Source organism: Roseivivax marinus, assembly GCF_900109705.1.
Lineage (GTDB): Bacteria > Pseudomonadota > Alphaproteobacteria > Rhodobacterales > Rhodobacteraceae > Roseivivax > Roseivivax marinus.
On the sequence record NZ_FOAI01000007.1, the window covers coordinates 54,770 to 165,644 of the forward strand.

Here is a 110,875-nt window from a genome sequence, read left to right on the forward strand (position 1 = left end):
GTGAAGGCCACCTCAACCGGCAGGTTCGCCCAGGGGTGCTGTGAGAAGTTGTCGACCATCGCCTCCTCGAACTCCGAGCGGTCCCCGGCGATGGGCATGGGCAGCGCGACCTCGATCGCGGGGCGCTCCTCGGGGGCGGTGGCCAGGCCGTAGCGGCGGTCCACCTCGTCGAGCGCGAGCGTCATCGTCGCGGTGCCCGAGGCCACGCCGTAATCGTCCTGCGCGGTGAAGGGCAGCGACGCCTCGCCGTCCCAGGTCGTGTCGAAGGCCCCGGCGCGCGCCACGTCCGGCGCGCTGTCCGCGGTCATCATCACGTCCCAGGCGCGGCCGTTCGGCCCGTCGATGGCCAGACGACCCGAGCGCGCGACGGAAAAGGTCTGCGCGGTTTCCTGCGCCTCGGCCTCGGATTGCTCGAACGGGCGGCCCGAGATCGTCTCCTCGACGGACAGCGCGCCGGCCTCGCCGTACATCCGCACCGTCACGCGCGAGCCCTCGGGCGCCTGCACCACGTCGCCGTTGATGTCGTTGAGATAGAGCGCCGGCAGCCGCGTGTAGGCGGGCGGCTCGATCCAGCCCTCCCACGTCGGTCCGGTGGCGAGGTCCGAGCCGCCGCCCGGCCCCATGCCGGTGACGGAGCCCACGCGCATGACCGATCCGAACAGCAGCGCCGTGACCAGCGCCAGCACCGCGACGTAGCGCAGCGCGTAGGGATCGGCCGCGGCGACCCGCAGGTCGGGGCGCACGCCGCGCGCCTCGCGCAGCCTTTCGCGCATCCGTGCCTGGTGCGCCGCCCAGAGCGCCGCCGACGCCCCGTCGCGGTCCCCGAAGGCCTGCCGGTCGAGCGTGGCGCGAATCGGGTGGCCGGGCATCGTCGCGTCGAGCCGGGCCAGCGCGCCTTCCCGCGACGGCCACGAGAATCGCCGAACCCCGTGCCAGACGGCCCAGCCCGCCGCGATCAGCGCCACGATGCCCGCAGCCCACACGATCTCGATGGCAACACTGTCCTGAAGCCCCAGCATCAGCGCCGCGAGCACCACGAACAGGACCGACCACAGGGGCCAGAACGCACGCGTGACGCGCTCGGCCACCATGCCGGCGCGGGTCAGCCCCAGCGGGCGTGCCACGGATGTCAGGATATCGGCGGCGGAGCGGCGGTCATCGGCCATGCGGTCTCCCGTCGGTTGCGGCGCGCGGCCCGTCCGGACGGGGCCCGCGCCTCAGAGCCATGCGGGAATGGTATCTCGCGCGATCATCTCTTCAAAGCTCGGGCGTGCGCGAATGACGGCATGGTGATCGTTTTTCACCAGAACTTCCGGTACGAGCGGTCGCGTATTGTACTCGCTCGACATCACCGCGCCGTAGGCGCCCGCGGACCGGAAGGCCACGAGGTCGCCTGCCGCCAGCTCGGGCAGGTCGCGCGCCCTGGCGAAGGTGTCGCCGCTCTCGCAGACCGGTCCGACCACGTCGTAGGTCACCCGCTCGGCGCCCGCCGCCGGCTCCTTCACCGGCACGATGTCGTGCCAGGCGTCGTACATCGCTGGCCGGATCAGGTCGTTCATCGCCGCGTCGAGGATCAGGAACCGGCGTCCCTCGCCCTCCTTCACGTAGATCACGCGCGCCAGCAGGATGCCGGCATTCCCGGCGATCAGGCGCCCCGGCTCGATCTCGATCTCGCATCCCAGGTGGCCCACGGTGCGCCGGATCAGCGCGCCGTAGTCGAAGGGCAGGGGCGGCGCCTCGTTGGTGTTCTGGTAGGGGATGCCCAGCCCGCCGCCGAGATCCAGCCGCCGGATGTCGTGCCCGTCCGCGCGCAAAGCCTCGGTCAGTTCGGCCACCCGGCTGAACGCGGCCTCGAACGGCTCCAGCTCGGTCAGCTGCGAGCCGATGTGCACGTCGACGCCCACCACCTCGATGCCGGGAAGCGCGGCGGCCTCGGCATAGACCGCGCGGGCCTTCGAGATCGGGATGCCGAACTTGTTCTCCGACTTGCCGGTCGAGATCTTGGCGTGGGTCCGGGCATCCACGTCGGGGTTCACCCTGAGCGCGATGGGGGCGGTGACGCCCAGCTCCGCCGCGACCCGGCTCAGAACAGCCAGCTCCGGCTCGCTCTCCACATTGAACTGCTTCACGCCGCCGGTCAGCGCCGCGCGGATCTCCTCCTCGGTCTTGCCGACGCCAGAGAACACGATCCGCTCGCCCGGAACGCCGGCGGCCTTCGCTCGGGCGTATTCCCCGCCCGAGACCACGTCCATGCCCGCGCCGAGCCGCGCCAGGGTGGTCAGGATCGCCTGGTTCGACGCCGCCTTCATGGCGTAGCAGATCGCGTGCGGCAGGTCGCCGAGCGCTTCGTCGAACAGCTTGTAATGCCGCTCGAGCGTCGCGGTCGAGTAGACGTAGGCGGGCGTCCCCACCGTCGCCGCGATGTCCGAAAGGGCCACGTCCTCGGCGCAGAGCACGCCGTCGCGATACCGAAAATGATCCATGCCGCGCTTCCCGTGCTGCGTATCGCGCGACTCCCTAACGGAAGCCTCGCCGCCGCTCCACCCTTCTTCTCGTCGCAAATACTCCGGGGGTCCGGGGGCAGCGCCCCCGGTCCGGCGCACGAACCCGCGATGCGGCCGCGCTTGTGCCGCGACGGGGCGTTTTGTATGCGATGGACAAGACCCTGCCCGGAGGAAGAGGCCCCATGCTCAAGCGCCCGTTCGACAAGACGAAGCTGCCCAGCCGCCACGTGACCGAGGGCCCGGCCCGCGCGCCGCACCGCTCCTACTACTACGCGATGGGAATGACCGAGGAGGAGATCCACCAGCCCCTCGTCGGCGTCGCCACCTGCTGGAACGAGGCCGCGCCGTGCAACATCGCGCTGAACCGCCAGGCGCAGTCGGTGAAGATGGGCGTGAAGCAGGGCTTCGGCACCCCGCGCGAATTCACCACGATCACCGTGACCGACGGCATCGCCATGGGCCACGAGGGGATGCGCTCCTCGCTCGCCAGCCGCGAGGCGATTGCCGACACGGTCGAGCTGACCATGCGCGGCCATTGCTATGACGCGATCGTCGGGCTCGCGGGCTGCGACAAGTCGCTGCCGGGGATGATGATGGCGATGGTCCGCCTCAACGTACCGTCGGTGTTCATTTACGGCGGCTCGATCCTGCCGGGCAAGGCGCCCCAGGTCGACGAGATCCCCGAGGATTTCCGCACCCGCGACCTGACCGTGCAGGACATGTTCGAGGCCGTGGGCCGGCACCAGAACGAACAGCTCTCGGACGCCGCGCTCGACATGCTCGAGCGGGTGGCCTGCCCCTCGGCAGGCGCCTGCGGCGGCCAGTTCACCGCCAACACCATGGCCTGCGTCTCCGAGGCGATCGGCCTCGCGCTGATGAATTCCTCGGGCATGCCCGCCCCCTACGAGAGCCGCGACTCCTTCGCCGAGGCATCGGGCCGCGCGGTCATGGACCTGATCGAGAAGAACATCCGCGCCCGTGACGTGGTCACCCGCAAGAGCCTCGAGAATGCCGCGCGGGTCGTCGCCTGCACCGGCGGCTCGACCAACGCGGGCCTGCACCTGCCGGCCATCGCCCACGAGGCGGGGATCGAGTTCTACCTCGACGACGTGTGCGAGATCTTCCGCGACACGCCCTATTTCGTCGATCTGAAGCCCGGCGGCACGCACGTCGCCAAGGACCTCTACGATGCCGGCGGCATCCCGGTGGTGATGAAGGAACTGCGCAAGGCCGGCCTGATCCACGAGGACTGCGTGACGGCCACCGGCAATTCCATCGGCGAGGAGCTCGACAAGATCGCGCGCAACGCCGACGGCAAGGTGATCTACCCGATCGAGACGCCGATCACCAAGACCGGCGGCGTTGTCGGCCTCAAGGGCAACCTCGCCCCCGAGGGCGCCATCGTGAAGGTCGCGGGCATCGCACCCGAGCACCAGGTGTTCACCGGCCCGGCGCGCGTCTTCGAGTGCGAGGAAGAGGCGTTCGAGGCGGTCAAGGCGCGGTCTTACGAGGAAGGCGAGGTCATCGTCATCCGCAACGAGGGACCCGCGGGCGGCCCCGGGATGCGCGAGATGCTGGCTACAACCGCGGCCCTGTCCGGTCAGGGCATGGGCAAGAAGGTCGCGCTGATCACGGACGGGCGCTTCTCGGGTGCCACGCGCGGCTTCTGTGTGGGTCACGTGGGTCCCGAGGCGGCTCAGGGCGGCCCCATCGCGCTGCTCAAGACCGGCGACATGATCACCATCGACGCCGTGAAGGGTGAGATCAGCGTCGATATCTCGGACGAGGAGATGGACGCCCGCCGCCAGGCATGGTCCGGCCCGCGTGAGACGAACTACGCCGCGGGCGCGCTCTGGAAATATGCCCAGCTCGTCGGTGCGACCTACAAGGGCGCGGTCACGCATCCGGGTGCCACGGCCGAAACCCACGTCTACATGGACCTCTGATGGGGATCGCGCGCGCTCTTCTCGGGCTGGGTCTGATCGCCGCTCTCGCGGGCTGCGAGATGGACGCGAACGGGCAGGCGCGCGGCTTCCTGTCGGGGTTCGAGAGCCCCGGCACTTCGGGCGGGCGCGATGCACTGTCCAAGCCCGGCGACGGCCCGCCGCCGGTGCCGCGGGCCGCGGTCGCGGGCGGCGCCGTCGTGGTGGCGGGACCTCGCGGCTACTGCGTCGATCCGGTCACCGTCGAAAGCGATGACGACACCGGCTTTGCCGTTCTCGCGAGTTGCCGGATCCTCGGTGGGCCGGGGGCCGGACCGAATGTCGCGCCGGCCCTGGTCACCGTGACCGTGGGTGCGCCCGAGCCCGCCCCCGTTCTGCCCACCGCCGAGACGTTCGCGCGGCTGTCGGGTGGTGCGGCGCGGCCGGGCCGTTCGGGGGGCGACCTCGTGGTGGCGCAGATGCAAACGGGCGGCGAGAGGGTGCTTCCGAACGGCGATCCGCGCTACTGGCGCGGGGCGTTCCTCGTGGCGAACCGTCTGGTGTCGCTGGCGCTTTACGCGCCCGAGGGCAGTTCGCTTGCGGGGGACGACGGCGGGCAGTTCCTCGGGTCGGTGCGCCGCGCCATCCGGGCCGGCAGTCCCGCCGGTGGCGCGCTGACCGGGCGACCGGCCAGAGGCCCGTCGGGCGGCTGATCCGCGCGACGCTACAGGGGCAAGGGCAGGGGGCACCGACATGGCAGGGCGCAAGGCGGGACCGATCGACCGCATGGTGCAGCGCGGGGCGCTGCGTTCCTGGACCCGCCGGGCCGAGGCCGCCTCGGACGCGCCCCTCGACGAGCTCAAGCGCCAGCGCAGCGATGCGCGGCGGCTGAAATGGCAGCTCGAGACCCTGCTGCACACCGCCGAGAACCGCCTCGCGCTGCCCGCCATCGGCAACCAGTCCTTTCCCCGCCCCCACGATGCCGACTGGGCCTGGCGTCCCGAGGCATGGACCGGCCCTCTGCCGGTGCGCGGCATCGCCTCGGTGCAATCGGCCTCTGGTCTCGGCCGCGAGGCGACGCTGTTCCACGACTGTCCGGCTTCCGAGCTGACCCTGCGCCAGATCCGCAACACGCGCGAGGCCGACCTTGCGCCGTTCGGCCTGCGTTTGGACGTGTTCCGCTTCCAGGGTTCCTACCTGTCGCTGGCGGTCGAACTGCCCGAGGCCGCCGCCCGCGGTCTGACCCGGCGCCACCTGCTTCGGCTCGACACCATCGTCGAGATGGAGAAGCCGCTCGAGATCTTCGTGCGGCTGAACGTCAAGCACGGCCCCAACGTGGAGCAGATCGTCCGGGAATTGCCTCTGGGCGACGAGGACGTGCGGGTGGAGTTCGACCTCGCCTACACCAAGCTGAACGAAAAGCGGGTCGAGAAGCTGTGGCTCGACATCATTTTCGAGGGCCCGCAGATGAACCAGGTGGTGCTGCGCGACCTGACCTTCAGCCGTCGCCCCCGCGCAGAACTCTGATCGCCTGCCGCGCCGAGGATTCCCGCCCATGACCGATTACACGCTGACCAAGACCCGCTTCGTCGAAGGCGTCTGGGAGGGCGTCGTGACCACCGAGTCCGCCGATGCGCCACCGCCGCAGGTCGCCGTTTCGCATCTCGACCGGCCGTTGCGCGGCGTGGTGGTGGCCGAGGGCGGTGGCACGAACGGCTGGGTTCTGCGCGTGCCGGTGCCGCCCGAGACGATCGGCGACGGCACCCATACGTTCCTGATCCACGACGAGCGCAACGGCGCCGCGCTCGGCAGCTTCACCATCGTGGCGGGTGAAGCGGTCGGCGACGACATCCGCGCCGAGATGGAGCTTCTGCGGGCCGAGCTCGACCTGCTCAAGCGGGCGTTCCGGCGGCACTGCCTCGAGACGAGCTGACGACGGTTCACGGCCACGGGCGGCGAGAGCTGCCCGATTCTTGCAACCCGGCCCGCACCTTGACCTCGGGTGGCGGGCGACGCAGACCGGGAGCGACCTGAACGGACCGCTTCCATGAACGCCCTGCGCGGCATCTCCCTCAAGCTCGGCTCGGTCGTCCTGTTCGTCGTGATGTCCGCGATGATCAAGGCGACGGCGCCCGACGTCCCCGCCGGCGAGGCGGTGTTCTTCCGGTCGTTCTTTGCCATGCCGGTGATCCTGCTGTGGCTGGCGCAGCGCCACGAATTGTCCACCGGCCTGCGGACGAACGACCCGGTGGGGCATCTCTGGCGCGGGCTGATCGGCGTCTCGGCAATGGGCTGCACCTTTGCCGGTCTGGGTCTCCTGCCGCTGCCCGAGGTGACGGCGATCGGCTTTGCCGCGCCGATCCTCACGGTGTTGTTCGGCGCGCTGCTCCTGGGCGAGAAGGTGCGCGCTTTCCGGATGAGCGCGGTCGCCGCGGGCCTCATCGGGGTCAGCATCATCGTCTGGCCGCGCCTGACCCTCGACGACGCCACGCGCGGGGCCGCGATGGGGGTCGGGCTCGTTCTGCTCGCCAGCGTTTTCCGCGCGCTTGTGCAGATCCAGCTGCGCCGCCTCGTGGCCAAGGAAGAGACCTCGGCCATCGTGTTCTACTTCTCGCTGACCTCGACGCTTCTGGCGCTGTGCACCCTGCCGTTCGGCTGGGTGATCCCCGACGCGCAGGACGCGGCCCTGCTGGTCGCCGCGGGCGTGATCGGGGGCATCGCGCAGATCCTCATCACCTCGGCCTACCGCTTCGGAGAGGCCGGATTGCTGGCGCCGTTCGACTACGCCTCGATGATCTTCGCGCTGATCCTCGGCTACGTGGTCTTCGGCGACGTGCCGACGGTCTGGATGCTGTGCGGCGCGGCCATCGTCATCGCGTCCGGCGTGGCGATCATCCTGCGCGAGCGTCACCTTGGCCTGAAGCGTGGACGCACCCGCGCCGGTATGACGCCGCAGGGCTGAGCCCCCTACAGGTCGAAGAGTTCCGCCGCCGTGTAGGCCGGTCGCAGCAGCAGGCGGCGCCAGCGGCCCAGCGGAAAGCGGGGTGGCTCGTCGCGCATCGCCGCGGGGTAGACCGTATCGGGCGTCTCGTCCCGCGCCAGCGCCGCGAGGATGCGGCCCGCGTGGCTGCCCATCGCGACGCCGTTGCCGTGGTAGCCGAACCCCGCGAACACGCCCGCCATGTCGGGTACCGGTCCGACGAAGGGCGTCAGCTTGGCGCTCAGGCAGACGAGCCCGGTCCAGTCGTGCTCGATCCCCACGTCCTTCCAATGCGGAAACATCGCCGCGAAGTGTGCGCGGATGCGCTTGCGGTTGGTCGCGGCCTCGCCCGGGCGCGCCGACAGCCCGCCGCGCATCCCGAAAAGGAAGCGGTCGTCGGGCAGGAGCCGGAAGTAATGCAGCAGCTTGCGCGTGTCATAGGCCATCTGGCGCGATGTCCAGCCCTGCGCCGCGCGCTCGTCTTCGGTGAGCGGGCGGGTGACGATCACGTTCGAGAAGGCGGGCAGCGTCCGGCCCCGGATCCACGGCGGGATGTCCTCGGCTCCGTAGCCGTTGGTGGCCACGATCACGCGGTCGGCGGTGACGGTGCCGCGCGGCGTCGCCAGCCTCCAGCGCGGGCCGTCGGGCGTGATCGCGGTTACCGGGCTTTCCGCGTGGCAGCGCGCGCCTGCGGCGGTGGCGGCCGCGGCCAGCCCGCAATGATAGCGCACCGGGTCCAGTGCGAAGCCGATGGGGATCGTGACCGCGCCGTGGAACGGTCCGCCCAGCCCCGCCTGCCGTAGCGCGTCGCGTTCGATCACCCGCGCTGTGACGCCATAGGTCTCGGGCGCGGCGGCAGCCTCGGCGCGGAGGCGCTGCATCGCGCGGGCGGTGTGGGCGACCTGCGTTTCACCCTCGCTGTGGGTATCCGCGTCGATGCCGTGCCGGGCGATGAGGCCGGTGGCGGTCTGCACGGCGGCGACCTCGGCGCGGTGCCATTCGGCCAGCCCATCCGCGCCATAGCGCCGCCGCATCAGCGCCGCGCCGGCCTTGGCGCCGCCGAGACAGCAGAACCCGCCGTTGCGACCGGACGCGCCGAACGCCGGGTCGGCGGCTTCGAGCAGGACCGTGTCTACACCCGCCTCGGCGAGGTGCAGCGCGGCGGAGGTGCCGGTGAAGCCGCCACCGATCACGGCGACCTCGGCCCGGGTATCGCCGTCCAGCGCGGGCCACACGGGCGGTGCCGTGCGCGCCCAGAAGCGCCCCGGCTCGTCGACGAAGGCGGCGGGTTCGTGCAGGCGGGGACCGGTGAGGCGCGGCGAAAGGCGTGTCATGGGCGGACGTTAGGCCGCGCCGGCGGGAAGGGCCAGAGCCCTCGGTCGCGGTTGTGCCGCCGCGCAGCATCGGCATACTCGGCACATGGCAGATCACGGTGCAGCCCGCTCGGTCCACGCGGACCTCGTTTCCTCCGACACCGGCGCGTTCACGCGCCTGCCGGTGCACGAACAGGTCTATCGCCGCCTGCGCGAGATGGTGCTGTTCGGAGAACTGGAGCCCGGCCAGCCGGTCACGATCCAGGGCCTGACCGACACGCTCGGCACCGGCATGACGCCCGTTCGCGAGGGACTGCGGCGCCTGACCGCCGAGGGCGCGCTCGAGTTTCGCGGCAACCGCCGGATCACCGTGCCGGTGCTCGACGCAGGTGCGGTGGACGAGTTGAACGTCGCCCGCCTTGCGATCGAGCCCGAGCTTGCGCGGCGGGCGGTGGGGCGCCTCGACGCCGAGGCGCAACGCGCGCTGCGCGACACAGATGCCCGCCTCGACGCCGCGATGGAGAGGCGAGACGTGCCGGCCTACCTGCGCGAAAACCACCGCTTTCACGCGATGCTCTACGCCGGGGCGAAGGCCCCGATCCTGTCGGCGCTGGCGGACGGTCTGTGGCTGCGCTTCGGGCCGTCGCTGCGGGTGGTCTGCGAGGGCGCCGAGGCGCTGGGCCTGCCCGACCGCCACAAGGAGATGCTGGAGGCCATCGCGGAGCAGGACGCCGACGCGGCGGCGCGGGCGATGGCCGAGGACGTGTCGCAGGGCATGGCCCGCATCGCGGCCCATCTGCGGGGCCCGCGCGAGATTGACATCGGCTAATTTGATCATATTTTGGCGCGCAACCGGGCGGCGGTCGTGCCGCCCCTTTCCCATGCCAGTCCGAAAGAGGTGCTCATGACCGCTCTGACCAACCTGCCGCCCACCGCCGAGCTTCAGCGCCTCGACGCCGCGCACCACCTGCATCCGTTCACCCACGGCGCGGGCCTGCGGGACAAGGGCGTCCGGGTCATCACATCGGCCGACGGCGTGTGGCTGACCGACAGCGAGGGCAACCGCATCCTCGACGCGATGGCGGGCCTGTGGTGCGTGAACATCGGCTACGGCCGGCAGGAACTGGTCGAGGCCGCCGCGGCGCAGATGGCGGAGCTGCCGTTCTACAACACCTTCTTCCAGACCAGCCACGTGCCGGCGATCAAGCTGGCCGAGCGGCTCGCGCAACTGGCGCCCGACCACCTGAACCACGTGTTCTTCGCATCCTCGGGGTCCGAAGCGAACGACACCAACATCCGTCTCGTGCGCACCTACTGGGAGATGAAGGGCCAGCCGCAGAAGAAGGCGATCATCTCGCGCTGGAACGCCTATCACGGCTCGTCCGTGGGGTCGGGTTCGCTCGGCGGCATGAAGGGGATGCACGCGCAGGGCGGCATGCCGATCCCCGACATCCACCACATCGACCAGCCCGACTGGTGGTCCGAGGGCGGCGACATGACCCCCGAGGACTTCGGCCGCGCCCGCGCGAAGCTGCTCGAGGACAAGATCCTCGAGATCGGCGCCGACAACGTGGCGGCCTTCATCGCGGAGCCGGTGCAGGGTGCCGGTGGCGTGATCGTCCCGCCCGAGACCTACTGGCCCGAGGTGCAGAAGATCGTCGACAAGTACGGCATCCTGCTGATCGCCGACGAGGTCATTTGCGGCTTCGGGCGCACCGGCAACTGGTTCGGCTCCGAGACCGTGGGCATCCGCCCGGACATCATGACGGTCGCCAAGGGCATGTCCTCGGGCTACCAGCCGATCGGTGGCTCGATCGTGTCCGACGAGATCGCTGACGTGATCGGCGGCGGCGAATTCAACCACGGCTACACCTATTCGGGCCACCCGGTGGCCTGCGCCGTGGCGCTCGAGAACCTGCGCCTGCTCGACGAGGAGGGGATCGTGGACCGCGTGCGCGACCACACCGCGCCCTACCTGAAGCAGAAGTTCGAGAGCCTGACGGATCACCCGATGGTGGGCGAGGCCAAGATCGTCGGCATGATGGGATCGATCGCGCTGACACCGCACAAGGAAAGCCGTGCGGCGTTCAAGGCGGATGCCGGGACCGTCGGCCTGATCTGTCGCGAGCGGTGCTTCGCCAACAACCTTGTGATGCGGCACGTGGGTGACCGCATGATCGTGTCGCCCTCGCTGACGATTTCCGATGACGAGATCGACACGTTGATCGAGCGTGCGCGCACCTCGCTCGACGAGGCGATGGCGGAGGTCGAGAAGCAGGGCCTCATGGAGCTGGCAGAGGCCTGATCCGGCGGAGCGGCGCTGATGCGCCGCGCCGGTCATCTCGCCCCGGCAGGCCGGGGCTCGGGCGGGCGCCTTCCGGGTACGGAGGCGCTCGCACTGCGTTCGGGGTGCGTCTTCGAGCGAAGCACAGCGCCGTGTGGTGGCGCTGGACCTGTCGATGCGACAGCTGAACACGCGGTTAAGGCGAGCAGAAGCCGTTGCCGTTGCGCCTCGGCTTGACCGGTGAGCAAAGGCGTTGCCCGGGGCCGGATGCTTTCAGCGAATCCCGCGTCGCGCTCTTGAGTTGCGTGTACCGGGGAAGGCGTCGGCTAGAGGTGGCGTTTCGCCTCTTCGCAGGCTATCTTCGTCGGGCTCGAAACAGGTGGCGGGCAATGGGCCCGTCTTCCATTCCGATCACCTTCGCGCCTCACCAGCGCGACAGCGCGTCCTCGTCGGTCGCCTTCGCCTCGACCCACGACTCACCCTGCGGCCCGTGCTCCTTTTTCCAGAACGGGGCGCGGGACTTGAGGTAGTCCATCAGGTATTCCGCCGCCTCGAACGCGTCGCGCCGGTGCGGGGCGGCGGTGGCGATCATCATGATGCGCTCACCCGGCCGCATCGGGCCGACGCGGTGAATCACCAGAACGTCCTGCAGGGACCAGCGCCGCGCGGCCTCCTCGGCGATGGCGGTGAGCGCGCTCTCGGTCATGCCGGGGTAGTGCTCGATCTCCATCCGGTCGAGGTCGGCATCCGTGCGCACGAGGCCAGCGAAGGTCACCACGGCCCCGACGTCGGTCCGGCCCGTCGCGAAGCCGTCGCACTCCGCGCCGTAGTCGAAGGGCGCCTCCTGCACGACAATCCGCATCTCAGCCCCCGGTCATCGGCGGGAAGAAGGCGACCTCGCGCGCGCCGGCGAGCGGCGCGTCGAAGTCGGTCAGTTCCTGGTCCACGGCCACGCGCAGCGCCGAAAGGTCGGCGAAGGCGGCATCATAGCGGTCCTCGCGCGCGCGCAGTTCCGACACGAGGTCGGCCACGGTGGCGGCATCGGTCTCGACCCGTTCCTTCGGCAGGCCGATGCGCTCGCGGACCCAAGCGAAATAGAGAACGTCCATCACGCGGTCTCCTTGAGGTGGGGCGTCGCCTTGCGGAAGTAGTCCCAGCCGGTGATCAGCGTCAGCGCCGCGGCGATCCACAGAAGAGCGATGCCGATATTGCCGGTCCAGACCATGCCGCGCAGCTTCCAGTGCAGACCCTGCACGTCCTCTTCGCGGCCCTCGAGAATGTCGGCGATCATGCTCGAATCCATGCCCCAGCTGGCGACGCCGAGGTAGTGCTCCCAGACGCCCTGGGCGAAGAGCACGGCGATGGCGATCATCTGCAGGGTCGTCTTCCACTTGGCCAGCGATGTGACCTTGAGCGTGCCTGCGGTGTCGCCGAGATATTCGCGCAGGCCTGACACGAACACCTCGCGGAAGAGGATGAAGGTCGCGGGCAGCACCAGCCACGGCGACATCGACGAATAGCCGACGATGACCATCAGCGCTATCACCACCATCGCCTTGTCGGCGATCGGGTCGAGCATGGCGCCGAGCTTGGTCTCCTGCTTCCAGCTCCGGGCGATGTGCCCGTCGAACCAGTCGGTCACAGCGGCGCCGACAAATAGGATCAGCGCGAGCCAGTCCGCGAACGGCCGCGTGAAATACAGGAACATGATCGCGACGCCCGGCGCGGCGAGCAGGCGCAGGACCGTCAGGAGGGTCGGCAGGTTCAGCGTCATGTCAGCGTCCTAGCGGGATTCCGGGGGTTGCGGAAGGTCTCATCCGCCCAACGCGGGGCCAGCGCCCGCGGGTCCGTCGCCTGCCGCACGGCGCAATCGGTCGAGCAGGAGCGCGCGGGCGGTGGGCAGGGGTTTCTCGCCGAGCGACGGGGCCAGGTGATGGGTGAGGAAGTGACCGGTGGTCTCGAGCGCGGTGACGATGTCCGAAGGAGCGGCGTTGCCCGACCCTGCCAGAACCGGGGGCAGCGGCAGAAGCCGGTCGGCCCAGGCGCCGGCGCCCTCGGCTGTCACGGCGCGGCCGGTGCGGGGCGAGACGTAGGCCAGCCCCTCGGTCCGACCGGTGACAGCGCATTCGCCGAGGTCGAGGGCGAAGCCGGTCTGTTCGAGCAGCAGCACCTCCCACCGCAGATACGCCAGCGGCCAGAGGTCGCGGTTCCCGAGGGTATCGAGCACGATCCCGGTGCCGCGGTAGAGGTCCGCGTGGGCCTGTCGTTCGGGCAGGGCGAAGGACAGTAGCGAGGTGACTGCGTTCAGCCCGGCCAGCGCCACCGGGTCCGCCATCGCCTGCGCGGCACGCGAGCGACGCGGTTCGGCATGGTAGGTGCCGATGTGGTCCTCGAGCCGCGCCCGCCAGTGGAGGTCCAGCTCGGAGCCGGGCTGAAGCGTGGGCGCGATCTTGCGTGACGTGGCGCCGCGCAGCACGCCGGCATGGCGCCCGCGCGTCTCGGTGAAGACGTCGAGTATCGCCGAGCTTTCGCCGTGACGCCGCACGGAGAGCAGGATGCCGGTGTCACGCCAGTCCATGAGATGAAGCTTCGTCGGAGAACGGCGGGAGGCAAGACCGCCGGGCGGAAATTCTTTATATAAAGAATTTCGGCTGCCGCGCGGGCCCGCGCAATCTTTTTAGATAAAAAGATCGCGCGCGGGGATCAGGCGAGGCCCGGCTCGTCCAGCAGGTGGCGGCCGTGGCGGTCCTCGATCTCGACCACCCAGAGGTCGGGATCGGTGCTGCGGTCTCGGGCGATGCGGGTGTCGATCTCGGCCTCGGGGCCTTGGGCGATGCTTTCCCACTTGCGGGTGTCTGTCATCAGGTCGAAGCGGCGGCTGAACAACTCCGCCGTGCCGTCCATGCGCGCCACCTTCACGAGAACCGCGCCCGCGGTCGTGTCACCCTTGGCCGTGACGAAGGCGGGAATGCCCGCGAGGTCGAGTCGCTTGCGGTAGGCCGCGACCCAGACCTCGGTGGCAAGGCGGGGCTCAGCCATCGCCGTCGCGGAATTCGAGGCCCATCTCGGAATAGCGTTCGGCCTCTTCCAGCCACCCCTCGCGGACCTTCACCTGCAGGAACAGGTGCACGCGACGGCCGAGGAACTCCTCGATCTCGGTGCGGGCGGCCTGTCCGATTGCCTTGACGGTCTCGCCCTTGTGGCCGAGCACGATGCCCTTGTGACCGTCGCGCGCCACGTAGATCACCTGGTCGATCCGCGCGGAGCCGTCCTTGCGCTCTTCCCAGGCCTCGGTCTCCACGGTCAGCTGGTAGGGCAACTCCTGGTGGAGGCGCAGGGTGAGCTTCTCGCGCGTCATCTCGGCGGCAATCATCCGCATGGGCAGATCGGCGATCTGGTCCTCGGGGTAGAGCCACGGGCTTTCGGGCAGGCTCTCGGCCAGCCAGCGGCGCAGATCGTCGCAGCCATATCCCTTCTCGGCGGAGATCATGAAGGTCTCGGCAAAGCCGTAAGCCTCGTTCAGCTTCGCGCTGAGGGCCAGCAGTGTCTCGGCCTTCACGCGGTCGATCTTGTTGATGGCGAGCGCCACGCGGCGGCCTTCGCCGATTTCGGGCAGGCGTTCGAGGATCGCTTCGACGCCTTCGGTCAGGCCGCGATGGGCCTCGATCAGCAGGACCACCACATCGGCATCCGCGGCCCCGCCCCAGGCGGCCGCGACCATGGCGCGGTCGAGCCGGCGGCGTGGCTTGAACAGGCCCGGCGTGTCCACGAAGACGATCTGGCTGTCGCCCTCCAACGCGACGCCGCGCACGCGGGCGCGTGTGGTCTGGACCTTGTGGGTGACGATCGACACCTTCGCTCCGACCATCCGGTTGAGGAGCGTGGACTTGCCCGCGTTGGGCTCTCCGATCAGGGCGACGAATCCGGCGCGGGTGGTCATGGTGTGCTGTCCTTCCTGGCGACCGCGGCATCTACCGCGCCCGGGGCCATTTGGCCAGAGGTCCGGCGCGCGCGCCAGAGGGTGTAGAGGCCCGAGCCCACGATCAGCGCCGCGCCGGCGAGCGTGGGCCAGTCGGGGCGCTCTCCGAACACGACGAAGGCGAGGATCAGCGCGGCCAGAAGCCGGGCGTAGCGGAAGGGCGCGACCACGGAGACCTCGCCCGTCCGCATGGCAAGCGTCAGGGCGAAGTAGGCCGACACCCCGCAGAGCGCGGTGGCGCACAACAGCCCCGCCGCGCGCGCGTCCGGCGGACCGGGCCAGCCGCCTTCGGCGATCAGAATCACCGCACCCGCCAGCGTGACGGTGGCGAAACCGGGAATGCCGAGCTGCGTGGCCGAGATCTCGGGCGGGCTGGCGCGCGTGGCGAGGTCTCGGGCCGCGAAGCCGATCATGCCGAGAAGCGCGAAGAGCGCGCTTGGCGCCACGCCGTCGAGGCCGGGTCGCAGGATCATGAGCACGCCGCCGAATCCCACGCCCATCGCGATCCAGCGGCGCGGTCCGACGGGTTCGGCGAGAAACAGCGCCGCGCCGAGCGTGACCACCAGGGGCGCCGCCTGAAGGATCGCCGAGGTCACGGACAGGGGCGCGTAGGCCAGCGCGAGCGCGAAGAACAGCCGCCCCATGACCTCGAAGCCCGAGCGCACCAGCATCGTCTTCCCGAGATAGCCGCGCGTCCACACCGGCAGGCCCGCCCGCCGCACCAGCGCCGCGTAGATCGTGAGGCCAAGCAGCCCGAAGATCAGCGTGCCGAGGCCGGGAGAGACCCCTGTCGTCGCCGCCTTGAACAGCGCATCCTCCACTGCGAACCCCATCATCGCCGCGACCATAAGGGCGCTGCCGCGAAGGTTGGGGGTCACTGCCGCCCCTCGAGCCGGTCCAGCAGCTCGGCGGCGGCGGCCTGTTCGGCCTGGCGCTTGGACGAGGCTACGGCCGAGGCGCTTTCGCCCGTGGTCAGGCGGGCCTCGATGGTGAAGACGGGCTGGTGATCGGGGCCCTCGCGGCCGGTCTCGACATAGGCCGGCGGCGAGAGGCCGCGGCCCTGCGCCCATTCCTGCAGCGCGGTCTTGGGGTCGCGGGCATCGCGCTCGACCCGGTCGATGCGGTCGCCCCAGAGCCGCAGGATCAGCGCTTTCGCGGCGTCGAAGCCGCCGTCGGCGTAGACCGCGGCGATCACCGCCTCCATCGCGTCGCCCAGAAGCGCCATCTTGCGCCGGCCCCCGGACATCCGCTCGGACCGGCCGAGGCGCAGCGCCTCCCCGATGCCGCAGGCGGCGGCCACCTCGGCGCAGGTCTCCTTGCGGACGAGGGCGTTGTAGCGCGGCGCCAGCGCGCCTTCGGCGGCAGAGGGGTCGCGGTCCAGCAGCGCCTCGGCCATGACAAGGCCCAGCACGCGATCGCCTAGGAACTCCAGCCGCTGGTTGTCCTCGCGGCCGGGGCCGGACATGGAGGAATGCGTCAGCGCGCGCGCCAGAAGCTCCGGTCGGTCGAAGCGGTGGCCCAGCCGGGCCTCGAGGTCATTGAGCGCCGCCGAGCGCTTCACTCGATCTTCTCGAAGAAGCGGTCGCCGCGCCAGGTCCAGAAGAACAGCATCGAGCTGCCTGCCGACGAGAACACCACCCGCGAGGCGCGGCCCACGAGGTTCTCGAACGGCACGAAGCCGACGCCGCCCGCGACGGCCGGCACGCGGCTGTCCGACGAGTTGTCCCGGTTGTCGCCCATCATGAAGTAATGCCCCTCGGGCACCTCGTAGACCGGTGTGTTGTCCGAGCCCTGGTTCGAGATGTTGAGGATCGAATGGGCGACGCCGTTCGGCAGGGTCTCGACCAGCTTTTCCTTCTCGCAGGCGCCACCGTCGCCGACGGGCCCGTTGGCGCAGCGCGGCCGCAGACGCTGTGGCCCTTGCGGCTCGGCGATTTCGGTGAAGGTGCCGTCGTCCTGGATCTCGACCGGCTCGTCGTTGATATAAAGCAGGCCCTCGCGGACCTGGATGCGCTCGCCCGGCAGGCCGATCACGCGCTTGATGAAGTCGCGGCCGGTGACCGGGTGGCGGAACACGACGACGTCGCCGCGTTCGGGCGCCGTGCCGAAGAGACGCGTGTTGTCGCCGTCGAGGAAGCCGCAGAGGTCCGAGGCGTCGATGTCGATGCCGATCCCGGGCAGGTAGAGCGACGGGCACGAGGCGTAGGAATAGCCGTAGGCCATCTTGTTCACGAAGAGGAAGTCGCCGATCAGCAGCGTGTCCTTCATCGAGCCGGACGGAATCCAGAACGGCTGGAAGAACAGGGTGCGGAAGATGCCGGCGATCAGAAGCGCGTAGACGACGGTCTTGATCGTCTCGAGAATGCCGCCGCCGGACGACGTCTTCTTGTCCTTCGCCATGGGGCTGCCTTCCTGCCTGCGCCTGCCGGGGCTTCATGGGCGCGGGGGGGCGACAAGTCAAGCAAGCGGGGGTGCGGCGGGGTGGCGCCTCAGGGGCGCGGGCGGGCCTCGATGACCACGAACGCCTGCGCCCACGGATGGTCGTCGGTGAGCGTGACATGGATGATCGCCTCGTGCCCCTCCGGAGTCATCTCGGCCAGCCGGTCGCGCGCCCAGCCGGTCACCTCCATCACCGGCTGGCCGGTGTGCAGATTGGCGACGGCCATGTCCTTCCACGCGATGCCCATACGGAGGCCCGTGCCGAGGGCCTTGGAACAGGCCTCCTTGGCGGCCCACCGCTTGGCGTAGGTGCCCGGCGTGTCGGCGCGGCGTTCGGCCTTGCGCTGCTCGACCTCGGTGAACACGCGGTTGCGGAAGCGGTCGCCGAAGCGCTCGAGCGTCCTGGCGATACGCTCGATGTTGCACAGGTCGGTGCCGACGCCGAGGATCATGCGCCGTCCTCGTAGATATGCGCCACCCGGTCGGCGCCGTGCCCGCCCGACCAGTCGAACCCGTCATCGGCCGCGCGGGCGAAATCGTCGATCGAGAGCTGCGGGAACTGGAAGAAGGCCGGGGCGCGCTCCTGCGTCATGGCGAACACCAGACGGTCGATCCCAGCCCACCGCATCGCCGACAGGCACATCTCGCAAGGCTGCATCGACGCGATGAGCGTGGCGCCTGACAGGTCAGTGCGCCCCAGCGCCTGCTGCGCGCGAGCCATGGCCACGATCTCGGCATGGCGCGAGGCGTCGCAGTCCTGCGCGCTTTCGTTGTCGCAAAGCGCGAGCGTCTCGCCGTCCATCACCACGGCGGCGGTGAACAGGATGCCGCCGCCCTCGTCGGCATGGCGCTGCACGGCACGGTCGATCACCGCGTCGAGGGCGCGAAGTTCGGCGTCGGTCGGGGTCATGGCATGTCCTCCTGCGTGGCGTCGACCACCCCGGTCTGCTGGTTGATCCGGAGGCGCAGGCGCCGCGGCGTGCTGGCCGTGCCGTCGTGAAGCGCCACCGGCACCTCGAGCGATAGCCCCGTGGCCGGGTCGTAGGCCGCCTTCGTGCCGGGGAGGTCGATGGCGTAGAAGCCGCTGCGGTCGTCGGCCGAGATCAGCACGCAGACCTGTCCCGGAAGCTCCGGGTCCGGCAAAAGCACCATGAGGTGCGCCGAGCAGCAGGCAGGTTCGCCGCCGGTGTCGAGGTGCAGCAGCCGCACGTTGCCGTTGGCGAAGGTGCGCACACCCTCCTCGACCGGGAGGACGAGGTTGCGGGCATTGGCCTCGAACGTGTCGCAGTCCCGGACCGCCGCTGCCTGCGCCCCGGTCGCGGTGGTCAGGGCCGCCGTCAGGAGCGCCGCCCGGATCATCCGCGCGCGCTGTCCATCAGGCGCCGCATCTCGGCGATGGCGGGTTTGAGGCCCACGAAGACGGCCTCGCCGATCAGGAAGTGGCCGATGTTCAGCTCGACGATCTGCGGCAGGCCGGCGATGGGACCGACGGTGTCGTAGGACAGACCGTGACCGGCATGGACCTCGAGCCCGGCCTCGGTCGCGACGGCGGCCATGTCCCGCAGGCGGGCCCACTCGGCGTCGCGCGCCTCGATGTGGCCTTCCGCGTGGTAGTCGCAATAGGCCCCGGTGTGCAGCTCGATCACGTCGGCGCCGATCTCGGCGGCGGCGGCGACCTGCGCCGGATCGGCCGCGATGAACAACGACACCCGCGCGCCTGCGTCCCGCAGCGGCGCGATGTAGTCGCGGAGCCGGTCGGCGTCGCCCGCCACGTCGAGCCCGCCCTCGGTGGTGCGCTCCTCGCGCTTTTCCGGCACCAGGCAGACGGCGTGCGGCCGATGCTTCAGAGCGATCCTCTGCATCTCTTCGGTGGCGGCCATCTCGAAATTCAGCGGCACGGTCAGCATCGCGGCGAGGGTCGCGATGTCCTCGTCACGGATGTGGCGGCGGTCCTCGCGCAGGTGCGCGGTGATGCCGTCTGCGCCGGCCTCTTCTGCCAGGCGCGCGGCGCGCATGGGGTCGGGCACGGCCCCGCCGCGCGCGTTGCGCAGGGTGGCGACGTGGTCGATGTTGACGCCGAGGCGCAGGCGGCCCTGGGGCTGGGTCATGGTGGTCTCCGGATGCGGGCGGGCGCGTGTGTCTGGCGGCAACCTAGGGCGCCGGCCGGCCCGCGTCAGCCATGATCTTCGCTCTTGCGTCCGGGCTTTTTCGCCTTGAGTGCCGCGAGCTTGGCGGCCAGCACGCCACGGCGGCGGTTCTGGTAGGCGCGGATGATCGGCACGGTGATGTAGTAGGCCACCAGCCCGCACACGATGCCCGGCACGATGCCGCCCACGAGATAGGGATAGAAGACCTGGTCGTAGAACAGCGCCAGCCCCTCCCATTGCGGGTGAGCCGGTGTGAAGAGCGCGACGAAGTTCGCCCAGAGGTCGTCGCCCGCGTCCATGAACTTGCCCCCGAGCGACGTGTGATCGGCCGGGTCGGTCCGGATGCCGAGCATCCAGTAGCCCGTGGTCATCGAGATCACACCGATGGGCAGGTAGGTCAGCGGGTTACCGAAGAAGGTGCCGAGAAGCGCCGCGATCACGTTGCCGCGCAGGATCACGGCGAGCGCCGCCGAGATGAAGAAGTGCAGACCGTAGAACGGTGAAAACGTGGTGAAGACCCCGGCAAAGACGCCGCGGGCGATCTTTTCGGGGGTGTCGGGCAGCCGGTTCACCCGGTGTTGGACGTAGCGTGCTGCGCGCGCCCATCCGCCTCGTGGCCAGACGGTCTGGGAGACGATCTTCCAGACCGGCCGTTTGTCCCGTCGCTTGAAGACCACTGTCGTTCCCCGGTGTCGTCCGTTCCTAGCGCGTCACTCCGCGGCCGCGGCGCCCTCGGCCAGAGCGGCCTCCCTGCGCCGTTCGACCGTGGCGACATCGGCCTCGGCGTCAAGGGCGGCCATCACGCTGTGGAGATGCTCCGCGTCACGCAGGTCGATGTCGATGAACAGCCGGAAGAAGTCGGGCTTGCGGTCCATGAAGTGCAGGTCCGAGATATTGGCACTTCGCTCACCGATCAATGTGCAAATCCGTCCCAGAACTCCCGCGTCGTTCCCGATCGTGAGATCAAGCGTGACGGTGTAGACCGCAGGGTGGTTGCCGCCGGCCCAATGCAGGTCGATCCAGCGGTCCGGCTCGTTCTCGACAAGGGCCAGAGCGGTGCAGTCGATGGCGTGGACGATCACGCCCCGGCCGCGCCGTGCGATACCGACGATGCGCTCGCCCGGCAGCGGCTGGCAACACGGCGCGCGGGTGAAGCCCTGATCGTGATCCAGACCGATGACCGCACGCTTCTGGTCGACGGTGCTGTTCTCCTTGGGGCGCAGGTCGGGGTAGATCGCGTGCACCACCTCGCGCGCCGACAGCTCCGCGGAACCGAGCCGCGCGAGCAGGGTCTCGGAATCCGGCAGGCGCAGGATCTCGGCGGCCTTGGACAGGGCCTTGTCCGATGCCTTCTTGCCCATGCCCTCGAACGCCGAGCGGGCAAGTTCGCGCCCGAGCTTGATGAAACGGTCTCGGTTGGCCTCCCGCAGGCTGCGCCGGATCGCCGAGCGCGCCTTGCCGGTCGTCGCGATCTCGAGCCACGTGGCCTGCGGCGACTGGCCCTCGGCGGTGATGATCTCGACCGACTGGCCGTTCTTGAGCCGCGTCCACAGCGGTACGCGCAGACCGTCGACCTTGGCGCCCACGCAGGCGGCCCCGATCCGCGTGTGGATCGCGTATCCGAAATCGAGCGGCGTTGCGCCCTTGGGCAGCTTCACCACGTCGCCCTTGGGCGTGAAGCAGAACACCTGGTCGGAATACATCTCGAGCTTCACGACCTCGAGGAACTCGTCGTGGTCGTCCTCGCCGTCGAACTGCTCGGTCAGCTGGCTGATCCACTTGGCCGGGTCCACGGCGAAGGGGTTCTGCGCGCGCACGCCGTCGCGGTAGGACCAGTGCGCCGCGACGCCGGTCTCGGCGACCTCGTGCATCTGGCGGGTACGGATCTGCACTTCGACCCGCTTGCCGTCGCGCCCGGACACCGTCGTGTGGATCGAGCGGTAGCCGTTGGTTTTGGGCTGGCTGATGTAGTCCTTGAACCGGCCCGGCACCGCGCGCCAGCGCTGGTGGATCGCGCCGAGCGCGGCGTAGCACTCGGCCTCGGTTCGGGTGATGACGCGGAAGCCGTAGATGTCCGACAGCCGCGAGAAGCCCATCTCCTTCTCCTGCATCTTGCGCCAGATCGAGTAGGGCTTCTTGGCGCGGCCGAAGACCTCGGCGTCGATGCCCACCTTGTCCAGCTCGTGGCGCATGTCCGAGGTGATGCGGTGGATGACGTCCCCGGTTTCCTTCTGGAGGTTGATGAACCGCCGGATGATCGAGGCGCGACCCTCGGGCTGAAGCACGCGGAAGGCCAGGTCCTCGAGCTCCTCGCGCATCCACTGCATGCCCATCCGCCCCGCGAGGGGGGCGTAGATGTCCATTGTCTCGCGCGCCTTCTGGATCTGCTTGTCCTGCCGCATGGCGCGGATCGTGCGCATGTTGTGGAGACGGTCGGCGAGCTTCACGAGGATCACCCGCAGGTCCTTGGACATCGCCATGAACAGCTTGCGGAAATTCTCGGCCTGCTTCGTCTCGGAGGACGACAGTTGCAGGTTTGTCAGCTTGGTCACGCCGTCGACCAGGCGCGCGACCTCGGGGCCGAAGGTCTTGTCGATCTCGGAATAGGTGGACTTGGTGTCCTCGATCGTGTCGTGCAGGAGCGCGGTCACGATCGTCGCGTCGTCGAGCTGCTGCTCGGTCAGGATGGCGGCGACGGCGACGGGATGAGTGAAGTAGGGCTCACCCGACTGGCGGGTCTGGCCCTCGTGCATCCGGGCGCCGTAATCGTAGGCCGCCCGGATGAGGTCCGCATTGGTCCGCGGATTGTAGTTGTGCACCAGCGCGATCAGATCTTCGGCCGCGATCATCGCAGAGCCTCCATCGCGCCGGTCAGGGACCTCAGCCCTGGCCCTGCGCCTCCATCAGCGCGCGCAGCAGCTTCTCTTCGGACATGTCGTCCTCGGCCGGCTTGTCCGGCTCCGCGCCCATGAGCAGCGCCATCGCGTCGTCCTCAGGCTCGTCGACCTCGATCTGGGTCTGGTTCGACTCGATCATCCGTTCGCGAAGCTCGTCCGCCGACTGGGTTTCTTCGGCGATCTCGCGCAGGGCGACGACGGGGTTCTTGTCGTTGTCGCGCTCAACGGTGATCGGAGCGCCCGACGACACTTCACGCGCCCGGTGTGCGGCGAGCAGCACCAGATCGAAGCGGTTGGGAACCTTGTCGACGCAGTCTTCCACGGTCACGCGGGCCATGATGCCTCCAAACTCGGGAGTTTCCTCGAAAGCCGGACGTCTAACGCGGATCGCGGGGCTTGACAAGAGTGAAGGATCGCGCATCGGCGCCCGTCGGGCGCTGCGCGGCATCAGAGCGGAACGATCCCCGCGCGCGCCTCCGGGGGCAGGGCGTCCAGCATCTCGCGCACCGTGCGATCGAGGGTCGGATGCCGCCATCCGGGCGCCACGTCGGCCAGCGGAACGAGGACGAAGCCGCGATCCTGGATGCGCGGATGCGGCAGGATGAGTCGGTCCGGCGCCTCGACCGCCTGTCGCTCGGCGGCCAGATCTCGCCAGCGCTCGTGCGTCTTTTCGTCCGGAAGCGTCTTTCCGCCTATCGCGAGAAGGTCCAGATCGAGGGTCCGGCCGGCCCATCGCGCGGACCTCTCGCGACCCGCCTCGGCCTCCACCGAATGCAATATCTCGAGCACTCTCTCGGGGGCGCAGGGCACCGTGACCAAAGCCGCCGCATTGACATAATCCGGCCCGGCTCCGGCGGGAAAACAGGGGGTTGCGTAGAAACGGCTGAGCCTGCGCAGCCGCAATCCGCGCTCCGCGAGATGCCGCAGCGCGGCGCCAAGCGCCTTCTCCGGGCGGCCGAAACGCCCCGGCAGATTGGCTCCTAGTGCAATCAGCCCATCTTGTCCGATTTGGGTAATGGTCGTATCCTTTTGGGATATGTTCATCTTGGGTGTTTGGCTTGAAGCCTGACCCAATCTATCTATTTTTCAGCGCTCAGGGTGCCACCCCTCACACTCACGGCCTACCGGCACCCGATATTCCACGAAGGGACTTTTAATGTTTTACAAGGACGAACGGCTGGCGCTGTTCATAGATGGATCGAATCTCTACGCCGCTGCCAAGGCGCTGGGCTTCGACATCGACTACAAGCTCCTGCGACAGGAATTCGTTCGCCGCGGCAAGATGTTACGGGCGTTCTACTACACCGCGCTTCTTGAGAACGACGACTATTCCCCCATCCGCCCCCTGGTCGACTGGTTGCATTACAACGGGTTCACCATGGTCACCAAACCGGCCAAGGAATACACCGACAGCCAGGGCCGCCGTAAGGTGAAGGGCAACATGGATATCGAACTGACCGTCGATGCCATGGAGCTTGCCCCGCGAATCGATCATGTGGTCCTGTTCTCCGGCGACGGGGATTTCCGTCCGCTGGTCGAAAGCCTGCAGCGCCAGGGCGTGCGTGTGTCCGTCGTCTCGACGATCCGCAGCCAGCCCCCGATGATCGCCGACGAACTGCGCCGCCAAGCCGACAACTTCATCGAACTCGACGAGCTGCGTGAAGTGATCGGACGTCCGCCGCGCGACCAGTCCGACCGCAACGTCGAAGCCGTGAACAGCTAAGGGCGGACCAGCCAGCGCAATGTGGCCCGATCTCGCCGCGCTGGGCGGCCTCTTCGCGGCGGCTTTCGGCGCAGCCACGATCCTGCCCTTCCAATCCGAAGTTGTCTTCGTCGCCCTGCAGCTGCGTGACGCGGCAGCAATCGGCACGCTCGTTGCCGTAGCGAGCCTCGGAAACGTCCTCGGAGCGGTGGTGAACTATGTCCTCGGGCTTTCGTTCGAGCGGTTCCGCCACCGCCGCTGGTTCCCGGCCACCGACCGCCAGCTCGACCGAGCGCAGGGCTGGTGGAGCCGCTGGGGTGTCTGGACTCTCCTGCTCAGCTGGGCGCCTTTCGGCGACGCCTTCACCGTCATCGCCGGCATCATGCGCACGCCGGCGTGGCTGTTCGTTCTGCTCGTCACCCTCGCCAAGACCGGTCGCTACGCGCTGCTCGCCTGGGGCACGGCCGCGGCCGCCTGAACGCGCCCCGGCCTGCGAAATCGTGCGCCGCCCCCCACTGGATCCACTCCCGCCGATGGCTTAGCTCTGGGGCCGAAGGAGACCGACCATGACGCTGCCGCCGCTCACGCTCTATCTCGCCGCGCCACGGGGCTTCTGTGCCGGCGTGGACCGCGCCATCAAGATCGTCGAGATGGCCCTCCAGAAATGGGGCGCGCCGGTCTACGTGCGCCACGAGATCGTCCACAACAAGTACGTGGTCGACAGCCTGCGCGAGCAGGGCGCCGTCTTCGTCGAGGAACTGGACGAGTGCCCGCCCGACCGCCCGGTGATCTTCTCGGCCCACGGCGTGCCCAAGGCCGTCCCGGCCGAGGCCGCCGAGCGCGAGATGGTCTACGTCGACGCCACCTGTCCGCTCGTCTCCAAGGTCCATATCGAGGCCGCGCGCCACAGCGAGAACGGCCTGCAGATGGTGATGATCGGCCATGCCGGCCACCCCGAGACCGTGGGCACCATGGGGCAGCTTCCCGAGGGCGAGGTCCTGCTGGTCGAGACGCCCGCGGACGTGGCCACCCTGAGCGTGCGCGATCCCGACAAGCTCGCCTTCGTGACGCAGACGACCCTTTCGCTGGACGACACCGCCGAGATCGTCGCCGCGCTCAAGGCTCGGTTCCCCAACATCGTCGGCCCCCACAAGGAAGACATCTGCTACGCCACCACCAACCGGCAGGAGGCGGTCAAGGCGATGGCACCGGATTGCGACGCGCTGCTGGTGGTGGGTGCGCCCAACTCGTCGAACTCCAAGCGTCTGGTCGAGGTCGGCGCCCGCGCCGGGTGCCGCTACGCCCAGCTGGTGCAGCGCGCCGCCGACATCGACTGGCGCGCGCTCGAGGGCATCCGCTCGCTCGGCCTGACAGCAGGCGCCTCCGCCCCCGACGTGCTGATCGAGGAGGTGATCGACGCCTTCCGCCAGCACTACGACGTGACGCTCGAGACGGTGACCACCGCCGAGGAACACGTCGAGTTCAAGGTCCCCCGGGTCCTGCGCGAACCTGCCTGAGGCCGCGGGCGTTGCCTCGCGGTCGGAGCCGGGGCAGTCTGGCCCGGTCCAGCCCGAGGTATCGTCCATGTCCCTGCAGTTTCTTCTGACCGCCTTCGTGGTGGTCATCGCGCCCGGCACCGGCGTCCTCTACACGCTCGCGATCTCGCTCGGGCAGGGGCGGCGCGCCGGCCTCTGGGCCGCGCTCGGCTGCACCGCGGGGATCGTGCCGCACCTCGCCGCCGCGACCGTGGGCCTTGCGGCGCTGTTGCACACGTCGGCGTTGCTTTTCGCCGTAGTGAAGTGGGCAGGGGTGGCCTATCTCTTGTGGCTCGCCTGGCAGTCGGTCGGGCAGGGCGGCGCGCTGGCCGTCGGGGCGGACACGACGCGCGAGCGCGGGATCCGCATCGCCCGCCGGGGCGCGCTCATCAACATACTGAATCCCAAGCTCTCGGTGTTCTTCCTCGCCCTGTTGCCTCCGTTCCTGAGCGGCGCGCCCGAAACCGCCACCGCCGAGATGTCGGCGCTAGGCGGCGTCTTCATGCTGATGACCTTCGCCGTGTTCGCGGGCTACGCGAGCCTCGCCGCTGCCGCGCGCGACCGGCTCCTGGCCTCGGCCCGGGCGATGCGCTGGCTGAACCGCAGCTTCGCGGCGCTCTTCGCCGCGCTGGCAGTGCGACTCGCGGCCGAACGCGCCGCCTGAGCGCGTGACCCGACCGCGCGCCGCGCTACCCTGCCGGGTGCAGAAGGAGACCCGGCCAATGACCCAGATCCCCCGCTCCGCCCTGATCCTCGGCCTCGCCGGAGTGATCCCGTTCGCATGGGGCGCTCTCACGCTGCTCGTGCCCGCTCTGGCGGCCTGGGGGCAGGCGACGCTCGGACCGCGGTTCATCGGGCCCTACGTGCAGCTCTACTACGGCGCGGTAATCCTGTCGTTCATGTCCGGCGTGCTCTGGGGCTTCGCCACGAAGGCGGAGGGCGGACGCGCGGCCACGGGCTACGCGTTGTCGGTGATCCCGGCGCTCTGGGCCTTTTTCATGACGGGCGGCGGCCCCGTGTCGGCGGCCATGAACCTGATCTTCGGCTACGCGGGACTTCTGGTTCTCGACTTCGCCTTCTGGCGGTGGGGCCTCGCTCCGCGGTGGTGGATGCAGCTGCGCGTCCTGCTCACCGGCCTCGTGGTCCTCTGCCTCGCCGTCGTCGTCCTCTGAGGTCGCACACCCGTCTTCCTGGCCGGAATATCCCGGAGGTCCGGCGGCAGCGCCCCCGGCTTGACCGACGATCCCCTTGACGAGGGCACCCGGGAACGCGACAGACGCCGCCATGACCAAGCTCTACGCCTTCACCGACGGTGCCTGTTCCGGCAATCCCGGCCCCGGGGGGTGGGGCGTGCTCATGCGGGCGATGGACGGCGAGACCGTGGTGAAGGAGCGTGAGTTCTCCGGCGGGGAAGCGCAGACCACCAACAACCGGATGGAGCTGCTGGCCGCGATCACCGCGCTCGAAGCGCTGAAGCAGCCCTCCCAGATCACGGTGGTCACCGACTCGGCCTACGTGAAGAACGGCGTCACCAGCTGGATCCACGGCTGGAAAAAGAACGGCTGGAAGACGGCGGCGAAGAAGCCGGTCAAGAACGAGGAGCTCTGGCGTCGGCTCGACGACGCGCAGAAGACCCACGAGGTGCGCTGGGAATGGGTCAAGGGTCACGCCGGCCACCCCGAGAACGAGCGCGCCGACGAGCTGGCGCGCGCGGGCATGGCCCCGTTCAAGGGGCGAGGGTCGTCGTGAACCTCGTCCCGCTGCTCGACTATGCGGCGGTCACTGTATTCGCGCTGACCGGCGCCCTGGTCGCCAGCCGGGAGCAACTCGACATCGTGGGCTTCGCGTTCCTCGCCTGCCTGACCGGGATGGGCGGCGGGTCGCTGCGTGACATCCTGCTCGACCGTCCGATCTTCTGGATCGCGGATCCCGTCTACCTGATCGTGGCGACCGCGGCGGCGGTGACCGTGTTCTTCCTCGCCCACAGGCTCGAGTCGCGGTGGGAGACGCTGACCTGGCTCGACGCCGCGGCCCTGTCGATCGCGGTGGCGGCAGGCGCGCTGATCGCGGCCGAAGACGGACAGCCGCTGCCGGTCGTCGTCGTCATGGGCATGATCACCGGCTGCGTCGGCGGCCTTGCCCGCGACGTGGTCAGCAACGAGGTGCCGCTGCTGCTGCGCCCTGGCCAGCTTTACGTCACCTGTGCCTTCTCGGGGGCGTTGTCTCTGGCGCTGCTACACATGGTCGGCGTTGGCGCGGTGCCCGCCGCGATCCTGTGCTGCGCGACGTGCTTCATCCTGCGGGCCGGCGCGATCAAGCGCGGCTGGGAGCTGCCGATCTACAAGCCGCGCCCCAAGAGCGACGACCACTAGACCGGCAGCCCACATCGATCACTGCAGGTCGCCGAACGCCCGCTGGAGCCGCGCGCCGGCCTCGGCCACCCGCGCCCGCGGCGTGGCGACGTTGAAGCGCAGGAACGCGCCGCCGCCGGTGCCGAACGTGTCGCCGTGGTTCACCGCGATCTTCGCGTCCTTCTCGACCCGCCGGGTGAACTCGCGCGGCTCCATGCCGGTGCCCGAGAAGTCGACCCAGGCGAGGTAGGTCGCCTGCATCGGCATCGAGCGGACGCCGGGGATGGTGTTCACCGCCTCGTCGAAGAGCCGTCGGTTGCCGTCGAGATAGCCGGTCAGTTCGTCGACCCACGCCGCGCCCTCGGGCGAGTAGGCCGCCGTCGCCATGTGCATCCCGAACGAGTTCGGCGACATGCCCATCGCGCCCATGCGCGCGGCGAAGCGGCAGCGCAGTTCGGGGTCGGCGATGGTGACGTTGCCGATATGGGCGCCAGCGATGTTGAAGGTCTTGGTGGTCGCCGTCAGCATCACCAGCCGGTCGGCGATGTCCGGCGCCGCCAGCGGCATCGGCGTGTGGCTCTCGCCGGGCATGACGAGATCGTGGTGAATTTCGTCGGACACCAGAACGAGGTCGTGGCGCACGGCGAAGTCGGCGACGGCGCGCAGCTCCTCCGCCGACCAGACCCGGCCGCCGGGATTGTGCGGAGAGCACAGGATCACCATGCGCTCGGACCCGGTCATCGCCGCGTCGTAGGCGTCGAAGTCCATGCGGTAGGTGCCGGCCTCGTCCTGCACCAGCGGGCATTCCACCACCGTGCGGCCCGCGGCGCGGATCACGCGGGCGAAGGCGTGGTAGACCGGAGTGAAAAGCACCACGCCGTCGCCCGGCTCGGTGAACGCGTCGAGGCAGAGACCGGTCCCGTTGACCAGCCCGTGCGTCGTGAAGACGCCGTCGCGTGGCACGTCCCAGCCGTGTCGCTCGCGCATCCACCATTCGATCGCGTCGAGATACGGCCCTTCGTTACCGAAATAGCCATAGACGCCATGATCGGCCATGCGCTGCACGGCGGCCTGCACCACCTCGGGAGGGCGGAAGTCCATGTCGGCGACCCACATCGCCAGCCCGTCCTCGGGCGAGACGCCGTAGATCCCCTCCATCTTGTCCCATTTGGCACTGTGCGTGCCCACGCGGTCGATCTCTTCGTCGAAGTTCATCTCGGTTCCTCGGTCTCGGGTCGGGCCCGACCCTCGCGCATCCGCCCGCGGGTGCAAGCCGAAAGCGGCGGGGCGGCCGCTCGGCGCAGGACGTAGCGCGCCCGCGGCCCGGTTTCGACGCAGGCCGCGCCAACGCGTTGCGCAAGACGACATGACGGCTTAAATCCGCCGGCATGAAGCGCCCGATCCTCATCCACCCCGACCCGCGCCTGAAGAAGGTCGTTCCCGCCGTGGACGACCTCTCGGACGAGCTGCGTACGCTGGCCGACGACCTGCTCGAGACGATGTACGACGCGCCGGGCATCGGCCTCGCCGCGCCGCAGGTGGGGGTTATGTCCCGCCTGATCGTCCTCGACTGCGTCAAGGAGGAAGAGGCCGAGCCGCGCCCGCTGGTGATGTTCAATCCCGAGCTGCTCAAGGCCTCCGAGGAGCTGAGCGTCTACGAGGAGGGCTGCCTCTCGATCCCCGACCAGTATGCCGACGTGGAGCGGCCGGCGCAGGTCCGAGTCGGCTGGCTCGACCGCGACGGCAACCCGCAGGAGGAGGAGTTCGAGGGCCTTTGGGCGGTCTGCGTGCAGCACGAGATCGACCACCTGAACGGCAAGCTCTTCATCGACTATCTCAAGCCGATGAAGCGCCAGATGATCACGCGCAAGATGCAGAAGCTCAAGCGCGAGAAGGCCCGCGGATGACCGTCCGCCCGATCCTGCGCTGGCCCGACCCGGTGCTGTCGCGCGTCTGCGCGCCCGTGGGCGATCGCGATATCACCGGTCTGGTCGGTGATCTCTTCGAGACGATGTACGCCGCGCCGGGTCGCGGCCTGGCCGCGCCGCAGGTGGGCGAGGCGCTGCGCGTGTTCGTCATGGATGCGACGTGGAAGGACGGGGACATGTCACCGGTCGCGTGCATCGACCCCGAGATTCTGTGGATGTCCGACGACACGGTGCCGATGGACGAAGGCTGCCTCAGCATTCCCGGCGTCGCCGCCACCATCCAGCGTCCCTCGCGCATCCGGCTGCGCTGGCGCGGACTCGACGGTGCCGTTCACGAGGCCGACCTAGACGGGGCCGAGGCGCGGGTGGCACTGCACGAATACGACCATCTCGACGGCAAGGTGACGTTCGACCGGCTGGAGCCGGAGGCGCGCGCCGCGCTCGAGGCGGACTACGCCGCGGTGCCGTCGTGACGGTCCGCCCGATCCTGCGCTGGCCCGACAAGCGCCTGCGTACGGCGGCTGCCCCGGTGGACGAGATCACCGACGAGGTCCGGACCCACTGGCAAGACATGATCGACACCATGGAGGCGATGCCGGGCGTCGGTCTCGCCGCGCCGCAGGTCGGCGTGATGCTGCGCCTCGCGGTGGTCGATGCCTCGAACGAGCGCGGACATGCCGTTCGCATGGCGAACCCGGAGGTTCTTCATGCCTCGGTCGAGTTCCGCGACCACGACGAGGCCAGCCCGTGCCTGCCGGGCGTGCACGCGACGATCTCGCGGCCGCGGGCGGTGACGGTGCGCTACCTCGACGAGACCGGATCAGTGGTGGAGCGGGATTTCGTGAAGCTCTGGGCGACGAGCGTGCAGCACCAGATCGATCACCTGGCGGGGAAGATGTATTTCGACCGGCTGTCGAAGGTGAAGCGGGACATGCTGCTGCGCCGGGCGAAGAAGTCGAGATAGGAAGGCCCGCCGCACCAAGGGCGGCGGACCGGGAATTCGATCAGCTGTCGCTGTCGCCGTCTTCCTCGGACATCGAGTCCGAATCTTCGCCGTCCGACATGGTCTCTCCGGTCTCGGCGGTCGCCTCGGACTCGTCGACCGGCACCGTGCCGTCCATGTCCATCGAGCCGTCTTCGTTGATTTCGGCGTCGGTCGCGGCATCGGCCGTGGTCGAGTCGTCCGAGCAGTTGTCGGATGCGGCCATTTCGGTGCCGTCATCCTCGGACATCTCCGAGCCCGAGTCGTCCCCCGAGGCACTCGCATCCTCGCTCATGCTTTCGTCGTCCTCGCAGTCGTCCATCATTGCGTCGGTCTCGCCTTCGGCGTCGCTTTGATCGACCGGGACAGTGCCGTCCATTTCCATTTCGCCCTCTTCGGTGATCTCGGCGTCGGTCTCGACGTCGGCGGTCGACGAGGTCTCCTGGGCGATCGCGGCGCTGCCGATCGTCATGGCGGCAAGGGCGGCAAGAACGATGGGGCTCTGGATGCGGGTCATTGGGGTCTCCTCCTGAAAGACGCGGCCTGTGGGGCCGCGCGACAGGGAGGGAAGGTATGTCGCGCACGCCGGGGTCCATGCCCTCGGGGAATGCGCGAGAATCCGCCGATTGCTGCGCGGCGGCGCGGCGGTAAATCGCCCGGCGGCCCCTTGTGCCGGTGTGCTTCGGCATACACGGGGAACCGCCACGCGCCCCTTTGAATCCGCTCCGGAAGCCCCACATCAGCGACACGACAGCCAGGAGGGCATTCATGGCCGACTACACCCGCGATCCCGACCGCATCGCCCAGCTCACACCCGCGCAGTACCGCGTGACGCAGGAAAGCGGCACCGAACGTCCGGGCACCGGGGAATACCTCGGCAACAAGGAGCCGGGCATCTACGTGGACCTCGTTTCGGGCGAGCCGCTCTTCGCGAGCGCCGACAAGTACGAGTCCGGTTGCGGCTGGCCGAGCTTCACCAAGCCGATCGAGACCGCCCACGTCACCGAACTGCGCGACACCACTCACGGCATGATCCGCACCGAGGTGCGGTCCGCGCACGGTGACAGCCACCTCGGACACGTGTTCCCCGACGGCCCTGCCGACCGGGGCGGGCTGCGCTACTGCATCAACTCTGCCGCCCTTCGCTTCATCCATCGCGACGACATGGAGGCCGAAGGCTACGGCGCCTACATCGATCAAGTGGAGGACGTGGCATGACGACCGAACGCGCCGTACTGGCCGGAGGCTGCTTCTGGGGCATGCAGGACCTGATCCGCAAGCTGCCCGGCGTCGAGGACACCCGCGTGGGCTACACCGGGGGCGACGTGCCGAACGCGACCTACCGCAATCACGGCACTCACGCCGAGGGCATCGAGATCACCTTCGACCCCGACCGCATCAGCTATCGCCGAATCCTCGAGTATTTCTTCCAGATCCACGACCCGACGACCCGCAATCGTCAGGGCAACGACATCGGGGTGAGCTACCGCTCGGCGATCTACTACGTGAACGAGGAGCAGAAGCAGGTCGCTCTCGAGACCATCAAGGACGTCGAGGCATCCGGCCTGTGGCCGGGCAAGGTCGTGACGGAGGTGGAGCCCGTGGGTGACTTCTGGGAGGCCGAGCCCGAGCATCAGGATTACCTGGAGCGCATCCCCAACGGCTACACCTGCCACTTCCCGCGCGCCGACTGGGTCCTGCCGAAGCGCGACGCGGCGGAGTGAGGTCGCTGAGCGGCCCGGGATGCGAGGCTATGCCGTCGCAGCCTGGCCGTTCCGCCTAACGACCGTTGCCTTAAGTGGCGGAATGAGTTCGTCACCAAGAAAAAGCCGGACCGCGTGACGGTCCGGCTTTCTTGTCCCGTGGACACGTTTTCCGGGCAGGGGCCTGTGAGCGCCGACCGACGAACCGGCGAGTTCGAGATGCCACGCGGATCGGAGGGTGTCGCTTGGGCTCCCGGACCCGCCCCGAACGGGCCAAGCCCACGCTCCGCCATCGGGTAACCCGGCCCTACCCGCAGTGAGCACATGGCGGCTATGAGGCCTCGACTGTGGTCAATGCTGCGCTGCGGCGTTTACGCTGCGCTGCAGAAGCCGGCACTCCCCCGTCGGCACGAGTCATTCGACCCGAGAGGATTTTCGCCATGACCACCAATCTCCTGCGCTCCGCCGCCCTGACCCTTGCCGCCCTCGCGGGCACCGCTGCCGCCGCCGAGACCGTCACGCTGGACCGTCCGCTGGCCGGTGCTACCGTGATCGAGAACGGCGTCGCCATCAGCGTCTACCGTGCACCCTCGGCCGAGGCGTCCGAGATCGTCGAGGTCGTCGCGACCTACGCCCCGCTCGCAGCGTCCGAGCGCACCGGACGCGTGGTCATGCAGATGGCGGAGGGCGATTCGGCCTCCTTCGGTCTGCCGGGCCTGCCGGGCCTGAAGCTCGACTTCAACCGCGACGCCGAAACCGTGTCCTTCGGTGCGGACACCCTGCCGGTCGTCTACGCAGCCGGCTACTGAAACACGGGTCCTGCCTCCTTCCGCGCCGGCGTTAACCGCACGGTTACCGTCGCCGGCGCAAAAGGGGGACATGACACGGGGCCATCAGTTCGACGACGCGCAGGCCAGCCTGTTCCCCTGTGCCCCTGCACGCGACGTGCCCCGCGCCGGGGCCGCCCGGCGCAACCCGGAGGCGGCCCCGGCGACCAGGCCGCCCTCGTACATCCGCGATCACCGCAAGCGCCTGCGCGAGCGTTTCATGGCCGGCGGCGCCGATGCGCTGCCGGACTACGAGATGCTGGAGCTGGTCCTGTTCGGTGCTGTCCCGCGCGTCGACATGAAGCCGCTGGCACGCCTGCTGCTCGAGACGTTCGGCGACTTCAACCGGGTGCTCTCGGCGCCGCCCGCCCGCCTGAAGGACGTCGACGGTGTGGGCGAGGCCGTGATCTGTCAGCTCAAGCTGGTGGAGGCCGCGGCCCATCGCCTCAGCCGCGCCCGCGTGATACAGCGCCCGGTGGTCTCATCCTGGGATGCACTGCTGGAGTATTGCCGGACCGCCATGGCGCATGGCGAGATCGAGCAGTTCCGTGTCCTCTACCTTGACCGCAAGAACGTGCTGATCGCCGACGAACCGCAGGCCCGCGGCACCGTCGATCACGTGCCGGTCTATCCGCGTGAAGTGGTGAAGCGCGCGCTGGAGCTGAACGCATCCGCGCTGATCCTCGTGCACAATCATCCCTCGGGTGACCCTACGCCGTCGGCCGCCGACATCGAGATGACCGGTCAGATCGCCGGCGCGGCCGAGGCGCTGGGCCTTGCGCTGCATGATCATCTGGTGATCGGGAAGGCCCGCGAACTCAGCTTCCGGGCCGAGGGCCTGCTGACGTGAACGGCCTCGCGGTCAACGCACCCAGACCTCGACGCGCCTGTTGGCCTGCCGCCCCCACGAAGTGTCATCGCAGGCCATGGGCATCGCCTCGCCGAAGGCGTCCGTGCCGATGGTGACCTGCTCCAGATCGGCCGTCTCGGCGGCGGCGATCACGGCGTCCCGGACCGCAGCAGCGCGCTGGCGCGCGATGTCGAGGTTGGCCGAGGCCGGCCCCACGCCGTCCGAGAACCCGACAAACATCAGCCGGCGCGTGTCGTAGCGCCCGGCCTCGATGGCATGGGCCAGCTGGTAGACGTTTGACCGGGATTGCGCATCGAGCCGCGCCGACCCCGGCTCGAACCGGAAGGAGGTGGACAGACGCTGCATCGGTCGCAGCGTGGCAACCATGCGCTTGAGCTCTGACAGCCCGGCGTCGCCCTCGGCCACAGAGATCGCGTTCGCGAAGCGGTCACCCTGATCGCCCAGCGGCACCTCCTCGGGTGACTGGTCGACGAAACCGGCCCGGCGGATCACGATCTGCGCCGCGTCCGAGCGGGTGAAGGACAGGAACTCACGCACCAACGCCGGCATCCGCCGCGCCGGGAGGTAGAGGAACATCGGCGCGGTCAGCGGATAATCCTCGGTCTTGACCGCCAGGCGGTCGGCCTCCAGCTCGAAACCGCAGGGACCGGCGATGGGCAGGACGCGCGCGAAGCCGGTCTCGGACACGCTTGCGATCCCGAAGGCGAAGGGGTCTTCGGCCACAGCATCAGCCAGCGCGGCCGTCGTCTCGTGCCGCACCGCGGTCTCGGGCAGGGACAGCCCGGCCGGGGCGAGGATCCGATCCTCGATCCCCTGCGCGAGGCCCGAACGGGCGTCGGGCACGTGCACCACCACCGGCGCGTCCGGTCCGCCGAGCTGGGACCAGTTGCTGATGCGCCCGCCCAGAAGTCGCGCGAGCTGGCGCAGCGACAGGTCCGCCACCGGGTTGGACGGCGCCACCACGGGCACCATCGCATCGAGCGCGATGACCCGGCTGCGGTTGGCCTCGTCCAGCACGCCCATCCCCGCCTGGCGGGCGATCTCGACCTCTGCGGGCCGGATCTCGCGCAGGGCCATCACGGCGTCGGCATCATCGGCCATGAGGTCGGCGAAGCCCTCGTCGGTGGTGGTCAGGTGGAACGAGAACCGGCCCACGGGCTGGCCTTCGTTGGGATCGAGCAACGCGTAGGTGAAGCGGCGCGGGCCGGTTTCCTCACGGACCGCCTCCAGTTCGCGGCGCAGGGCGAAGGCTTCGACCAGGGCGGGCATCAGGACCCGGCCCAGCGTCGTCGACCCCGAGATTGTCATCTCGGCCACGAAGTCGGTGAGGGACGGGCAGCCTGCACCGTCGCAAAGCACGCCGGAGCCGTCCACGGTCAATTCCCCGTAAGCAGTGTCGACGCGGTAGAATTCACCGTCGAAGCCCAGCAGGGTGCCAGACAGCTCGATTGCACCGTCGCGGGAGGTCAGGGTCACGTCCTGCGCCGCCGCCGGGCCGCCCGCCGCGAAGAGCGCACTGAAAAGTGCGGCGCGAAACGCCGCACATCGCTGTATCATCGAGGTTCCCTGCCGGTGCCGTCCGTCGTCTTATCTGGCGGCGATCTTCAGGTCTGCGATGAGATTGTTCAACACCAGATAGTCGCCGACGCTGTCACAGCCCGGAAACGCGAGGTCGATGTCACGCACCGTCGGGGCGCCCCCGTCACGCAGCTCGAGTGTCTGAGCGGAGATGTCTGTCTCGCAGGTGGCTTCGGTCACTGCGGCCTCGACGCTAACGTCGATGAGCCCGCCCCGCGCCGCGGTCCCGGCGGGAAAGCTGTAGACCTGCGCGCGCCGGGCCTCGGGGGCCTCGTCGTCGCCGAGGTTCAGAAGGAAACCGCTTTCTCCCCGCGCGGCCGCCTCAAGGGTGCCTGCGGCGCCCGTCCAGACGTGCCCCTCGGAAAAGTAGTCCGCCTCCCATTCGCGGGCGTGCAGCTCGAGGTCGCCCTCGCCCTGCCATTGCAGGACGATGCGGTCGTAGAACGCGAGGGAGGACACGGTGGCCTGAGCGACGGCGCCGGAATCGTCGGAGAAGGATGCGATGAAGACCGCGCCTTCGGTCAGGGCGGGGAAGTCCAGCACGAGCGAGCCGTCGGGCTGTGTCGTCTCGGTGATCATCAGGCCGCTGTGGTGCAGGCTCACGCGCTCGGATGCGTGGCAGGGCGCGGTCAGCTTCAGGCGCACCAGGGCCCCGGCAATCGGTGTGGCGGACAGCTCGGGATCGCACCCGAAGCCCGCCACGGGGGCGGATTCGGTTGGCATCGTGGGGATCGTGCTGCTGTCGGCCGCGGCGAGGCGAACCATGCCAAAGGGCAGTTGGGGCAGCGCGGCGCTGCCGATAGGCATTGCCTTCGGCAGATCGCGCAGCCCGGTCGCGGCGGATGTGTCCTGAATATCGGTGACCTCGACCTGCGGAGCCGGCGCGCCCGCCCGGAGAAAGCCATATTGCATCACGAAGCCGATCCCGAGCGCACAGAACAGGGTGCCGCCGGCCAATCCGAGCGTTTTCGGGGAAATCATGTCTGCCTCCGGTCACGGAATCCGTCTTGAAGGCAGTTTCGTCTGCGAGTCGGGCGCCCATTGGGCGGGGAGCCGGACTCTTTCGGGCGATTGCGCCCGAATCTCAAACCGTCGTCACATTGGGGCGCCGGAATGCCCGGCGCCCGCCATGTTTCGATCCGGCCTCAGCCGAGACGGCCGTGGCAGTGCTTGAACTTCTGGCCCGAGCCGCAGGGGCAAGGGTCGTTCCGGCCCGGTTCGCCCCAGGTCGACGGGTCGGATTCGTCAAAGCCCTCGACCAGCGGCTCGGTCGGTGCGACCGCGGGCCCGGCGGCCTCCTGCTCGGGGTTCGTCGCACCGGCAGGAGCCTGCGCGGCGGCCTGCTGTGCGCGGGCCTGCTGGCGGGCCATCTGATCGAGAAGCTGCTGGCGCTGCTCCTCCGTCATCGGCTGGATCTGGGCGAGCTTGGTGGTGACCTCTTCGCGCAGCGAGTCGAGCATGCCCTCGAACAGCTGGAAGGCCTCGGTCTTGTACTCGTTCAGCGGGTCGCGCTGGGCGTAGCCGCGGAAGCCGACCACCGAGCGCAGGTGCTCGAGCGTCAGCAGGTGGTCGCGCCACTTGCCGTCGATGGTCTGCAGGATCATCTGCTTCTCGATCTGGCGCATGGTGTCGGGGCCGAACTTCTCGGCCTTTTCTTCCATGTACTTGTCCGAGGCTTCCTCGATGCGTTCGCGAACGACTTCCTGATCGACGCCGTCTTCCTCGCCCCAGGCCATCACCGGGAGGTCCACGCCCAGCTTCTCGATGCAGGCGGCATAGAGCCCTTCGAGATTCCACTGGTCGGCGTAGCTTTTCGGCGGGCAGTACGTGTCGACAAGATCGTCGATGACTTGGTGGCGCATGTCCTGCGTGATCTCGGTGACATCCTCGGCCTCCATGATCTCGCGGCGTTGCGAGAACACGACCTTCCGCTGGTCGTTCATCACGTCGTCGAACTTCAGGAGCTGCTTGCGGATGTCGAAGTTGCGGCCTTCGACCTTCGCCTGCGCGCGCTCGAGCGATTTGTTCACCCAGGGGTGAACGATCGCCTCGCCTTCTTTCATGCCCAGCTTGCCCAGCACGTTGTCGAGCCGCTCGGATCCGAAGATCCGCATCAGGTCGTCGTCGAGCGACAGGAAGAACGACGACCGGCCCGGGTCGCCCTGACGGCCAGAACGACCGCGCAGCTGGTTGTCGATCCGGCGGCTTTCGTGGCGCTCGGTGGCCAGAACGAAGAGGCCGCCTGATTCGAGCACCTTCTTTTCGTCGTCCTCGTGCGCCGCCTCGATCCGCTGGCGGATCTCGTCGGGGTTGCCGTTCGGGTCGGCCTCGATCGCTTCCATGATCTGGAAATCGACATTGCCGCCGAGTTTGATGTCGGTGCCGCGGCCGGCCATGTTCGTGGCGATGGTGACCGCGCCGGGCTTGCCCGCGTCGCCGACGATCTGCGCCTCTTTCTCGTGCTGGCGCGCGTTCAGGACGTTGTGCGGCAGACCCTCGCGCTGGAGCAGTTGCGACAGCATCTCGGACTTCTCGATGGAGGTCGTGCCCACGAGGACCGGCTGGCCCTTCTCGTGGGCGCGCTTGATCTCGCGCGCGATGGCCTCGTACTTCTCCTGCGCGGTGCGGTAGACCTGATCGTCCTCGTCCATGCGCGCGATCGGCTTGTTGGTCGGCACCTCGACCACGCCGAGACCGTAGATCTCGGCGAATTCCTCGGCCTCGGTCGTCGCGGTGCCGGTCATGCCCGACAGCTTGTCGTAGAGGCGGAAGTAGTTCTGGAACGTGACCGACGCGAGGGTGACGTTCTCCGGCTGGATCTTGGCGCCTTCCTTGGCCTCGATCGCCTGGTGCAGGCCGTCGGACAGGCGGCGGCCGGGCATCATCCGGCCCGTGAACTCGTCGATCAGCACCACTTCGCCGTCACGGACAATGTAGTCCTTGTCCTTCTGGAACAGCTTGTGCGCCCGGAGCCCCTGGTTGAGATGGTGCACTACCGTGGTCGACTCGGGATCGTAGAGGGTCTGGCCCTCTTCCAGCAGTCCCATCTGGTGCAGCCGGCCCTCGAGGAACTCGTTGCCCTCGTCGCTGAAGCTGACGTTCCGCGTCTTCTCGTCGAGCGTGTAGTAATCGTCCTGCAGCTCGGGAATGACCCGGTCGATCGCCTCGTAGAGCTGCGAGCGGTCCTGCGCCGGCCCCGAGATGATGAGCGGCGTGCGCGCCTCGTCGATCAGGATCGAGTCGACCTCGTCCACGATCGCGAAGTTGTGCCCGCGCTGCGCCATCTGGTTCAGCTCGGACTTCATGTTGTCGCGCAGGTAGTCGAAGCCCAGCTCGTTGTTCGTCGCGTAGGTGATGTCGGCCTGGTAGGCGGTCTTCTTCTCGTCTTCCGGCTGGCGCGGGTAGACCACGCCGGTGGTCATCCCGAGGGCGCCGTAGACCTTGCCCATCCACTCGGCGTCGCGGCGGGCGAGGTAGTCGTTCACCGTGACGATGTGGACGCCCTTGCCCGAGAGCGCGTTGAGATAGGCCGGGAAGGTCGCGACCAGCGTCTTGCCCTCGCCGGTCTTCATCTCCGAGATGTTACCCTGATGCAGGAAGATCCCGCCCATCAGCTGAACATCGAAGGCCCTCAGGCCAAGCGCCCGGCGCGCGCCCTCGCGACACACCGCGAAGGCCTCCGGCAGGAGGTCGTCGAGGCTCTCGCCGTCGGCGTAGCGTTTCTTGAACTCGTCCGTCTTGGCGCGAAGGCCCGCGTCGTCGAGGGCCTGAATGCCCTCTTCGAGGCCATTGATCCGCTCCACGAGGGGCCGGGTCGCCTTGATCTTCCGGTCGTTCGGCGTTCCGAACACCTTCTTCGCGATGGAACCGATCCCCAGCATTCGGGCTTCCTTGCCTGTCACCTGTGTCCTGTGCGGCCGCGGCTTGCCCGTCGCGCACAGAGCCCATAAGACACGGGGGAACGACCGGCTCGCGCCGCCAACGGTGGCGATGTAAGGGTCGGGTGCAAAAGTGTCAACGCCGCCTCGGGGAGGGTGGCAGAGAGGACGAGATCATGATCATTCGCGCGCCCTACCTGGCCGCTTCGCTCGTCGCGGTCATCGCCGCGATGCCCGCCTTCGCCCAGGACACCACGCAGAGCGACGCAGCGCCTGCCGACAGCGCTTCCGAAACGGCCGAGCAGCCCACAGCGGAGAGCACCGCGCCTGACGCCTCGCTCGACACCGTGGTCGCCACGGTCAACGGGGAGGACATCACCCTCGGCCACATGCTGATGGTCCGCACCGGCCTGCCCGACCAATACCAGCAGCTGCCGGACAACGTGCTTTGGGAGGGTATCCTCGACCAGCTCGTGCAGCAGGAGGTGCTTGCCCAGTCCGACGCCGCCGAGGAAACGCAGCGCGTGACCCTCGCGCTCGACAACGAGCGCCGCGCGCTCACTGCCTCCGAGGCCGTGGCCAATCTCGGCGCCGACGCGGTGTCCGACGAGGACATCCAGGCCGCCTATGACGAGCAGTTCGGCTCGGGCGGCGGCACGGAATACAACGCAGCGCACATCCTCGTTGAGACCGAGGCCGAGGCGCAGGAAGTCATCAGCGCGCTCGACGACGGCACCGAGTTCGCCGAGCTCGCGCGCGAACGTTCGACCGGTCCGTCGGGCCCCAACGGCGGTGATCTCGGCTGGTTCGGTCAGGGCCAGATGGTCGCGCCGTTCGAGGAAGCCGTGGCAGAGCTCGAGCCGGGCGAGGTGTCCGATCCCGTCGAGACGCAGTTCGGCTGGCACGTCATCCGCCTGAACGAGACCCGCGAGCAGGAGGCCCCGGCCCTGGACGAGGTCCGCGACCAGATCGCCCAGACCCTGCAGCAGCAGGCGGTGCAGTCCCGGATCGAGGAGCTCGTGACCGGCGCCGAGGTCGAGCGCATGGGTGCAGACGCCGTCGACCCGGCCGCGCTGAGCCGGACCGACCTTCTGGAGAACTGATCTTGGCCAAGATCACCGAACGTTCGCCCCTGGCGCCGGAGTCATTTCCGGACCTTCCCGTCGTCAAGGGCGTGCGCTTCGCCGCAGCCGCGGCCGGCGTGCGCTATGCCGGCCGTACCGACGTCATGCTGGCGCATCTGGCGCCGGGCTCGACAATCGCCGGCACGTTCACCCGGTCGGCGACACGCTCCGCCCCGGTGCGGGACTGTCAGGCCAAGATCGGTGCAGAGGACGCGTCGGACGGTGCCGCGTTCCTCGTGAACTCCGGCAATTCCAACGCCTTCACCGGTCGTGCGGGCGACGAGTCGGTGGCCGCGCTGACTGCCGCCGTCGCTGCCGCGCTCGACCTGCCGCAATCGCGCGTGTTCACGTCCTCGACCGGTGTGATCGGCGAACGTCTGCCTCACGCCCGCATCACCGCCAAGCTCGACGAGCTGGCGGGCGCACTCTCCGATGATACCATCGCAGACGCGGCGAAGGCGATCATGACCACCGACACCTTCCCGAAGGGGGCGTCGGCGACGGTCCACGTCAACGGAGGCGACGTCACCATCGCGGGCATCGCGAAGGGCTCGGGCATGGTCGCGCCGGACATGGCGACGATGCTGGTCTACGTCTTTACCGATGCCGCGGTATCGCGCGCCGATCTTCAGGCGCTGGTCTCGCGGGCCACCGACCGCACCTTCAACTGCATCACCGTCGATAGCGATACCTCGACCTCCGACACCCTCCTAATGGCCGCCACCGGCGCCTCCGGTGTGGAGGTCACGGCCGAGGACACGGCCTTCGCCACCGCGCTCGAGGACGTGTTCCGCGACCTCGCCCAGCAGGTGGTCCGCGATGGCGAGGGGGCGACCAAGTTCGTCACCGTCGAAGTGACCGGCGCGGCCTCCGACGCCGACGCCCGTACCCACGCGCTGTCGATTGCCAACTCGCCCCTCGTGAAGACCGCGATCGCCGGCGAGGACCCGAACTGGGGTCGCATCGTCATGGCCGTGGGCAAGTCCGGCGCCGCCGCCGACCGCGATCTGCTGTCGATCCGCTTCGGCGACGTCCTTGTGGCGGAAAAGGGCTGGGTCGCCGAGAGTTATCGCGAAGACATGGGCGCCGCCCAGATGCGCCAGCCCGAGATCACCATCGGCGTGGACCTCGGCCTTGGCGAGGGCGCGGCGACGATCTGGACCTGCGACCTGACCCACGGCTACATCTCGATCAACGCCGACTACCGCTCGTGACGTCCCGCCTCTTTCTTCTCGGCGAAAATGTCAGGGAGAGCGCGAGATGCAGCGCCTCTCGCGCGGCTCTGCGGGGCCGCTCCGGACACTGCGCGCGGGGATACGCATGAAGACCGTTCTCGTATCCGCCGTGGCGCTGATCGACGTGGACGGCCGTGTCCTGCTCGCGCAGCGGCCCGAGGGCAAGTCCATGGCCGGGCTCTGGGAATTTCCCGGCGGCAAGGTCGAAACCGGCGAGACGCCCGAGGCCGCTCTGATCCGCGAACTGCAGGAAGAGTTGGGCATCGACACGTGGTCGAGCTGTCTTGCGCCCCTGACCTTCGCGTCGCATTCCTACGCCGACTTCCACCTGCTGATGCCTCTCTTCGCTTGCCGCAAATGGCAGGGCATTCCGCAATCGCGGGAAGGGCAGGCGCTGAAGTGGGTCGCCGCGCGGGACCTCGCATCGTACCCCATGCCCGAGGCGGACGTGCCGCTGGTACCGATCCTGCGCGACTGGCTCTGACGACGGTCGACGGCGCCGAAACAATTCCCGGAAGATAATCCTTAAGTGCCGCTACGGGAAACCGCCACGCGGCCGCATACTGGTGCTGTCGATTCCATCAGGGGGATTTCCGGATGCTGCGTACCATCGTCATGGGCTCGTGCGTCTCCGTGCAGGGCATTCTCGAGAAAACGCTGCCCGACGGGCGCCTTGTCGTCCGCGTCGGGCGGTCGCTGTTCACCGGTCTGCCCGTCGCCACGGCCGTTAGCGCCCGGCCTGCCTGATCGCTGCTGTGGTGCGCCCGGCGTGAAGAACGCCCGCCGCTCCGGGACTACGGCAAAAAGAAAGGGAGGCCGAAACCGGCCTCCCCGAAACTTGGGCGCGATCATGTGCCGCGGCGTCAGTCGAGCGAGCGCTCGACCTCCTGCCGGGTGAAGATCTCGATGACGTCTTCCTTGCGGATGTCGTCGTAGTTCTCGAACGCCATGCCGCATTCCTGACCCGAGATGACCTCGGAGACCTCGTCCTTGAAGCGCTTGAGCGTCTTCAGCGTGCCTTCGTGGATCACCACGTCGTCGCGCAGGAGGCGCACCCCGGCCGAGCGGCGTGCGACGCCCTCGGTGACAAGGCAGCCCGCCACGGTGCCGACGCCCGAGACGCGGAAGGTCTCGAGGATCTTGGCGTAGCCGATGAAGGTCTCGCGCACCTCGTTGGACAGAAGGCCCGATGCCGCCGACTTCACGTCGTCCACCAGGTCGTAGATCACGCTGTAGTAGCGCACTTCCACGCCCTTCTGGTTGGCGCTGTTGCGCGCCGATGCGTTGGCCCGGACGTTGAAGCCCAGGATCGGCGCATTCGACGCCTCCGCGAGGCCGACATCGGTCTCGGTGATGGCGCCCACACCGTAGTGCAGGACACGCACGCGGACCTCGTCGTTGCCGACCTTCTCGAGCGCCTGGACGATCGCCTCGGCCGAACCCTGCACGTCGGCCTTCACCAGCACCGGCAGCTCGGAGACGTTCTCGTCTTCCTTGGCCTTCTGCATGAGGGCCTCGAGCGTGGTGGCGGCACCGGCTGCGGCACGCTTGTCCTTGGCCGCCTGCTGGCGGTACTCGGCGATCTCGCGGGCCTGCGCCTCGGTCTCGACCACGTTCAGAACGTCGCCGGCCTCGGGCGTGCCGTTGAGGCCCAGGACCTCGACGGGGACCGACGGACCGGCCTCCTTCACGCGCTTGCCCTGGTCGTTCTCCATCGCGCGGACCTTGCCCCACTGCTCGCCCACGACGAAGATGTCGCCCTGCTTGAGCGTGCCCTTCTGGACGAGGACGGTCGCGACCGGGCCGCGGCCCACGTCGAGCTGCGCCTCGATCACGGCGCCCTGCGCCGGACGGTCGGGGTTGGCCTTGAGTTCGAGGATCTCGGACTGCAGCGCGATGGCTTCGAGCAGCTCGTTGAGGCCCTTGCCGGAAATGGCCGAGACCTCGACGTCCTGCACGTCGCCGGACATCTGCTCGACGACAACTTCGTGCTGAAGCAGGTCGGTGCGGACCTTGGTCGGGTTCGCCTCGGGCTTGTCGCACTTGTTGATCGCCACGATCATCGGCACTTCGGCCGCCTTGGCGTGATTGATCGCCTCGATCGTCTGCGGCATCACCGCGTCATCCGCCGCGACCACCAGCACCACGATGTCGGTCACCTGCGCGCCACGCGAGCGCATCGAGGTGAACGCCGCGTGGCCGGGCGTGTCGAGGAAGGTCAGCGTCTTGCCGGTCGTCGGATCGTCCACCTGGTAGGCGCCGATGTGCTGCGTGATGCCGCCGGCCTCGCCGGAGACCACCTTGGTCTTGCGGATCGCGTCCAGCAGCGACGTCTTGCCGTGGTCCACGTGGCCCATGATCGTGATGATCGGGGCGCGCGGCTCGAGATCCTCGGGCTTGTCGTCGACGGTCTCGATCACCTGCTCGACGTCGGCGTCCGAGACGCGGACGACGGTGTGACCGAATTCCTCGATGATGAGCTCGGCGGTATCGGCGTCGATGGTCTGATTCTGCGTCGCCATCACGCCGTTCTGCATCAGCGCCTTGACCACGTCGCCCACGCGTTCGGTCATCCGGTTGGCAAGCTCTGCCACCGTGATCGCCTCTGGGAGGCGCACGTCGCGCATGACCTTCTCGCGCTGGACGGGGCCGCCCATCGCCTTCTGGCGCGCACGCTCCTGCTTGCGCTTCATCGCGGCCATGGACTTCTGACGGCCGCCTTCGCCGCCGGTCAGAGCCTGGTTCACGGTCAGCTTGCCGGTGCGGCGGTTGCCCGCGTCGCCACGACCCTTGCCGCCGCGACCGCGCTCTTCGCGTTCGCGCTCGGCCTTGCGGGGGGCGTCCTTGGCCGGGGCTGGACGGCCGCCGGCAGGAGCGGCACGACCGGCATCGGCCTGAGCCGGTGCCGCCGCAGGCGCCTTCGCGGCCTCCTCGGCTTCGCGCTTCTTGCGCTCTTCCTCTTCGGCCTTGGCCTTGGCACGTTCCTCGGCCTCGCGCTGCTCGCGCTCTTTCTGTTCCTTCTCGGCGCGCAGGCGCTCGCGCTCTTCGGCGCGCGCCTTCTCTTCCGCCTCGCGGCGGGCGGCCTCGTCGGCCTCGCGGGCCTTGGCGGCCTGAAGCGCGCGCAGGCGGCGCTCCATCTCCGCGTCGGAAATGCCGGCGGGACGCTTCGCCCCGGAGGCCGCGGCCGAGATACCACTCTGCGAGCCGGACCCCTTACCCGCCGCGGCGGCGGGCTTGGGCGCGCTGACGGTGCGCTTGCGCTTCGTCTCCACCACGACGTTCTTGGTGCGTCCGTGGCTGAAGCTCTGCTTCACGTTCCCCGAACGGGGACCTCCGCCACGCACACCCAAAGTCTTCTTGCCGTCGTTGTCGCTCATGTAGTTCTTCATCCTTCCCGGCGGGCCGTGCCGCCGCGCTGAGCGTCGGTCGATCCGACGCGCAGGCCCTTCAGACGTCGGGCCTCGTCTACAATACGATTCGTGAGTCCGCCAGCGCCGAGCGCGGCGTGTATCACAGTTTCACGTCCGAAGGCCAACCCGAGCTCGGTCCCGGTCAGCCATCCGATATAGGTCCCGAAGTGCGGCGTCGACAATTTCGACTTGCCGCGGGACGATCCGTCTTCCGCCTGGATCAGGACCTCGGCCTCTTCCTTCTGAAGCATGTCCTTCACCTTCTCGTAGCCCGCCACCGCATCGCCGGACTTGCGCGACAGCGAAATCAGGTTGACCACGCGGTCGGCGAGTTGGCGCTCGATGAGGGCGACGACATTCTCCGGCGCCCGGACCGGCGCCTTGGCAGCGCGGGCGAAAAGGTTCTTCTTGACCGCCTTCTCGAGCGCGGCGCGGTCCGGGGTCACCCAGATGCCCCGGCCCGGCAATTTTCCGGCGATGTCCGGCACGACACTGGCGTCCGGGCCGACGACGAACCGGATCAGTTCATGCGCCGGGCGCACCTCGCCCGTGGCGATGCACTTGCGCTCCGGCCCGTCGGCCCTGTCGGTATTGCGTCCGCCTCGTGTCATGCAGTCCGGATCACGCCTCCTCGGCCTTGGGCGCGTCGTCGTCGGCGCCGGTCTCGTCGTCTTCGTCGTCGGACCCGTCCTCGGCATCGTCCTCGAGCTCGGTCGGGTCGACCCAGCCCAGCAGGACGCGGGCCGTCATGACCATCGTCTGCGCCTCTTCGAGGCCCACGTCGAAGGGTTCGAGAAGTCCGTCGTCCTTCACCCGCTGGCCGTCCACGGAGGTCCAGCCGCCGGCGAGTTCCCAATCGGCGCAGGTCGCGAAGTCTTCGAGCGTCTTGATGCCATCCTTCGCGAGTGCTTCCACCATCTGGGGTGTCAGGCCCTCGAATTCAATAAGGCTGTCCTCGGCGCCCATCGAGCGCGCGTTCTCCAGCGCCGCGGCCGCCTGCGCCTCGAGCACGTCGCGGGCCCGGGCTTGCAGTTCCTCCGCGGTTTCGTCGTCGACACCGTCGATCACGGTTAGCTCGTCGATCTCGACATAGGCCACCTCTTCGAGGTTGGTGAAGCCTTCCGAGACCAGCAGCTGGGCGAAGAACTCGTCGAGGTCGAGCGTGTCCATGAAGAGCTTGGTGCGCTCCTCGAACTCGGCCTGGCGCCGCTTCGACTCTTCCTCTTCGGTCATGATGTCGATGTCGAGACCGGTAAGTTGCGAGGCAAGGCGCACGTTCTGGCCGCGACGGCCAATCGCCAGCGACAGCTGCTCGTCGGGGACGACAACCTCGATGCGCTCGGCATCCTCGTCGAGAACCACCTTCGAGACTTCGGCCGGCTGCAGCGCGTTCACGAGGAAGGTCGGCATGTCCTCGTTCCACGGGATGATGTCGATCTTCTCGCCCTGCAGCTCGTTCACCACGGCCTGCACGCGGGAGCCCCGCATGCCGACGCAGGCGCCGACCGGGTCGATGGAGCCGTCATAGGACACCACGCCGATCTTCGCGCGCGACCCCGGATCGCGGGCCACGGCCTTGATCTCGATGATGCCGTCGTAGATCTCGGGCACTTCCATCTTGAAGAGCTCGGCCATGAACTCCGGCGCGGTGCGCGACAGGAAGATCTGCGGGCCGCGGGTCTCGCGGCGCACGTCCTTGATGTAGCAGCGGATGCGATCGTTCGGGCGATACGCCTCGCGGCCGATCTTCTCGTTGCGGCGCAGGATGCCCTCGCCACGGCCGATATCGACGATGACGTTGCCGTATTCCTCGCGCTTGACGACGCCGTTTATGATCGTGCCGGCGCGGTCCTTGAATTCCTCGTACTGGCGGTCGCGCTCGGCCTCGCGGACCTTCTGCAGGATCACCTGCTTGGCCGACTGCGCCGCGATCCGACCCATCTCGACCGGGGGAACTTCCTCGATGAACTGGTCGCCAACCTTGGGGTCGGCGAGGTACTGCTTCGCGGTCTCGACCGTCATCTCGGCCTGGTAGTTCTCGAGTTCCTCGTCCTCGACCACCGTCCGCACGCGGGTGAACGTCGCGCGGCCGGTCTTGCGATCGATCTTCACGCGGATGTCCATCTCGGAGCCGTAGCGGCTCTTGGCGGCACGCGAGAGGCTTTCCTCCATCGCCTCGACCACGAGTGCGGGGTCGATCATCTTCTCGCGCGCGACCGCCTCGGCGGTCTGCAGCAGCTCCAGCTGGTTGGCGGAGGTGATGGCCATTCTCGTTACTCCTCTTGCGCGGCGTCGTCGGCCGCGATCTCGTCGAATTGGGTCTCGTCCAGGTCCTTGGGCAGGGTTCCGGCGGCCTTGCGGGCCTTGAGCATTTCCTTGATGAGCTCGTCGGTCATCACGAGCTTGGCGTCGGCGAGCCAGTCGAATTGCAGCCCGATGGTGCCTTCCTCGACGTTGATCAGCACCTCGGAGCCCTCCACGCCGGCAAGAACGCCCTTGAAGCGCTTGCGGCCGTCGATCAGCTCGTGCGTCTCGAGCTTGGCCTCGTAGCCCTCGAACGTGTCGAAATCCTTGAGGCGGGTCAGCGGTCGGTCGATTCCGGGCGAGCCGACCTCGAGCGTGTAGGTGTCGAGAATGGGGTCCTCGACGTCGAGCACGGCCGACAGCGCGGTGGAGATCTCGGCGCACTCGTCGACCTCGATCCCGCCCTCGGGACGCTCGGCCATGATCTGCAGAAGCGGGCTCTTGCCGCCCTGCAGGCGAATGCGCACGAGTTCGAAGCCCATGTCCTCGATCGTGGGTGTCACGATCTCGGCCAGGCGCTGGTCCATGCTTGTCTTGGCGATCAGGTCCGACATGACGATCTCGCGGTCCGGTGTGGATGGAGGCCCGGCGGACCGGGCACAAAAAAACGGGCGCGCGGCCCGTCGAACGTGTCCGGTGGTGCTTCGGAGCCGAGCCCGACGCGCCGCTGTTGAGGGGCATATACGGATTGCCGCGCGAGTCTGCAAGGGAATTGCGCACCGCCTGCACCGGCGAGGTCGGCGCACACGAGGCCGTGATGGAAACCAGAGCGCCTGCTCGTGTTTCTCCCGTCCGAAATGCCGAAGCAAAGGACAGGAGGTCCAATGCCCCGCGATATCGTCACCATCGATCCCGCCACCGAGCAGGAGATCGCAACCTACAACTACATGACCGACGCTGAAGCCGCCGACGCGGTCGAGGCCTGCCACCAGGCGTTCCTCGGCTGGAGTTCGCGCGCCCTCGAGGACCGGGCCGAGGTGATCCGCAAGGTCGGCCAGACGTTGCGCGACAACACCGAAGAATTTGCCCAGCTGATGACTCGCGAGATGGGCAAGCTGTTGCAGGACAGCCGGGACGAGATCGGGCTCTGCGCGCAGATCTGCGACTACACGGCCGACGCCGGCCCGACCGAGTTGGCCGACGAGGAACGTGAGATCCCGCAGGGCACCGGCGTCATCACCCATGCGCCCATCGGCGTGATCTACGGCATCCAGCCGTGGAACTTTCCCTGCTACCAGGTCGTCCGCTACGCCATCGCGAACCTCATGGCCGGCAATGGTGTGCTGCTGAAGCATGCCGAGAACGTCACCGGATCGGGCCTCTTTCTGCAGGACGTGATGGAGAAGGCCGGCCTGCCGAAAAATCTGTTCACCGTGCTCAGGATCAACCACGAGCAGTCCGACCGGGTGATCGAGAACGGCCGAGTGCGCGGTGTGACCATGACCGGTTCCGACAGCGCGGGCAGCAAGATCGGCCAGAAGGCGGCCGAGCAGATCAAGAAGTCCGTGCTCGAGTTGGGGTCGAACGACGCTTACGTCGTGCTCGACGATGCCGATCTCGACGTAGCGGTGCAGACCTGCGTGGGCGGCCGTCTCTACAACAACGGGCAGACCTGCGTGAACGCCAAGCGCTTCATCGTCACCGAGAAGAACTACGACGCCTTCGTGGAGAAGTTCGCGGCGCAGATGGAAAAGGTCGAAACCGGCGATCCCAGGGCCGACGGTACCGGCCTTGGCCCAATGGCGCGGAAAGACCTGCGCGAAACGCTCGCCAAGCAGGTCGATCAGAGCGTCGAGAAAGGGGCCCGCGCCATCGTCGGTGGCGAGACACCCGAGGGCACCGGGTTCTTCTACCCGGCAACTGTGCTCGTGGACGTGGCACCGGGCCAGCCGGCATATGACGACGAACTGTTCGGGCCGGTCGCCTCGGTCATCAAGGCCAAGGACGACGAGGACGCCATGCGGATCGCCAACGACAGCCGCTATGGCCTCGGCGGCGGCATCTTCTCCAAGGACGAGAAGCGCGCGCGCGAGCTGGCGTCGAAGTCCTTCGACACCGGGCAGGTGTGCATCAACGGCTTCAACGTGGCGATTCCGAACATGCCGTTCGGTGGCGTGAAGAATTCGGGCTACGGCCGCGAGCACGGCGGCTTCGGCATGAAGGAGTTCGTCAACAGCAAGTCCCTCTACGTGCACCAGTGACGGTGCACGCGGCTCTTGCCGCCACTTGACTGGGAGATGCGCCGAACCGTGATCGCGGTCCGGCGCATTTTCATGTCCGGGCCCCGGGTCGCGCGCCGGAACGGCGCTGGCGCGCATCGCCCCGCCCGCCGTCCCCGGCAGTTCCGCTGGACGGACGCGGGCGCATGCGAGCGAGCCGCCCTCGCGCTCCCGGGATATTTTCGCGAGGAAAATGCAGCCCGCGGCGTCAGCCGATCAGGTGCTTGATCGCGCTCGCGTGGTCCGGTGAGGCGGCGAGCACGTCAGCGGCGAGGTTCTCGGCGGTTTGGACGAGGTCTTCGGAGGCCGCGAGGTGGTCCACGAGGCCCCAGGCCAGTGCCTCTTCGGCGGTCACCTTCTCTCCGGCCATCAGGATGCGCTTGGCGCGGGCCGGGCCGACCAGTGCGCGCAGGCGGCCCGGATCGGAGGGCTGCGGCAGGAATCCGAGCTTCATCACCGGGTAGAAGAGTTTGGCCCCGGGGGTGGCGAGCCGCAGGTCGCAGGCGAGGATCATGCCCATCGCCCCGCCGGCGCAGGATCCGTTCAGTGCGGCGATGGTGATGCCGGAATGGCCCGCAATCGCCCCCGAGAGCCGTTCCCAGAGCGGCGAGGTGGCCAGCCCGGCGCGCGCCGCGTCGATGTCGGCGCCGGCCGAGAACACCTTGCCCGTGCCCGTCAGGACGAGGGCACGCGCACCGGTGCCCGCGGCCGCATCGTCGCGGGCGGCCTCGGCGGCCTCGGCCAGAGAGGCCAGCATTGTCTCGGTCAGGGCGTTGGCCTTGTCCGGGCGGTCGAGTGTGACCACCCGCATGAGGCCCCGGTCCTCGACACCGATCACGCGACGCCGACCTTGCGCCGGATCTCGGGGTCGCGCAGCGAGATTTCATCGCCGCGCCACTGGTCGGCCTCGGGACCGCACATCCACAACAGCGCCTCGGCGACCCATTCCGGGGGGATGTGGTCGGACCAGTCGAGCTGGCTCACCGGGTTCACGCCCGAGGCCTTGATTTCCTTCTGCATCTGCGTCGCCACGGTGCCCGGCGACAGCGACAGCGCGCGGATACCGGCCTCGCGGTTTTCCTTGTCGGCCATGCGCGTCAGCATCAGCGCGCCAGCCTTCGACGCGCAGTATTGCGACCAGCCCTCGACGGGACCGTGCGCCGCGCCCGAGCCGATGGTCAGGATGGTGCCGCCGCCCTGCGACAACATCGCGGGCAGTGCCGCGCGCATCCCGTGGAAGACGCCCTTGAGGTTGGTGTCCACCGCCTCGCCCCAGGCCTGCGGATCGGCCTCGGCGAGGTGCGAGATCGGCTCGATCACGCCGGCGTTGTTCACCATCACGTCAACACGCCCGAAGGCGCGAACGGTGTTCTGCACCGCCTGTTCGACCTCCCAGAAGCGCGAGATGTCGCACGGGATCGCGACCGCGCGGTCCTTGCCGATTTCGCCGGCAAGCTCGGCGATGGGCTCCGCGCTGCGTGCGATCAATGCCACCTTCGCCCCGGCCTCGGCGAAGCGCCGCGCCGCCGCCGCACCGATGCCGCGGCTCGCGCCCGTGACGATCGCGACCTGTCCGCTCATGTCCATGACCCGCACCTCCGGTTCCTGCTGTCCCGCTCCGAGGTAAGGCCGCGCGGCGGGGCGGTCCACCCTCTTGACCGCCGCCGGGGCGCGGACCACGCTTCGCCGGACCGCGCCATCGGCGCCCAAGACGTTCCGAAAGGACCTTTCGATGATCCGCTCCTTCCCGCACGCGGGCCGTACCGCCGGCCTCGCGCTCGCCTGTCTCACCGCTCCGCAGGCGGTCTTTGCCGATGTCGCGCCCGGCGAGGTCTGGTCGATGTTTCGCGACTATCTCGTCCGCTCGGGCTACGAGGTCACCGCCGAGGAAGCCGAGACCGGCGGCGACCTGCGGGTGTCGGACGTGACCCTGCGGATGGAGGCTCCGGACGAGACGGGTGGCGTGCTGGCCGTGACTGTGGACGAGATCCTGTTCGAGGACGCGGGCGACGGCACCGTGTCGGTGGTCCTGCCGGGCAGCATCCCCGCCGAGATCAGCGGCATGGAGGACGACGACGTCGAAGCCGTGCGGTTCGAGATCATGCAGACCGCGCTCGACATCGCGGTGTCGGGCACGCCCGACGACATGGTCTGGGACTACACGGCTGATGCGGCCTCGGTGCGGCTGGCCGAGCTCGTGCGCGATGGCGCGCCGGTGTCGCGGGAGGATGCCGCGGCCACCGTGGCGCTCGAGGAGATGTCCGGGCGTACCTTGATCGCGACCGCGGGGGACGGCGGGCAGGAAATCGCGCAGACCGTCGAGGCCGCGCGGATGACCTACGATCTCGCGTTTGCGGAGCCCGCGGAGGAAGATGATGCCGAAGGCGCAGACGCCCCCACGACGGAGGACGACCAGGACACGGCAATCGACCGGTTCGCGCTGTCGGGGCGGGCGCAGGACGTCCGGATCACCGCCGATTCGGCGCTGCCCGAAGAGGGCGGGGCCGACGAGATGGCGGCCCTTCTCGACGACGGCTTCCGCGTCGGCTTCGACATGACCTATTCCGATGGCGAGACCGAGTTCACCGGACAGGACGCCAGTGGCACCAGCTCGGGCCGCACGGCGTCGAACGGCGGCAGCCTGTCGCTGTCGCTGGGCGAGGACGGGCTGTCCTACGACGTGCGGGCCGAGGGCATGGCCTACGCGATCACCATGGGTGACCTGCCGATCCCGTTCACGGCGGAAGCCGAGGAAATGCGGACCACGCTGCAGGTGCCGGTGATGCCGTCGGACGCACCGCAGGACTTCTCGCTCGCGCTCGCCCTGCGCGGTGTCACGGCCTCCGAGATGCTCTGGTCGATGATCGATCCGGACGAGGCGCTGCCGCGCGATCCCGCGACCGTGGCGCTCGAGTTGACGGGCACGGCCACGCCCGAGGTCAACATGTTCGACACCGAGGCGATCGAGGCGATGCAGGCGGAGGGCCGCGCGCCCGGTACGCTCGACACGCTGGAGATCGCGGAACTGCAGGTCAGTGCCGCGGGGGCCGAGCTGACCGGCGAGGGCTCATTCACCTTCGATGAGGATGACCTCGAGACCTTCGACGGGATGCCGGCGCCCGAGGGCTCGGCCACGCTGACGCTGTCGGGGGCGACGGCGCTGCTCGACACGCTGGTGTCCATGGGGATCGTCGGTCAGGACGAGGCCATGGGGGCGCGCATGATGCTGTCGATGTTCGCGGTGCCGGGCGACGGGGAGGACACCCTGACCACCACCATCGAGGTGACGGAAGAGGGCCACGTCCGGGCCAACGGCCAGCGCATTCGCTGAGCGGAGGGGTGGAAAAGACCCGGCGCGCGGCTCGGACGAGGCGCGCGCCGTGGTCATTGGGTGTAGCGGAATGTCTCGCGGAGCGGGGCACGGCGATCTTTCCGCGTCATTGCTCCGAAGGCCCTAGCCCCGCATCAGGTCCGGCAGGTCGCCGGTCAGGCCGGCGGCCTCGCGGATGAAGTTGCGCCGCAGGCCGGGCGCGGCTTGAACCGCCCGCATCCCAGCGTCGCGCAGGAGGCGCAGGCCGGGGCGGTCGGACGAGAACAGTCGATTGAAGAGGTCGGTGGCCGTCGCCAGCGTCGCCGTGTCGAAGCGCCGCCAGCGGGCATAGCGCTCGAGCACATCCGCGGCTCCGATGTCCTCGCCGCGCCGCCGTGCCTCCTCGAGCACCTGCGCCAGCGCGGCCACATCCTTGAGCCCCGCGTTGAGTCCCTGCCCGGCGATGGGATGCACCCCGTGCGCGGCGTCGCCCACAAGCGCCAGCCGTGGCGCGGCCAGGCGGTCGGCCAGCGACAGCGACAGAGGGTAGGTGTAGCGGGCCCCCGCCAACTCGATCCGGCCGAGGAAGTCCCCGAAGCGCGGGCGCAGGACATGAAGGTAATCGGCTTCGGGCAGCGCCGCGATCTCCTCGGCGAGGCCGGTGCGCTCGGTCCAGACGATGGAAGAGCGGTTGCCCTTCAGCGGCAGGATCGCCAGCGGCCCCGCGGGCAGGAAGAGCTGGTGGGCTGTGCCGTGGTGCGGCTTTTCGTGGGCGATGGCACAGACCAGCGCGGATTGACGGTAGGGCCAGCCGGTCCGCCGGATCCCCGCCCGCGCGGCCATGCCGCTCGCGCGGCCGTCTGCGCCGATGACGAGGCGGGCGCGGAGGCTTCCGCCGTCGGCCAGCGTCAGGGTGGCGCCGTGGTCGTCCATGTCCTGTGCCGTCACCGTCGCGGGCGCACGATGGTCGATCCGGTCATTGGCGCCGACCGCGTCGAGCAGTGCTGCGCGCAGGTGGCGATCCTCGACCATCTGGCCCATCGGGCCTTCCTCGATCTCGGCAGAGGCGAAGTGGAGCCCGAGAAGCGCGGCACCGTCGCCGACGCGGCCGTCGCTGACCTTGATCTCGTTGATCGGCTGCGCGTCGCCATGCAGCGTGTCCCACAGCCCGAGGTTCCGCAGGAGCCGCGCGGAGGCGTTGGCCAGCGCATACGACCGCCCGTCGAAATCCGGCGCGCGGCCGGCCTCGGCGGGCCGTGTGTCGATCACGGTGACGTGGAGCGGCCCGCGCGCAAGGGCGAGGGCGAGGGTGAGGCCGTTCAGGCCGCCGCCGACGACGGCGATATCGGTATCGAAGCGCATGGCCGCGACTATGGCGCGCGGCGCGGCATTGTCCATGAGGCGCGGCGCCGCTACGCCTTGGAAAACGCGGCACCACAGCGGAGGACGGCATGGAAGACTGGCGATGGATGGAGGCGGGTGCCCTTGGGCAGGGCATCGCCGCGGGCGAGATCGACCCGGTGGAGCTGTTCGAAACCTACGCCGCCGCGATCGAGACGCACGAGTTGCGTGACCGCATTTACGCCCGCCTGACGCTCGAGACCGGACGCGCCGAGGCCGAAGCCGCGCGCGACCGGGCCCGCGCCGGAGCCCGGCGCTCGCCGCTCGACGGCGTACCGGTCAGCTGGAAGGACCTCTTCGACACGGTGGGCACGGCGACCGAGGCGGGATCGGGCCTGCTGAAGGGCCGGATGCCCGAGCGCGACGCCAAGGTGCTGACGGTTGGTCGGGCGATGGGCCTCGTGGGCCTCGGCAAGACGCACATGTCGGAACTGGCGTTTTCGGGGCTCGGCCTGAACCCGGTGACCGCGACACCGCCCAGCGTGAACGATGCTGACGCGGTGTCGGGCGGGTCGTCCTCGGGCGCAGCGGCGTCCGTGGCCTTTGGGCTGGCCGCCGCGGCGGTGGGCTCGGACACTGGCGGATCGGTGCGGGTGCCCTCGGCCTGGAACGACCTCGTGGGCCTCAAGACCACGGCCGGGCGGCTCTCGCTCGCGGGCACGGTGCCGCTGGCGGCGAAGTTCGACACGGTCGGGCCGCTCTGTCGCAGCGTGGCGGATGCGGCGCTGATGCTGGGCGCGCTGGAGGGCGCCCGCCCGACGGACCTCGCTGGTGCGGGCGATCTGCGCGGACGCCGATTCGCGCGGCTGACCACCATCGCCGAGGACGACCTGCGCCCCGAGCCGGCGGCGGCTTATGACGAGGCGCTCGACCGGCTGCGGGCGGCGGGGGCCGAGATCGTCGAGGTGTCGGCGCCCGAGATCGAGGGGCCGATGGGAGAGGCGGGCGTGCTCTACACCACCGAGGCCTGGGGCATCTGGGGCGAGGAGATCACGGCGCGCGGCGATGCGATGTTCCGCCCGATCCGCGAGCGGTTCGAGGCGGGCGCCAAGGTGCCCGGCGGCGTCTACGTGGCCGCGTGGCGCAGGCTGGAGGCGGCGCGCATCGCGTGGGCCGCGCGCATGGCCGGGTTCGACGCCGTGCTGTGCCCGACCACGCCGAACCTGCCGCCCAAGGTCGACCGGTTGATGGAAGAGGACGAGTACTACGTCACCGAGAACCTGCTGACCCTGCGCAACACGCGGATCGGCAACCTGATGGGGCTGGCGGCGGTGACGCTGCCCACCGGGCGTCCGAGCTGCGGGCTGTCGCTGATGGGCACCGCGATGGGCGAGGCCCGGATCCTGCGCGTGGCCGCCGCGGCGGAGGCCGCGCTCGCCGCCTGACGGGGACGCCGGGACGCCGCTCGGCTGACGCCATCGCCCCGCCCGCCGTCCCGCGGAGCCTCGCCCGCCGCGCGGCGGCACGGACAGGAGACCCCATGGACCCGATCTTCGCCATCGGCGACATCCACGGCCAGCGCGCCGAGATGGAGCGCGTGCTGGGCCTGATCGCCCGCGACCCCGAGGCTGGCGCCCCGGTGGTGTTCCTCGGGGACTACGTCGACCGCGGGCCCGACAGCCGCGGCGTGTTGCAGGTGCTGATCGACGGGCAGGCGGCGGGGCGGCCGTGGATCGCGCTCGCCGGTAACCACGACATCTATTTCCGCGACTTCCTCGACCCCGAGGGCCTCAGCTGGGCCGATGCGCGGCGGTGGCTGAGCGACAGCGTCGGGGGCAAGGACACGCTCGCCTCCTACGGGGTCGCCACCCATGGTCGGCCGCTCGCCGACATCAGGGCCGATGCCCGCGCCGCGGTGCCGCAGGCCCACCGGAGCTTCCTTGCCGGCCTGCCGCTGCTGCACGAGACCGCCGCGCAGATCTTCGTCCACGCGGGAGTGCGGCCGGATGTGCCCGTCGCCGAGCAGGAGCCCGACGACCTCGTGCATATCCGGGCGGCGTTCCTCGACGACCGGCGCGATCACGGGCGCTTCGTGGTGCACGGACACACCTCGGCCGAGGGGCCGGTACATCGCGGAAACCGAGCGAATCTCGATGGTGGCGCGGGCCGTGGGGCGCCGCTCTGCGCGGCGCTGATCCTGAATCGCGACGTCTTTCTGCTCAGAGAAGGGGGCCGGACCCCGCTGATTTGACGAAAATATGACGTAAGACTCGACGCATGGCTCGGATCGCGTAGGCTGAATGCACAACCAGACATTGCAAGGAGCCGCCATGCCCGGAAAACTGATCGTCGGATACGACGGCTCCCCGGCAGCGCGCCGGGCCGTCGATTTCGCCGCCGCCGCCGCCCGCGCGCAGGATGCAAGCCTCGTCATCGCCCACGTCCTCGAATGGTCCCCCTACTCGTTCCTCACCAAGGAAGAGATCGAGGAGCGCCATGCCCGCCGCCGCGACGAACTGCGCCGCGCCGAGGATGCCGTGATCGCGCCGGTCCGCGAGCGGCTGGCCTCCACCGGCCTCAAGGTCGAGACCATGATCGCCTACGGCCACTCGGCCGAGAAGCTCTGCGCGCTGGCCGGCGAGACCGGGGCCACGCAGATCGTCGTCGGCCGCGACGGCAACGGTGGTCTCGCGTCGCGGATGTTCGGCTCCACCGCCGGCTCTCTCGTGCAGATCGCCCCGCTGCCCTGCACCATCGTCCCCTGACAGAAACGCCAACCACGACAGGAGGGCGATGCCCATGCGCCTCTTTCATGCATTCCTCGCGGCGCTGGCCGCGTTCGTCGCCAGCGCGCTTCCCGCGGCGGCCCAGTCCATCGATGCCGCGGTGAACGCCGCCTTCGAGAACGCGACCGGCTGGTACGTGAACCTCATCTTCGCGAGCCTGCCCGGCACCAACATCCCGTGGATCGTGGGCTGGCTGGTGATCGGCGCCTTCGTGTTCTCGTTCTACTTCGGCTTCGTGCAGTTCCGCTGGGTCGGTCACGCGATCAAGCTGGTGAAGGGCGACTACTCTGATCCCAACGACGCGGGCGAGGTCAGCCACTTCCAGGCGCTGGCGACGGCGCTGTCGGGCACAGTGGGCCTCGGCAACATCGCGGGCGTGGCGGTTGCCGTGGGGATCGGCGGACCGGGTGCGACATTCTGGATGATCCTCGCGGGCCTTCTGGGCATGGCGACCAAGTTCACCGAGTGCACTCTGGGCGTGAAGTACCGCAACGAGTTCCCCGACGGCCGCGTCTCGGGCGGGCCGATGTACTACCTGACCCGCGGCTTCGAAGAGCGTGGCCTGCCCGGGGGCATGATCCTCGCGGTGGGGTTCTCGATCTTCACGATCCTGGGCGCACTGGGCGGCGGCAACATGTTCCAGGCCAACCAGGCGCACCAGCAGATCGCGGGCGTGGTGGGTGACTTCCCGGGCTGGATCACGGGCGTCATCTTCGCCACCGTGGTGTTCATCGTGATCGTGGGCGGCATCAAGTCCATCGCCAAGGTGACCGAGAAGGTCGTGCCCTTCATGGGCATCCTCTACGTGCTGGCCGCTCTGGTCATCATCCTTGCCAACATCGACCAGGTCGGCACCGCGTTCGCCCGTATCTTCGAAGGCGCGTTCACCGGCCTCGGGGTCGCGGGCGGCATGGTCGGCGCGCTGATCCAGGGTTTCCGCCGCGCCGCGTTCTCGAACGAGGCGGGCATCGGCTCGGCGGCGATCGCGCATTCGGCGGTCAAGACCAAGGAGCCGGTGACCGAGGGCTTCGTCGCGTTGCTCGAGCCCTTCATCGACACGGTGGTGATCTGCACCATGACGGCGCTCGTCATCATCATCTCGGACCAGCTCGTGGTCGATCCCGAGACCGGCCTCTTCGTCACCGAGAACGGACAGATCGTCACACAGACCGGGTCGTCCGGCGTGGCGCTGACCTCGGACGCCTTCGCAACCGCGTTCTCGTGGTTCCCGGTGGTTCTGTCGATCGCGGTGGTGCTGTTCGCCTTCTCGACAATGCTGTCGTGGTCCTATTACGGCCTGAAGGCGTGGACCTTCCTGTTCGGCGAGGGAAAGACGAAGGAGCTGATCTTCAAGCTGATCTTCTGCTTCTTCGTCATCGTCGGCGCGGCAGTGTCGCTCGATCCGGTGATCGCGTTCTCGGATGCGGCGCTGTTCTCGATGGCGATCTTCAACGTGCTGGGCCTCTACTTCCTGATGCCGCTGGTGCGGAAGGAACTGCGGAGCTACTCGGCCCGCCTCAAGAGCGGGGAGATCCGACCGGTCAAGCACTGAGCGACCCGTCTGTCAGAAAGAAGGGCCGGGCGCCATGTGGCGTCCGGCCCTTTCCATTCGGCGAAGGTGTCCGGCTCTACGAGGCTCAGGCCACCGAGAAGCCCGCGTCGAGCGCGCCGAGCACGGTGTTCACCTCGTCCTCGGTGATGGTCAGCGGCGGCGACATCAGGATGTTGTGCATCCCCAGCCGGACCATGGCGCCGGCTTCCCAGGCGGCGTCGTGGATGCGCTTCATGGTCGCCGCGTCCATCGGCGTCTTGGCGTCGCGATCCGACACCAGCTCGACCCCGGTCATCAGACCGTGGCCGCCGCGCACGTCGCCGACGATGTCGTACTTCTCGGCGAGCTTCAGGCAGCCCTCGTAAAGCTGCGCGCCGCGTGCCGCCGCGTTGGTCTTCAGGTCCAGACGCACGGTTTCGTCCAGCGTCGCGACGACCGCCGCCGCGCCGACCGGGTGGGCCGAGTAAGTGTAGCCGGTGTAGATCGCACCGTCCGCATCGGCACCCTCGAACACCTCGGCGACCTTCTCGTTGACCAGCGTGGCGCCGACCGGGAAGTAGCCCGAGCTGATGCCCTTGGCGGTGGTCATCATGTCGGGCTGCACGCCCCAGTGACGCGCCCCGGACCAGTCGCCGGTACGACCGAAGCCGGTGATGACCTCGTCCGAGATCATCAGGATGCCGTGGCGGTCACAGATGTCGCGCATCAGCGGGAAGAACGTCTCGTGCGGGACGATCACGCCGCCGGCGCCGAGGATCGGCTCGACAATCAGTGCGGCGATGGTGTCGGCGCCCTGGAACGCCATCTCGTCCTCCATCGCGGCGGCGATGCGCTGCGCGAGAGCTGCCGGGTCGGTCTCGTCGAACGGGTTGCGATAGGTGTAGGGCGCGGGAAGGTGGAAGCAGCCCGGGAGCAGCGGCTCGTAGCCGTGGCGGAAGCGCGGGTTGCCGTTGACGCTGGCGCCGCCGAAATGGGTGCCGTGGTAGCCCTTCTTGAGCGACAGGAACTTGGTCCGCGTCGGCTCGCCGCGCAGGCGGTGATACTGCCGCGCGAGTCGCAGTGCCACGTCGACCGAATCCGACCCGCCCGAAGTGAAGAAGACGCGCGCCATGCCGTCCTCGGCGAAGAAGGCGCGGACCCGCTCGGACGCCTCGATGGCGGTGGGGTTCGAGGTCCCCGCGAACGCGGAGTAATAGGGCAGGACCGACAGCTGGTCGGAGATCGCCTGCTTCACCCGGTCGTTCGAGTAGCCGAGGTTCACGCACCACAGGCCGCCGACCGCGTCGATGGCCGAATGCCCGTCGATGTCGGTGATCCGCACGCCCTCGGCGCCCGAAATGATCCGCGGCGGAGTTTCCTGCGCGGCGCCGGGGTGGCCCATCGGGTGCCACAGGTGTCGCGCGTTGTTCTCCTTCAGGAAGTTGTCGTCTTTCATGGCAGGGCCTCAAATCGTTTGATCAGATTTCCTACGCCCGAATGTCACGTTTCGAAAGCGGTTCTTTTCGGGGGCGGATCCGGTGCGCCGGGACGATGCGCTCGGGCGACGGACCCAGGGTCACCCGGCGGGCAGTAACACCGCCTCTATGCGGCGATTTTCGGTTCGGCCGGTCGCGTCGAGGTTGGACGCGACGGGGGCAAGGTAGCCGGCCCCGGCGCTCTCGATCCGGGCGGGGTCGAGGCCGTGACGGTCGCGCAGGTAGGCCGCGGCCGATTCGGCACGAGCGCGCGACACGGCGCGGTTCGCATCGAGAGAGCCCGTCGCGTCGGTATGCCCGACCAGCAGAAGCCGCGTGTCCGGCCGGCCTTCGAGGAATTCGGCCAGCGCGTCGAGAGAAGCCACGGGCCCCGACCCCAGCGACGATGCGCCACTGGCGAAGGTGACGTCGGACAGGATCGCGTGGCCGTTGGCGGTCAGGCGCCCGACGAGGTCTTCGGGGGCCGCGTCGGCCGCTTGCGGCGCGGGCGGTCCCGGCATCGCGGTGGCGGGATCGGGCGGCGCTCCGCCCGCAATCACGTCCAGCCCCGCGGCGTCGTCCGCCCCGGTCAGCGTCGCCTGCACGTAGCCTGTCGCGCCGTCGCGGCTGACCAGAAGGCCGAGCGCGGCGTCGCCGTCCGCTCCCTCGGCCGACAGCCAGCGGAAGTCGGTGAGATCAACGTACATCTCGGGCGCCGGCAGGGTGTCGAGAGCGAAGCGGAAGTCGAACCCGCCGCAGGCGCGTGCCTCGCAGTCGAACACCACGTCCCATCCGGCGTTTTCCAGCGCCGCGCGCAGGGGCTTGAGGATTTGCAGCGTGGTCAGGTCGCGCCCGCCGATCCGCCAGGCGCGGCGGGTCACTGTGCCGTCGATCCGCGTCGCGGGCACGCGGCTGCCGTCCCACGGGCCGATCGGCAGGCGCCAGCTCGTGGCGGGCTCAACCGTCTCGGCGGTGCGCTGCGCGCCGGAGGGCAACGGCAGGTCGAGCGCCGGGGCGGGACCCGAAGCCAGCGCGGCGCACAGAAGGACGGCGGCGCTAGCGCGCCTGCGCGTGGTAGGCGTCATTCGGGACCATCGCGGTCGCCGAGGCGACCCGGTTCGTCATGTTGAAGAAGCCCGCGACGTTGGCGATGTCCCAGATATCTCTCTCCGAGAAGCCCACGCCGCGCAGGCCTTCGCGGTCAGCTTCGTCAACCTCGGCAGAGGCCCGGGTCATCTTCTCGGCGAAGGCCAGCATCGCGCGGGTGCGGGCATCGAGATCCGCGACACGCCAGTTCATCACCAGCGCCTCACCCAGCTTCGGGTCGCCGGACAGGTGCCGCACCGCCGCGCCGTGCGCGACAAGGCAGTAGAAGCACCGGTTCCACGAGCTGACGACGACCGCGATCATCTCCCGCTCGAGCTTGGTCAGGCCCGAGTCCGCCAGCATCAGTTCGTCGTATAGGCCGGTGAAGGCGTTCAGCTTCTCGATCGAGAAGGCATGTGCACGCAGCACGTTCGGCACCATGCCCAGCTTTTCCACGCAGATGTCGAAATAGCGCTGCGTCTCTGGCGGCAGCGGATCGACCGGCGGCAGGTCGAGCGCGGTGGGTCGGTGGTCTTGGGCCATGGCGTCCTCGGTCAGGTCAGGCGGCGAGCGGGGCCGTGCGATAGTGATACCGGGCCACCGGCGTGAACCCAAGGCTCCCATATAGCGCGACGGCGGCCGCGTTCGCGTCGACACAGAGCGCGCCGATCGAGCGCGCGCCTTCCCCGGCTGCCCAGTGCGCGGCTGCGGCGGTCATCAGCCGCCCCAGTCCCGCACGGCGGAAGTCCGGGGCGATCTCCAGCGCGTGCAACACCGCGCGCCCGTCCGAGATCGCGCAGAAGCCGGCGCCGGCGGGCTTGTCGGTGAGGCGCCCGAGGAGGGCGGTCTTGGGGGACGCCGCGCGCTCCATCACCGCGAGGCGGTCCGCGCCGACACCGGCCGCGGCCCAGAGCTCGCGCTGGATCGCCAGCGGTTCCCACAACGCGAACACGGTGACGCGCGGGATGGCGATGTCGGCAAGCAGCGCGACCGGCGCGGCGAGGATCGTGACCAGGTCCTTCTTCGCGTAGCCCCGGGCCTCGAGCGCGACGTCGAGCGCGTCTTCCCCACCCCGGACCTGGAACAGCGGAGACTGCCCAAGCGCGCGCATCCCCGCCTCGGCGGCGGGAATGTCGGCCTCGCTCCAGCCATCGCGAGCGGTCGCGGCGGACACGCGCTGCCCGCCTCCACGCCCCTCGCGCAGGACGAAGCCCGGGCTGTGGTGGCGGGCGGCGGCCGGCCACGTCGCCTCGGCCGCCTCGAGCCACGCGGCGGCGTCGGGATCGGTCATGAAAAGAGCGCGTGCAGCCGTGTCGCCGCCTCGTTCAGGCGGGCGCTGTCGGTCCCCCGGACCACCACGTTCGCACCGTAGACGCCGTTCTCGCTGAACGGATACGATCCGAAAGCGAGGTCATCGAACTCGCGCGCGAGATCGCGCAGCGGGCCGGCGATGTCGCCCTCGGCACGCTCCACCCGGATCGACTGCGACATCAGTGGCGTGCCCGCATTCAGCGTCGGCAGCACCCGGTCGAGCATCGAGGTGAACACCGACGGCACGCCGGCCATGACGTAGACGTTGCCGATCCGGAAGCCCGGCGCGGCCGAGACGTCGTTCTCGATCAGCTCGGCGCCGTCGGGGATGCGGGCCATGCGCAGCCGCGCCTCGTTCAGCTCGCGCCCGGTCTTGGCGTAATGCGCCTCCATCAACGCCTTGGCGTCCTCGCGCACGTCGATGTGGACACCGAAGGCCGCGGCGACCGCATCGGCGGTGATGTCGTCATGCGTGGGCCCGATCCCGCCCGAGGTCACGAGGATGTCGTGGGTCTCGCGCAGCGCGTCGACAGCGGCGACGATGGCGTCGTGGTCGTCGCTGACGATCCGCGCCTCCTTCAGGTCGATCCCGGCGGCGGTGAACTGTTGCGAGAGGTGGTGAAGATTGGCATCCCGCGTGCGTCCCGAGAGGATCTCGTCCCCGATCACGAGCATTGCGGCGGTCGGGTTGGGCATTGCGGTTCTCCTTCACGCGCGGTCTGGGCAGAGGTATAGGCCCGGCCCATGCGCTTTCAAACCCCACTGGTTCCGGCGACCCTGATCCGCCGATACAAGCGGTTCCTCGCGGACGCGACGCTGGACGATGGCCGCGAGGTGACGGCCCACTGCGCCAATCCCGGCTCGATGATGGGGTTGGCTACGCCGGGCTCCCGCATCTGGCTGGAGCCGAACGACGACCCGAAGCGCAAGCTCAAGTGGGCCTGGAAGCTGGTCGAACATGCGGACGGTCACTTCACCGGTGTCGATACCGGAGCGGCGAACCGGGTCGTGCGCGCAGGGCTCGAGGCCGGCGCCATTGCCGGGCTCGAGGGCTACGACACCGTGCGCCCCGAGGTTCGCTACGGCGAGAAGAGCCGCGCGGACTTCCTGCTGACCGGGGCCGACCGCGCGGAGGCGTGGGTCGAGGTGAAGTCGGTCACGCTGTCGCGGACGCCCGGCGTTGCGGAATTTCCCGACAGCGTGACGGCCCGCGGGGCGCGGCATCTCGACGAACTGGCGGCGATGGCGGGATCCGGGGCGCGGGCGGTGATGCTCTACCTCGTGCAGCGCACCGATGCCGAGCGCGTGACGCTCGCCGCGGACATCGACCCGGCCTACGCGGACCGCTTCCGGGCCGCCCGGGCAGCGGGGGTGGAGGCGCTGGCCGTGGGCTGCGCGATCTCGCCCGCGGGAATCGGGCTTGGTGCCCCCTTGCCGTTCACCGACCCCTGAACCTGTCAAGCTGCACTGCAGCGAAGGGGTGGCATTCGGCGGTCTCTCGCACTATCTTCCGCGGCGAAACGTAAAGGTGGTTCGGTTTGAACGAAGAGACACGTGGCCGTCTCACGCGTGACGGCATCCGCATCTACGAGCCCGGCGACTACGCGGGCATGCACGCCGCCGGCAAACTGGCCGCCCAGCTGCTGGACGAGGCGGCCGAACACGTGTGGCCGGGCCAGACCACCGCGGCGATCGACGACTACATCCGTGCCCGGATCGAGGAAGAGGGCGCGACCTCGGCCACGATCGGCTACAAGGGCTACCAGCACGCCACCTGCATCAGCGTGAACCACGTGGTCTGCCACGGCATTCCCGGGCCCAAGACGCTGAAGGATGGCGACATCCTCAACATCGACATCACCGTGATTGTCGATGGTTGGTATGGCGACACCAGCCGCATGTACGTGGCCGGCAAGCTGAGCCGCAAGGCCGAGCGCCTGATTCAGGTGACCCACGACTCGCTGATGGTGGGAATCGAGACCGTGAAACCCGGCAACACCTTCGGTGACATCGGCCACGCCATCCAGGCCTATGTCGAAAGCCAGCGCATGTCGGTGGTCCGCGATTTCTGCGGGCACGGTCTGGGCCGCGTGTTCCACGCACCGCCGAACGTGCTGCACTACGGCCGCGCAGGCACCGGCCCGGTGCTCGAAGAAGGCATGTTCTTTACCATCGAGCCGATGGTGAACCTTGGCCGCCCCGAGACAAAGGTGCTTGCCGACGACTGGACGGCGGTGACCCGCGACAAGTCGCTCTCGGCCCAGTTCGAACACTCGGTCGGCGTGACTTCCGACGGCGCCGACATCTTCACCCTGTCCCCGGCGGGCCGGTTCCACCCGACATATGACTGACACCGCACCCGCCGTAGAGGCGGCCACGGACTCGGACGCGCCCAGCGACGTGATCTGGACGCTGTCGGCCTGCAACTTCGTTATCGGCATGGGCGCCTTCGTGGTGATCGGGCTTCTGGACCCGGTCGCGCAGGGCTTTGACGTGCCGCGAGGCCAGGCCGGGTGGCTGATGACGGTTTACGCCATCGCCTACGCGATCCTGTCGCCCCTGCTGGTCTCGGCCACGGGCCGGATCGGCCGTCGCCGGGTGCTGGCGCTGGGCCTCGTGGTATTCGGTGCCGGGATGCTGGTCTGCGCGCTGGCGCCGACGCTCTGGACCCTGATGGCCGGGCGCGGACTGGCCGCCGCCGGGGCAGGCATGTTCACGCCCGTCTCCGCCGCAGTGGCCGCCGCCCTGAGCCGTCCCGAGGTGCGGGGCCGCGCGCTCGCCGCGGTGGTGTTCGGCCTGACGCTGGCGCAGGTGGCCGGCGTGCCCGCGGGCGGCTTCATCGCCTACACCTTCGGCTGGCGGGTGGCGTTCTGGCTGATCCTCGCGCTGGCAGTCGTCGGCGTTGCGCTGGTCTGGACCCGCGTGCCCAAGGGCCTACGTTTCGCGCCGGTCCGCCTCGCCGACCTGGGCATCGTGCTGCGCGACGGGCTGGCGATGGGCGCGGTGCTGTTCACCTCGTCCTTCCTCGCCTCGGTCTTCATCCTTTACACCTACCTGACGCCCTTGCTGGCCGACAGCATGGGGTGGGAGCGCAATGGCATCACGCTGATGCTGGTGATCTATGGCGTGGGCGCCGTGCTGGGGAACCTGATGGGCGGCTGGATGGCCGATCGTCTGGGTGCGATCCGGACGCTGGTCACCCTGACCGCGTGCCAGATCGTGGTGATGCCAGTGTTCTCCTTCCTGCCTTACCCGGAGGCCGCCGTGATGGTTCTGGCCTTCGTCTGGGCGCTGGTCGGCTGGTCGTTCATGGCCGCGCAGCAGGTGCGACTGCTGGCCATCGCGCCGGATGAAGCGAGCGTCGTGCTCGCCCTGAACGCTGCGGCGATCTACATCGGTGCCGCCATCGGATCGGCCGTGGGCGGGGCGGTCCTTGGTGCGTTCGGTCCGTCCGGGCTCGGCATCGCGGGCGGGCTTGCGGCGATCTGGGTGATGACGCACATCCTGCTGTCGCACCGCGCAGCGAGGGCGTCGGGCCGCGAGGTCGGCTGAGACCCCTGGTCTAGCCCACGGCCTCGAACAGCGTGACGTGGGTGTCGCCGTAGCGCCGCGTCTCGAGCAGCGTGAACCCCTCGGGCGGGTCCTGCGGCGCGCTGTCTTCCCACACCACCAGCGCACCGGGCGCGACCCAGCCGGCGGCGCGGGCGGCGGCCAGCGCCGGAGCGCCGAGGCCCTTGCCGTAAGGCGGGTCCAGAAAGACCAGCGTGGTCGCTGCTTCGGCCGGGGGCAGGCGAGCGGCGTCGTGACCGATGATCCGCACCTCGTCCGCCACGCCCAGTGTCTTCACGTTCTGCCGCAGCAGACCCTGCGCCGCGCGGCCCTTGTCCACGAACGTCACATGGGCCGCGCCGCGCGACAGCGCCTCGAGCCCCAGCGCGCCGGTCCCGGCGAAAAGGTCCAGCACCCGTGCCCCTTCGATCGGATCACCGAAGCGGCCGCCCTCCAGCACGTTGAACAGCGCCTCGCGCGTTCGGTCGGTCGTCGGCCGCAGATGGCCGCCGGGGTCGCCTTTGCCGACAGCGGCAAGCGGCCGTCCCCGGAAACGTCCGGCCACGATCCTCATGCCAGAAGCTCCTTGAGATCGGTTTCGGGGTCGGCAACCGCGTCCGGGTCCGGAGAGCGTCCGGCCTCGATAAGGCGCTTGGCGACCATGTAGGCGCGCGGGTCGTTCATCGCGTCCACCGCCAGAAGCCGGTCGCCGGCGAAGTACCAGAACGAGACGGACCCGGCCTTGCCCGCGCGGCGCACCACGCGATCGTGCCCGGCGTTCAGTCCGGCTATCTGCAGCTTGGTGTCGTACTGGTCGGACCAGAACCACGGCTTCGCCACGTAGGGGGTGCCCGCGCCCAGCATGTTGTCGGCCACCGCCTCGGCCTGGTCTATGGCGTGCCCCACGCTTTCCAGCCGCAGGCGGCCACCGTTCCACGGGAAGGAGGCGCAGTCGCCCGCCGCCCAGATGTTCGGATCCGAGGTGCGTCCCATCTCGTCGGTGGCGATGCCGTCGGCCATCTTGAGGCCCGCCGCCTCGGCCAGATCGGTCGCAGGGGCGATGCCGACGCCGGCGATCACGAAGTCCACGGGGATCTCGGTGCCGTCGGTCAATCGCGCAGCCTCCACGCGGTCCTCTCCGAGCAGCCGATCGAGGCCCACGCCCTCGCGCAGGTCGACGCCGGCGTCGCGGTGCAGGGTCCGGAGCACCTCGGCCGTCTCGGGCGCTGCCACCCGTCCGAGGATACGGTCGTTCATCTCGACCAGCGTGACATGCAGCCCCCGCTTGGCGGCCACCGCCGCGGCTTCGAGCCCGATATAGCCGCCGCCCACGATCAGCACGCGCGCGCCCTCCGCGAAGCGCGGGGCCATGTCGTCCACGTCCGCCAGTGTGCGGACGGTCGCGACGCCGTCGAGACCGCCGCCGATGGCTGCAGGCAGGCGACGCGGCGCGGACCCCGTCGTCAGCGCCAGCGCGTCCCAGTGCAGCACCTCGTCGCCCACCGTCACCGTGCGAGAATCACGGTCGATCCCGGTCACAGGCGCGCCGAGGCGCAGATCGATTCCCTGGTCTGCGTAGAAGCTTTCCGGGCGCAGGTAGAGCCGTTCGACCGGCATCTCGCCCAGGAGATAGGCCTTGGAGAGCGGCGGACGCTGGTAGGGCGGCACCGGCTCCGCGCCGATCAGCGTCAGTGCACCGGTGTAGCCCTTCGCCCTCAGCCGCGCGCAAAGAGATGCGCCGGCCTGGCCTGCGCCCACGACCACGATCCTGTCCATGCCTCGTCCCCGGATTGTCTTTCCCGGGCGCAACCTACATGGCGCCCGGATACAATGACAATCGACGGAGAGCTGACATGCCGATTTCCAAGGGCGATACGCTGCCGGGCGCGACGCTGGCGCGGCTGGGCGAGGACGGACCCGAGACCGTGGACCTGGGCGAAAAGCTCAAGGGCCGCCGCGTGGTGATCTTTGCGGTGCCGGGGGCCTTCACGCCCACCTGTCACTCGGCCCACGTGCCGAGCTTCATCCGCACCAAGGAGAAGTTCGACGAGAAGGGCGTGGACGAGATCATCTGCCTCGCGGTGAACGACGTCTTCGTGCTCAAGGCCTGGGCCGAGGCGACCGGCGCGGACAAGGCGGGGCTGACCATGCTGTCGGACCCCGAGGGCAGCTTCACGCAGGCGATCGGCATGGATTTCACCGCGCCGCCCGTGGGCATGATCAACCGCTCCAAGCGCTACGCGATGGTGGTCGAGGACGGCATGGTCAAGTCGCTCCACGAGGAAGAGAACCCCGGCCAGTGCGACACCTCGGCAGGCGAGGCCCTGCTCGAAACGCTCTGAGACGGACACCGCCCCGGTCCGTGCCCAGCGGGACCGGACCGGTGGCGTTTCGCGTCCGACTCCAAGGCACCACGCTCTCGCAGTCATCTGCGGGGGCGTTTTCGTCCGCTGTTTGTCATTGGGCAAACGGTCTAGCCACGGCTCGCGCTCTTGGACCAGACACCCGATGCGCCGTCCGTCTACCCGATCCCGAAACCGCTCAAAGCTGGGCGTCTATGGCGGCCTTGTCGATCACGGACCAGACACGAGCGATCCGGCCTTCCTCGAACTCGTAGAAGACGTTCTCCGTAAAGTGCACCTGCCTGCCGTTCACCGGCATGTCGAAAAGCAGAGCCTGCGGCGTGCAGTCGAAGGCGAGGCCAGCGGCAACAAGCGGTGGGTCGCAGGCGAGACGCTCGATGTGGAAGGACAGGTCGGGGATCGCCGCGAAGTCTTCGACGAGCATGTCTCGGTAGCCCGCGAGGCCGATGACGGCCCCGTTGTAGGTCACGTCTTCGGCGACGAACCGGTGAAGGTTCGGCCAGTCCTGGGCGTTCAGGCAGGCGATGTAGCCACGATAGGCCGCGACGATGTCGTCCCGAGTCACTGCGTCGCCTCCGGCGTTCCCACATGCGAAAGGGGCGGCCGCGCGGACCGCCCCTTCCCGATCAAAGCAAAGTCTTCAGATCGCGTCCATCTTCCGCGCGAGCTTGGCGTCGCGCGAAGACAGTCCGCCGACGTCATGGCTGGTCAGCGTGACCTCGACGGTGTTGTAGGTGTTCGACCACTCGGGGTGGTGGTCCCACTTCTCGGCCCACATCGCGGCCGAGGTCATCCAGCCGAAGGCTTCGGTGAAATCCTCGAACTTGTAGGTCTTGGTGATCGCGTCGCGCCCCTCGGCCATGGCCCAGCCGGTCTCGAAGAGCGGCGCCAGCATGGTTTCTCGGGCGGTGTCGCTCAGCTTCTCGCTCATTCCTGTTCCTCCACGTTCGCTTTCCGGAAGGGACCGTAGGACGTGAGGATCTCGATATCCTCGTCCACGGCCCGTCGCTCGGCCGCGAGGTAGCGCGCGACCGCCTCGGCGAAACCCTCCTCGGCAACCCAATGCAACGAATGGGTTTCTGCCGGCAGGTATCCGCGGGCAAGCTTGTGCTCGCCCTGCGCGCCGGCCTCGACACGGTCGAGACCTTGCTCGATGGCGAACTGGATCGCCTGGTAGTAGCAGGCCTCGAAATGCAGGCACGGGTGATGCTCGGTACAGCCCCAGTAGCGGCCATAGAGCGCCTCGCGCCCGATGAAGTTCAGCGCCCCGGCCACGTAGTGTCCATCGCGATGCGCCATGACCAGCGCGATGTCGTCGCGGAGCACCTCCTGCGCGATGTCGAAGAAGGCGCGGGTCAGGTAGGGCGACCCCCATTTCCGCGCGCCGGTGTCCTGGTAGAACCGCCAGAACGCGTCCCAGTGTTCCGGGCGGAGAGCGTCGCCGGTCAGCACCTCGATCTCGCCGCCGAAGTCCTGCGCCGTTCGCCGCTCCTTGCGGATGGTCTTGCGCTTGCGCGACGAGAGGTCCGCAAGGAAGGCGTCGAAGTCGGCGTAGCCGCGATTGTGCCAGTGAAACTGCTGCGTCACCCGCCGCATCAGGCCCATCTTCTCGCCGGCGATGGCCTCGCCCTCGGTGCAGAACGTGATGTGCAGCGACGACAACTCGTTCTCCGAGGCCAGCTGCACAGCGCCCTGCACCAGCGCGGAGGCGCCCACGGTTTCATGTCCCGGCTTCGTCAGGAAACGCCGTCCGGTGGCGGGGGTGAAGGGCACCGCGATCTGAAGCTTCGGGTAGTAGGGCCGGCCGGCCCGTTCCAGCGCGTGCGCCCAGGAGTGGTCGAAGATGTATTCGCCCTGGCTGTGGCCCTTGGCGTAGAGCGGCGCGCAGGCGATCACCTCGCCGTCGACCTCGGCCGTCAGGTAGAGCGGGTCCCACCCGGTCCCGCTGCCGACCGAGCCGCTGTCTTCGAGCGCCGAGAGGAAGCGGTAGGTGGTGAACGGATCGTGTGGGCGTCCGCCGTCCGCCGCTTCGGGGCAGGCGCAGGCGTCCCACGTTTCCCGGCCGATACCGGCGATGGTCGGATGCGTGGTGACGGAGATCGTGCGGCTGGGGCTTTCGCGGTTCATGGAGGCTCCCTGTTCCGGAGCAGGATGTGTGTCCTGCACGGTCCGGATCAAGCCGGGGGCGCCGACGGGTCGCGGGGCCGTGAGGTTCCGCCGCGCCACGCGCTGTGAGATGCCCGCGCGGCAGGCAGAGGTGCCGTGCTCAGGGGCGGTAGCCCTCGAACGTCACGGTGTCGGCGACGGCGCGGGATCGTGCCTCCTCCTCGGACGAGCGGATGGTCCAGCACAGGATCGGCAGGCCCTGCGCCTTGAGTTCCGCGATCCGGGGCGATCCGAGGTCGGCGGCCTCGTGGCTGACGAAGGCGGCCTCGGTCGCGTCGACGTCCGGGATGGCGCGAAGGCGCGCTCGCACGGACTCGGGCAGGGTGGGCCAGTCGTCGGGGCGGAATGCGGATGTGGTCAGCCCCCGGGCGATGCCGGGCGAAAGCTGCTGCATCGCCGCCACGCTGGAGGGGTTGAACGACATCACAGCGACGGGGCCGTCGTAGCCCTCGAGCGCGGTCGCGGCGGCGTGTTCCAGCAGGCCGACCTTGGGCCCCATGCGGCCATCCTGGTCCTTGATCTCGACAAGCAGCGGAACCCGGCCGCCGACCAGCTCCAGCACCTCCGCGAAGGTCGGGATACCCTCGCCGTCGCCGCCTTTCAGGGGAAGGGCCTCGAGCTCCGCGGCCGAGCGCTGGCGGATCGGGCCGGAGGCCTCGGTCAGGCGGCGCAGGTCGTAGTCGTGAAAGACCATCGCCGTGCCGCAGGCCGCCAGTTGCAGGTCGATCTCCACGCCGTAGCCCACCGCGATCGCCGCGCGGATTGCCGCGCGGCTGTTTTCGGGCCTCCCGTCGTCCACGTCGTGCAGCGCACGGTGGGCGAGGGGGGTCTCGATGAAACTCGGGTCGAGGATCATTCGATCTCGAAGATCGCCTCGATTTCGACGGCAACCCCCATCGGAAGGGACGCGGCCGAAACGGCCGAGCGGGCATGTGCCCCGGCGGTGCCCATGACTTCACCGAAAAGGTCTGAGGCGCCGTTCACCACTTTTGGCTGGTCGATGAAGTCCGGCGTGGAGTTCACGAAGCCCACGAGCTTCACGACGCGCTTCAGTCGCGACAGGTCTCCGTCGAGCGCTGCCTTGGCCTGCGCCAGCAGCGAAAGCGCGCAGTACTGCGCGGCCTCGGCGCCCTCCTCGGCCGACATGCTTTCTCCGAGCTTGCCGGTGATGAGCCCGTCGGGCCGCTGGCTGATCTGGCCCGAGACGTAGAGCGTGTCGCCGCAGCGCACGAAGGGCACGTAGTTGGCCGCCGGTGCGGGCGCCTCGGGCAGGGTGTGGCCGAGTTCCGTCAGGCGGGTCTCGATGGCGTGGGTCATGTGGCCTCCGATCTCTGGTTCGGGGCACACGCTAGAGCGCCGCGCGGGCGGCGGCGAGGGGTTTCCGGCACTGTCGGAGGAAAAGGCCGGTCCTGCACCGGCTGGTCGGGACCGGCCCCGCGGGACGGGGGCCGGTCCGGGCGCGCTCAGCTTTCGCGGAACGCCTTGGCGAAGTAGTCGGTGAAGGGCTTCGTCAGGTAGGCCAGCGGCGTGCGGTCGGCGGTGCGGATGAACGCCTCCACCGGCATGCCGGGAATGAGGGTCGTACCCTCGGGCAGGCGGTCGATCTGGCCCTCGCTCAGCATGATCTCGGCGCGGTAGTAGCTGGTGCCGCGCTCTTCGTTGGTGAACGCGTCCGCCGACAGCTGCGTGACCTTGCCGAACAGTTCCGGCGTCTGTCGCTGGTCGAGTGCCGAGAACCGGAGCGTCACCTCCTGGCCGACAAATGTCTTGTCGATGTGGATCGGGGGCACCTGCGCGGTGATGATCAGCGGCCGGTCCTGCGGCACGATGTACATCACCGGGTCGGCCGCCCGGATCACCGAGCGCGGGGTGTAGACCTGCAGGCCGTAGACGACACCGCCGACCGGCGCCGTGATGTCGAGCCGGGACAGCTGTTCGCGCAGGCGGCGGCGTTCTTCGGCCAGCTCGCGCTCGCGATATTGCAGGTCGCGCAGCTGGGTGATCGCCTCCTCGCGGCGCGTGGTTTCGAGCTTGAGCTGTTCGATCTCGATCTCGGTCACGCGCCCCTCGGCCTGTGCCTTGGAAGCACGAAGTTCGCCGACGCGGCCCGAAAGGTTGGCCTCTTCGCGCTGAAGGGCCAGCACGCGGCTCGCCTGCGCGAGGCCACGGTCGAGCAGCGATTGCTGGTCGGCCAGCTCGCTTTCGATCAGCTCCAGCTGGCGGGTCAGCGCCTCCTGCTGCGAGTCGATCCCGGAGATCTGGTCGGTGGTCTGCTGGGCCCGCTTCTGAAGCTGTTCGATCTCGCGCGCGGTGGTGTCGTTCCGGGCGAGGAAGAGGTTGCGCTGGCCCTCGACGGTGTCGGCGATCTCTTCGTCGGACTGTGCGACCTCGAGCACCTCGTCGGGGAAGGTGATGTCCTCGGCCTTGTCACGCTCGGCCTGGAGGCGGGCGCGGCGGGCCATGAGTTCGAAATACTGGTCCTCGACAACGGTCAGTTCGGACAGGAGCAACGTCGGATCGAGCCTGATCAGGACGTCGCCGGCCTCCACCACGTCGCCCTCGTCCACGAGGATCTCGGAGACGACGCCGCCGTCGGGGTGCTGGACCACCTGCCGGTTCTGGTCCACCTCGATCTGGCCGCCGGCGATGATGGCGCCCGAGATGTTCGTGGTGGCGGCCCATGTCCCGAAGCCGCCAACCAGCAGCAGCAGGACAAGAAGCCCGAGGATCATCGGGCCGCGCAGGCGGAAGTCGCTGTTTTCGGAGCTCATCGCACACCTCCCGGCATCGCGGCCGTCTTCTGGATCTGCTCGTGGTTCTTGACCATGGACTTGAGCACCTCTTCCTTCGGCCCGAAGGCGGCGCGGGCGCCGTTCTCGAGCATCAGGAGCACATCGCATTCCTGGATGGCGGCGGGGCGGTGGGCCATGATGATGGCGGCCTTGCCCTCTGCCTTCATGCGCTTGATCGCCTGGTTCACGGCCTGGCTGCCCTCGTTGTCGAGGTTCGAGTTCGGCTCGTCGAGCACGAGGATGACCGGGTCGCCGTACATGGCGCGGGCGAGACCGATCCGCTGCATCTGCCCGCCCGAGAGCTTGCCGCCGGTGGGCGAGACGCGGGTGTTGTAGCCGTCGGGCAGCTTGAGGATCATCTCGTGCGCGGCGGCCTTCTTGGCCGCCTCGACGATGGCCGCGTCGTCCGGTGCCTGGCTGAGACGCGAGATGTTCTCGGCGATGGTGCCGTCGAACAGCGTCACGCGCTGCGGCAGGTAGCCGATATGCTCACCCAGGACGTCCGGGCCGTACTGGTCCAGCGTCGCGCCGTCGAGCCGGACCTTGCCGCCCGCCGGACGCCACACGCCGGTCAGCGCCCGCGCCAGCGTCGACTTGCCCGCGCCCGAGGGCCCGATCACGCCGAGCGCCTGGCCGGGCTCGAGATTGAAGGACACGATCCGCAATGCGGCCTGCTGCTCGCCCGGGGGCACCACGGTCAGCTGCTGCACGTCGAGCTTGGCGCGCGGACGGGGCAGTGCGGTCCGCGGCTGCTCGGGCGGGACCTCGGACAGAAGCTGCGCGAGGTTGTGCCAGCCCTTGCGGGCCCGCTCGACCAGCGGCCACTGGCCGATGGCCAGTTCGATCGGCGCCAGCGCGCGGCCCATCAGGATCGAGCCCGCGATCATCGCGCCGGGCGTCAATTCGCCTTGGAGGACGAGATATGCGCCCAGGCCCAGCATCGCCGATTGCAGGAGAAGGCGCAGCGTGCGGGTGAGCGTGGTGAACGAGCTGGTGAGGTCGGCCGACCCGATCTGGCCCGACAGCGACTTCCTGCGGGCGTCCGACCAGCGCAGGAACGCTGCGCGGCGCATTCCGAGGGCGTGGACCATCTCGGCCTCTTGCCGCACCTGGTCCGAGATCTTCTCGGACTGCATGGTCAGCACGTTGGACTTGAGCGTCGGGTTGCGGGAGACGAACTGGTTTACGATGGCGATCGCGATCAGGACCGCGCCGCCGGTGATGGCGAGGTAGCCGAGCCACGGGTGGAACAGCATGATCCCGAACAGGAAGACCGGGGTCCACGGGATGTCGAAGATGGCCATCAGCACCGGCGAGGACATGAGACGCTGCACCGACTCGAGATCGCGCAGGCCGGTCGCCGAGAGCTGGTCGGGCTGGACCGCGGACTTGCGGACCACGGCGTCGAAAACGCGGGTGTCGAGCTTCGACTGGAAGCGCGCGGCGACGCGGCCCATGACCCGGCCCCGAACATAATCCAGAAGGCCCATCATTCCGTAAAGGAAGACCACCAGCACCGACAGCGCGACGAGCGTCGCGATCGAGCGCGAGCCAAGCACCCGGTCGTAGACCTGAAGCATGTAGAGCGGCCCGGTCAGCATCAGCATGTTTACGAAGAAGCTGAAGATCCCGACGAACCAGTAATACGGTCGGCTTTCCCGCCGAACCTTGCGCAGCTCTTCGTAGCCGCGCTCGTTGTCCTGCCCCTGCATGTCGTCCCTCGTTCCCGAACGGTCCCTTCGGGCCCGCGACATTGCCCTGCAAGGCCGGGTGTTCCCGGTCCGGCCCGAGGCGGCGCGCCCGCTGTTACCTAATAGATGAACGGCCCGTCTCACAAATCCTTTGACGCGGAAAGGCGCCGCGAGGGGCCGATCTGGGACCGCCTAAGGCGAACGCACAACCTGTGGGGGCGCTCGGCACGATGTCGCCGGGGACGTGTCCCGCCACGGGCGCATCTTCGCCGAATCGGCCCCTGCGCCCGCGCCGCCCGCGACAGGGGCGATTCGCAGACCCAAGGGTGAGGATCAGTTGCCGAAGATGTCGCGTAGAACGCGGCCCACGAAGTCGCCCACGGGGTCGTTGTTCTGAGGCTGCTGCGGCTGCCGCTGCTGTTGTTGCGGCTGCGGTGCCTGCTGCGGCTGCGGCGTCTGCTGCACGGTGCGCTGAGGCGGCTCGGGCACCGACATCGGAAGCGGCTTGGGCTCGATCCCGTCATGCACCCGGACCATCAGATCGTGCCAGATCTCGGCCGGCAGGCCACCCCCGGTCACGCCGGTCAGCGGCGTGTTGTCGTCGTAGCCCATCCAGACGCCCGCCACGTAATCGGCCGTGAAGCCGACGAACCACGCGTCGCGCTGTTCGTTCGAGGTGCCGGTCTTGCCCGCCGCCTGCCGGTCGGGCAGGCGCGCACGGGCGCCGGTGCCCTCCGAGACGACCTTTTCCAGCATGAAGACCAGCTCGCGCGCGGCCTGCTCGCGGATCACCCGCTCGCCCATGCCGCCGCGGCGGCCGACGAGGGGCTCGTCGTCGCCCTTGATGGTCAGAGACTCGATTCCGTAGGGCGCAACCGACGAGCCGCCGTTCAGGATACCTGCATATGCGCCGGTCATCTCGAGCAGCGAGGCCTCGGACACGCCGAGTGCCACCGACGGCGTGTCGACCACGTCGGATTTGATGCCGAAATCTGTCGCCACCTTGGCCACGAGGTCGCGGCCCGCTTCCTCGGAGACCTTCACCGCGGGGATGTTGCGCGACTGCTTGAGCGCGTCGATCAGCGTCATCGGACCCGAGAAGTTGCGGCTGTAGTTCTTGGGACACCACTGGCCCGAGCCGGGGATATTCATGCAGAACGGTTCGTCCACGACGGTGTCGTAGGGCGACCGGCCCAGTTCCAGCGCGGTGGCGTAGACGAAGGGCTTGAACGCCGATCCGGTCTGACGCTGTGCCTGTGCGGCGCGGTTGAACACGCCCGACACACCCGTCTTGCGGCCGCCGACCATGGCGCGCACCGCACCATCGGCGGACATAACGACGATCGCCGCCTGCGCCTTGGAGCTGTCGCGGACCTTGGCCTCGAAGACCGACTTCATCGCGGCTTCGGCGGCATTCTGGATGCGAGGATCGAGCGTCGTGCGAACGTCCACGTCCTGCCGCGAGTCGACGTTCACGAAGGGCGGCAGCGTTTCCATGATCCAGTCGGCGAAATAGCCGCCCCGGTTCTGCTCGGCCTCTTCCGACAGGGTCGCGGGATTGGCCCGGGCGCGGTCGGCCTCCTCGGCGGTGAGATAGCCCTGATCCTCCATGAGGTTCAGCACGGTCGCCGCCCGGTTCTGCGAGCGTTCGAGATCGTTCGTCGGCGCAAGCGTCGTCGGAGCGGTCAGCAGGCCCGCGAGCATCGCCGCTTCGGCAGGGCGCAGCGCCGCAGCGGGCTTGGAGAAGTAGCGCTGCGATGCGGCCTCGGCGCCATAGGCGCCGCCGCCCATGTAGGCGCGGTTGAGGTAGATCGAGAGGATGTCGTTCTTGGAGTACTTGGCCTCCATCGCGATGGCGTAGATCGCCTCCTTCGCCTTCCGGACAAGCGAGGTTTCGCGGCAGTCGGAGATATAGGCGGATTCGCTTTCCCACTCGCTGGCATCGTACTCGTTGCCGAGGCACAGCAGTTTGGCGGTCTGCTGTGTGATGGTCGAGCCGCCGTGGCCCTGAAGCGGGCCGCGGCCTTCGCGCAGGTTGATCCGAATCGCGCTGGCCACGCCGCGCGGCGAGACGCCCATGTGCCAGTAGAAGCGCCGATCCTCGGTCGCGATCACCGCGTTCTTGAGATGCTCGCTGACCTGGTCGGCCCGCACCGCACCGCCGAACTGGTCTCCGCGCCAGGCAAAGACGCGATCCTCGCGGTCGAACATCGTGACCGAACCCTGCGCCCGTCCGTCGAGGAGCTGGTCCACCGGCGGCAGCGTCACGTAGGTTAGGCCCACGAGCGCGCCCAGCGCGAGGGCGGCCACCAGCGCGACCCGCGACGTCACGATCCAGATCAGCCGTCCGAAGAACCCGAAGACGCGCTGGATGAGCCCCGCGAGCCCGCGCTTCGCCGGCCGACGCGCGCCGCGGCGGCTGCTCTTGCGCGCCGTCCGCGAGGACTTGACCCGCGCACCCTTGGCCGCGGACTTCTCCGTGCTCTTGCTCGAGGACTTTGGATAGCGGCGATCCGCCACCAGCTTTCCGCGCCCGCGTCCCGTCTTGCTCATGTCGTCCTGCCCGGCCTTTCGGTCTTTGCGACGCAAGATAAGGGCTGTCGCCCCGGATGTGGACCCGGTGCGGTTCCATTACGAGGCTTTTAATGTTGCTCAAATTTTAGGCTATCGCGCAAGTTTGTGCAAAAAATGTGCAACAGCACCTGGCCAATCGGCGCAAAAACGGGCGTTTCGCCTTCCCACGCCGGACAACCCTCGTCTTTCTGCAACAGCGAAAAGACGCAGGTCCGGCCTGCCCAACAGAAAGGGACCCAGGTGAAACTCATCATTGCGACGATCAAGCCGTTCAAGCTCGAGGAGGTCCGCGAGGCGCTGACCGCCATCGGCGTGCGCGGCATGATGGTGACCGAGATCAAGGGCTTCGGCTCGCAGTCCGGTCACACCGAGATTTATCGCGGCGCCGAGTACGCGGTGAACTTCGTGCCCAAGATCAAGCTCGAGATCGTGGTTGCCGAAAGCATGTCCGAGCAGGTCGTCGAGACGATCACCAAGACCGCCCAGACCGGCAAGATCGGCGACGGCAAGATCTTCGTTCTGGACGTCGCGCAGGCCGTGCGTGTGCGCACCGGAGAGACCAACGCGGACGCCATCTGACCGCCGCCCGCCCCGAGCTGAGGGGGTGGGGGGACCAGACGTCCGATACGATCCAAGGGAAACGGAACACATGAAACTCAAGCATCTGCTGGCGCCCGCGACGGCGCTGATCCTGGCCCCGGCGCTGGGCTTCGCGCAGGAGGCGGCCGAGGGGGCCGAAGCCGCCGCCGAGGTCGCCGAGGCCGCTCCGGGCGTCACGCCCTACATCTTTACCACGCTGCTGTTCCTGATCGGCGGCTTCCTGGTGTTCTGGATGGCCGCCGGCTTCGCCATGCTCGAGGCGGGCCTCGTGCGCTCCAAGAACGTCACCATGCAGCTGACGAAGAACATCGCGCTCTTCTCGATCGCGGCGATCATGTACTGGCTGATCGGCTTCAACCTCATGTATCCGGGCGACGGCTGGACCGTGCCGGGCTATGTCGGCGCGATCTTCGTGCCCACCGTGCTCGAGCCCGTGGGCCTCGGCGCCGCCGATGCCGCGCTCGACTATGCGTCGGTCGGCTCGGACTTCTTCTTCCAGCTGATGTTCTGCGCCACCACCGCGTCGATCGTGTCGGGCACCCTCGCCGAGCGCATCAAGCTCTGGCCGTTCCTGATCTTCGTCGTCGTCCTGACCGGCGTGATCTACCCGATCGAGGCGTCCTGGCAGTGGGGCGGCGGCTGGCTGTCCGAGATGGGCTTCTCCGACTTCGCGGGGTCGACCCTCGTGCACGCGGCGGGCGGCTTCGCGGCCCTTGCAGGCGCCCTCATCCTCGGACCGCGGATCGGCAAGTACCGTGACGGCCGCACCGTGCCGATGCCGGGCTCGAACCTCGCGCTCGCCACGCTCGGCACGTTCATCCTGTGGCTCGGCTGGTTTGGCTTCAACGGCGGCTCGCAGCTGGCGGCCGGCACCGTGGGTGACGTGACCGACGTGTCGCGCATCTTCGCCAACACCAACATGGCCGCGGCCTCGGGTGCCGTCATCGCGCTGATCCTGACGCAGGTGATGTACAAGAAGCCCGACCTCACCATGACCCTGAACGGCGCGCTGGCCGGCCTCGTGTCGATCACCGCGGGCCCGCTCGACCCCTCGCTCTTCGGGGCGCTCTGGATCGGCGCGGTCGGCGGCATCATCGTGGTCTTCACCGTGCCGATGCTCGACAAGATGAAGATCGACGACGTCGTCGGCGCCATCCCGGTCCACCTGCTGGCGGGCATCTGGGGCACCATCGCCGTGCCGTTCTACACCGAGGGCACGTCGTTCGTGACGCAGATCATCGGCATCGTGGCCATCGGCATCTTCGTCTTCGTCGTCTCCGCGATCGTGTGGTTCATCCTCAAGGCGGTCATGGGCATCCGTGTCAGCGAAGAGGACGAGATCAACGGTCTCGACATGGCCGAGATGGGAATGGAGGCCTACCCCGACTTCACCAAGGGCTGACCTCCTCCTCCTCCCGGTTGGCCCCTCCCGGGCCCGGGCGAGCACTCTCGCCCGGGCCTTTTTCATGTCACGGCCTTTGCCTCCGCCCCCCCGCGTGGCGGTCCATAACGCGTTCCGGGCGCGGCCTGCAGCGAAGCATTTCGTGGGAAGCGCGGCCCGCTGCGGTCGCCCTGACCGGCGGCGCGTGCGGCGTTGAGGGGCCAAAGATCATGGCCTGTCACGCACGCCTCGGCTTAGAGAGCACGACCGCCGCACTTCGTTCGCGCGCTGGCGGAGAGAGAGCGCACGAACACCTGGACCCGACCCGCGATGGTGCCGATCGCGCCCGACGTCCGAATTCCCTTCCCTGCAAGTCTAGGCGCGTCCGTGGCACCCGCCGAGCCGCGCCCGGCACTCCGCGCACAGAAGCGGCAGGCCCGCCCGCTCCGCGGCCAAGACCACGGGCAGAAGCGCCTCGGGCCGCACCAGGAACATCGCGTGCTCGAGCGCCGCCTCCCGTTCCCCCTCGGTGGCAAGGCGAACAACCGTCAGGATCGCCTCCTCGTCGGGGGTGAGGCGTTCATCCTCGGGGGCCGCCACCAATGGCGCTACCCAGGCCGATCGCCAGAGCCGCCCGCGCAGGTCCTCGAACGCGCTCAGGCAGCCACGCGCCCGCGCCGAACCGAGGGCGCCGCAAAGGTCGTCCCATGCGCGGGCCTGTGCTTCGGGGCCGCGCGGCCAGAGCCGCAGGAGGATCAGAAGACGCCGGTCCGGCCCGGCTAGGTCCGAGAGGCGGCGGGGCGGGACGTGGGACGCATCGGGCATGGTCGGGCTCTACTCGGATGGATGCGCCAATACCTGACCAAAATAGTCAGGATGACAACTCGCGCCACGCGAAGCCGGCGCCTGCCGTTTCTTCCCGGCGAAAATATTCTCGCCGAGGGCCGCGCATTCCACGTGTCCTTCGGCTCGGGACGCGGCACCGACCGAAGTCTATGCCCTGCTTCTTCTCGTCGAAAAATACTTCCGCCGGAGGCTCCGGCGGGAGCAACCTGCACTCAGACCAGGTCCTCTGGCAGCAGCAGGTTCAGGGCGATCGAAATCACCGCCGCCGGCAGCAGTCCGCTGGTGAGCAGGATCCGCAGCGTGTCGGGCAGGTGCTGCAGCGCAGTCGGCTCCAGCTGCAGCCCGAGGCCCAGCGACAGCGACACCGCGAAGATCACCATGTTCCGCCGCGACCAGGCGACCTCGGACAGCATGTTGACGCCCGCCGCGCAGACCATGCCGAACATGACGATCACGCCGCCGCCCAGAACGTTGATCGGCACGGTCGAGACGATGGCGCCGAATTTCGGCACCAGCCCGCAGACGATCAGGAACAGCGCGCCGATGGTGACGACGTGGCGGCTCATCACGCCGGTCATCGAGATCAGTCCGACGTTCTGGCTGAACGAGGTGTTGGGCAGGCCGCCGAACAGGCCGCCGACCGCGGTCCCGAGGCCGTCGGCGTATGTCGCGCCCGCGATCTCGTCGTCGGTGGCTTCACGGCCCGCGCCGCCCTTGGTGATACCAGACACGTCGCCCACCGTCTCGATCGCAGAGATCACCGCCATGAAGCACATGCCGAGGATGACGGCGAAGTTGAACTCGATGCCCCAGACGAACGGGTTCGGCAGGGCGAAGGCGGCGGCGTTGCCGACATTGCCGAAGCTCACCTGCCCCATGAGCAGCGCGACACCGTAGCCTGCGACCAGTCCGATCAGCACCGCGGCCACCGAGAGGAGGCCGCGGGTGAAGAACTTGACGGCGAGCGTCACTGCCACGACCACCAGAGCCGGGAACCACATGGCGAAGGTGCCGAAGTCCTCGGTGCCCATCTTGGGCACGCCGCCCGCGGCGTACTGGATGCCCACGCGGATCAGCGCGAGGCCGATCATCAGCACGATCAGGCCGGTCACCAGCGGCGGCAGGGCGTAGCGGATGCGTCCCACCACGGTGCCGAGGCAGAAATGGAAGATGCCGCCGATCACCACGCCGGTCATCAGCCCGGCGAGGCCCGCTGTGCCCTGTCCGGCCACCGCCGGGATCATGATCGGCAGGAATGCGAAGCTCGTGCCCTGCACGATCGGCAGCCGCGCGCCGACCGGGCCGAAGCCGATGGTCTGGAACAGCGTGGCGATGCCGGCGAACAGCATCGACATCTGGATCATGTAGATGAGGTTCGGGAAGTCCGGGCTGTCGGACCCGAAGCCGAAGCCCGCAGCGCCCGCGACGATGATCGCGGGCGTCACGTTCGAGACGAACATCGCCAGCACGTGCTGGATGCCCAGCGGAACCGCCTTCGCGAGCGGCGGGGTGTAGTTGGGATCGGCCAGTTGCTCGGCGGTGCCGAGGGACCGGTCCGGGGTAACCAAAGCGTCTGTCATGTCATGTGTCCCTGTCTGGACGGAGGGGCCCGGCCCCGCATTCTGTCGCGCGGGGTCACGGAGGAAGGGGGCCGGTCAGGGCCCGACGATCAGCACGGGCTCCTCCAGCACGTGCTCTTCGAGATTCGCGCCCGGCCCGATACGGTCGATCACCGCGAAGCGGCCGGGGGCGTGAAGGGGGGTCAGGACGCCATGCCAGGTGCCGCGGGCAAGGTTCACCCCCTGGCCCGGCGCGGCGACGAAGGCATGGATCGGACCGGGCTGTGCGCCGTCCTCGGCCACGATCACCAGCCACGGATGCTCGTGCATCGGAACGAAGGCCTGACTGCCCTCGGGATGCCGCTCCACGAGGTCGAGCGTGTAGGGCAGCGCGCGCGGTTCGGCGAGGAACAGGCTGACGCCCGGCCGTCCCGCATCGTCCATGTCGAGCGTCGCGCGGTCGTGCCAGCGCCCGCAGAGCCCGCGGTTGATGATCCGGTCGGGTTCGCCCGCGCAGTCGAGGACCTCGCCGAAGGGGGCGAACGCGGAGGGCGTCAGGGGGCGGGCGGCGATCTCGCGCATCAGCTCCGGCCTCCGGTCTGGCGGTTCGGCCGGGGGGGCGTCTGCCCCCCGGGCCCCCCGAGAGTATTTGCCCCGAGAAGAAGGGGACTGGTCGGCGCCCCGAGCCGGTGCGGAGCGAAGGGGCCGCTCGCCATCACAGCGACAGCTCCGGGTGGCGGTTCACGTCCTTGTAGAGCAGGTAGCGGAATGGCTCGGACCCCTTGGCGATACAGGCCTGCGGGCAGAAGGCACGCAGCCACATGAAGTCGCCCGGGCCGACATGGACCCAGGTGTCGTTCAGGAGGTAGTCGGCCTCGCCCTGCAGGACGTAGAGGCCGTGCTCCATCACGTGGGTCTCGGCGAAGGGAATGCGGCCGCCGGGCCGGAAGGTGACGATGTTGACGTGGAAATCGTGCCGCAGGTCGAGCGGATCGACGAAGCGCTGGGTGGCCCAGACTCCGTCCGTGTCGGGCATCGGCACCGGGGTCACGTCATCGTCGTGGGTGATGCGCGCTTCGGGCGGGGATATGCCACGCACCTTCCGGTAGCGTTTCCGGATCCAGTGGAAGCCGCAAGGCTCGTCACCGATGTTGAAGATCGTCCAGACCGCCGAGGCCGGGATATAGGCGTAGCTGCCGGGCCGCAGGTCGTAGGTGTCGCGGCCGAGGGTCAGCCGGGCTTGCCCGTGTGCCACGAAGATCACCGCCTGCGCGTCGTGGTCCGGCTCGGGCGCGTTCGAGCCGCCGCCTGGGGCGAGCTCCACCGCGTATTGCGCGAAGGTCTCGGCAAATCCCGAGAGCGGGCGCGCGAGGATCCAGGCGCGGGCATGCACCCAGCCGGGCAGGAACGAGGTCACGATGTCGCGCATCGTGTCCGCGGGAATGACCGCGTAAGCGGTGGTGAAGATCGCGCGGCCCTCGGGGTCTTGCCGCTGGTCGGGCAGGCCGCCGGGCGGGAAGGCGTAGGTTGCGGTCGGCGCGGGGCGGATGTCGGACGCGTCTCTCATGCCAGAGCCTCCAGTCGAAGGCGGGCGATGCGCTCCACCTGCCGGCAGGCGGTGCCGATCTCGGTCGGCGTGTCGTTGTCGAGCCGGGCCTCGAAGGCGCGCAGGATCGACGCCTTGTCGTGGTCGCGCACCGCGATGATGAACGGGATGCCGTGCTTGGCGGTGTAGCGGTCGTTGAGTTCGGTGAACCGCGCGCGTTCGGCGTCGGTCAGGGCGTCGAGCCCGGCGCTGGCCTGTTCGGCGGTGGACTCGGCCGTCAGCCGGCTGGCGGCGGCAAGCTTGCCGGCGAGGTCGGGGTGGGCGCGCAGGACCGCGAGGCGTTCGTCGTCCGAGGCGGTGCGGAACGCCCGCGCCAGCGCGTTGGCGAGCCCCGCCGGTCGGTCGTGGGCCGGGCCCAGTTCCAGCGCGTGGGCGCGTTCGGCCACCCAGGGCGAGTGCTCGTAGATGCCGCCGTAGCGGGCGACGAAGCTGTCGCGGTCCATCTCGGACGGACGCGCGCCCCTGGCGACGGGCGGATGCGTCGCGGCCCAGTGGTGCGCGATGTCCGCGCGGCGGGCGATCCAGACGTGGTCGTGGGCGGCCACGTGGTCGAGGAAGCGCGCGAGGCCCGCCGCCTTGCCGGGGCGGCCGACCAGGCGGTTGTGCAGGCCGACGCTCATCATGGCGGGGCGGCCGGCCTCGCCCTCGGCATAGAGCGCATCGAAGGTGTCGATCAGGTAGTCGCCGAAGTCGCGGCCGGTGACCCAGCCCGGCGCTACGGCGAAGCGCATGTCGTTGGCCTCGAGAGTATAGGGGATCACCAGCTGGTCGCGGTCGCCGAAGCGGCGCCAGTGCGGCAGGTCGTCGTCATAGGCGTCCGAGACGTAGGAAAAGCCGTCGGCCTCGGCGACGAGGCGCATGGTGTTGTCCGAGCAGCGCCCGGTGTACCAGCCCTCGGGCCGCGCCCCGGTGACCTCTTCGTGCAGGCGGATCGCCTCGGTGATCGCGGCGCGTTCCTCCTCGGGGGGCATATCCTTGTGCTCGACCCATTTCAGGCCGTGGCTCGCGATCTCCCACCCGGCGTGCTGCATCGCCTCGAGCTGTTCGGGCGAACGGGCAAGCGCGGTGGCCACGCCGTAGACGGTGACGGGAAGGGCCCGCTCGGTGAACATGCGGTGCAGCCGCCAGAACCCGGCGCGGGCGCCGTATTCGTAGATCGACTCCATGTTCCAGTGCCGCTGGCCCGGCCAGGAGGCGGCGCCGGCGATGTCGGAAAGAAACGCCTCGGAGGCCGCGTCGCCGTGCAGGACCGCGTTCTCGCCGCCCTCCTCGTAGTTGAGCACGAGCGAGATGGCGATCTTCGCGCCGCCGGGCCAGCGCGGATCCGGACGGTCCGGCCCGTGGCCGATCATGTCGCGGGGATAGCGGTTCATTTTCGTGGCCTGTCCTCTTTTGATCCGGCACGATAACGGTTCAGGGCCTCGTGCATTTTCAATTATTTCCGCAAGGTGCTCCGGGGGTGCCCGTCGTTCGCACCCTGCCCAAGATGGCGGCATAGCCCGTGCCCGCCGCACACGAAAGGAGCCGTTCATGGCCGAGGGATACCTCACCACCCACGTCCTCGACATCGCGCGGGGCGTGCCCGCCGCCGGTCTCGCCGTCACGCTGTGGCGAATCAACGGGGACGACCGGACCATGATCGCCGAGACGGTGACCAATGCCGACGGCCGCACCGACGCGCCGATCCTGCCGAAGGACGCCTTCGCGCCCGGGACCTACGAGCTGGTCTTCGCCGCGGGCGCCTATCTCGACGCCGCGGGCACGCCGCCGGAGACGCCGCGCTTCCTCGACGAGGTGCCGATCCGGTTCGGCATCTCCGACCCGGAAGCGCATTACCACGTGCCGCTGCTGCTCTCGCCGTTCGGCTACTCGACCTACCGCGGCAGCTGAGGCCGGCCGCGCCGCGGCGTCCCGCCTCGGGCCGCGGCTCTCGGGAAATTGCGAGGGAAATGCGTGTGCTCGCGCGCGGGCTACATTCCGCCGCGCGTCACGCTAGGCTAAAGCGACGTCATGGATGTCGTTGTCGTCACCGCGGTCATCGCGGCCCTCTTCGTTCTGATCGGCGTGGCCGAGCCCCTCGCCGGGCGGCTGCGGCTGCCGTACTCGGTCATGCTCGCCGCGCTGGGCATCCTGATCGGTGCGGGCGCGAGCTTTCTGCTGCGAACCGAGCTGACCGACGCGCTCAACCCGGTGGCGGAGGCGATCCTCAATTTCCCGATCCGCTCCAACGTCTTCCTGTATGTCTTCCTGCCGACCCTGCTGTTCCAGGTGACGCTGGGCATGAACCTGCGGCGGATGATCGACGACTGGGTGCCGATCGTGACTCTCGCGGTGGTGGCGGTGGTGTTCTCGACGGTGGTCGTGGGCTACGGCCTGTCGATCGTATCGGGCCTCAGCCTCGTGACGTGCCTGCTGATCGGGTCGATCGTATCGACGACGGACCCCTCGGCCGTGGTCTCGATCTTCCGCTCGATCGCGGCGCCGCGGCGGCTGGCGCGGATCGTCGAGGGCGAGAGCCTGATGAACGACGCCGCGGCCATCGCCATCTTCGGTCTGCTCATGGGCTTCGTGATGCAGGGGGTTCCGGATCCCTCGCTCTGGGGTGCGGTGCGGCAGTTCCCGCTGCTGATCCTCGGGGGCGTCGGTGTCGGCGTACTGTTCGGGCAGGTCGCCGTCATGGTCATGGCAACCTTCGGCCGGTTCGAGCTGGCGCAGCTGTCGCTGTCGGTGGCGCTGCCCTATCTCGCCTACATCGCGGCGGAGCAGATGCTGGGCGCCTCGGGCGTGATCGCCGTGGTCGCCGCCGGGCTCTCGATGAACGTGAGCGCGCCGGGCGCGCTGGCGCCGGGCACATGGACCAACATGCGCGAGATGTGGGACCAGCTGGCGCACTGGGCCGGGGCGCTCATCTTCGTTCTCGCCGCGATCCTGATCCCGCGCCTGCTCGAGGACATCGCCTGGGTCGACGTGGGCCTGATCCTGGTCGTTGCGGCCACGGCGCTGGCGGCGCGGGCGGTGATCCTCTTCGTTCTTCTGCCGGGGCTCGCGCTCGCGCGGCTGTCGCCGCAGGTGGACCGCCCGTACCGCGCGGCGATCCTCTGGGGCGGCCTGCGCGGCGCCGTCACGCTGGCGCTGGCGCTGGCCGTCACCGAAAGCGCGCGGGTGCCGCCGGACGTGAAGCGCGTCGTCGGTATCCTCGCCACCGGCTACACGCTTTACACGCTGGTGGTGCAGGGCTCCTCGCTGCGCTGGGTGATCTCGAAGCTGGGTCTCGACAAGCTGTCGCCGCTCGATTCGGCGCTGGCCAAGCAGGTGGTCGCCGTCGCGCTCCAGAGCGTGCGCGAGGACGTGAGCCAGGCCACCGAGAACTACGGCCTGTCGCGCGACATCGTGCGCTCGGAGGCCAAGAGTTTCGGCGAGAGGCTGGAGGGCGCGGTCCGCGCCGCCGAGGGCAGCGAGGAGATCGCCGACCGCGACCGGGTCACGCTGGGCCTGATCGCGCTGGCGGGGGCCGAGCGTGACATGATCCTGGACCGCTTCCGAGAGCGCGCGGTGTCGCCACGCCTGACCGACCGCATCCTGTCGGACGTGGACCGGCTTCTGGAACACGCGCGCCATTCGGGCCGGCTGGGCTATCGCCGCGCCGCGCGTCGGGCGGTGGGGATCGACCCGTCCTTCCGCTTCGCCGTGCGGCTCTACAACCGGTTGCGGATTTCCTATCCGCTGGCGAGGCTGACCGCCGACAGGTTCGAGATCCTGCTGCTGCAGGGACTGGTTCTTCGCGACCTCGACACCTTTATCGACAGCCGCATCCGCCGCATTCACGGGCGCCGGGTGGCCGAGATCCTGCACGACCTGCTCGACCGACGTGCCGAGATGGTGGAGCAGGCACTCGACGGTCTGCGGCTGCAATATCCGGGCTACGCCGAAGAGCTGGAGCGCCGCTTCATCCGGCGCACCGCGCTGCGGCTCGAGAAACGGGAATACGACCTGCTCTACGAGGAGGGGTTGATCGGGGTCGAGCTGCATACCGACCTGATGCGCCGTCTCGACCGCCGGTTCTCGCGCGAGGATACGCGCCCCGCGCTCGACATCGTGCTGCAGAAAGCCGAGCTGGCGCGCCAGTTCCCGCTGTTCTCGGAACTCGACGAAGCCACGCTCAAGCGGCTGTCGAAGGCGCTGGTGACACGCTACGCCGACGAGGGCGACGTGATCGTCACCCGCGGCTCGGCGGCGGACACGGTCTACTTCATCGCCTCGGGCGCCGTGGAACTGCGCATGTCGCGCCAGAGCTGGCGCCTCGGACGCGGCGAGCTGTTCGGCCAGCTTGCCATGCTGACCAAGACGGCGCGGCGCGCCGAGGTGCGGGCGATCGCGCCCTCGACGCTTCTGGCGCTGGACGAACGGCGGTTCCGTCGCCTGCTGCGCCGGTCCAAAGCGGTTCAGCGCGCGGTGCGCGACAGCGCCGAGAAGCGCGGGATCAACGTGCCCGAACTCGACCGGATGCGCGGGCAGGAGGTCCGGCAGGCGGCCGAGTAGCCCGCCCCCCGTGGCCCGCGCTCAGGTTGGCCGGTGACTTTGGTCGGCACGCTCGATATGGTCGCCGGCAAGATCACGCCGAGACAGGCGGGCGAGAGGCGGGCAGGGCATGTCCAGATTGCAGAGATGGCGGGCCGCCGCGGGGCGGGCCCATAACCGCTATCACGCGCTGCGGGCGGCCCGGGCGCGCCCGGCCACGGCGTTCCTTTCGGCCCCCGAGCCGCGCACCGTCGGCAGCTTCGCCCGCGGCCGGCAGCTCGCCGCCGGGAACCTGCTGTTCGCCGGTCATCTCGTCGAGGCGCCGGGCTGGCCGATCTGGGATGTGACGCCGCCCGACCCCGCCTTCGAGGAAGAGATACAGGGCTTCACCTGGCTCGACGATCTTGCCGCCGTCGGCGAACCCAGGAGCCGCGCGGTGGCGCAGGACTGGGTCTGGGGCTGGATCGAGCGATACGGGTCCGGACACGGTCCGGGCTGGCGTCCCGACCTCGCCGGGCGTCGCATCATCCGCTGGACGCACCACGCGCTTTTCCTGCTGCGGGGGCGGTCGTCGGAACAATCGGACGCCTTCTACCGGGCGCTGGGCGCGCAGACGCTCTACCTCTCGAGACGCTGGAGCGCGACACCGCCGGGCCTTGCGCGGTTCGAGGCGCTGACCGGGCTGCTTTACGCGGGGCTCTCGCTCGAGGGGATGGAGCGGTTCGTGCCCGGGGCGCAGGCGGCGCTGGCACGCGAGTGTACGCGCGTCGTGGACGATGAGGGCGGCCTGCCCACGCGCTGCCCCGAGGACCTTCTGGAGGTTTTCACACTGCTGACCTGGGCCGGCGCCGCGCTGACCGAGACCGGCCGAACCCTCGACCGCGAACATGCCGGGGCGATCGAGCGCATCGCGCCGACGCTTCGCGCGCTGCGCCACGCGGATGGCGGGCTCGCCCGGTTCCACGGCGGCGGGCGCGGCGCGGAGGGGCGGCTCGACCAGGCGCTGGCGGCCTCGGGGGTCAGGCGACGCGGGGGCAAGGGCCTCGCCATGGGCTTCGCGCGACTGCAGGGCGGCCGCACGAGCGTCGTCGTGGACGCCGCGCCGCCGCCGACGGGACCGGCCTCGTACAACGCGCACGCCTCGACGCTGGCGTTCGAACTGACCTCGGGAAGACGTCCGCTGGTCGTGAACTGCGGCTCGGGCGCGATCTTCGGATCGGACTGGCGCCGGGCGGGAAGGGCGACGCCGTCGCACTCGGCGCTCTGCCTTGACGGTTATTCCAGCGCCCGGCTCGGAGCGCCCGGCTTCATCGGGGCCGCGCGCCGCGAGATGCTGGAGGACGCCCCGACCCGCGTCCCCTGCGAGCTCAGCCCGGCCGAGGACGGCACCCGGTTCGAGGGCGGCCACGACGGCTATGTCGCGACCCACGGCCTGACCCACGCGCGCACGCTGGAGCTGACCCATGACGGGCGCGCGCTGGCGGGCGAGGACCTGCTGGTGGCGATCTCGGACCGGGACAAGCGGCTCTTCGATCACCGCATGGACGCCGTGCGGCTGTCGGGCCTGCCGTTCCAGATCCGGTTTCACCTGCACCCCGACGTGGACGCCGAGTTGGACATGAACGGAACGGCGGTCTCGATGGCGCTGCGTTCGGGCGAGATCTGGGTGTTCCGGCACGATCTGGGCGCGGATCTGCGGCTCGAGGCATCGGTCTATCTCGAGAAGGGGCGATTGCGGCCCCGCGCCGCGCAACAGGTCGTTTTATCCGGCCGCGCGATGGAGTATGCGACCCGCGTCCGCTGGTCCTTCGCCAAGGCGCAGGAGACGGCGATCGCGATCCGCGATCTCGCTCCGGCCGCGGCGGATGACGACGAAGCGGACGAGAATGGTGACGACAGCTGATTTCCGGGACACCCGCATGACCGACAAAGCCCCCCTGCGCCGCGCGCTTCTTTCCGTGTCCGACAAGACGGGCCTCGTGGACCTCGCCCGCGCGCTGGCCGAAAGGGGGGTGGAGCTTCTGTCGACGGGCGGCACCGCCCGTGCCATGCGCGAGGCCGGCCTCGAGGTGCGCGACGTGGCCGACGTCACGGGCTTTCCCGAGATGATGGACGGGCGGGTGAAGACGCTGCACCCGGCCGTGCACGGCGGACTGTTGGCGCTGCGGGACGACGACGCCCACGTGGCTGCGATGGAAGAGCACGGGATCGGCGGGATCGATCTGCTGGTGGTGAACCTCTACCCGTTCGAGGCCGCCGTCGCGGGCGGGGCGGACTACGACACCGCGATCGAGAACATCGACATCGGCGGCCCTGCGATGATCCGCGCCGCGGCCAAGAACCACCGCTTCGTCAGCGTGGTCACGGATGTCGAGGACTACGAGGCGCTGCTGGCCGAACTGGACGCCAATGACGGCCGGACCAGCTATGCCTTCCGGCAGAAACTGGCGCTGACCGCCTATGCGCGCACCGGCGCCTACGACGCCGCGGTCTCGACCTGGATGGCGGATGCGCTGGGCGAGACCGCGCCGCGCCGACGAGTGGTCGCGGGCAAGCTCGCGCAGAGCTTGCGCTATGGCGAAAATCCGCACCAGGCGGCGGCGTTCTACGTCGATGGCAACGCCCGGCCCGGCGTGTCCACCGCGCGCCAGCTCCAGGGCAAGGAGCTGTCGTACAACAACATCAACGACACCGACGCGGCCTTCGAACTGGTCTCGGAATTCGGCGACGCCGCGCCGGCCTGCGCGATCATCAAGCACGCCAACCCCTGCGGCGTGGCGACGGGCGCGACGCTCAAGGAAGCCTACGGCCGGGCCTTCGACTGCGACCGGACCTCGGCCTTCGGGGGTATCGTGGCTCTGAACAAACCGCTCGACCGCGAGACCGCCGAGGCGATCACCGAGATCTTCACCGAGGTGGTCATCGCCCCCGACGCCGACGAGGAGGCCCGCGCGGTCTTCGCGGCCAAGAAGAACCTGCGCCTGCTGCTGACCGGCGGGCTGGCCGACCCTTCGGCCGCGGGTCTCGCTCTGCGGCAGGTGTCGGGCGGCTTTCTCGTGCAGGACCGCGACGTCGGCCGGGTCGGCGCGGACGACCTGACCGTCGCGACCGAGCGTGCCCCGTCCGAGGCGCAGATGATCGATCTGCGCATGGCCTGGACGGTGGCCAAACACGTGAAGTCGAACGCCATCGTCTACGTTAAGGACGGCGCGACGGTCGGCATCGGCGCGGGACAGATGAGCCGGGTCGATTCGACCCGCATAGCCGCGCGCAAGGCGCAGGACATGGCCGAGGCGCTGGGCCTCGACGCCCCGCTGACGCGGGGCGCCGCGGTAGCCTCGGACGCGTTCTTCCCGTTCGCGGACGGCCTGCTGGCGGCGGCCGAGGCTGGCGCCACGGCGGTGATCCAGCCCGGCGGCGCCATGCGCGACCAGGAGGTGATCGACGCGGCGAACGAGGCCGGCCTTGCCATGGTCCTCACCGGCATGCGGCACTTCCGCCATTGAACCGCACGGCGATCCCCCGGCCCGCGACGGCCCCGCCGCCTGCGGCGAGCGTGCCCGCCCGCGTGCCCTGCGCGGCCGCGGACCGGAGGAAACCCGCATGAAGACAGTCGCCATCACCGCCGCCGTGATCTTCGTGCTCGATCAGCTCACCAAGTGGTGGATCGTGCACATGATGGGGCTCGACGCGAAGGGCATCATCGAGGTGTGGCCGCCCTTCCTCGAGTTCCGGATGGCCTGGAACTACGGAATCAACTTCGGCCTGTTCTCGGGGCAGGCGGACATGACGCGGTGGGTGCTGATCGCCGTGGCGCTGGGCATCGTGCTGTTCGTGCTGGTGTGGCTGCGCCGCGATCCGCCGGGGCTCTGGGGCAAGATCTCGGGCGGCGTGCTGATCGGCGGCGCGCTCGGCAACGTGGTGGACCGGCTGCTTTACGGCGCCGTCGCGGATTTTCTCAACATGTCGTGCTGCGGAATCGACAACCCCTATGCCTTCAACGTGGCGGACATCGCGATCTTCGTGGGCGCCGCGGGGCTGGTGCTGTTCTCGGACGACGGTGGCAAGGGCCCGCGCACGAGCCGGAAAAAGCGCGCGTGACGCCCGCGACCGTTTCGGATAAGGCTCGGGCGACGAGAACCGGGAGTGACAGGATGAGCGGGCTCAGGATCGCGACGCTTGCCATGATCGCCACGACGCTGGCCGCCTGCAGCGGTATCCGCGACGGCGAAACCAATCTGCGCGACGTGAACGACTATCGTGGCACGCCCGAGGAGTTCGGCATCGTGCCGAACCGTCCCTTGCAGATGCCGCAGAGCTTCGCGCAGTTGCCGGCGCCCACCGAGGGCGCGAACCGCGCCGACCTCACGCCGTTGCAGGATGCGGTCGCGGCCCTGGGCGGCGATCCGTCGCGCATGGCGGTCACCGGCATCCCCGCGGGAGACACCGCGCTGGTCGCGGCCGCCGGCCGCCGGGGCGTGGCTGCCGGCATCCGCCGCGAGCTGGCGGTGGACGACGCGGCCTTCCGCCGGCGCAAGTCGATCCTGAACTTCAAGATCGTGCGCGACGACGAGTACAACCGCGCCTATCGCGGCCAGTCGCTTGACGCGCAGGGCTGGTTGCAGCGCGTGCGCCGGCCCGGCACCTCGATCCGCACCCCGTCGGCCCCGCCGCCCGCGCGCTGAGCGTCGCGCCGGCAGCGGCGGGTTGCCGCAGCAGGTTACATCTGTGTCAGGTTGCTTGAAGTGCGGCACGGGGGGCGTAGCTTGAAAGCATATCCCGACCGAGGAGGCTTTCGAGACATGTTGAAACGGCTGAGCGCGCTCGCCGCCTCACTCCTGCTGGCCGGCCCCGCCGCCGCGCAGCAGCAGGAGATCGACGAGCAGGTGACGACCTTCACGCTGGACAACGGCATGGAGGTGGTGGTCATCGAGAACCACCGCGCCCCCGTCGTCACGCACATGGTATGGTATCGCGCCGGGTCCGCCGACGAGACGCCCGGCGTCTCGGGCGTGGCGCACTACCTCGAGCACCTGCTGTTCAAGGGCACCGACACGCTGGAGCCCGGCGAGTTCAGCCGCGTGGTCGCCGAGAACGGCGGCACCGACAACGCCTTCACCAGCTACGACTACACCGCCTATTTCCAGCGCGTGGCCTCCGACCGCCTTGGTCGCATGATGGAGATGGAGGCCGACCGCATGGTGAACCTGCAGCTCACCGAGGAGGACATCGCCACCGAGCGCGACGTGATTCTCGAAGAGCGCAACCAGCGCGTCGAGAACGAGCCTTCGGCCCTCTTCAACGAGCAGGCAAGCGCGGCGCTTTTCCTCAACCATCCCTACGGCACGCCCATCATCGGCTGGAAGCAGGAGATGGAGGCGCTCGACATGGAGGCCGCGCTCGACTTCTACGAGCTGCACTACGCGCCGAACAACGCGATCCTTGTGGTCGCGGGCGACGTGACGCCGGACGAGGTGCGCAGTCTCGCCGAGGAACACTACGGCGCGATTCCCGCCAACCCCGACGTCGAGGAGCGGGCCCGCCCGCAGGAGCCGCCGCAGCGCGCCGAGCGCCTGCTGCGCTTCTCGGACCCGCGCATCGCGCAACCCTACGTGACCCGCAGCTACCTGGCGCCCGAGCGTGACCCGGGCGAGCAGGAGACGCCCGCCGCGCTTGTCATGCTGGCCGAGATTCTCGGCGGCGGGCAGACCTCGGTCCTGACGCGCGAGTTGCAGTTCGAGGAGAACGTCGCGGTCTACACCAGCGCGTTCTACGACTCGACCGCGCTCGACGACACGCGGTTCTCGTTCGTGGTGGTGCCCGCCGAGGGCGTCAGCCTCGAGGAGGCCGAGGACGCCCTGGACGAGGCCGTGGCAAACTTCCTCGAGGAAGGCGTCGACCCCGAGCAGCTGGAGCGGATCAAGTTCCAGCTCCGGGCGCAGCGGATCTACGCGCTCGACAATTCCGACGGGCTCGCGCGGCGCTACGGCTCGGCGCTCGCGAGCGGCCTGACCGTCGAGGACGTGCAGGCGTGGCCCGACGTTCTGGAAGCGGTGACCGAGGAGGACATCCTCAAGGCCGCGCGGCAGGTTCTCGACCGCGATCATGCCGTGACCGGCTACCTGACCGGGGACGAAGCCGAGGCGCCGACGCCCGCCGCCGCTCCGGCCGAGGAGGCCCCCGCCCCCACGCAAGAGGACCCCGCCCTCAATGAGGTGACGCAATGACCCGCACGTTTCCCGCCGCCCTGGCCTTCTGCGGCGCAACGCTCGCCGCCCTTCCCGCACTCGCGGCCGTCGACATCCAGGAGGTGACCACAGACGCCGGCTACGAGGCGTGGCTCGTCCAGGACGAGACCGTGCCCTTCGTATCGCTGGAGCTTCTGTTCGAGGGCGGCACGTCGCTCGATCCGGAGGGGCAGGCCGGCGTGACCAATCTCATGGTCGGACTGCTGGAGGAAGGCGCAGGCGATCGCACGGCGCGCGAGTTTGCCGCGGCGCAGGAGTCGCTGGCGGCGTCTTTTTCCTACGATGCGGGACAGGACAGCGTGACCGTCTCGGCGCGCTTCCTGACCGAGAACATGGACGAGGCCGTGGCCCTTCTGCGCGACAGCCTCGCCGAGCCGCGCTTTGACGAGGACGCGGTGGAGCGGGTCCGCGCACAGGCGCTGTCGGGGCTGCGGTCGGCCCAGACCGACCCGAGCAGCATCGCCGAGCGCCGCGCGTCCGAGGAAGTGTTCGGGGACCATCCCTATGCCGTGCCGGTCGCCGGCACGATCGAGAGCGTGACGGACCTGACCCGCGACGACCTGGTCGCCGCGCACGAGGCCGCCATCGCGCAGGACCGCGTCATCATCGGCGCTGCGGGCGACATCTCGGCCGACGAGCTGTCCGAGCTGATCGACACGCTGATGGCCGACCTGCCCGCCGACGGCGCCGAGCGGCCCGGCCCGGCGGACCCGACCTTCGATGGCAGTGTCCGGGTCGAGCAATTCGACACGCCGCAGTCGGTGGCGATCTTCGGCCAGCCGGGGATTCCGCGCGACGACGAGGATTTCTTCGCGGCCTACGTGATGAACCAGATCCTCGGCGGTGGCGGCTTCGAGGCGCGCTTGATGGAAGAGGTCCGCGAAAAGCGCGGCCTGACCTACGGCATCTATTCCTACCTCGCGAACCGCGAGAACGCGGACATGATGATGGGCCGGGTGCAGTCGGCCAACGACCGGGTTGCCGAGGCCATCGAAGTGATCCGCGACGAATGGCGCCGCATGGCGGAAGAGGGCGCGACGCAGGACGAGGTCGACCAGGCGAAAACCTACCTGACCGGCGCCTACCCGCTGCGCTTCGACGGCAACGGGGCCATCGCCGACATCCTCGTCGGGATGCAGTTGCACGATCTCCCGATCGACTACGTGGAGACCCGCAACGAAAAGGTCGAGGCGGTCACCCGCGAGGACGTGAACCGGGTGGCGGCAGAACTGCTCGATCCCGAGAAGCTGAGCTTCATGGTGGTTGGGCAGCCCGAGGGGCTTCCGGCCCCCACGCAGTAACGCAGTTGTCACCCCGGGCCCGCGCGGCCCGGGGTTGTCCCGTGCGCCTGTCGTCTAGCTGACGTCTTCAAAGTCACGGACGACGACGAAGGAGCGTTCCCCATGACATACGGGTTTGCGACCCCCGGCCTGCGCGCCGCTCTGCTGGGGGCGGCGATCCTCGCGGCCCCCTCCGGTCACGCACAGGGTTCGGCCGGCGACATCGTGCAGCCGATGCCAGACGACCCGTCGGCGTTGCGCTGGGAGGCGCGGCCTGTGCTGCTGTTCGCGGCATCGGCAAATGACACCGCCTACACCGAACAGCTGGCCGCGCTGCGCGAGGCGCGTGCCGGCCTTGCCGACCGCGAGATCGTTGTGCTGGCGGATACATCCCCCGACACGAACGGCGCCTTGCGGCAGCGCTTCGGGCCCGACGGCTTCCTGTTCGTTCTGGTGGGCAAGGATGGTGGCGTGAAACGCACCGAGACGGCGCCGATTGCCGCGGGATCGCTGTTCGACACCATCGACGCGATGCCCATGCGGCAGCGCGAAATGTCGGAGTGATCCGTCTGCCCCGGCGCGGGCCGGGGCAGAGGTCAAAATCAGTTCAGCAGTCCAGCGTGACGCAGGCCGAGGTCCACGAGATCGCGGGTTGGCTCGGTCAGAGGCAGGAGCGGAACGCGCACTTCGTCCTCGCAGAGGCCGAGGCGCGACATGGCATATTTCGCGCCGCAGAGGCCCGGCTCGGTGAAGATGGCGTGATGCAGGGGCATCAAACGGTCCTGGATTTCCAGCGCGCGACCGTAATCGCCGGCGAGGCAGGCCTCCTGAAGATCGGCGCAAAGCCGCGGCGCCGCGTTCGCGGTCACCGAGATGCAGCCGATTCCGCCCTGCGCGTTGAACCCGTGCGCGGTCGCGTCCTCGCCCGAAATCTGCAGGAACTCCGGGCCGCAGGAAATCCGCTGCGCGCAGACCCGGGCGAGGTCGCCGGTCGCGTCCTTCACGCCAACGATCCGCGGCAGCTTGGCCAGCTCGCCCATCGTCACCGGGGTCATGTCCACGGCCGAACGGCCCGGAATGTTGTAGATGATGATCGGCAGATCCGTGGCGTCGTGCAGCATCTTGAAATGCGCGTAAAGTCCGGCCTGCGTCGGCTTGTTGTAGTAGGGCGTGACCACCAGCGCGCCGTCGGCGCCCACGGCCTCGGCGTGCTTGAGAAAGCGCATCGCTTCGGCGGTGTTGTTCGACCCGGTGCCGGCGATGACGGGAATGCGGCCCGCGGACTGCGCGACGACGGTCTCGACGACGGCCTCGTGCTCCTCGTGGCTCAGCGTCGGGCTTTCGCCCGTGGTGCCGACAGGGACCAGACCGTGGCTGCCCTGGTCGACATGCCAGTCGACCAGACGTTTGAGCGTCTCGAAATCCACCGCGCCGTCCTTGAACGGCGTGACCAGGGCTGGCATCGACCCCTTGAACATGACACGCTCCTTCTCAATTCGGTTCCGAGTTCCGGGCGGCGCCGGAGGCTGTTCTCGTCTCGCGTTCGTGAGTTGAGACCGGCTTTCCGGCCGATATGCTCCGGGGCGTGTCTATCCTCTCTCGATCGGGAAATTGCAAGCTGATGTCGCGTCTGACGGCCTGGCTCCTCCTGCCTCTCCTGCTTCTCGTCGCGCGGCCCGTGGCGGCGCAGGATGCCTTGGGGCGGGCGATGGATTTGATGCGGCAGGGCAACTGGGCCGCTGCCATGATCGAGGCGCGCGGCGACGGGCAGGTCGGGCTCGACGTGATCCTTTGGCACTACCTGCGCGAGGGCAACGGAGATGCGCGGCAGGTGCAGGACTTCGTGTCCCGCAACGCCGACTGGCCGGGCATGGATTACCTGCGCGAGAAGAGCGAGGAGGCAATCACCAGTGCCCCCCATGCCGACGTGCTTGCCTTCTTCGACGAGGGCCTGCCGCAGACCGGCTCGGGTGCGTTGTCCTACGCGCGCGCGCTACTGGATGCCGGTGAGAGCGGAGCCGCGGAAGCGACGGTCGTGATGGCCTGGCGCACGCTGGCGCTGTCATCCGAGGAGGTTGCCGCCTTCCTCGCGCAGCACGGCGACCTGCTGCGTCCGCATCACTCCGCGCGGCTCGACATGGCGTTGTGGAACGGCTGGACCTCGAACGCGCGTCGGATGCTGGGGCTGGTGGACGACGACCGCCGCGCCCTGGGAGAGGCACGGCTGGCCCTGCAGGAGATGGAGGCCGGCGTCGATTCGAAGATCGAGGCGGTGCCGGCGTCGTTGGTCGACGATCCCGGCCTGGCGCATGACCGCTTCGAGTGGCGCGCCCGGAAGGGGCGGGACGAAAGCGCCATCGAGCTTCTGCTGGAGCGCGCCACCAGTGCAGAATCTCTGGGCGAGCCGTCGGCCTGGGCCGAGCGGCGTCGCGTCATGGCGCGCGAGAAGATGCGCGCCGGTGACGTCGAGACCGCGTATCGGATCGCCTCGACACATTACATGGTCCCGAACGGGGAGTATGCCTATTCGGACCTCGAATGGCTCTCCGGCTTCCTCGCTCTTCGGTTCCTGAACGACCCGGAGCTTGCCGCCGAGCATTTCCGCCGGATGCGCGCGTCGGTCGATACGCCGATCTCGCTCGGGCGCGGCAATTACTGGCTCGGCCGCGCCGAGGAAGCTGCCGGGAACACCGAGGCGGCACAGGCGGCCTACGCAGAAGGCGGGCAGTACCAGACGGCGTTCTACGGCCTTCTCGCCGCCGAAAAGGCCGGTCTGGCACCCGATCCGAACCTCGGCGGCGACCGTGACCTGCCCGACTGGCGCGAGGCGGACTTTACCGAAAGCACCGTCTTCGAGGCGGCCAACCTGCTGATGGAGGCGAACCAGGACTACCTGGCCGAACGCTTCTTCACGCACCTCGCCGAGAGTCTCGACCGCACCGGCGTGGCGCAACTGGGCGAGATGCTCGAAGAGATGGACCGCCCGCACTTCCAGGTGATGGTGGGCAAGCGCGCGGCGCAATACGGGATGGAGGTGCACGGCCCCTACTACGCCGTGCCGTCCTTCGCCGGGCGCAACTGGCCCGTTCCGACCGAGCTGGTTCTGGCGATTGCGCGGCGCGAATCGGAGTTCGACCCGGTGGTGGTCTCGCCTGCCGGCGCACGCGGTCTGATGCAGCTGATGCCCGGCACGGCGCGCGACGTCTCGGGCTGGCTCGGCGAAAGCTACGACATGGGCCGGCTGACATCGGACCCGGCCTACAACGCCCGTCTCGGGTCGGCGTACCTCGAACATCTGGCGCAGCGTTTCGACGGCAACGTCATCATGATGTCGGCCGGCTACAATGCCGGACCGGGCCGTCCGCTTCAGTGGATGGAACGCTGGGGCGATCCGCGCCGGGGCCAGATCGACGTGATCGACTTCATCGAGTTCATCCCCTTCCGCGAGACGCAGAACTACGTCCAGCGCGTTGCCGAGAGCCTGCCGGTCTACCGCGCACGTCTCGGGCTGGATCCGCACCCGGTGCCGTTCTCGCAGGAACTGGTGGGCAACACGCTCCTGCCGCTCGGAGAGTAGGCGGGCCGGGGGCGCACCGGGCAACCTCCCGGACATCCCGCACACCGTATTCCGGCGGCGAAGCCGCCCGGCTTGGCCGTTGCTTGCCGGTGACGCGCTCCTTCGATTCACCTGTTTGTACGCACATGGCCGGCGCCAAGCCGTGCGGCGCCAGACGCTCGGCCGGCAACCGCCTGCGCTCGCGGCATGGGGTAATTGCCCAAGTCTTGGACTGTTCTCGTCCGGTTCGCCCAAAGAGGAGGCAAATCCGCCGGGTCGGGGCGCCGATACGCCTCCGTCGTTGTCTGGCATAACGTCCCGCAACTTACTGACCTCCGTCGCGCGAAGCTGACTTTGCCGACATGCCACAGGCCGGGGCCGGAGACGCGCCCGAAGACGCGGCGCCAGACGCCGCGCGGCCAGCAGGGGGAACGTCTTTCAAAGGGACGACGATACAATGAAAACCACGTTTCAAACCGCGGGCGCCGTTGCCGCGCTGAGCATGGGCCTTGCGCTGCCCGCCGCCGCGCAGGACGCCGAGTGCCCGATCAAGGTCGGTGTGCTGCACTCGCTGTCGGGCACCATGGCCATCTCCGAGACCACGCTGAAGGACACGATCCTGATGCTCGTCGAACAGCAGAACGAGGCCGGCGGTCTCCTGGGCTGCGATCTCGAGGCGGTGGTCGTCGACCCGGCCTCCGACTGGCCGCGATTCGCCGAACTCGCCCGACAGCTTCTGACCGTGGACGAGGTCGACGTGATCTTCGGCAACTGGACCAGCGTCAGCCGCAAGTCCGTGCTGCCGGTGATCGAGGAACTCAACGGCCTGCTGTTCTACCCCGTCCAGTACGAGGGCGAAGAGAGTTCGAAAAACGTGTTCTACACCGGAGCGGCGCCGAACCAGCAGGCGATTCCGGCGGTGGACTACTTCCTCGAGGAGCTGGGCGTCGAGAAGTTCGCGCTTCTGGGGACCGACTACGTCTACCCGCGCACCACGAACAACATCCTCGAGTCCTACCTCAAGGACAACGGCATCGCCGACGAGGACATCTTCGTGAACTACACGCCGTTCGGCCACTCGGACTGGTCGACCATCGTGTCGGACGTGATCGCGCTGGGCGAGGACGGCTCGATGGTGGGCGTGATCTCGACCATCAACGGCGACGCCAACGTGGGCTTCTACACCGAGCTTGCCGCGCAGGGCGTGAGCGCCGACGACATCCCCGTCGTCGCCTTCTCGGTCGGCGAGGAAGAGCTGTCGGGCCTCGACACCTCGAACCTCGAAGGGCACCTCGCTGCTTGGAACTACTTCCAGTCGGCGGACACCCCCGAGAACGAGGAGTTCATCTCGGCGTGGCACGAGTTCATCGGTGACGACAGCCGCGTGACCAACGACCCGATGGAGGCCCATTACATCGGCTTCAACATGTGGGTGAACGCAGTTGAAGAGGCCGGCACCACCGATGTCGACGCCGTGCGCGAGGCGATGTGGGGCCAGGAATTTCCGAACCTCACCGGCGGCACCGCGGTCATGAACCCGAACCACCACCTGTCGAAGCCGGTCCTGATCGGCGAGATCCGCGCGGACGGCCAGTTCGACATCATCTCCGAGACCGAAGAGGTGCCGGGCGATGCGTGGACCGACTACCTGCCCGAATCGGCTGTTCTCAAGAGCGACTGGCAGGAGCTCGACTGCGGCATGTACAACACCGAGACCGAGACCTGCGTGCAGCAGACGTCGAACTACTGACGCCAGGCACATCTCGCGGGCGGCCCCTGAAACGGGCCGCCCGACCCTCTTTTCCGAAAGGCCCCCCATGCCACGCGCCCTCGTCACGGTGCTCGCACTGTGCCTGTCGTTCGCTTTCGCGCCCGTCGCGCGCGCACAGCAGAGCGACCTGCAATCGGTTCTCCAGGACAATCAGGACGCGGTCGCGAACCCGTCCCGCTCCACCGTCAACGAGGTGATCGACGCGCTGGTGGCGTCGGGACTGCCCGGCGTGGCCGAGTTCCTGTCGCGCTGGCAGGAGCGCGAGGTCGTCGTGCGCGAAGAGGACGGCCTGTTCTTCTACGTCGAGGACGACCAGCTGATCGACATCGCCACCGGCGAGGCAGCGGGTCCCGTGCCGGACGATGGCATCGACGAGGTCCGCCCGAACGGCGGCGTCCGTCGCGAACTGGCGGGCGCGCTCGTGCAATTCCAGCTGTCCTCGCCCGACATCGCCGAGCGGCGTGCCGCCCTAGACGCGATCTCGGGGGACATGTCTGCCGACCAGATCGAACCGCTGGCCGCCTCCATCGAGGACGAGCCGTCCGCCCGGATCGCGGCGCGCAAGCAGCGGCTGCTGGCCATGCTCACCGCGCGTTTTGGCGAAGACACCGAGGCGCGTGTCGAAGCGATCCGCCAGATCACCAACGGTGTCAGCGTCGAGCTGCGCGGCGTGCTGAACCAGATCCTGACCACCTCGGACGAAGTTTCCGAGACCGTGCCCGAGGACGTCAACGTCGCCCGGACCTACGTGCCCGGCGAGGACATGAGCCTCGATGCCGCCTATTCCGAGCTGGTGGAGCGCGATCTCGCCCCGCCGCGGGTGAGCGACGCGGACATCTACGCCGCGCTGACGCAGAACATCGCGGACGGCGCCGTGGGGGGCGTCCCGGTGGAGGAGTTGTCCGACCCCGCGCGCCGGATCGACGCCTACGAGGCGTTGGCCGCGGAGGGCACCGTGCCGGGCTTCGTCGGCCCCGACGACATGGCGGCGGCCGTGGACGCCTATTCCTTCTACGCGATCTACGACGAGCCCGACCCCGCTGTAACGGACGCCGCGCGCGCCGCCCTCGACGGGGTGGAGACGCGCGTGGGCCTGAGCGAGGCCGCCGACCTGTCGCTGGATGCGCTGTCGCTGGCCTCGATCTACTTCCTCGCGGCGATCGGGCTGGCGGTCACCTTCGGCGTGATGGGCGTCATCAACATGGCCCACGGCGAGTTCATCATGATGGGCGCCTATACCGGCTACGTGGTGCAGTCTCTGGTGCCGAACTACACGATCTCGATCATCCTCGCGCTGCCGCTGGCCTTCGCGGTGACCTTCGCGCTCGGCGTGGCGATGGAGCGGCTGGTGATCCGCTGGCTCTATCACCGCCCGCTCGAGACGCTGCTCGCGACCTTCGGGATCTCGATCGCGCTTCAGCAACTGGCCAAGAACATCTTCGGCACGCAGGCACGGCCGTTCACGGCGCCGGATTGGCTGGCCGGATCGATGGTGGTGTCCGACGTGATCTCGATCTCCTTCGTGCGGATCGCGATCTTCGTGCTAGGCCTCTTCTTCCTCGGGCTTTTGCTGTTCATCCTCAAGCGCACGCGCCTCGGCCTCGAGGTGCGGGCGGTCACGCAGAACCCGCGCATGGCCGCGTCCATGGGCATCAACTCCGAGCGCATCAACATGCTGACCTTCGGCCTCGGCTCCGGCATCGCCGGGATCGCGGGCGTGGCCATCGGCCTCTACGCTCAGGTCACATCCGAAATGGGATCGAACTACATCGTGCAGAGCTTCATGACCGTGGTCGTGGGCGGCGTCGGCAACGTCTGGGGCACCCTTGCCGGTGCCACGCTGATCGGCTTCCTCCAGAAGGGGATCGAGTGGTTCAACCCGTCGAACACGCTGGCGGCGCAGACCTTCATGATCCTGTTCATCATCCTCTTCATCCAGTTCCGGCCGCGGGGCATCGTCGCCCTCAAGGGCCGTGCGGCGGGGGACTGAGCCGATGCGCGCACTTCCCTCCTCCGTGCCGTGGTTCCTCGGCATCCTTGGCCTCGTGGTGCTGGCCGTCACGGTCATGTCCGAGGCCGTGGGCACCGGACTGATCTCGACCTCTTTCCTCAAGGTGCTGGGCATGACCCTGTGCTTCTGCCTCGCCGCGCTGGCGATGGACGTGGTCTGGGGCTATTGTGGTATCCTCAGCCTCGGGCACATGGCGTTCTTCGGTCTCGGCGGCTACGCGATCGGCATGTGGCTGATGTATGCGCGGACCGAGATCATCGTGGCCGCGAACCTCGCCGGGCGTGCCATTCCGCCCACCGAAGCCGAGCTGCGCGACGCGATCGGCAGCCAGATTTTCGGGGTCGTGGGCGCGTCCGATTTTCCGTGGGTCTGGGGCTTCGCCCATTCGCTGCCGCTGCAACTGGCGATGGTCGTGGTGGTGCCGGGGCTGATCGCGCTGGTCTTCGGCTGGCTCGCGTTCCGGAGCCGCGTCACGGGCGTCTACCTGTCGATCCTGACGCAGGCGATGACGCTGGCGCTGTCGCTGTGGTTCTTCCAGAACGACAGCGGTCTGCGCGGCAACAACGGCCTGTCCGGTCTGCAAAACATTCCCGGTTTCCTGGACGCGCCGCAGGCGGCAGTGGCGCTGGCATTCTTCCTCGCCTCGGCGCTTGCGCTGGCGCTGGGCTATGTCTTCTTCGCCTGGGTCGTGTCGGGCAAGATGGGCTCGGTCATTCGGGCGATCCGCGATGACGAGGCACGGGTGCGGTTCCTGGGATACCCGGTCGAGGGCTTCAAGCTGTTCGTTTTCACCCTGACGGCCATCGTCGCGGGTATCGCGGGCGCGCTCTATTATCCGCAAGCGGGCATCATCAACCCGGGCGAGATGGCGCCCATCGCCTCGATCTACCTGGCGGTCTGGGTCGCCATCGGCGGTCGCGGGCGACTCTACGGCGCGGTGATCGGTGCGGCCTTCGTGAGCCTCGTGTCCACATGGTTCACTGGCGGCGGCGCACCGGACATCGACCTCGGCTTCTACCGCGTCGACTGGGTGGACTGGTGGCTGGTGCTCCTGGGCGTGAGCTTCGTGCTGGTGACGATCTTCGCACCCAAGGGCCTCGGCGGTCTTGTCGACCTGTGGACGGAGCGGCGGGGCCGCGACCGCCATGGCGCGGATCTCGGGCCCGATCAGGGTGCCCTGCGCGAGAGGGAGGCAGGCGAATGAGCGGTTCGACCCGTCTTCTGGAGGTCAGCGGCGTGTCGGTCACCTTCGACGGCTTCCGCGCGATCAACAACCTGTCCTTCGCCATCGGTCCCGCCGAGATGCGTGCCGTGATCGGCCCGAACGGCGCCGGCAAGACGACCTTCATGGACATTGTTACCGGCAAGACCCGGCCCGACACCGGGCGGGTGATCTGGGGCGACGAGAACATCTCGCTCATCGGCATGTCCGAGGCGCGGATCGCCCGAGCCGGGATCGGCCGCAAGTTCCAGCGCCCCACCGTATTCGAGGAGCAATCGGTCCGCGACAACCTGACCATGGCGCTCAAGGCCGACCGGGGACCGTTCAAGGTGCTGTTCTGGAAGCCCTCGGCCGAGGAGCGCGCCAAGGTCGAGGACATCGCCGACACCATCGGCCTCGCCGGTCAGCTCGACCGTACGTCAGGAGAGCTGAGCCACGGGCAGAAACAATGGCTCGAGATCGGGATGCTGCTGGCGCAGGACCCGCAGCTATTGCTGGTGGACGAACCGGCGGCGGGCATGACCCCGGCCGAGCGTGAGCACACGACCGACCTTCTGAAGTCGCTGGCGAAGCATCACGCGGTGGTGGTGGTCGAGCACGACATGGAATTCGTCCGCCGGCTCGACTGCAAGGTAACCGTGCTGCACGAGGGCTCGGTCCTGGCCGAAGGCTCGATCGATCACGTCACGAAGAACCAGGAGGTGATCGATGTCTACCTCGGACGCTGAGACACTGCCCCGCTCGGCCGCTGTCACGGACACTCCGCGTCTGTCGGTCGAGGGGCTGGGCCTGCATTACGGCCAGAGCCAGATCCTTTACGACCTGTCGCTGATCGCCCGTGCGGGCGAGGTGACCTGCGTGATGGGCACCAACGGTGTCGGCAAGACGTCGCTCTTGCGGGCGATCTCGGGGGCACACAAGGCGTCGTCGGGCCGCATCCTGCTGGACGGAGCCGACCTGCGCGGCACCGCGGCCCATGTCCGTGCGCGGGCGGGCATCGGCTACGTGCCGCAGGGGCGCGACATCTTTCCGCTGCTGACCGTGCGCGAGAACCTCGAAACCGCCTATTCCTGTCTGCCGAAGTCCGAGCACCGCATTCCCGACGAGGTGTTCGAGCTGTTCCCGATCCTGCGCGACTTCCTCGGGCGGCGGGGCGGCGACCTGTCTGGCGGGCAGCAACAGCAGTTGGCGATTGCGCGCGCGATGATGACGAACCCCAAGGTGCTGTTGCTCGACGAACCGACCGAGGGCATCCAGCCGAACATTATCCAGCAGATCGGCGAGGTGATCCGTCACCTGCGCGGCAGCCGTGACATCGCCATCGTCCTGGTCGAGCAGTATTTCGACTTCGCCTGGGACCTGGCCGACCGCTTCGTGGTGCTCGAGCGCGGACGGGTGATCCGGTCGCAGGCGAAGGCCGACACCGATCGCGACGACCTGCTGTCCTGCGTGTCGGTCTAGGCGCGGCTCAGCGGGCGCGCCGCTCGCGCCAGAAGGTGAAGAGCCCGGCGCCCACGATGATGGTCGCACCCACCACCACGTTCGTCCGCAGCGTCTCGTCAAAGACCAGAAGGCCGAGCGCCGAGGCGAACACGAGTTGCAGGTAGGCGAAGGGCTGGACCGCGCCAGCCTCGGCGACCTCGTAAACCTTGATGAGCGTGAAGTGCCCGAGCGCACCGGTGAGGCACAGGACAGCCATCAGCGCCCAGTCGGGGCCGGTCATCGGCTCCCAGAACCACGCGCCGATCAGGGTCGCCACCACGGACCCGACGGTCCCGGTCCAGAAGAACGAGGTCGCGGCGTCGTCCTTGCGTGCCACGTAACGGTTCAGGAGACCGTAGACCGCGAACATCAGCGCGGCCAGCAGGGGGATCGCCGCGTAGGGCGAGAAGACCCCGCCCGAGGGCTGCAGCACGATGATGACGCCGACGAAGCCCACTCCCGTCGCGGTCCAGCGCCGCCAGCCCATGGTCTCGCCCAGCACGGGACCGGACAGCGCGCCGATCAGGAGCGGGTAGCAGGCGAAGACCGCGTGGCTCTCGACGAGGCCGAGAAACACGAAGCCGAGGATCATCACCATGATCTCGAGGGCCAGGAGCACCCCCCGGAAGGCCTGCAGGAACGGTTGTTCCGTCGCCGCCGCGTTGCGGATGCTGCCTGCCTGGCGGCGCGCAATGGCGATGACGAAGGCCGCGAAGAACCAGTAGCGGATCATCACCACCATCCAGACGTTGTAGCTGTCCGCGAGGTAGCGAGAGAGGCCGTCCTGCATCGCGAAGATGAACGTCGTGGTGACCATCAGCGCGATGCCGAGGCGGGTGTCATTGCGGGTCATGGAGTGCCTTGCGCGTCTTCGCTGCGGATCGCCACCGTCATGTGGCGCTTTCGGCCGTATCCCGGCTGCCGCCGGGTCACAAGGCCTGCCGCATCGAGCGCCCGGCGCACGAAACCGGCCGCCGTGTAGGTCGCGGCGGTGCCGCCTCGGGCCGTGTGCCGCGCGACCTCGGCCATGAGGTCCGGCGACCAGAGCTCGGGATTCTTGGCGGGGGAGAAGCCGTCGAGGAACCACGCGTCGGCGCATCCCTCCCACCGAGGTAAGGTTTCACGCGCGTCGCCCTCGACCAGCGTGAACACGAGGTCCGGCAGCTCGATCCGTGACTGTCCCCAGTGTGGCGCGAGGTCCGCGGCAATCCCGGCCAGTTCGGGGAACGTCGCCTGCGCGCGGATCATGTCGGCGGGTGGCAGAGGGTAGGCCTCGAAGCTGGTGACGTGCAGGCGGCCGTCTTGGCCGGTGGCCCGCCACAGGTCCAGGACCGCGAGCAGGTTCAGCCCGGTGCCGAAGCCCAGCTCTGCCACGTGAAAGCCGGGCCGGAACCTGTCGGGCAAGCCGTTTCCGGCAAGAAAGGTGTGCCGCGTCTCGGCGAGGCCGTCGTCGAGCGAATAGTAGGGGTCGTCGAAGCGGCGCGAGACCGGCACGCGGTCGTCCCGCCAGTCGAGCTCGGGCTGGTCGGTCATGGCGTCACGCTTTAGGTGCTGCGGCGACCAAGCGGAAGGGATGACGGGCATGGATGTAACGGTCAAGGGCGCGGGTATCTTCGGACTGAGCGTGGCGTGGTCCTGCGTGCGCCGCGGGGCGCGGGTGCGCGTGGTCGATCCTGGGGGCGTCGGCGCCGGGTCGTCCGGCGGCATCGTCGGCGCGCTGGCCCCGCATGTGCCCGAGCAGTGGAACGAGAAGAAGGCGTTCCAGCTCGACAGCCTGCTGATGGCCGAGGCGCTCTGGCGCGACGTGGCCGGGACCGGCGGCGTCGATACAGGCTACGCGAGACTCGGCCGCTTGCAGCCGGTCGAAGACGGCCTACCGCTGGAGCTGGCGCGTGCCCGGGCCGACAGCGCGGCGCAGCTCTGGGGCGATGCCGCGCGGTGGGAGGTGATCCCGATGGACGAGGGCGGGCTTTTTGCTCCGGTGTCGCCATCGGGCTGGCTGATCCGGGACACGCTCTCGGCCCGCATCCACCCCCGCCGCGCCTGCGAGGCGCTCGCGGCGGCGTTGCGGGTGCAGGGCGTCGAGATCGTGTCGGAGGCACCGGACCGCGGCGCCGTGATCTGGGCGACCGGCTGGCAGGGGCTGGCGGCGGTGACGAACGACGCCGGACGTGCCGTGGGCACCGGGGTGAAGGGGCAGGCGGTGCTCCTGCGCCACGATGCCGGAGAGGTGCCGCAGGTCTTTGCCGGCGGACTGCACGTCATTCCCCACGCCGATGGCACCGTGGCCGTGGGCTCGACCAGCGAGCGGGATTTCGACGATCCGACCTCGGTGGACGCGCAGGCCGACGCCCTGGTCGACAGGGCGGTCGAGGTGCTGCCGCTGCTGGCCGGCGCCGAGGTCGTCGAACGCTGGGCCGGCGTGCGGCCGCGGGCGCGCAGCCGGGCGCCGCTTCTTGGAGAGTGGCCGGGCCGCGCGGGTCACTTTCTCGCCAATGGCGGGTTCAAGATCGGGTTCGGGATGGCGCCCAAGGTGGGCGAGGTCATGGCCGAGCTGGTGCTCGAGGGCCGCGACACGATTCCCGAAGGCTTCCGCGTCGCGGCATCGCTGTAGTGCGCCGGGGCGTCAAAGCGCCCCGGGCCCGGATCAGATCCCGCTCGCCGTGGTCGAGACCTGCCGCGTCAGACCGAGCGCGGAGCCAAACAGGCTGAAGATCGTCTGCGTCCGGGTGACCGGCGATTCGGTCGCGAGCACCGTGTCGTCGGGGAAGATGTTGAAGTTCCGCGCGGCAAAGAGGCCATCCGCCGAGGTCAGGTCGAACGCGAAGATCACCTGGCGCCGGTTCGGTCCCGTGCCGTCGGCCCGCAGCGCAGCAGATGAGTATTCCCGCAGAACCAGCACACCCTGCGGATCGGCGCGCGAATCCTGCAGGCCCCGCATGAGTGCCATCGCCTCGATCGCCGAGACCCGCGGCTTCGGGAACGAGATCAGGTCCTCGGTGCCCGACGCACCGAGCGCGGTGAACGTGCGGTCGTCCTCGTCCACCACGACGATGTCGCGCGGCCGCAACGTGGTGTTTCGCGCGCCTGAGCTGAACAGGTCCTTGGCGAAGATCTCGTAGGTGGAGCCGCCGCGCAGCAGCTTGACCACCGGGTTCTCGAACGCGTTCACGATGCCGCCACCGGCGGAGATCAGGCTCATGATCGAGTAGTTGCGCGACGGCATGGGGTAGGTGCCCGGCCGCGCCACGCCGCCGGCGAGGTCGACCGAGTTGCCCTGGCCTTCCTGCACCGTCAGCAGAACCTGCGCCGACGGCACGACGACCTCCATCTGGCGCTGGATGGTCTGCCGCGCGCCCGAGGGCGACAGGCCGGCCACGCGGACGTTGTTCACGTAGGGCACGAAGATCATGCCGTTGTTGTCGACTTCGAGCCCCTGCAAACGCGTCGAGGTCTCGGCCGCGTTGGTGAGCAGAGAATTTTCCTCGGCGTCGTAGATCGTCAGGTCGATCATGTCGCCGGTGGCGATCATCGTGGTGTCCGGAGCGCCGGTCTTGCCGACCCAGCTGAACGACCGGAAGCCGCCGGTGGCGGGCCAGGTCTCGATCGCGGCCATGTTGGCGCGCGTGACCGGCACGACCTGGAAGGTCGGCGTCTGGCTGTTCTGTTCGGAGAGCACCTCGGATTGCAGCGCCGCCCCGCGCGGAAGGCTGCACGCCGCGAGAAGCACCAGCGCAAACAGCGCGGCGATCCGTCTGACTTGGTTCGTCACTGCACCATCCCCCGGAATTGCCGACCGCGTCACTTTATTAGACGCCTGTGCCGGTGTTAAACAGACGGCCGGTAATTTCCAGAGCGAATGGACCAAAAATGTCTCAGGACGGCGGACGTACGCCGGAGATTCTGCTGCTTGGCGCCTCGGGCAAGGTCGGCACTCTCCTGCGCGATAGCTGGGCCGGGGCCGTCGGCGAGGCCGCGCGGCTGGTGCCGGTGGCGCGCGACGGGCGCGCGGGCCTGCACTGGGCGCCGGGCGATCCGCTCGACCGGCTGCCGCGGGTCGATGCGGTCGCCGCACTCTGGGGCGTGACCCCGGGGCCGGGACGCGACCTCGCCGACAATACCCGGCTTGCGCTCCTGGCGCAGGAGATCGGCGCTGCGACCGGGGCGCGGGTGGTCCTCCACGCCTCGTCCGGAGCGGTCTATCGTCCCGGCCTTGACCCGCTGCGGGAGGAGGACGGCCCCGACCCCGTCTCGCTCTACGGCGCGGCAAAGGCCGAGATGGAAGCGGCGCTGGCCGGTGCACGAGGACCGCGCGCGGTCTGCCTGCGGATCGGGAACGTGGCAGGCGCCGACAGCCTTTTCGCCGCGATGGCGCAGGGCGGCACGGTGACGCTGGACCGGTTTCCGGACGGGCAGGGGCCGCGGCGCAGCTACCTTGATCCGGCGGACCTCGCCCGGATTCTCGCGGCGCTGGCTTCGGCGGACGCGCAGAGCCTCTCGCCGGTTCTGAACACAGCAGCGCCCGTGGCGACGCCGATGGCGGACATCGCCCGCGCCGCGGGGCGCGCGGTTGCCTGGCGCGAGGCGCCCGAAGGCGCTGCGGCCTGCGTGGCGCTGGACACCGAACGGCTTTCGCGCCATTGCCCGCTCGATTACGCGGCGGCCTCCCCCGCGCGGCTTGCGCGCTACGCCCCCGCCCTCGATTCCG

General features: G+C 68.9%; 110 protein-coding genes (2 of these 110 cut by a window edge). 54 read left to right on the forward strand and 56 right to left on the reverse strand.

Features of this window, described 5'->3' with window-relative positions; all coding sequences use genetic code 11:
* Together BMX29_RS10290 and lysA are read right to left on the reverse strand one after the other, a co-directional pair.
* Positions 1-1,166, reverse strand: the 5' portion of a protein-coding gene (locus tag BMX29_RS10290; RefSeq protein ID WP_244889209.1) for a TIGR02302 family protein. 1,477 nt of this gene lie to the left of the window's left edge; 1,166 of the gene's 2,643 nt are visible here — the first part of the coding sequence; its start codon is at positions 1,164-1,166; the stop codon falls past the left edge of the window.
* Positions 1,167-1,217: 51 nt separating this feature from the next.
* Entirely contained in the window at positions 1,218-2,483 is a 1,266-nt protein-coding gene (gene lysA, locus BMX29_RS10295; protein WP_092812456.1) for a diaminopimelate decarboxylase, read from the reverse strand.
* 203 nt (positions 2,484-2,686) lie between these two features.
* On the opposite strand from lysA, the gene ilvD reads away from it, so the two are divergent.
* The 5 genes from ilvD (at position 2,687) to BMX29_RS10320 (ending at position 7,388) form a co-directional block, all read left to right on the forward strand.
* Positions 2,687-4,450: a dihydroxy-acid dehydratase gene (ilvD, locus tag BMX29_RS10300; RefSeq protein WP_092812458.1), complete on the forward strand. Its 1,764-nt coding sequence runs from the start codon at positions 2,687-2,689 to the stop codon at positions 4,448-4,450.
* Positions 4,450-5,139 (forward strand): hypothetical protein, encoded by a 690-nt coding sequence (locus BMX29_RS10305; RefSeq protein WP_092812460.1) that lies wholly within the window; start codon positions 4,450-4,452, stop codon positions 5,137-5,139. Before ilvD ends, BMX29_RS10305 begins: the two co-directional genes overlap by 1 nt.
* 40 nt (positions 5,140-5,179) lie before the next feature.
* Complete coding sequence (locus tag BMX29_RS10310; RefSeq protein ID WP_092812462.1) at positions 5,180-5,953, forward strand: DUF6478 family protein; 774 nt, start codon at positions 5,180-5,182, stop codon at positions 5,951-5,953.
* Positions 5,954-5,981: 28 nt separating this feature from the next.
* On the forward strand, positions 5,982-6,359 hold the full coding sequence (locus tag BMX29_RS10315; RefSeq protein WP_092812464.1) for a hypothetical protein: 378 nt from the start codon (positions 5,982-5,984) through the stop codon (positions 6,357-6,359).
* Positions 6,360-6,473: 114 nt separating this feature from the next.
* On the forward strand, positions 6,474-7,388 hold the full coding sequence (locus BMX29_RS10320; RefSeq protein ID WP_092812466.1) for a DMT family transporter: 915 nt from the start codon (positions 6,474-6,476) through the stop codon (positions 7,386-7,388).
* Between the two features lie 5 nt (positions 7,389-7,393).
* Here BMX29_RS10320 and BMX29_RS10325 read toward each other — a convergent pair whose 3' ends face one another.
* The gene (locus BMX29_RS10325) at positions 7,394-8,740 is read right to left on the reverse strand and encodes an NAD(P)/FAD-dependent oxidoreductase (protein ID WP_092812468.1); all 1,347 of its coding nucleotides are present in this window, start codon (positions 8,738-8,740) and stop codon (positions 7,394-7,396) included.
* Between the two features lie 85 nt (positions 8,741-8,825).
* Between BMX29_RS10325 and BMX29_RS10330 the strand changes: the two genes are divergently transcribed.
* Positions 8,826-9,548, forward strand: a complete 723-nt coding sequence (locus BMX29_RS10330; protein ID WP_081749791.1) for a GntR family transcriptional regulator — start codon at positions 8,826-8,828, stop codon at positions 9,546-9,548.
* 75 nt (positions 9,549-9,623) lie between these two features.
* On the forward strand, positions 9,624-11,024 hold the full coding sequence (locus BMX29_RS10335) for an aspartate aminotransferase family protein (RefSeq protein ID WP_092812470.1): 1,401 nt from the start codon (positions 9,624-9,626) through the stop codon (positions 11,022-11,024).
* 403 nt (positions 11,025-11,427) lie between these two features.
* On the opposite strand, the gene BMX29_RS10340 is transcribed toward BMX29_RS10335, so the two are convergent.
* The 17 genes from BMX29_RS10340 to folK all read right to left on the reverse strand — a co-directional run bounded on the left by BMX29_RS10340 (position 11,428) and on the right by folK (position 23,509).
* Positions 11,428-11,865 (reverse strand): molybdenum cofactor biosynthesis protein MoaE, encoded by a 438-nt coding sequence (locus tag BMX29_RS10340; protein ID WP_092812472.1) that lies wholly within the window; start codon positions 11,863-11,865, stop codon positions 11,428-11,430.
* A 1-nt stretch (position 11,866) separates the two neighbouring features.
* On the reverse strand, positions 11,867-12,112 hold the full coding sequence (gene moaD / locus BMX29_RS10345; protein WP_043845182.1) for a molybdopterin converting factor subunit 1: 246 nt from the start codon (positions 12,110-12,112) through the stop codon (positions 11,867-11,869).
* A complete protein-coding gene (gene pgsA / locus BMX29_RS10350) occupies positions 12,112-12,777 on the reverse strand; it encodes a CDP-diacylglycerol--glycerol-3-phosphate 3-phosphatidyltransferase (RefSeq protein ID WP_043845180.1) in 666 nt (221 codons plus the stop codon). The genes moaD and pgsA overlap by 1 nt, the downstream gene beginning before the upstream one ends.
* A gap of 39 nt (positions 12,778-12,816) precedes the next feature.
* Positions 12,817-13,581: a DNA repair protein RecO gene (recO, locus tag BMX29_RS10355; protein ID WP_051487785.1), complete on the reverse strand. Its 765-nt coding sequence runs from the start codon at positions 13,579-13,581 to the stop codon at positions 12,817-12,819.
* A 125-nt stretch (positions 13,582-13,706) separates the two neighbouring features.
* Positions 13,707-14,042 (reverse strand): DUF1491 family protein, encoded by a 336-nt coding sequence (locus tag BMX29_RS10360; RefSeq protein ID WP_092812474.1) that lies wholly within the window; start codon positions 14,040-14,042, stop codon positions 13,707-13,709.
* Positions 14,035-14,943 (reverse strand): GTPase Era, encoded by a 909-nt coding sequence (gene era, locus BMX29_RS10365; RefSeq protein WP_092812476.1) that lies wholly within the window; start codon positions 14,941-14,943, stop codon positions 14,035-14,037. The genes BMX29_RS10360 and era overlap by 8 nt, the downstream gene beginning before the upstream one ends.
* A complete protein-coding gene (locus BMX29_RS10370; protein ID WP_244889210.1) occupies positions 14,940-15,860 on the reverse strand; it encodes a DMT family transporter in 921 nt (306 codons plus the stop codon). Before BMX29_RS10370 ends, era begins: the two co-directional genes overlap by 4 nt.
* Complete coding sequence (rnc, locus tag BMX29_RS10375) at positions 15,857-16,543, reverse strand: ribonuclease III (RefSeq protein WP_092812480.1); 687 nt, start codon at positions 16,541-16,543, stop codon at positions 15,857-15,859. Before rnc ends, BMX29_RS10370 begins: the two co-directional genes overlap by 4 nt.
* Positions 16,540-17,382: a signal peptidase I gene (gene lepB / locus BMX29_RS10380; protein ID WP_092812482.1), complete on the reverse strand. Its 843-nt coding sequence runs from the start codon at positions 17,380-17,382 to the stop codon at positions 16,540-16,542. Before lepB ends, rnc begins: the two co-directional genes overlap by 4 nt.
* Positions 17,383-17,471: 89 nt before the next feature.
* A complete protein-coding gene (gene acpS, locus BMX29_RS10385; RefSeq protein ID WP_092812484.1) occupies positions 17,472-17,873 on the reverse strand; it encodes a holo-ACP synthase in 402 nt (133 codons plus the stop codon).
* Positions 17,870-18,331 (reverse strand): nucleoside deaminase, encoded by a 462-nt coding sequence (locus BMX29_RS10390; protein ID WP_092812486.1) that lies wholly within the window; start codon positions 18,329-18,331, stop codon positions 17,870-17,872. Before BMX29_RS10390 ends, acpS begins: the two co-directional genes overlap by 4 nt.
* Entirely contained in the window at positions 18,328-18,780 is a 453-nt protein-coding gene (locus tag BMX29_RS10395) for a hypothetical protein (protein ID WP_092812488.1), read from the reverse strand. Before BMX29_RS10395 ends, BMX29_RS10390 begins: the two co-directional genes overlap by 4 nt.
* A complete protein-coding gene (locus BMX29_RS10400) occupies positions 18,777-19,529 on the reverse strand; it encodes a pyridoxine 5'-phosphate synthase (protein WP_043845170.1) in 753 nt (250 codons plus the stop codon). Before BMX29_RS10400 ends, BMX29_RS10395 begins: the two co-directional genes overlap by 4 nt.
* 65 nt (positions 19,530-19,594) lie before the next feature.
* Positions 19,595-20,245, reverse strand: coding sequence for a DUF2062 domain-containing protein (locus BMX29_RS10405; protein ID WP_043845169.1), 651 nt, complete (start codon positions 20,243-20,245; stop codon positions 19,595-19,597).
* Positions 20,246-20,278: 33 nt separating this feature from the next.
* Positions 20,279-22,417, reverse strand: coding sequence for a RelA/SpoT family protein (locus BMX29_RS10410; RefSeq protein WP_092812490.1), 2,139 nt, complete (start codon positions 22,415-22,417; stop codon positions 20,279-20,281).
* A 31-nt stretch (positions 22,418-22,448) separates the two neighbouring features.
* Positions 22,449-22,802, reverse strand: a complete 354-nt coding sequence (gene rpoZ / locus BMX29_RS10415; RefSeq protein ID WP_043845166.1) for a DNA-directed RNA polymerase subunit omega — start codon at positions 22,800-22,802, stop codon at positions 22,449-22,451.
* Between the two features lie 110 nt (positions 22,803-22,912).
* On the reverse strand, positions 22,913-23,509 hold the full coding sequence (folK, locus tag BMX29_RS10420) for a 2-amino-4-hydroxy-6-hydroxymethyldihydropteridine diphosphokinase (protein WP_092812493.1): 597 nt from the start codon (positions 23,507-23,509) through the stop codon (positions 22,913-22,915).
* Positions 23,510-23,621: 112 nt separating this feature from the next.
* Between folK and BMX29_RS10425 the strand changes: the two genes are divergently transcribed.
* From BMX29_RS10425 to BMX29_RS10455, 7 genes are all read left to right on the forward strand, one after another.
* Positions 23,622-24,188: a LabA-like NYN domain-containing protein gene (locus BMX29_RS10425; RefSeq protein ID WP_043845163.1), complete on the forward strand. Its 567-nt coding sequence runs from the start codon at positions 23,622-23,624 to the stop codon at positions 24,186-24,188.
* A 19-nt stretch (positions 24,189-24,207) separates the two neighbouring features.
* On the forward strand, positions 24,208-24,645 hold the full coding sequence (locus BMX29_RS10430) for a YqaA family protein (RefSeq protein ID WP_092812495.1): 438 nt from the start codon (positions 24,208-24,210) through the stop codon (positions 24,643-24,645).
* A gap of 88 nt (positions 24,646-24,733) precedes the next feature.
* The gene (gene ispH, locus BMX29_RS10435) at positions 24,734-25,684 is read left to right on the forward strand and encodes a 4-hydroxy-3-methylbut-2-enyl diphosphate reductase (protein WP_092812497.1); all 951 of its coding nucleotides are present in this window, start codon (positions 24,734-24,736) and stop codon (positions 25,682-25,684) included.
* A 67-nt stretch (positions 25,685-25,751) separates the two neighbouring features.
* Complete coding sequence (locus tag BMX29_RS10440; RefSeq protein WP_092812499.1) at positions 25,752-26,366, forward strand: LysE family translocator; 615 nt, start codon at positions 25,752-25,754, stop codon at positions 26,364-26,366.
* Between the two features lie 58 nt (positions 26,367-26,424).
* Positions 26,425-26,874, forward strand: a complete 450-nt coding sequence (locus BMX29_RS10445) for a DUF3429 domain-containing protein (protein ID WP_092812501.1) — start codon at positions 26,425-26,427, stop codon at positions 26,872-26,874.
* Positions 26,875-26,986: 112 nt separating this feature from the next.
* Complete coding sequence (gene rnhA, locus BMX29_RS10450) at positions 26,987-27,451, forward strand: ribonuclease HI (RefSeq protein ID WP_092812503.1); 465 nt, start codon at positions 26,987-26,989, stop codon at positions 27,449-27,451.
* Entirely contained in the window at positions 27,448-28,074 is a 627-nt protein-coding gene (locus BMX29_RS10455; protein ID WP_092812505.1) for a trimeric intracellular cation channel family protein, read from the forward strand. Before rnhA ends, BMX29_RS10455 begins: the two co-directional genes overlap by 4 nt.
* Positions 28,075-28,092: 18 nt before the next feature.
* Here BMX29_RS10455 and BMX29_RS10460 read toward each other — a convergent pair whose 3' ends face one another.
* The gene (locus BMX29_RS10460; protein WP_092812506.1) at positions 28,093-29,268 is read right to left on the reverse strand and encodes a MalY/PatB family protein; all 1,176 of its coding nucleotides are present in this window, start codon (positions 29,266-29,268) and stop codon (positions 28,093-28,095) included.
* A gap of 173 nt (positions 29,269-29,441) precedes the next feature.
* Here BMX29_RS10460 and def (BMX29_RS10465) point away from each other — a divergent pair, with 173 nt between their 5' ends.
* Genes def (BMX29_RS10465) through def (BMX29_RS10475) form a run of 3 tightly spaced genes read left to right on the forward strand, consistent with a single transcriptional unit; the run spans position 29,442 to position 30,945 of the window.
* Positions 29,442-29,960, forward strand: coding sequence for a peptide deformylase (gene def, locus BMX29_RS10465; protein WP_092812508.1), 519 nt, complete (start codon positions 29,442-29,444; stop codon positions 29,958-29,960).
* The gene (locus BMX29_RS10470; protein WP_092812510.1) at positions 29,957-30,454 is read left to right on the forward strand and encodes a peptide deformylase; all 498 of its coding nucleotides are present in this window, start codon (positions 29,957-29,959) and stop codon (positions 30,452-30,454) included. The genes def (BMX29_RS10465) and BMX29_RS10470 overlap by 4 nt, the downstream gene beginning before the upstream one ends.
* The gene (gene def, locus BMX29_RS10475) at positions 30,451-30,945 is read left to right on the forward strand and encodes a peptide deformylase (RefSeq protein ID WP_092812512.1); all 495 of its coding nucleotides are present in this window, start codon (positions 30,451-30,453) and stop codon (positions 30,943-30,945) included. Before BMX29_RS10470 ends, def (BMX29_RS10475) begins: the two co-directional genes overlap by 4 nt.
* Positions 30,946-30,985: 40 nt before the next feature.
* Here def (BMX29_RS10475) and BMX29_RS10480 read toward each other — a convergent pair whose 3' ends face one another.
* Complete coding sequence (locus tag BMX29_RS10480; protein WP_092812514.1) at positions 30,986-31,480, reverse strand: hypothetical protein; 495 nt, start codon at positions 31,478-31,480, stop codon at positions 30,986-30,988.
* Between the two features lie 251 nt (positions 31,481-31,731).
* Between BMX29_RS10480 and msrB the strand changes: the two genes are divergently transcribed.
* The 4 genes from msrB (at position 31,732) to radC (ending at position 34,343) form a co-directional block, all read left to right on the forward strand.
* A complete protein-coding gene (gene msrB, locus BMX29_RS10485; protein ID WP_092812516.1) occupies positions 31,732-32,181 on the forward strand; it encodes a peptide-methionine (R)-S-oxide reductase MsrB in 450 nt (149 codons plus the stop codon).
* Entirely contained in the window at positions 32,178-32,687 is a 510-nt protein-coding gene (msrA, locus tag BMX29_RS10490; RefSeq protein ID WP_092812518.1) for a peptide-methionine (S)-S-oxide reductase MsrA, read from the forward strand. Before msrB ends, msrA begins: the two co-directional genes overlap by 4 nt.
* A 419-nt stretch (positions 32,688-33,106) precedes the next feature.
* Positions 33,107-33,475 (forward strand): hypothetical protein, encoded by a 369-nt coding sequence (locus BMX29_RS10495; protein WP_092812520.1) that lies wholly within the window; start codon positions 33,107-33,109, stop codon positions 33,473-33,475.
* A 70-nt stretch (positions 33,476-33,545) separates the two neighbouring features.
* Positions 33,546-34,343: a RadC family protein gene (gene radC / locus BMX29_RS10500; protein ID WP_092812521.1), complete on the forward strand. Its 798-nt coding sequence runs from the start codon at positions 33,546-33,548 to the stop codon at positions 34,341-34,343.
* 12 nt (positions 34,344-34,355) lie between these two features.
* Here the strand turns inward: radC and BMX29_RS10505 are convergent, their stop codons facing one another.
* The 3 genes from BMX29_RS10505 to secA form a co-directional block, all read right to left on the reverse strand.
* Positions 34,356-35,921: a phosphate ABC transporter substrate-binding/OmpA family protein gene (locus tag BMX29_RS10505; RefSeq protein ID WP_092812523.1), complete on the reverse strand. Its 1,566-nt coding sequence runs from the start codon at positions 35,919-35,921 to the stop codon at positions 34,356-34,358.
* Positions 35,922-35,951: 30 nt separating this feature from the next.
* Positions 35,952-36,923, reverse strand: a complete 972-nt coding sequence (locus BMX29_RS10510) for a hypothetical protein (RefSeq protein WP_092812525.1) — start codon at positions 36,921-36,923, stop codon at positions 35,952-35,954.
* Between the two features lie 164 nt (positions 36,924-37,087).
* On the reverse strand, positions 37,088-39,823 hold the full coding sequence (gene secA, locus BMX29_RS10515; RefSeq protein WP_092812527.1) for a preprotein translocase subunit SecA: 2,736 nt from the start codon (positions 39,821-39,823) through the stop codon (positions 37,088-37,090).
* Positions 39,824-39,996: 173 nt separating this feature from the next.
* Here secA and BMX29_RS10520 point away from each other — a divergent pair, with 173 nt between their 5' ends.
* The 4 genes from BMX29_RS10520 to BMX29_RS19210 all read left to right on the forward strand — a co-directional run bounded on the left by BMX29_RS10520 (position 39,997) and on the right by BMX29_RS19210 (position 42,926).
* Positions 39,997-40,923 (forward strand): peptidylprolyl isomerase, encoded by a 927-nt coding sequence (locus BMX29_RS10520; RefSeq protein ID WP_092812529.1) that lies wholly within the window; start codon positions 39,997-39,999, stop codon positions 40,921-40,923.
* Positions 40,924-40,925: 2 nt separating this feature from the next.
* Positions 40,926-42,158 (forward strand): bifunctional glutamate N-acetyltransferase/amino-acid acetyltransferase ArgJ, encoded by a 1,233-nt coding sequence (gene argJ / locus BMX29_RS10525; protein WP_092812531.1) that lies wholly within the window; start codon positions 40,926-40,928, stop codon positions 42,156-42,158.
* A 106-nt stretch (positions 42,159-42,264) separates the two neighbouring features.
* A complete protein-coding gene (gene mutT, locus BMX29_RS10530) occupies positions 42,265-42,663 on the forward strand; it encodes an 8-oxo-dGTP diphosphatase MutT (protein WP_043845317.1) in 399 nt (132 codons plus the stop codon).
* Between the two features lie 113 nt (positions 42,664-42,776).
* On the forward strand, positions 42,777-42,926 hold the full coding sequence (locus tag BMX29_RS19210) for a hypothetical protein (RefSeq protein WP_092812533.1): 150 nt from the start codon (positions 42,777-42,779) through the stop codon (positions 42,924-42,926).
* A gap of 116 nt (positions 42,927-43,042) precedes the next feature.
* Here BMX29_RS19210 and infB read toward each other — a convergent pair whose 3' ends face one another.
* From infB to rimP, 4 genes are read right to left on the reverse strand one after another with little or no spacing between them, the layout of a single operon-like run.
* Positions 43,043-45,556, reverse strand: coding sequence for a translation initiation factor IF-2 (gene infB, locus BMX29_RS10540; protein WP_092812763.1), 2,514 nt, complete (start codon positions 45,554-45,556; stop codon positions 43,043-43,045).
* Between the two features lie 8 nt (positions 45,557-45,564).
* A complete protein-coding gene (locus BMX29_RS10545) occupies positions 45,565-46,200 on the reverse strand; it encodes an RNA-binding protein (RefSeq protein WP_092812535.1) in 636 nt (211 codons plus the stop codon).
* Between the two features lie 10 nt (positions 46,201-46,210).
* Positions 46,211-47,857, reverse strand: a complete 1,647-nt coding sequence (gene nusA, locus BMX29_RS10550) for a transcription termination factor NusA (protein ID WP_043845129.1) — start codon at positions 47,855-47,857, stop codon at positions 46,211-46,213.
* A gap of 5 nt (positions 47,858-47,862) precedes the next feature.
* Positions 47,863-48,447 carry a ribosome maturation factor RimP gene (rimP, locus tag BMX29_RS10555; protein WP_043845128.1) on the reverse strand — a complete coding sequence of 195 codons (585 nt, stop codon included), beginning with the start codon at positions 48,445-48,447 and terminating at the stop codon, positions 47,863-47,865.
* 270 nt (positions 48,448-48,717) lie between these two features.
* On the opposite strand from rimP, the gene BMX29_RS10560 reads away from it, so the two are divergent.
* Positions 48,718-50,094 carry an NAD-dependent succinate-semialdehyde dehydrogenase gene (locus BMX29_RS10560; protein ID WP_092812537.1) on the forward strand — a complete coding sequence of 459 codons (1,377 nt, stop codon included), beginning with the start codon at positions 48,718-48,720 and terminating at the stop codon, positions 50,092-50,094.
* 226 nt (positions 50,095-50,320) lie between these two features.
* Here the strand turns inward: BMX29_RS10560 and BMX29_RS10565 are convergent, their stop codons facing one another.
* Both BMX29_RS10565 and BMX29_RS10570 read right to left on the reverse strand, forming a co-directional pair.
* Entirely contained in the window at positions 50,321-50,950 is a 630-nt protein-coding gene (locus BMX29_RS10565) for an enoyl-CoA hydratase/isomerase family protein (RefSeq protein WP_425314276.1), read from the reverse strand.
* Entirely contained in the window at positions 50,947-51,699 is a 753-nt protein-coding gene (locus tag BMX29_RS10570) for an SDR family oxidoreductase (RefSeq protein WP_043845315.1), read from the reverse strand. The genes BMX29_RS10565 and BMX29_RS10570 overlap by 4 nt, the downstream gene beginning before the upstream one ends.
* Before the next feature lie 145 nt (positions 51,700-51,844).
* Here BMX29_RS10570 and BMX29_RS10575 point away from each other — a divergent pair, with 145 nt between their 5' ends.
* On the forward strand, positions 51,845-53,443 hold the full coding sequence (locus BMX29_RS10575) for a DUF2125 domain-containing protein (protein ID WP_092812539.1): 1,599 nt from the start codon (positions 51,845-51,847) through the stop codon (positions 53,441-53,443).
* A gap of 123 nt (positions 53,444-53,566) precedes the next feature.
* Here the strand turns inward: BMX29_RS10575 and BMX29_RS10580 are convergent, their stop codons facing one another.
* Positions 53,567-54,820 carry a UbiH/UbiF/VisC/COQ6 family ubiquinone biosynthesis hydroxylase gene (locus tag BMX29_RS10580; RefSeq protein ID WP_244889211.1) on the reverse strand — a complete coding sequence of 418 codons (1,254 nt, stop codon included), beginning with the start codon at positions 54,818-54,820 and terminating at the stop codon, positions 53,567-53,569.
* A 53-nt stretch (positions 54,821-54,873) separates the two neighbouring features.
* Here BMX29_RS10580 and BMX29_RS10585 point away from each other — a divergent pair, with 53 nt between their 5' ends.
* The 4 genes from BMX29_RS10585 to BMX29_RS10600 all read left to right on the forward strand — a co-directional run bounded on the left by BMX29_RS10585 (position 54,874) and on the right by BMX29_RS10600 (position 59,101).
* On the forward strand, positions 54,874-56,208 hold the full coding sequence (locus BMX29_RS10585) for an amidase (protein ID WP_092812541.1): 1,335 nt from the start codon (positions 54,874-54,876) through the stop codon (positions 56,206-56,208).
* 95 nt (positions 56,209-56,303) lie between these two features.
* Positions 56,304-57,014, forward strand: a complete 711-nt coding sequence (locus tag BMX29_RS10590; protein WP_092812543.1) for a metallophosphoesterase — start codon at positions 56,304-56,306, stop codon at positions 57,012-57,014.
* A 79-nt stretch (positions 57,015-57,093) separates the two neighbouring features.
* Positions 57,094-57,528, forward strand: coding sequence for a universal stress protein (locus BMX29_RS10595; protein WP_043845119.1), 435 nt, complete (start codon positions 57,094-57,096; stop codon positions 57,526-57,528).
* Between the two features lie 34 nt (positions 57,529-57,562).
* On the forward strand, positions 57,563-59,101 hold the full coding sequence (locus tag BMX29_RS10600; RefSeq protein ID WP_092812772.1) for an alanine/glycine:cation symporter family protein: 1,539 nt from the start codon (positions 57,563-57,565) through the stop codon (positions 59,099-59,101).
* A gap of 85 nt (positions 59,102-59,186) precedes the next feature.
* Here BMX29_RS10600 and BMX29_RS10605 read toward each other — a convergent pair whose 3' ends face one another.
* The 5 genes from BMX29_RS10605 to BMX29_RS10625 form a co-directional block, all read right to left on the reverse strand.
* Positions 59,187-60,536, reverse strand: coding sequence for an aminotransferase class III-fold pyridoxal phosphate-dependent enzyme (locus BMX29_RS10605; protein ID WP_092812545.1), 1,350 nt, complete (start codon positions 60,534-60,536; stop codon positions 59,187-59,189).
* A gap of 120 nt (positions 60,537-60,656) precedes the next feature.
* Positions 60,657-61,640: an OmpA family protein gene (locus BMX29_RS10610; protein ID WP_092812547.1), complete on the reverse strand. Its 984-nt coding sequence runs from the start codon at positions 61,638-61,640 to the stop codon at positions 60,657-60,659.
* A complete protein-coding gene (locus BMX29_RS10615; RefSeq protein WP_092812549.1) occupies positions 61,612-62,184 on the reverse strand; it encodes a peroxidase-related enzyme in 573 nt (190 codons plus the stop codon). Before BMX29_RS10615 ends, BMX29_RS10610 begins: the two co-directional genes overlap by 29 nt.
* A gap of 16 nt (positions 62,185-62,200) precedes the next feature.
* Positions 62,201-62,932 (reverse strand): GNAT family N-acetyltransferase, encoded by a 732-nt coding sequence (locus BMX29_RS10620; protein WP_092812550.1) that lies wholly within the window; start codon positions 62,930-62,932, stop codon positions 62,201-62,203.
* Positions 62,929-63,648, reverse strand: coding sequence for a competence/damage-inducible protein A (locus BMX29_RS10625; RefSeq protein ID WP_092812552.1), 720 nt, complete (start codon positions 63,646-63,648; stop codon positions 62,929-62,931). The genes BMX29_RS10620 and BMX29_RS10625 overlap by 4 nt, the downstream gene beginning before the upstream one ends.
* A 48-nt stretch (positions 63,649-63,696) precedes the next feature.
* Between BMX29_RS10625 and sfsA the strand changes: the two genes are divergently transcribed.
* The 3 genes from sfsA to BMX29_RS10640 all read left to right on the forward strand — a co-directional run bounded on the left by sfsA (position 63,697) and on the right by BMX29_RS10640 (position 66,504).
* On the forward strand, positions 63,697-64,404 hold the full coding sequence (gene sfsA, locus BMX29_RS10630; RefSeq protein WP_092812554.1) for a DNA/RNA nuclease SfsA: 708 nt from the start codon (positions 63,697-63,699) through the stop codon (positions 64,402-64,404).
* 86 nt (positions 64,405-64,490) lie between these two features.
* The gene (gene map / locus BMX29_RS10635; RefSeq protein ID WP_043845109.1) at positions 64,491-65,303 is read left to right on the forward strand and encodes a type I methionyl aminopeptidase; all 813 of its coding nucleotides are present in this window, start codon (positions 64,491-64,493) and stop codon (positions 65,301-65,303) included.
* Positions 65,296-66,504, forward strand: coding sequence for an MFS transporter (locus tag BMX29_RS10640; RefSeq protein WP_092812556.1), 1,209 nt, complete (start codon positions 65,296-65,298; stop codon positions 66,502-66,504). Before map ends, BMX29_RS10640 begins: the two co-directional genes overlap by 8 nt.
* 10 nt (positions 66,505-66,514) lie before the next feature.
* Here BMX29_RS10640 and rsmD read toward each other — a convergent pair whose 3' ends face one another.
* Positions 66,515-67,075, reverse strand: coding sequence for a 16S rRNA (guanine(966)-N(2))-methyltransferase RsmD (gene rsmD / locus BMX29_RS10645; protein WP_092812558.1), 561 nt, complete (start codon positions 67,073-67,075; stop codon positions 66,515-66,517).
* Positions 67,072-68,277: an NAD(P)/FAD-dependent oxidoreductase gene (locus BMX29_RS10650; protein ID WP_092812559.1), complete on the reverse strand. Its 1,206-nt coding sequence runs from the start codon at positions 68,275-68,277 to the stop codon at positions 67,072-67,074. Before BMX29_RS10650 ends, rsmD begins: the two co-directional genes overlap by 4 nt.
* A 77-nt stretch (positions 68,278-68,354) precedes the next feature.
* On the opposite strand from BMX29_RS10650, the gene BMX29_RS10655 reads away from it, so the two are divergent.
* Positions 68,355-68,843: a peroxiredoxin gene (locus tag BMX29_RS10655; RefSeq protein WP_043845103.1), complete on the forward strand. Its 489-nt coding sequence runs from the start codon at positions 68,355-68,357 to the stop codon at positions 68,841-68,843.
* A gap of 199 nt (positions 68,844-69,042) precedes the next feature.
* On the opposite strand, the gene BMX29_RS10660 is transcribed toward BMX29_RS10655, so the two are convergent.
* From BMX29_RS10660 to BMX29_RS10695, 8 genes are all read right to left on the reverse strand, one after another.
* Positions 69,043-69,429, reverse strand: a complete 387-nt coding sequence (locus BMX29_RS10660) for an ester cyclase (RefSeq protein ID WP_043845102.1) — start codon at positions 69,427-69,429, stop codon at positions 69,043-69,045.
* Between the two features lie 75 nt (positions 69,430-69,504).
* Positions 69,505-69,795, reverse strand: coding sequence for a 4a-hydroxytetrahydrobiopterin dehydratase (locus BMX29_RS10665; RefSeq protein ID WP_043845100.1), 291 nt, complete (start codon positions 69,793-69,795; stop codon positions 69,505-69,507).
* On the reverse strand, positions 69,792-70,991 hold the full coding sequence (locus tag BMX29_RS10670) for a GNAT family N-acetyltransferase (protein WP_092812561.1): 1,200 nt from the start codon (positions 70,989-70,991) through the stop codon (positions 69,792-69,794). Before BMX29_RS10670 ends, BMX29_RS10665 begins: the two co-directional genes overlap by 4 nt.
* Before the next feature lie 139 nt (positions 70,992-71,130).
* On the reverse strand, positions 71,131-71,886 hold the full coding sequence (locus BMX29_RS10675; protein ID WP_092812562.1) for a glycerophosphodiester phosphodiesterase family protein: 756 nt from the start codon (positions 71,884-71,886) through the stop codon (positions 71,131-71,133).
* Positions 71,883-72,347: a RidA family protein gene (locus BMX29_RS10680; protein WP_092812564.1), complete on the reverse strand. Its 465-nt coding sequence runs from the start codon at positions 72,345-72,347 to the stop codon at positions 71,883-71,885. Before BMX29_RS10680 ends, BMX29_RS10675 begins: the two co-directional genes overlap by 4 nt.
* 146 nt (positions 72,348-72,493) lie before the next feature.
* Positions 72,494-73,801, reverse strand: coding sequence for an HlyD family type I secretion periplasmic adaptor subunit (locus BMX29_RS10685; RefSeq protein WP_092812567.1), 1,308 nt, complete (start codon positions 73,799-73,801; stop codon positions 72,494-72,496).
* A complete protein-coding gene (locus BMX29_RS10690; protein ID WP_092812570.1) occupies positions 73,798-75,534 on the reverse strand; it encodes a type I secretion system permease/ATPase in 1,737 nt (578 codons plus the stop codon). Before BMX29_RS10690 ends, BMX29_RS10685 begins: the two co-directional genes overlap by 4 nt.
* A 312-nt stretch (positions 75,535-75,846) precedes the next feature.
* Positions 75,847-78,066 carry a transglycosylase domain-containing protein gene (locus BMX29_RS10695; RefSeq protein ID WP_092812573.1) on the reverse strand — a complete coding sequence of 740 codons (2,220 nt, stop codon included), beginning with the start codon at positions 78,064-78,066 and terminating at the stop codon, positions 75,847-75,849.
* 261 nt (positions 78,067-78,327) lie between these two features.
* Between BMX29_RS10695 and BMX29_RS10700 the strand changes: the two genes are divergently transcribed.
* Both BMX29_RS10700 and BMX29_RS10705 read left to right on the forward strand, forming a co-directional pair.
* Positions 78,328-78,666, forward strand: coding sequence for a P-II family nitrogen regulator (locus tag BMX29_RS10700; RefSeq protein ID WP_043845090.1), 339 nt, complete (start codon positions 78,328-78,330; stop codon positions 78,664-78,666).
* A 70-nt stretch (positions 78,667-78,736) separates the two neighbouring features.
* Positions 78,737-80,089, forward strand: a complete 1,353-nt coding sequence (locus BMX29_RS10705) for an ammonium transporter (RefSeq protein ID WP_043845088.1) — start codon at positions 78,737-78,739, stop codon at positions 80,087-80,089.
* Positions 80,090-80,443: 354 nt separating this feature from the next.
* Here the strand turns inward: BMX29_RS10705 and BMX29_RS10710 are convergent, their stop codons facing one another.
* The 5 genes from BMX29_RS10710 to puuE all read right to left on the reverse strand — a co-directional run bounded on the left by BMX29_RS10710 (position 80,444) and on the right by puuE (position 85,452).
* The gene (locus BMX29_RS10710; RefSeq protein ID WP_092812576.1) at positions 80,444-80,893 is read right to left on the reverse strand and encodes a hypothetical protein; all 450 of its coding nucleotides are present in this window, start codon (positions 80,891-80,893) and stop codon (positions 80,444-80,446) included.
* A gap of 233 nt (positions 80,894-81,126) precedes the next feature.
* Positions 81,127-82,494, reverse strand: a complete 1,368-nt coding sequence (locus BMX29_RS10715) for a uracil-xanthine permease family protein (RefSeq protein ID WP_092812579.1) — start codon at positions 82,492-82,494, stop codon at positions 81,127-81,129.
* A 75-nt stretch (positions 82,495-82,569) separates the two neighbouring features.
* Positions 82,570-83,055, reverse strand: coding sequence for an ureidoglycolate lyase (locus BMX29_RS10720; protein WP_092812582.1), 486 nt, complete (start codon positions 83,053-83,055; stop codon positions 82,570-82,572).
* 133 nt (positions 83,056-83,188) lie between these two features.
* Entirely contained in the window at positions 83,189-84,040 is an 852-nt protein-coding gene (locus BMX29_RS10725) for a bifunctional allantoicase/(S)-ureidoglycine aminohydrolase (protein ID WP_092812585.1), read from the reverse strand.
* Entirely contained in the window at positions 84,037-85,452 is a 1,416-nt protein-coding gene (puuE, locus tag BMX29_RS10730) for an allantoinase PuuE (protein ID WP_092812588.1), read from the reverse strand. The genes BMX29_RS10725 and puuE overlap by 4 nt, the downstream gene beginning before the upstream one ends.
* 157 nt (positions 85,453-85,609) lie before the next feature.
* Here puuE and uraH point away from each other — a divergent pair, with 157 nt between their 5' ends.
* The 9 genes from uraH to BMX29_RS10775 all read left to right on the forward strand — a co-directional run bounded on the left by uraH (position 85,610) and on the right by BMX29_RS10775 (position 96,689).
* Positions 85,610-85,969 (forward strand): hydroxyisourate hydrolase, encoded by a 360-nt coding sequence (uraH, locus tag BMX29_RS10735; RefSeq protein ID WP_092812591.1) that lies wholly within the window; start codon positions 85,610-85,612, stop codon positions 85,967-85,969.
* Between the two features lie 120 nt (positions 85,970-86,089).
* Positions 86,090-88,618 carry a cation:proton antiporter gene (locus BMX29_RS10740; RefSeq protein WP_043845081.1) on the forward strand — a complete coding sequence of 843 codons (2,529 nt, stop codon included), beginning with the start codon at positions 86,090-86,092 and terminating at the stop codon, positions 88,616-88,618.
* A gap of 109 nt (positions 88,619-88,727) precedes the next feature.
* On the forward strand, positions 88,728-90,500 hold the full coding sequence (locus BMX29_RS10745) for a heparinase II/III family protein (protein WP_092812594.1): 1,773 nt from the start codon (positions 88,728-88,730) through the stop codon (positions 90,498-90,500).
* 16 nt (positions 90,501-90,516) lie between these two features.
* Positions 90,517-92,103 (forward strand): bifunctional phosphoribosylaminoimidazolecarboxamide formyltransferase/IMP cyclohydrolase, encoded by a 1,587-nt coding sequence (gene purH, locus BMX29_RS10750; RefSeq protein WP_092812775.1) that lies wholly within the window; start codon positions 90,517-90,519, stop codon positions 92,101-92,103.
* Between the two features lie 97 nt (positions 92,104-92,200).
* Positions 92,201-92,698 (forward strand): signal peptidase II, encoded by a 498-nt coding sequence (gene lspA / locus BMX29_RS10755; RefSeq protein WP_092812597.1) that lies wholly within the window; start codon positions 92,201-92,203, stop codon positions 92,696-92,698.
* 53 nt (positions 92,699-92,751) lie between these two features.
* Complete coding sequence (locus tag BMX29_RS10760; protein ID WP_081749789.1) at positions 92,752-93,282, forward strand: DUF3035 domain-containing protein; 531 nt, start codon at positions 92,752-92,754, stop codon at positions 93,280-93,282.
* Positions 93,283-93,399: 117 nt separating this feature from the next.
* Positions 93,400-94,824 carry a M16 family metallopeptidase gene (locus BMX29_RS10765; protein WP_092812600.1) on the forward strand — a complete coding sequence of 475 codons (1,425 nt, stop codon included), beginning with the start codon at positions 93,400-93,402 and terminating at the stop codon, positions 94,822-94,824.
* Positions 94,821-96,146 (forward strand): M16 family metallopeptidase, encoded by a 1,326-nt coding sequence (locus BMX29_RS10770; RefSeq protein ID WP_092812603.1) that lies wholly within the window; start codon positions 94,821-94,823, stop codon positions 96,144-96,146. The genes BMX29_RS10765 and BMX29_RS10770 overlap by 4 nt, the downstream gene beginning before the upstream one ends.
* Positions 96,147-96,248: 102 nt before the next feature.
* A complete protein-coding gene (locus BMX29_RS10775; RefSeq protein WP_092812606.1) occupies positions 96,249-96,689 on the forward strand; it encodes a DUF4174 domain-containing protein in 441 nt (146 codons plus the stop codon).
* 38 nt (positions 96,690-96,727) lie between these two features.
* Here the strand turns inward: BMX29_RS10775 and dapA are convergent, their stop codons facing one another.
* Entirely contained in the window at positions 96,728-97,603 is an 876-nt protein-coding gene (gene dapA / locus BMX29_RS10780; protein ID WP_043845076.1) for a 4-hydroxy-tetrahydrodipicolinate synthase, read from the reverse strand.
* 143 nt (positions 97,604-97,746) lie between these two features.
* Between dapA and BMX29_RS10785 the strand changes: the two genes are divergently transcribed.
* From BMX29_RS10785 to urtE, 6 genes are all read left to right on the forward strand, one after another.
* Positions 97,747-99,702 (forward strand): lytic transglycosylase domain-containing protein, encoded by a 1,956-nt coding sequence (locus BMX29_RS10785; RefSeq protein WP_092812609.1) that lies wholly within the window; start codon positions 97,747-97,749, stop codon positions 99,700-99,702.
* A 481-nt stretch (positions 99,703-100,183) separates the two neighbouring features.
* Complete coding sequence (urtA, locus tag BMX29_RS10790; protein ID WP_051487789.1) at positions 100,184-101,431, forward strand: urea ABC transporter substrate-binding protein; 1,248 nt, start codon at positions 100,184-100,186, stop codon at positions 101,429-101,431.
* A gap of 67 nt (positions 101,432-101,498) precedes the next feature.
* On the forward strand, positions 101,499-103,442 hold the full coding sequence (urtB, locus tag BMX29_RS10795) for an urea ABC transporter permease subunit UrtB (RefSeq protein WP_092812611.1): 1,944 nt from the start codon (positions 101,499-101,501) through the stop codon (positions 103,440-103,442).
* Between the two features lie 4 nt (positions 103,443-103,446).
* On the forward strand, positions 103,447-104,667 hold the full coding sequence (gene urtC, locus BMX29_RS10800) for an urea ABC transporter permease subunit UrtC (protein ID WP_043845069.1): 1,221 nt from the start codon (positions 103,447-103,449) through the stop codon (positions 104,665-104,667).
* The gene (gene urtD, locus BMX29_RS10805) at positions 104,664-105,413 is read left to right on the forward strand and encodes an urea ABC transporter ATP-binding protein UrtD (protein WP_092812614.1); all 750 of its coding nucleotides are present in this window, start codon (positions 104,664-104,666) and stop codon (positions 105,411-105,413) included. Before urtC ends, urtD begins: the two co-directional genes overlap by 4 nt.
* Complete coding sequence (gene urtE / locus BMX29_RS10810; RefSeq protein ID WP_051487780.1) at positions 105,394-106,146, forward strand: urea ABC transporter ATP-binding subunit UrtE; 753 nt, start codon at positions 105,394-105,396, stop codon at positions 106,144-106,146. Before urtD ends, urtE begins: the two co-directional genes overlap by 20 nt.
* A 7-nt stretch (positions 106,147-106,153) precedes the next feature.
* On the opposite strand, the gene BMX29_RS10815 is transcribed toward urtE, so the two are convergent.
* Both BMX29_RS10815 and mnmC2 read right to left on the reverse strand, forming a co-directional pair.
* Positions 106,154-107,020: a DMT family transporter gene (locus tag BMX29_RS10815; protein ID WP_043845067.1), complete on the reverse strand. Its 867-nt coding sequence runs from the start codon at positions 107,018-107,020 to the stop codon at positions 106,154-106,156.
* Positions 107,017-107,700, reverse strand: a complete 684-nt coding sequence (gene mnmC2 / locus BMX29_RS10820) for a tRNA (5-methylaminomethyl-2-thiouridine)(34)-methyltransferase MnmC2 (RefSeq protein WP_092812617.1) — start codon at positions 107,698-107,700, stop codon at positions 107,017-107,019. Before mnmC2 ends, BMX29_RS10815 begins: the two co-directional genes overlap by 4 nt.
* 40 nt (positions 107,701-107,740) lie before the next feature.
* Between mnmC2 and BMX29_RS10825 the strand changes: the two genes are divergently transcribed.
* Entirely contained in the window at positions 107,741-108,781 is a 1,041-nt protein-coding gene (locus tag BMX29_RS10825; protein WP_092812620.1) for an NAD(P)/FAD-dependent oxidoreductase, read from the forward strand.
* A gap of 33 nt (positions 108,782-108,814) precedes the next feature.
* On the opposite strand, the gene BMX29_RS10830 is transcribed toward BMX29_RS10825, so the two are convergent.
* Positions 108,815-109,939 carry a polysaccharide biosynthesis/export family protein gene (locus BMX29_RS10830; protein WP_240092943.1) on the reverse strand — a complete coding sequence of 375 codons (1,125 nt, stop codon included), beginning with the start codon at positions 109,937-109,939 and terminating at the stop codon, positions 108,815-108,817.
* Between the two features lie 98 nt (positions 109,940-110,037).
* Between BMX29_RS10830 and BMX29_RS10835 the strand changes: the two genes are divergently transcribed.
* Positions 110,038-110,875, forward strand: partial view of an NAD-dependent epimerase/dehydratase family protein gene (locus tag BMX29_RS10835; RefSeq protein ID WP_092812623.1) — the 5' portion only. It continues 20 nt past the right edge of the window; only the first 838 of its 858 coding nucleotides appear in the window; it begins with the start codon at positions 110,038-110,040; its stop codon lies off the right edge, out of view.

Bases quoted from the DNA above. Each gene is read 5' to 3' on its own strand.
- lysA (WP_092812456.1), bottom strand. From the start codon at position 2,483: ATGGATCATTTTCGGTATCGCGACGGCGTGCTCTGCGCCGAGGACGTG.
- ilvD (WP_092812458.1), top strand. From the start codon at position 2,687: ATGCTCAAGCGCCCGTTCGACAAGACGAAGCTGCCCAGCCGCCACGTG.
- BMX29_RS10305 (WP_092812460.1), top strand. From the start codon at position 4,450: ATGGGGATCGCGCGCGCTCTTCTCGGGCTGGGTCTGATCGCCGCTCTC.
- BMX29_RS10310 (WP_092812462.1), top strand. From the start codon at position 5,180: ATGGCAGGGCGCAAGGCGGGACCGATCGACCGCATGGTGCAGCGCGGG.
- BMX29_RS10315 (WP_092812464.1), top strand. From the start codon at position 5,982: ATGACCGATTACACGCTGACCAAGACCCGCTTCGTCGAAGGCGTCTGG.
- BMX29_RS10320 (WP_092812466.1), top strand. From the start codon at position 6,474: ATGAACGCCCTGCGCGGCATCTCCCTCAAGCTCGGCTCGGTCGTCCTG.
- BMX29_RS10325 (WP_092812468.1), bottom strand. From the start codon at position 8,740: ATGACACGCCTTTCGCCGCGCCTCACCGGTCCCCGCCTGCACGAACCC.
- BMX29_RS10330 (WP_081749791.1), top strand. From the start codon at position 8,826: ATGGCAGATCACGGTGCAGCCCGCTCGGTCCACGCGGACCTCGTTTCC.
- BMX29_RS10335 (WP_092812470.1), top strand. From the start codon at position 9,624: ATGACCGCTCTGACCAACCTGCCGCCCACCGCCGAGCTTCAGCGCCTC.
- BMX29_RS10340 (WP_092812472.1), bottom strand. From the start codon at position 11,865: ATGCGGATTGTCGTGCAGGAGGCGCCCTTCGACTACGGCGCGGAGTGC.
- moaD (WP_043845182.1), bottom strand. From the start codon at position 12,112: ATGGACGTTCTCTATTTCGCTTGGGTCCGCGAGCGCATCGGCCTGCCG.
- pgsA (WP_043845180.1), bottom strand. From the start codon at position 12,777: ATGACGCTGAACCTGCCGACCCTCCTGACGGTCCTGCGCCTGCTCGCC.
- recO (WP_051487785.1), bottom strand. From the start codon at position 13,581: ATGGACTGGCGTGACACCGGCATCCTGCTCTCCGTGCGGCGTCACGGC.
- BMX29_RS10360 (WP_092812474.1), bottom strand. From the start codon at position 14,042: ATGGCTGAGCCCCGCCTTGCCACCGAGGTCTGGGTCGCGGCCTACCGC.
- era (WP_092812476.1), bottom strand. From the start codon at position 14,943: ATGACCACCCGCGCCGGATTCGTCGCCCTGATCGGAGAGCCCAACGCG.
- lepB (WP_092812482.1), bottom strand. From the start codon at position 17,382: ATGGCGAAGGACAAGAAGACGTCGTCCGGCGGCGGCATTCTCGAGACG.
- acpS (WP_092812484.1), bottom strand. From the start codon at position 17,873: ATGATCCTCGGCGTCGGCACCGACCTGTGCAACATCGAGCGTATCGCC.
- BMX29_RS10390 (WP_092812486.1), bottom strand. From the start codon at position 18,331: ATGACCCCGACCGACGCCGAACTTCGCGCCCTCGACGCGGTGATCGAC.
- BMX29_RS10395 (WP_092812488.1), bottom strand. From the start codon at position 18,780: ATGATCCGGGCGGCGCTCCTGACGGCGGCCCTGACCACCGCGACCGGG.
- BMX29_RS10400 (WP_043845170.1), bottom strand. From the start codon at position 19,529: ATGACCCAGCCCCAGGGCCGCCTGCGCCTCGGCGTCAACATCGACCAC.
- BMX29_RS10410 (WP_092812490.1), bottom strand. From the start codon at position 22,417: ATGATCGCGGCCGAAGATCTGATCGCGCTGGTGCACAACTACAATCCG.
- rpoZ (WP_043845166.1), bottom strand. From the start codon at position 22,802: ATGGCCCGCGTGACCGTGGAAGACTGCGTCGACAAGGTTCCCAACCGC.
- folK (WP_092812493.1), bottom strand. From the start codon at position 23,509: ATGAACATATCCCAAAAGGATACGACCATTACCCAAATCGGACAAGAT.
- BMX29_RS10425 (WP_043845163.1), top strand. From the start codon at position 23,622: ATGTTTTACAAGGACGAACGGCTGGCGCTGTTCATAGATGGATCGAAT.
- BMX29_RS10430 (WP_092812495.1), top strand. From the start codon at position 24,208: ATGTGGCCCGATCTCGCCGCGCTGGGCGGCCTCTTCGCGGCGGCTTTC.
- ispH (WP_092812497.1), top strand. From the start codon at position 24,734: ATGACGCTGCCGCCGCTCACGCTCTATCTCGCCGCGCCACGGGGCTTC.
- BMX29_RS10440 (WP_092812499.1), top strand. From the start codon at position 25,752: ATGTCCCTGCAGTTTCTTCTGACCGCCTTCGTGGTGGTCATCGCGCCC.
- BMX29_RS10445 (WP_092812501.1), top strand. From the start codon at position 26,425: ATGACCCAGATCCCCCGCTCCGCCCTGATCCTCGGCCTCGCCGGAGTG.
- rnhA (WP_092812503.1), top strand. From the start codon at position 26,987: ATGACCAAGCTCTACGCCTTCACCGACGGTGCCTGTTCCGGCAATCCC.
- BMX29_RS10460 (WP_092812506.1), bottom strand. From the start codon at position 29,268: ATGAACTTCGACGAAGAGATCGACCGCGTGGGCACGCACAGTGCCAAA.
- def (WP_092812508.1), top strand. From the start codon at position 29,442: ATGAAGCGCCCGATCCTCATCCACCCCGACCCGCGCCTGAAGAAGGTC.
- BMX29_RS10470 (WP_092812510.1), top strand. From the start codon at position 29,957: ATGACCGTCCGCCCGATCCTGCGCTGGCCCGACCCGGTGCTGTCGCGC.
- BMX29_RS10480 (WP_092812514.1), bottom strand. From the start codon at position 31,480: ATGACCCGCATCCAGAGCCCCATCGTTCTTGCCGCCCTTGCCGCCATG.
- msrB (WP_092812516.1), top strand. From the start codon at position 31,732: ATGGCCGACTACACCCGCGATCCCGACCGCATCGCCCAGCTCACACCC.
- msrA (WP_092812518.1), top strand. From the start codon at position 32,178: ATGACGACCGAACGCGCCGTACTGGCCGGAGGCTGCTTCTGGGGCATG.
- BMX29_RS10495 (WP_092812520.1), top strand. From the start codon at position 33,107: ATGACCACCAATCTCCTGCGCTCCGCCGCCCTGACCCTTGCCGCCCTC.
- radC (WP_092812521.1), top strand. From the start codon at position 33,546: ATGACACGGGGCCATCAGTTCGACGACGCGCAGGCCAGCCTGTTCCCC.
- BMX29_RS10505 (WP_092812523.1), bottom strand. From the start codon at position 35,921: ATGATACAGCGATGTGCGGCGTTTCGCGCCGCACTTTTCAGTGCGCTC.
- BMX29_RS10510 (WP_092812525.1), bottom strand. From the start codon at position 36,923: ATGATTTCCCCGAAAACGCTCGGATTGGCCGGCGGCACCCTGTTCTGT.
- secA (WP_092812527.1), bottom strand. From the start codon at position 39,823: ATGCTGGGGATCGGTTCCATCGCGAAGAAGGTGTTCGGAACGCCGAAC.
- BMX29_RS10520 (WP_092812529.1), top strand. From the start codon at position 39,997: ATGATCATTCGCGCGCCCTACCTGGCCGCTTCGCTCGTCGCGGTCATC.
- mutT (WP_043845317.1), top strand. From the start codon at position 42,265: ATGAAGACCGTTCTCGTATCCGCCGTGGCGCTGATCGACGTGGACGGC.
- BMX29_RS19210 (WP_092812533.1), top strand. From the start codon at position 42,777: ATGCTGCGTACCATCGTCATGGGCTCGTGCGTCTCCGTGCAGGGCATT.
- infB (WP_092812763.1), bottom strand. From the start codon at position 45,556: ATGAGCGACAACGACGGCAAGAAGACTTTGGGTGTGCGTGGCGGAGGT.
- BMX29_RS10545 (WP_092812535.1), bottom strand. From the start codon at position 46,200: ATGACACGAGGCGGACGCAATACCGACAGGGCCGACGGGCCGGAGCGC.
- nusA (WP_043845129.1), bottom strand. From the start codon at position 47,857: ATGGCCATCACCTCCGCCAACCAGCTGGAGCTGCTGCAGACCGCCGAG.
- rimP (WP_043845128.1), bottom strand. From the start codon at position 48,447: ATGTCGGACCTGATCGCCAAGACAAGCATGGACCAGCGCCTGGCCGAG.
- BMX29_RS10560 (WP_092812537.1), top strand. From the start codon at position 48,718: ATGCCCCGCGATATCGTCACCATCGATCCCGCCACCGAGCAGGAGATC.
- BMX29_RS10570 (WP_043845315.1), bottom strand. From the start codon at position 51,699: ATGGACATGAGCGGACAGGTCGCGATCGTCACGGGCGCGAGCCGCGGC.
- BMX29_RS10575 (WP_092812539.1), top strand. From the start codon at position 51,845: ATGATCCGCTCCTTCCCGCACGCGGGCCGTACCGCCGGCCTCGCGCTC.
- BMX29_RS10580 (WP_244889211.1), bottom strand. From the start codon at position 54,820: ATGGACAATGCCGCGCCGCGCGCCATAGTCGCGGCCATGCGCTTCGAT.
- BMX29_RS10585 (WP_092812541.1), top strand. From the start codon at position 54,874: ATGGAAGACTGGCGATGGATGGAGGCGGGTGCCCTTGGGCAGGGCATC.
- BMX29_RS10590 (WP_092812543.1), top strand. From the start codon at position 56,304: ATGGACCCGATCTTCGCCATCGGCGACATCCACGGCCAGCGCGCCGAG.
- BMX29_RS10595 (WP_043845119.1), top strand. From the start codon at position 57,094: ATGCCCGGAAAACTGATCGTCGGATACGACGGCTCCCCGGCAGCGCGC.
- BMX29_RS10600 (WP_092812772.1), top strand. From the start codon at position 57,563: ATGCGCCTCTTTCATGCATTCCTCGCGGCGCTGGCCGCGTTCGTCGCC.
- BMX29_RS10605 (WP_092812545.1), bottom strand. From the start codon at position 60,536: ATGAAAGACGACAACTTCCTGAAGGAGAACAACGCGCGACACCTGTGG.
- BMX29_RS10610 (WP_092812547.1), bottom strand. From the start codon at position 61,640: ATGACGCCTACCACGCGCAGGCGCGCTAGCGCCGCCGTCCTTCTGTGC.
- BMX29_RS10615 (WP_092812549.1), bottom strand. From the start codon at position 62,184: ATGGCCCAAGACCACCGACCCACCGCGCTCGACCTGCCGCCGGTCGAT.
- BMX29_RS10620 (WP_092812550.1), bottom strand. From the start codon at position 62,932: ATGACCGATCCCGACGCCGCCGCGTGGCTCGAGGCGGCCGAGGCGACG.
- BMX29_RS10625 (WP_092812552.1), bottom strand. From the start codon at position 63,648: ATGCCCAACCCGACCGCCGCAATGCTCGTGATCGGGGACGAGATCCTC.
- sfsA (WP_092812554.1), top strand. From the start codon at position 63,697: ATGCGCTTTCAAACCCCACTGGTTCCGGCGACCCTGATCCGCCGATAC.
- BMX29_RS10640 (WP_092812556.1), top strand. From the start codon at position 65,296: ATGACTGACACCGCACCCGCCGTAGAGGCGGCCACGGACTCGGACGCG.
- rsmD (WP_092812558.1), bottom strand. From the start codon at position 67,075: ATGAGGATCGTGGCCGGACGTTTCCGGGGACGGCCGCTTGCCGCTGTC.
- BMX29_RS10650 (WP_092812559.1), bottom strand. From the start codon at position 68,277: ATGGACAGGATCGTGGTCGTGGGCGCAGGCCAGGCCGGCGCATCTCTT.
- BMX29_RS10655 (WP_043845103.1), top strand. From the start codon at position 68,355: ATGCCGATTTCCAAGGGCGATACGCTGCCGGGCGCGACGCTGGCGCGG.
- BMX29_RS10665 (WP_043845100.1), bottom strand. From the start codon at position 69,795: ATGAGCGAGAAGCTGAGCGACACCGCCCGAGAAACCATGCTGGCGCCG.
- BMX29_RS10670 (WP_092812561.1), bottom strand. From the start codon at position 70,991: ATGAACCGCGAAAGCCCCAGCCGCACGATCTCCGTCACCACGCATCCG.
- BMX29_RS10675 (WP_092812562.1), bottom strand. From the start codon at position 71,886: ATGATCCTCGACCCGAGTTTCATCGAGACCCCCCTCGCCCACCGTGCG.
- BMX29_RS10680 (WP_092812564.1), bottom strand. From the start codon at position 72,347: ATGACCCACGCCATCGAGACCCGCCTGACGGAACTCGGCCACACCCTG.
- BMX29_RS10685 (WP_092812567.1), bottom strand. From the start codon at position 73,801: ATGAGCTCCGAAAACAGCGACTTCCGCCTGCGCGGCCCGATGATCCTC.
- BMX29_RS10690 (WP_092812570.1), bottom strand. From the start codon at position 75,534: ATGCAGGGGCAGGACAACGAGCGCGGCTACGAAGAGCTGCGCAAGGTT.
- BMX29_RS10695 (WP_092812573.1), bottom strand. From the start codon at position 78,066: ATGAGCAAGACGGGACGCGGGCGCGGAAAGCTGGTGGCGGATCGCCGC.
- BMX29_RS10705 (WP_043845088.1), top strand. From the start codon at position 78,737: ATGAAACTCAAGCATCTGCTGGCGCCCGCGACGGCGCTGATCCTGGCC.
- BMX29_RS10710 (WP_092812576.1), bottom strand. From the start codon at position 80,893: ATGCCCGATGCGTCCCACGTCCCGCCCCGCCGCCTCTCGGACCTAGCC.
- BMX29_RS10715 (WP_092812579.1), bottom strand. From the start codon at position 82,494: ATGACAGACGCTTTGGTTACCCCGGACCGGTCCCTCGGCACCGCCGAG.
- BMX29_RS10720 (WP_092812582.1), bottom strand. From the start codon at position 83,055: ATGCGCGAGATCGCCGCCCGCCCCCTGACGCCCTCCGCGTTCGCCCCC.
- BMX29_RS10725 (WP_092812585.1), bottom strand. From the start codon at position 84,040: ATGAGAGACGCGTCCGACATCCGCCCCGCGCCGACCGCAACCTACGCC.
- puuE (WP_092812588.1), bottom strand. From the start codon at position 85,452: ATGAACCGCTATCCCCGCGACATGATCGGCCACGGGCCGGACCGTCCG.
- uraH (WP_092812591.1), top strand. From the start codon at position 85,610: ATGGCCGAGGGATACCTCACCACCCACGTCCTCGACATCGCGCGGGGC.
- BMX29_RS10740 (WP_043845081.1), top strand. From the start codon at position 86,090: ATGGATGTCGTTGTCGTCACCGCGGTCATCGCGGCCCTCTTCGTTCTG.
- BMX29_RS10745 (WP_092812594.1), top strand. From the start codon at position 88,728: ATGTCCAGATTGCAGAGATGGCGGGCCGCCGCGGGGCGGGCCCATAAC.
- purH (WP_092812775.1), top strand. From the start codon at position 90,517: ATGACCGACAAAGCCCCCCTGCGCCGCGCGCTTCTTTCCGTGTCCGAC.
- lspA (WP_092812597.1), top strand. From the start codon at position 92,201: ATGAAGACAGTCGCCATCACCGCCGCCGTGATCTTCGTGCTCGATCAG.
- BMX29_RS10760 (WP_081749789.1), top strand. From the start codon at position 92,752: ATGAGCGGGCTCAGGATCGCGACGCTTGCCATGATCGCCACGACGCTG.
- BMX29_RS10765 (WP_092812600.1), top strand. From the start codon at position 93,400: ATGTTGAAACGGCTGAGCGCGCTCGCCGCCTCACTCCTGCTGGCCGGC.
- BMX29_RS10770 (WP_092812603.1), top strand. From the start codon at position 94,821: ATGACCCGCACGTTTCCCGCCGCCCTGGCCTTCTGCGGCGCAACGCTC.
- BMX29_RS10775 (WP_092812606.1), top strand. From the start codon at position 96,249: ATGACATACGGGTTTGCGACCCCCGGCCTGCGCGCCGCTCTGCTGGGG.
- dapA (WP_043845076.1), bottom strand. From the start codon at position 97,603: ATGTTCAAGGGGTCGATGCCAGCCCTGGTCACGCCGTTCAAGGACGGC.
- BMX29_RS10785 (WP_092812609.1), top strand. From the start codon at position 97,747: ATGTCGCGTCTGACGGCCTGGCTCCTCCTGCCTCTCCTGCTTCTCGTC.
- urtA (WP_051487789.1), top strand. From the start codon at position 100,184: ATGGGCCTTGCGCTGCCCGCCGCCGCGCAGGACGCCGAGTGCCCGATC.
- urtB (WP_092812611.1), top strand. From the start codon at position 101,499: ATGCCACGCGCCCTCGTCACGGTGCTCGCACTGTGCCTGTCGTTCGCT.
- urtC (WP_043845069.1), top strand. From the start codon at position 103,447: ATGCGCGCACTTCCCTCCTCCGTGCCGTGGTTCCTCGGCATCCTTGGC.
- urtD (WP_092812614.1), top strand. From the start codon at position 104,664: ATGAGCGGTTCGACCCGTCTTCTGGAGGTCAGCGGCGTGTCGGTCACC.
- urtE (WP_051487780.1), top strand. From the start codon at position 105,394: ATGTCTACCTCGGACGCTGAGACACTGCCCCGCTCGGCCGCTGTCACG.
- BMX29_RS10815 (WP_043845067.1), bottom strand. From the start codon at position 107,020: ATGACCCGCAATGACACCCGCCTCGGCATCGCGCTGATGGTCACCACG.
- mnmC2 (WP_092812617.1), bottom strand. From the start codon at position 107,700: ATGACCGACCAGCCCGAGCTCGACTGGCGGGACGACCGCGTGCCGGTC.
- BMX29_RS10825 (WP_092812620.1), top strand. From the start codon at position 107,741: ATGACGGGCATGGATGTAACGGTCAAGGGCGCGGGTATCTTCGGACTG.